101 protein-coding genes, 1 tRNA gene and 1 pseudogene (2 of these 103 cut by a window edge) are annotated in these 115,343 nt (G+C 42.8%); 65 read left to right on the top strand and 38 right to left on the bottom strand.

Going from position 1 to position 115,343, the window contains the following annotated elements; translation table 11 throughout:
• The 5 genes from GL182_RS16800 to GL182_RS16780 form a co-directional block, all read right to left on the bottom strand.
• Positions 1-839: the 5' portion of a mercuric reductase gene (locus GL182_RS16800; RefSeq protein WP_163380933.1), read on the bottom strand. It extends 556 nt beyond the left edge of the window; the window shows 839 of its 1,395 coding nt (coding positions 1-839); it begins with the start codon at positions 837-839; the stop codon falls past the left edge of the window.
• A 6-nt stretch (positions 840-845) separates the two neighbouring features.
• Complete coding sequence (locus tag GL182_RS16795) at positions 846-1,127, bottom strand: DUF427 domain-containing protein (RefSeq protein WP_163380932.1); 282 nt, start codon at positions 1,125-1,127, stop codon at positions 846-848.
• Positions 1,128-1,186: 59 nt separating this feature from the next.
• The gene (locus GL182_RS16790; RefSeq protein WP_163380931.1) at positions 1,187-2,236 is read right to left on the bottom strand and encodes a pseudouridine synthase; all 1,050 of its coding nucleotides are present in this window, start codon (positions 2,234-2,236) and stop codon (positions 1,187-1,189) included.
• 129 nt (positions 2,237-2,365) lie between these two features.
• Positions 2,366-2,926 (bottom strand): SMC-Scp complex subunit ScpB, encoded by a 561-nt coding sequence (gene scpB / locus GL182_RS16785; protein ID WP_163380930.1) that lies wholly within the window; start codon positions 2,924-2,926, stop codon positions 2,366-2,368.
• A 2-nt stretch (positions 2,927-2,928) separates the two neighbouring features.
• Positions 2,929-3,312 carry a TraR/DksA family transcriptional regulator gene (locus tag GL182_RS16780; protein ID WP_163380929.1) on the bottom strand — a complete coding sequence of 128 codons (384 nt, stop codon included), beginning with the start codon at positions 3,310-3,312 and terminating at the stop codon, positions 2,929-2,931.
• A 298-nt stretch (positions 3,313-3,610) separates the two neighbouring features.
• On the opposite strand from GL182_RS16780, the gene GL182_RS16775 reads away from it, so the two are divergent.
• The 4 genes from GL182_RS16775 to GL182_RS16765 all read left to right on the top strand — a co-directional run bounded on the left by GL182_RS16775 (position 3,611) and on the right by GL182_RS16765 (position 6,618).
• Entirely contained in the window at positions 3,611-4,243 is a 633-nt protein-coding gene (locus tag GL182_RS16775) for a DUF1080 domain-containing protein (protein WP_163380928.1), read from the top strand.
• A gap of 68 nt (positions 4,244-4,311) precedes the next feature.
• Positions 4,312-5,202, top strand: coding sequence for an Ldh family oxidoreductase (locus tag GL182_RS16770; protein ID WP_262889347.1), 891 nt, complete (start codon positions 4,312-4,314; stop codon positions 5,200-5,202).
• Positions 5,160-5,423: an Ldh family oxidoreductase gene (locus GL182_RS24410; protein WP_262889346.1), complete on the top strand. Its 264-nt coding sequence runs from the start codon at positions 5,160-5,162 to the stop codon at positions 5,421-5,423. The genes GL182_RS16770 and GL182_RS24410 overlap by 43 nt, the downstream gene beginning before the upstream one ends.
• Positions 5,424-5,457: 34 nt before the next feature.
• Positions 5,458-6,618, top strand: a complete 1,161-nt coding sequence (locus GL182_RS16765) for a hypothetical protein (protein WP_205603672.1) — start codon at positions 5,458-5,460, stop codon at positions 6,616-6,618.
• 117 nt (positions 6,619-6,735) lie between these two features.
• On the opposite strand, the gene GL182_RS16760 is transcribed toward GL182_RS16765, so the two are convergent.
• From GL182_RS16760 to GL182_RS16725, 8 genes are all read right to left on the bottom strand, one after another.
• Entirely contained in the window at positions 6,736-8,313 is a 1,578-nt protein-coding gene (locus GL182_RS16760; protein WP_163380926.1) for a calcineurin-like phosphoesterase C-terminal domain-containing protein, read from the bottom strand.
• Positions 8,314-8,468: 155 nt separating this feature from the next.
• On the bottom strand, positions 8,469-9,599 hold the full coding sequence (locus GL182_RS16755) for an FG-GAP repeat domain-containing protein (protein WP_163380925.1): 1,131 nt from the start codon (positions 9,597-9,599) through the stop codon (positions 8,469-8,471).
• Between the two features lie 107 nt (positions 9,600-9,706).
• The gene (locus GL182_RS16750; RefSeq protein ID WP_163380924.1) at positions 9,707-10,510 is read right to left on the bottom strand and encodes an alpha/beta fold hydrolase; all 804 of its coding nucleotides are present in this window, start codon (positions 10,508-10,510) and stop codon (positions 9,707-9,709) included.
• Positions 10,511-10,513: 3 nt separating this feature from the next.
• Positions 10,514-11,338, bottom strand: coding sequence for a sugar phosphate isomerase/epimerase family protein (locus GL182_RS16745; protein WP_240469866.1), 825 nt, complete (start codon positions 11,336-11,338; stop codon positions 10,514-10,516).
• A 49-nt stretch (positions 11,339-11,387) separates the two neighbouring features.
• Positions 11,388-12,239 carry a sugar phosphate isomerase/epimerase family protein gene (locus tag GL182_RS16740; RefSeq protein ID WP_163380923.1) on the bottom strand — a complete coding sequence of 284 codons (852 nt, stop codon included), beginning with the start codon at positions 12,237-12,239 and terminating at the stop codon, positions 11,388-11,390.
• A gap of 45 nt (positions 12,240-12,284) precedes the next feature.
• Positions 12,285-13,325: a ThuA domain-containing protein gene (locus GL182_RS16735; protein ID WP_163380922.1), complete on the bottom strand. Its 1,041-nt coding sequence runs from the start codon at positions 13,323-13,325 to the stop codon at positions 12,285-12,287.
• A gap of 157 nt (positions 13,326-13,482) precedes the next feature.
• Entirely contained in the window at positions 13,483-14,988 is a 1,506-nt protein-coding gene (locus GL182_RS16730; protein WP_163380921.1) for a RagB/SusD family nutrient uptake outer membrane protein, read from the bottom strand.
• Between the two features lie 28 nt (positions 14,989-15,016).
• Complete coding sequence (locus GL182_RS16725; protein WP_163380920.1) at positions 15,017-18,118, bottom strand: SusC/RagA family TonB-linked outer membrane protein; 3,102 nt, start codon at positions 18,116-18,118, stop codon at positions 15,017-15,019.
• Positions 18,119-18,443: 325 nt separating this feature from the next.
• Here GL182_RS16725 and GL182_RS16720 point away from each other — a divergent pair, with 325 nt between their 5' ends.
• Both GL182_RS16720 and GL182_RS16715 read left to right on the top strand, forming a co-directional pair.
• Positions 18,444-19,406 (top strand): glycoside hydrolase family 43 protein, encoded by a 963-nt coding sequence (locus GL182_RS16720; protein WP_410267195.1) that lies wholly within the window; start codon positions 18,444-18,446, stop codon positions 19,404-19,406.
• Positions 19,407-19,695: 289 nt separating this feature from the next.
• Positions 19,696-19,777: transfer RNA gene (locus GL182_RS16715), tRNA-Leu, on the top strand.
• Between the two features lie 4 nt (positions 19,778-19,781).
• Here the strand turns inward: GL182_RS16715 and GL182_RS16710 are convergent.
• Entirely contained in the window at positions 19,782-20,876 is a 1,095-nt protein-coding gene (locus tag GL182_RS16710) for an AI-2E family transporter (RefSeq protein WP_163380919.1), read from the bottom strand.
• Positions 20,877-21,151: 275 nt separating this feature from the next.
• Between GL182_RS16710 and rho the strand changes: the two genes are divergently transcribed.
• From rho to GL182_RS24315, 5 genes are all read left to right on the top strand, one after another.
• The gene (gene rho / locus GL182_RS16705) at positions 21,152-22,948 is read left to right on the top strand and encodes a transcription termination factor Rho (protein WP_163380918.1); all 1,797 of its coding nucleotides are present in this window, start codon (positions 21,152-21,154) and stop codon (positions 22,946-22,948) included.
• A 219-nt stretch (positions 22,949-23,167) separates the two neighbouring features.
• Entirely contained in the window at positions 23,168-24,883 is a 1,716-nt protein-coding gene (locus GL182_RS16700) for a hypothetical protein (RefSeq protein WP_163380917.1), read from the top strand.
• Positions 24,884-25,128: 245 nt separating this feature from the next.
• Positions 25,129-26,592, top strand: a complete 1,464-nt coding sequence (locus tag GL182_RS16695) for a T9SS type A sorting domain-containing protein (protein WP_163380916.1) — start codon at positions 25,129-25,131, stop codon at positions 26,590-26,592.
• Positions 26,593-26,684: 92 nt separating this feature from the next.
• Complete coding sequence (recQ, locus tag GL182_RS16690) at positions 26,685-28,568, top strand: DNA helicase RecQ (RefSeq protein ID WP_240469865.1); 1,884 nt, start codon at positions 26,685-26,687, stop codon at positions 28,566-28,568.
• Positions 28,569-28,814, top strand: a complete 246-nt coding sequence (locus tag GL182_RS24315; RefSeq protein WP_317167813.1) for a helix-turn-helix domain-containing protein — start codon at positions 28,569-28,571, stop codon at positions 28,812-28,814.
• A gap of 201 nt (positions 28,815-29,015) precedes the next feature.
• Here GL182_RS24315 and GL182_RS16685 read toward each other — a convergent pair whose 3' ends face one another.
• Both GL182_RS16685 and GL182_RS16680 read right to left on the bottom strand, forming a co-directional pair.
• Positions 29,016-30,017, bottom strand: a complete 1,002-nt coding sequence (locus tag GL182_RS16685; RefSeq protein ID WP_163380915.1) for an acyl-ACP desaturase — start codon at positions 30,015-30,017, stop codon at positions 29,016-29,018.
• A 194-nt stretch (positions 30,018-30,211) separates the two neighbouring features.
• On the bottom strand, positions 30,212-31,111 hold the full coding sequence (locus tag GL182_RS16680; protein WP_163380914.1) for an ATP-binding protein: 900 nt from the start codon (positions 31,109-31,111) through the stop codon (positions 30,212-30,214).
• Between the two features lie 165 nt (positions 31,112-31,276).
• Here GL182_RS16680 and GL182_RS16675 point away from each other — a divergent pair, with 165 nt between their 5' ends.
• The gene (locus GL182_RS16675) at positions 31,277-32,533 is read left to right on the top strand and encodes a dipeptidase (RefSeq protein WP_163380913.1); all 1,257 of its coding nucleotides are present in this window, start codon (positions 31,277-31,279) and stop codon (positions 32,531-32,533) included.
• Between the two features lie 136 nt (positions 32,534-32,669).
• Here the strand turns inward: GL182_RS16675 and GL182_RS16670 are convergent, their stop codons facing one another.
• The 5 genes and pseudogenes from GL182_RS16670 to GL182_RS16650 form a co-directional block, all read right to left on the bottom strand.
• A complete protein-coding gene (locus tag GL182_RS16670) occupies positions 32,670-33,548 on the bottom strand; it encodes a sugar phosphate isomerase/epimerase family protein (RefSeq protein WP_163380912.1) in 879 nt (292 codons plus the stop codon).
• A 28-nt stretch (positions 33,549-33,576) separates the two neighbouring features.
• Positions 33,577-34,620, bottom strand: coding sequence for a PmoA family protein (locus tag GL182_RS16665; RefSeq protein WP_163380911.1), 1,044 nt, complete (start codon positions 34,618-34,620; stop codon positions 33,577-33,579).
• A 125-nt stretch (positions 34,621-34,745) separates the two neighbouring features.
• On the bottom strand, positions 34,746-36,089 hold the full coding sequence (locus GL182_RS16660) for a Gfo/Idh/MocA family protein (protein WP_163380910.1): 1,344 nt from the start codon (positions 36,087-36,089) through the stop codon (positions 34,746-34,748).
• A gap of 98 nt (positions 36,090-36,187) precedes the next feature.
• A pseudogene (locus GL182_RS16655) lies at positions 36,188-36,910 on the bottom strand (RagB/SusD family nutrient uptake outer membrane protein); the annotation flags it as partial.
• 606 nt (positions 36,911-37,516) lie between these two features.
• Complete coding sequence (locus GL182_RS16650; RefSeq protein WP_163380909.1) at positions 37,517-38,026, bottom strand: GNAT family N-acetyltransferase; 510 nt, start codon at positions 38,024-38,026, stop codon at positions 37,517-37,519.
• Between the two features lie 225 nt (positions 38,027-38,251).
• On the opposite strand from GL182_RS16650, the gene GL182_RS16645 reads away from it, so the two are divergent.
• Positions 38,252-39,703, top strand: coding sequence for an aldehyde dehydrogenase (NADP(+)) (locus GL182_RS16645; protein WP_163380908.1), 1,452 nt, complete (start codon positions 38,252-38,254; stop codon positions 39,701-39,703).
• 207 nt (positions 39,704-39,910) lie between these two features.
• On the opposite strand, the gene GL182_RS16640 is transcribed toward GL182_RS16645, so the two are convergent.
• Together GL182_RS16640 and hemW are read right to left on the bottom strand one after the other, a co-directional pair.
• A complete protein-coding gene (locus GL182_RS16640) occupies positions 39,911-40,225 on the bottom strand; it encodes a DUF721 domain-containing protein (RefSeq protein ID WP_163380907.1) in 315 nt (104 codons plus the stop codon).
• A gap of 22 nt (positions 40,226-40,247) precedes the next feature.
• A complete protein-coding gene (hemW, locus tag GL182_RS16635; RefSeq protein WP_163380906.1) occupies positions 40,248-41,372 on the bottom strand; it encodes a radical SAM family heme chaperone HemW in 1,125 nt (374 codons plus the stop codon).
• Positions 41,373-41,575: 203 nt separating this feature from the next.
• On the opposite strand from hemW, the gene GL182_RS16630 reads away from it, so the two are divergent.
• From GL182_RS16630 to gldN, 9 genes are all read left to right on the top strand, one after another.
• Positions 41,576-42,484 carry an SMP-30/gluconolactonase/LRE family protein gene (locus GL182_RS16630; protein WP_410265359.1) on the top strand — a complete coding sequence of 303 codons (909 nt, stop codon included), beginning with the start codon at positions 41,576-41,578 and terminating at the stop codon, positions 42,482-42,484.
• A gap of 53 nt (positions 42,485-42,537) precedes the next feature.
• A complete protein-coding gene (locus tag GL182_RS16625; RefSeq protein WP_163380905.1) occupies positions 42,538-44,220 on the top strand; it encodes a BamA/TamA family outer membrane protein in 1,683 nt (560 codons plus the stop codon).
• Entirely contained in the window at positions 44,220-45,335 is a 1,116-nt protein-coding gene (locus GL182_RS16620) for a DUF4271 domain-containing protein (protein ID WP_163380904.1), read from the top strand. Before GL182_RS16625 ends, GL182_RS16620 begins: the two co-directional genes overlap by 1 nt.
• Positions 45,336-45,351: 16 nt before the next feature.
• Positions 45,352-46,125 (top strand): uroporphyrinogen-III synthase, encoded by a 774-nt coding sequence (locus tag GL182_RS16615; RefSeq protein ID WP_163380903.1) that lies wholly within the window; start codon positions 45,352-45,354, stop codon positions 46,123-46,125.
• 77 nt (positions 46,126-46,202) lie between these two features.
• The gene (locus tag GL182_RS16610; protein WP_163380902.1) at positions 46,203-47,177 is read left to right on the top strand and encodes a type IX secretion system membrane protein PorP/SprF; all 975 of its coding nucleotides are present in this window, start codon (positions 46,203-46,205) and stop codon (positions 47,175-47,177) included.
• Between the two features lie 114 nt (positions 47,178-47,291).
• Complete coding sequence (gene gldK, locus GL182_RS16605; RefSeq protein WP_163380901.1) at positions 47,292-48,386, top strand: gliding motility lipoprotein GldK; 1,095 nt, start codon at positions 47,292-47,294, stop codon at positions 48,384-48,386.
• Positions 48,387-48,457: 71 nt separating this feature from the next.
• Positions 48,458-49,261, top strand: a complete 804-nt coding sequence (gldL, locus tag GL182_RS16600) for a gliding motility protein GldL (RefSeq protein WP_163380900.1) — start codon at positions 48,458-48,460, stop codon at positions 49,259-49,261.
• A gap of 53 nt (positions 49,262-49,314) precedes the next feature.
• The gene (gene gldM, locus GL182_RS16595; protein ID WP_163380899.1) at positions 49,315-50,916 is read left to right on the top strand and encodes a gliding motility protein GldM; all 1,602 of its coding nucleotides are present in this window, start codon (positions 49,315-49,317) and stop codon (positions 50,914-50,916) included.
• 49 nt (positions 50,917-50,965) lie between these two features.
• On the top strand, positions 50,966-51,787 hold the full coding sequence (gene gldN / locus GL182_RS16590; RefSeq protein WP_410265363.1) for a gliding motility protein GldN: 822 nt from the start codon (positions 50,966-50,968) through the stop codon (positions 51,785-51,787).
• Positions 51,788-51,844: 57 nt separating this feature from the next.
• Here gldN and uvrC read toward each other — a convergent pair whose 3' ends face one another.
• From uvrC to GL182_RS16575, 3 genes are all read right to left on the bottom strand, one after another.
• On the bottom strand, positions 51,845-53,638 hold the full coding sequence (gene uvrC, locus GL182_RS16585) for an excinuclease ABC subunit UvrC (RefSeq protein ID WP_163381038.1): 1,794 nt from the start codon (positions 53,636-53,638) through the stop codon (positions 51,845-51,847).
• A 64-nt stretch (positions 53,639-53,702) separates the two neighbouring features.
• Complete coding sequence (locus tag GL182_RS16580; RefSeq protein WP_205603671.1) at positions 53,703-56,015, bottom strand: penicillin-binding protein 1A; 2,313 nt, start codon at positions 56,013-56,015, stop codon at positions 53,703-53,705.
• 8 nt (positions 56,016-56,023) lie between these two features.
• Positions 56,024-58,663 carry a tetratricopeptide repeat protein gene (locus GL182_RS16575; RefSeq protein ID WP_163380897.1) on the bottom strand — a complete coding sequence of 880 codons (2,640 nt, stop codon included), beginning with the start codon at positions 58,661-58,663 and terminating at the stop codon, positions 56,024-56,026.
• 110 nt (positions 58,664-58,773) lie between these two features.
• On the opposite strand from GL182_RS16575, the gene GL182_RS16570 reads away from it, so the two are divergent.
• From GL182_RS16570 to selD, 12 genes are all read left to right on the top strand, one after another.
• Positions 58,774-59,652 (top strand): M23 family metallopeptidase, encoded by an 879-nt coding sequence (locus GL182_RS16570; protein WP_163380896.1) that lies wholly within the window; start codon positions 58,774-58,776, stop codon positions 59,650-59,652.
• Between the two features lie 2 nt (positions 59,653-59,654).
• Entirely contained in the window at positions 59,655-60,074 is a 420-nt protein-coding gene (locus GL182_RS16565; RefSeq protein ID WP_163380895.1) for a polymer-forming cytoskeletal protein, read from the top strand.
• Positions 60,040-60,273 (top strand): AtpZ/AtpI family protein, encoded by a 234-nt coding sequence (locus GL182_RS16560; RefSeq protein WP_163380894.1) that lies wholly within the window; start codon positions 60,040-60,042, stop codon positions 60,271-60,273. The genes GL182_RS16565 and GL182_RS16560 overlap by 35 nt, the downstream gene beginning before the upstream one ends.
• 39 nt (positions 60,274-60,312) lie before the next feature.
• Positions 60,313-60,702, top strand: a complete 390-nt coding sequence (locus GL182_RS16555; protein ID WP_163380893.1) for a hypothetical protein — start codon at positions 60,313-60,315, stop codon at positions 60,700-60,702.
• An 18-nt stretch (positions 60,703-60,720) separates the two neighbouring features.
• Positions 60,721-61,743: a F0F1 ATP synthase subunit A gene (gene atpB / locus GL182_RS16550; protein WP_163380892.1), complete on the top strand. Its 1,023-nt coding sequence runs from the start codon at positions 60,721-60,723 to the stop codon at positions 61,741-61,743.
• Positions 61,744-61,785: 42 nt separating this feature from the next.
• The gene (gene atpE, locus GL182_RS16545; protein WP_010854327.1) at positions 61,786-62,043 is read left to right on the top strand and encodes an ATP synthase F0 subunit C; all 258 of its coding nucleotides are present in this window, start codon (positions 61,786-61,788) and stop codon (positions 62,041-62,043) included.
• 82 nt (positions 62,044-62,125) lie between these two features.
• Complete coding sequence (locus GL182_RS16540) at positions 62,126-62,620, top strand: F0F1 ATP synthase subunit B (RefSeq protein WP_163380891.1); 495 nt, start codon at positions 62,126-62,128, stop codon at positions 62,618-62,620.
• Positions 62,621-62,630: 10 nt separating this feature from the next.
• On the top strand, positions 62,631-63,191 hold the full coding sequence (gene atpH, locus GL182_RS16535; protein ID WP_163380890.1) for an ATP synthase F1 subunit delta: 561 nt from the start codon (positions 62,631-62,633) through the stop codon (positions 63,189-63,191).
• A 34-nt stretch (positions 63,192-63,225) separates the two neighbouring features.
• The gene (gene atpA / locus GL182_RS16530) at positions 63,226-64,806 is read left to right on the top strand and encodes a F0F1 ATP synthase subunit alpha (RefSeq protein WP_163380889.1); all 1,581 of its coding nucleotides are present in this window, start codon (positions 63,226-63,228) and stop codon (positions 64,804-64,806) included.
• Positions 64,807-64,852: 46 nt separating this feature from the next.
• Complete coding sequence (atpG, locus tag GL182_RS16525; RefSeq protein ID WP_163380888.1) at positions 64,853-65,728, top strand: ATP synthase F1 subunit gamma; 876 nt, start codon at positions 64,853-64,855, stop codon at positions 65,726-65,728.
• A 176-nt stretch (positions 65,729-65,904) separates the two neighbouring features.
• Entirely contained in the window at positions 65,905-66,915 is a 1,011-nt protein-coding gene (mnmH, locus tag GL182_RS16520) for a tRNA 2-selenouridine(34) synthase MnmH (RefSeq protein WP_163380887.1), read from the top strand.
• A 16-nt stretch (positions 66,916-66,931) separates the two neighbouring features.
• Positions 66,932-67,966, top strand: coding sequence for a selenide, water dikinase SelD (gene selD, locus GL182_RS16515; RefSeq protein WP_163380886.1), 1,035 nt, complete (start codon positions 66,932-66,934; stop codon positions 67,964-67,966).
• 43 nt (positions 67,967-68,009) lie between these two features.
• Here the strand turns inward: selD and GL182_RS16510 are convergent, their stop codons facing one another.
• Positions 68,010-68,936 carry an SGNH/GDSL hydrolase family protein gene (locus GL182_RS16510; RefSeq protein ID WP_240469863.1) on the bottom strand — a complete coding sequence of 309 codons (927 nt, stop codon included), beginning with the start codon at positions 68,934-68,936 and terminating at the stop codon, positions 68,010-68,012.
• 75 nt (positions 68,937-69,011) lie between these two features.
• Positions 69,012-70,121 (bottom strand): hypothetical protein, encoded by a 1,110-nt coding sequence (locus GL182_RS16505; RefSeq protein ID WP_163380884.1) that lies wholly within the window; start codon positions 70,119-70,121, stop codon positions 69,012-69,014.
• A 430-nt stretch (positions 70,122-70,551) separates the two neighbouring features.
• Between GL182_RS16505 and GL182_RS16500 the strand changes: the two genes are divergently transcribed.
• Positions 70,552-71,394 carry an endonuclease/exonuclease/phosphatase family protein gene (locus tag GL182_RS16500; protein ID WP_163380883.1) on the top strand — a complete coding sequence of 281 codons (843 nt, stop codon included), beginning with the start codon at positions 70,552-70,554 and terminating at the stop codon, positions 71,392-71,394.
• Positions 71,395-71,720: 326 nt separating this feature from the next.
• Here the strand turns inward: GL182_RS16500 and GL182_RS16495 are convergent, their stop codons facing one another.
• Both GL182_RS16495 and GL182_RS16490 read right to left on the bottom strand, forming a co-directional pair.
• Positions 71,721-71,987, bottom strand: coding sequence for a hypothetical protein (locus GL182_RS16495; protein ID WP_073092592.1), 267 nt, complete (start codon positions 71,985-71,987; stop codon positions 71,721-71,723).
• Between the two features lie 71 nt (positions 71,988-72,058).
• Entirely contained in the window at positions 72,059-72,343 is a 285-nt protein-coding gene (locus tag GL182_RS16490) for a hypothetical protein (protein WP_163380882.1), read from the bottom strand.
• A 754-nt stretch (positions 72,344-73,097) separates the two neighbouring features.
• Here GL182_RS16490 and GL182_RS16485 point away from each other — a divergent pair.
• The 6 genes from GL182_RS16485 to GL182_RS16460 all read left to right on the top strand — a co-directional run bounded on the left by GL182_RS16485 (position 73,098) and on the right by GL182_RS16460 (position 79,557).
• Entirely contained in the window at positions 73,098-74,507 is a 1,410-nt protein-coding gene (locus GL182_RS16485; RefSeq protein WP_163380881.1) for an alkaline phosphatase PhoX, read from the top strand.
• A gap of 218 nt (positions 74,508-74,725) precedes the next feature.
• The gene (locus GL182_RS16480) at positions 74,726-75,445 is read left to right on the top strand and encodes a tetratricopeptide repeat protein (RefSeq protein WP_163381036.1); all 720 of its coding nucleotides are present in this window, start codon (positions 74,726-74,728) and stop codon (positions 75,443-75,445) included.
• A 75-nt stretch (positions 75,446-75,520) separates the two neighbouring features.
• Positions 75,521-75,997, top strand: a complete 477-nt coding sequence (ribH, locus tag GL182_RS16475) for a 6,7-dimethyl-8-ribityllumazine synthase (protein WP_163380880.1) — start codon at positions 75,521-75,523, stop codon at positions 75,995-75,997.
• Positions 75,998-76,042: 45 nt separating this feature from the next.
• Complete coding sequence (locus tag GL182_RS16470) at positions 76,043-77,368, top strand: aspartate kinase (protein WP_163380879.1); 1,326 nt, start codon at positions 76,043-76,045, stop codon at positions 77,366-77,368.
• A 4-nt stretch (positions 77,369-77,372) separates the two neighbouring features.
• Entirely contained in the window at positions 77,373-77,708 is a 336-nt protein-coding gene (locus GL182_RS16465; protein WP_163380878.1) for a DUF6787 family protein, read from the top strand.
• A gap of 37 nt (positions 77,709-77,745) precedes the next feature.
• The gene (locus GL182_RS16460) at positions 77,746-79,557 is read left to right on the top strand and encodes an ABC transporter ATP-binding protein (RefSeq protein ID WP_163380877.1); all 1,812 of its coding nucleotides are present in this window, start codon (positions 77,746-77,748) and stop codon (positions 79,555-79,557) included.
• Here the strand turns inward: GL182_RS16460 and nadC are convergent.
• A complete protein-coding gene (gene nadC, locus GL182_RS16455; protein WP_163380876.1) occupies positions 79,514-80,392 on the bottom strand; it encodes a carboxylating nicotinate-nucleotide diphosphorylase in 879 nt (292 codons plus the stop codon). The genes GL182_RS16460 and nadC overlap by 44 nt on opposite strands.
• A gap of 43 nt (positions 80,393-80,435) precedes the next feature.
• Complete coding sequence (locus tag GL182_RS16450; RefSeq protein ID WP_163380875.1) at positions 80,436-80,837, bottom strand: DUF4783 domain-containing protein; 402 nt, start codon at positions 80,835-80,837, stop codon at positions 80,436-80,438.
• Positions 80,838-81,185: 348 nt separating this feature from the next.
• Between GL182_RS16450 and gpmI the strand changes: the two genes are divergently transcribed.
• Together gpmI and GL182_RS16440 are read left to right on the top strand one after the other, a co-directional pair.
• Positions 81,186-82,712, top strand: a complete 1,527-nt coding sequence (gpmI, locus tag GL182_RS16445; RefSeq protein WP_163380874.1) for a 2,3-bisphosphoglycerate-independent phosphoglycerate mutase — start codon at positions 81,186-81,188, stop codon at positions 82,710-82,712.
• A gap of 5 nt (positions 82,713-82,717) precedes the next feature.
• Positions 82,718-83,290, top strand: a complete 573-nt coding sequence (locus GL182_RS16440; protein WP_163380873.1) for a hypothetical protein — start codon at positions 82,718-82,720, stop codon at positions 83,288-83,290.
• A gap of 258 nt (positions 83,291-83,548) precedes the next feature.
• On the opposite strand, the gene GL182_RS16435 is transcribed toward GL182_RS16440, so the two are convergent.
• The 3 genes from GL182_RS16435 to GL182_RS16425 form a co-directional block, all read right to left on the bottom strand.
• Positions 83,549-85,075 (bottom strand): sodium:proton antiporter, encoded by a 1,527-nt coding sequence (locus tag GL182_RS16435; RefSeq protein WP_163380872.1) that lies wholly within the window; start codon positions 85,073-85,075, stop codon positions 83,549-83,551.
• A gap of 177 nt (positions 85,076-85,252) precedes the next feature.
• Positions 85,253-86,479 carry a Glu/Leu/Phe/Val dehydrogenase dimerization domain-containing protein gene (locus GL182_RS16430; protein ID WP_163380871.1) on the bottom strand — a complete coding sequence of 409 codons (1,227 nt, stop codon included), beginning with the start codon at positions 86,477-86,479 and terminating at the stop codon, positions 85,253-85,255.
• A gap of 18 nt (positions 86,480-86,497) precedes the next feature.
• Positions 86,498-87,592, bottom strand: coding sequence for an anhydro-N-acetylmuramic acid kinase (locus tag GL182_RS16425; protein WP_163380870.1), 1,095 nt, complete (start codon positions 87,590-87,592; stop codon positions 86,498-86,500).
• Between the two features lie 103 nt (positions 87,593-87,695).
• Here GL182_RS16425 and GL182_RS16420 point away from each other — a divergent pair, with 103 nt between their 5' ends.
• The 13 genes from GL182_RS16420 to GL182_RS16360 all read left to right on the top strand — a co-directional run bounded on the left by GL182_RS16420 (position 87,696) and on the right by GL182_RS16360 (position 101,815).
• Positions 87,696-88,427 carry a type III pantothenate kinase gene (locus GL182_RS16420; RefSeq protein ID WP_163380869.1) on the top strand — a complete coding sequence of 244 codons (732 nt, stop codon included), beginning with the start codon at positions 87,696-87,698 and terminating at the stop codon, positions 88,425-88,427.
• Positions 88,414-89,703: a hypothetical protein gene (locus GL182_RS16415; protein WP_163380868.1), complete on the top strand. Its 1,290-nt coding sequence runs from the start codon at positions 88,414-88,416 to the stop codon at positions 89,701-89,703. The genes GL182_RS16420 and GL182_RS16415 overlap by 14 nt, the downstream gene beginning before the upstream one ends.
• An 11-nt stretch (positions 89,704-89,714) precedes the next feature.
• Entirely contained in the window at positions 89,715-91,019 is a 1,305-nt protein-coding gene (locus GL182_RS16410; RefSeq protein WP_163380867.1) for a hypothetical protein, read from the top strand.
• Between the two features lie 512 nt (positions 91,020-91,531).
• Positions 91,532-92,041, top strand: coding sequence for an LPS export ABC transporter periplasmic protein LptC (gene lptC / locus GL182_RS16405; protein ID WP_163381035.1), 510 nt, complete (start codon positions 91,532-91,534; stop codon positions 92,039-92,041).
• Between the two features lie 9 nt (positions 92,042-92,050).
• On the top strand, positions 92,051-92,263 hold the full coding sequence (locus tag GL182_RS16400; RefSeq protein WP_163380866.1) for a hypothetical protein: 213 nt from the start codon (positions 92,051-92,053) through the stop codon (positions 92,261-92,263).
• Positions 92,263-93,522 carry a hemolysin family protein gene (locus GL182_RS16395; RefSeq protein ID WP_163380865.1) on the top strand — a complete coding sequence of 420 codons (1,260 nt, stop codon included), beginning with the start codon at positions 92,263-92,265 and terminating at the stop codon, positions 93,520-93,522. Before GL182_RS16400 ends, GL182_RS16395 begins: the two co-directional genes overlap by 1 nt.
• Positions 93,523-93,616: 94 nt before the next feature.
• Positions 93,617-95,731, top strand: a complete 2,115-nt coding sequence (locus GL182_RS16390; protein ID WP_163380864.1) for a peptidylprolyl isomerase — start codon at positions 93,617-93,619, stop codon at positions 95,729-95,731.
• A gap of 101 nt (positions 95,732-95,832) precedes the next feature.
• Positions 95,833-96,099, top strand: coding sequence for a DUF493 family protein (locus GL182_RS16385; RefSeq protein WP_163380863.1), 267 nt, complete (start codon positions 95,833-95,835; stop codon positions 96,097-96,099).
• An 11-nt stretch (positions 96,100-96,110) separates the two neighbouring features.
• Positions 96,111-96,341: a 4a-hydroxytetrahydrobiopterin dehydratase gene (locus GL182_RS16380; RefSeq protein WP_163380862.1), complete on the top strand. Its 231-nt coding sequence runs from the start codon at positions 96,111-96,113 to the stop codon at positions 96,339-96,341.
• The gene (gene rsmI, locus GL182_RS16375) at positions 96,341-97,024 is read left to right on the top strand and encodes a 16S rRNA (cytidine(1402)-2'-O)-methyltransferase (RefSeq protein ID WP_163380861.1); all 684 of its coding nucleotides are present in this window, start codon (positions 96,341-96,343) and stop codon (positions 97,022-97,024) included. Before GL182_RS16380 ends, rsmI begins: the two co-directional genes overlap by 1 nt.
• A gap of 5 nt (positions 97,025-97,029) precedes the next feature.
• A complete protein-coding gene (locus tag GL182_RS16370) occupies positions 97,030-97,824 on the top strand; it encodes an inositol monophosphatase family protein (protein ID WP_163380860.1) in 795 nt (264 codons plus the stop codon).
• 224 nt (positions 97,825-98,048) lie between these two features.
• Complete coding sequence (locus GL182_RS16365) at positions 98,049-98,657, top strand: NADPH-dependent F420 reductase (RefSeq protein WP_163380859.1); 609 nt, start codon at positions 98,049-98,051, stop codon at positions 98,655-98,657.
• A 155-nt stretch (positions 98,658-98,812) separates the two neighbouring features.
• Entirely contained in the window at positions 98,813-101,815 is a 3,003-nt protein-coding gene (locus tag GL182_RS16360; protein ID WP_163380858.1) for an AsmA-like C-terminal region-containing protein, read from the top strand.
• Between the two features lie 2 nt (positions 101,816-101,817).
• On the opposite strand, the gene GL182_RS16355 is transcribed toward GL182_RS16360, so the two are convergent.
• Both GL182_RS16355 and GL182_RS16350 read right to left on the bottom strand, forming a co-directional pair.
• On the bottom strand, positions 101,818-102,741 hold the full coding sequence (locus GL182_RS16355) for an AEC family transporter (protein ID WP_163380857.1): 924 nt from the start codon (positions 102,739-102,741) through the stop codon (positions 101,818-101,820).
• 72 nt (positions 102,742-102,813) lie between these two features.
• On the bottom strand, positions 102,814-103,185 hold the full coding sequence (locus tag GL182_RS16350; RefSeq protein WP_163380856.1) for a UDP-glucuronosyltransferase: 372 nt from the start codon (positions 103,183-103,185) through the stop codon (positions 102,814-102,816).
• Between the two features lie 159 nt (positions 103,186-103,344).
• Here GL182_RS16350 and GL182_RS16345 point away from each other — a divergent pair, with 159 nt between their 5' ends.
• The 5 genes from GL182_RS16345 (at position 103,345) to rpiB (ending at position 108,880) form a co-directional block, all read left to right on the top strand.
• Positions 103,345-103,722, top strand: a complete 378-nt coding sequence (locus GL182_RS16345; protein WP_163380855.1) for a hypothetical protein — start codon at positions 103,345-103,347, stop codon at positions 103,720-103,722.
• 89 nt (positions 103,723-103,811) lie between these two features.
• Positions 103,812-106,082, top strand: coding sequence for a TonB-dependent receptor (locus GL182_RS16340; protein ID WP_163380854.1), 2,271 nt, complete (start codon positions 103,812-103,814; stop codon positions 106,080-106,082).
• A 227-nt stretch (positions 106,083-106,309) separates the two neighbouring features.
• Entirely contained in the window at positions 106,310-107,578 is a 1,269-nt protein-coding gene (gene glyA, locus GL182_RS16335) for a serine hydroxymethyltransferase (protein ID WP_163380853.1), read from the top strand.
• A gap of 11 nt (positions 107,579-107,589) precedes the next feature.
• A complete protein-coding gene (tatC, locus tag GL182_RS16330; protein WP_163380852.1) occupies positions 107,590-108,435 on the top strand; it encodes a twin-arginine translocase subunit TatC in 846 nt (281 codons plus the stop codon).
• Positions 108,436-108,445: 10 nt separating this feature from the next.
• Positions 108,446-108,880 carry a ribose 5-phosphate isomerase B gene (gene rpiB, locus GL182_RS16325; protein WP_163380851.1) on the top strand — a complete coding sequence of 145 codons (435 nt, stop codon included), beginning with the start codon at positions 108,446-108,448 and terminating at the stop codon, positions 108,878-108,880.
• Between the two features lie 31 nt (positions 108,881-108,911).
• Here the strand turns inward: rpiB and GL182_RS16320 are convergent, their stop codons facing one another.
• Positions 108,912-110,276, bottom strand: coding sequence for a hypothetical protein (locus tag GL182_RS16320; protein WP_163380850.1), 1,365 nt, complete (start codon positions 110,274-110,276; stop codon positions 108,912-108,914).
• A gap of 121 nt (positions 110,277-110,397) precedes the next feature.
• On the opposite strand from GL182_RS16320, the gene rbfA reads away from it, so the two are divergent.
• The 4 genes from rbfA to purU form a co-directional block, all read left to right on the top strand.
• Positions 110,398-110,790, top strand: coding sequence for a 30S ribosome-binding factor RbfA (gene rbfA, locus GL182_RS16315; protein WP_163380849.1), 393 nt, complete (start codon positions 110,398-110,400; stop codon positions 110,788-110,790).
• Positions 110,791-110,803: 13 nt separating this feature from the next.
• Positions 110,804-112,027: an FtsX-like permease family protein gene (locus tag GL182_RS16310; protein WP_163380848.1), complete on the top strand. Its 1,224-nt coding sequence runs from the start codon at positions 110,804-110,806 to the stop codon at positions 112,025-112,027.
• A 110-nt stretch (positions 112,028-112,137) separates the two neighbouring features.
• Positions 112,138-115,074 carry a DEAD/DEAH box helicase gene (locus GL182_RS16305; protein WP_163380847.1) on the top strand — a complete coding sequence of 979 codons (2,937 nt, stop codon included), beginning with the start codon at positions 112,138-112,140 and terminating at the stop codon, positions 115,072-115,074.
• 50 nt (positions 115,075-115,124) lie between these two features.
• On the top strand, positions 115,125-115,343 hold the start of the coding sequence (gene purU, locus GL182_RS16300) for a formyltetrahydrofolate deformylase (protein WP_163381034.1). It continues 636 nt past the right edge of the window; only the first 219 of its 855 coding nucleotides appear in the window; its start codon is at positions 115,125-115,127; the stop codon falls past the right edge of the window.

The following is a 115,343-nucleotide window of genomic DNA, read 5'->3' as shown; positions in this document are numbered from 1 at the left end:
AGACCGATGTGCTCACTACTGGGTTTTCTGCCAGTAGCTACCAGAAGGTGAGAACCGCTAACCCTGCCAGGGCCTTTTGCACCCTTGTAATGTAGGGTGAATTGCTTGTTTTGATAGCTTACTTTTTCTGCTTTAATATTGACCAGGCTGTCAATTTTTTCTTCTGCGAAGATGGTGGAAATTTCCTTGCAAACATCCTCATCTTCTTTGGGCACCAGCCGGGAGGCCATGTCCAGGATGGTGACCTTGCTACCGAATCTTTTAAACATCTGCCCAAACTCCAGGCCGATGTAACCTCCTCCCAGCACAATCAGGTGTTCCGGGGTTTCCTCCAATTCCATGATACTGGTACTGTCCAGGAAAGGGGAATCCTCTAAGCCCTCAATTGGTGGAATAAATGGGGCAGATCCGGTATTGATGAAAAATTTTTCAGCTTCCAGGACCAGGTCGTCCTGCTCTGGTCTTTTGACCAAAACTGTTTTTTCAGTACGAAATACTGCCTCACCCATGATGATGTCCAGGTTTTCGGCTTTTTTTAAACCCTTGGTTGCCCCACCACGAAACAACTCTACGATATAATCTTTCCTTTTCCGGATCGCTTTTTGGTCTACACTGAAATCCCGGACATTTATTCCAAAGTCTCCTGCCCTGCCTACCAGATGGGCCACTCTGGCAGAGGCCGCCATGGTTTTGGTGGGAGAGCAACCATCATTGATGCAAGTACCTCCCAGGGCTCTTTTTTCAATCAATGCCACAGAAAGACCTTTGGCACTTATTTTTTTTGCCAGGGGCATCCCCGATTGGCCGGCTCCGATTACTATGGCATGGTATTTTTTCATGGGTATCTATTCCTCTACTTTAATGCCCTTCCAGAAAGCTACATGGTCCTTGATATCTTTTGCAGCTTCCTTAGGGTTGGGATAAAACCAGGCAGCATCTCGGTTGGTATCTTCACCGATCCTGACATGGTAATAACTGGCCCTGCCCTTCCACGGACAATCAGAGGTGGTATTGGATATTTCAAAAAACTCCCTGTTCAAGGAATCATGAGGAAAATAGTGGTTGTTTTCTATAAATTTAGTCTCGTCGGACTGTGCCAGAATCTTATCTTTCCAAAGGGCTTTCATGTGTTCGGGATTAATTTGATAATAAGATAACCAAATCCCTGCTAAAAACAAAAAGCAGCTTATTTAAGCCGCTTTTTGTTTCTGGATTTATTCATAAACTTAAGGTTTATGACTTCCTTTTCATTCAGGAATCTGTATTTGCCCCGAGCGATATCTTTCTTACTCAATCCGGCAAACATCACCCGGTCCAGTGCGGTCACTTCATAGCCAAAATGAGCAAAAATCCGACGCACAATCCGGTTTTTTCCGGAATGAATTTCCAGTCCTAAAATGGTTTTGTCCAGGGAAAGTACCTGCAGGTCATCCACCATTGTCAAGCCATCCTCTAAGGTCACCCCCGCTACTATAGCCTCCAGATCGTTTTTAGCCAAGGGTTTATCCAGGGTCACCTGGTAAATTTTTTTCACCTCATAGGAAGGGTGGGTAAGTTTGGCCGATAACTCCCCGTCATTGGTAAACAACAATAAACCGGTGGTGTTCCGGTCCAGCCTGCCTACCGGAAACAAACGTTCCTCACAGGCACCATCTACCAGGTGCATAACGGTCTTTCGTTCCAAAGGGTCATCAGTTGTGGTGATAAAGTCCTTGGGCTTGTTTAAAAGCAAATAAACCGGTTTTTCTGGTCGGATGGCCTTTCCTTTATACAATACGCGGTCTTTGCGGAGCACTTTAAAGCCCAATTCGGTAACCACCTTACCATTCACGGTAATTTCTCCCTTTTCAATCAGGCTGTCCGCTTCTCTTCTGGAACAGATCCCTGAATTGGCAATGTATTTATTGAGACGGATTTCATCGGCATCCCGCCGAGCTTGCTTTTGGATGGTTTTTAGATCGTACTCCGGCTGGGTTTCGGATTTGCTTTTGTTTTTTCTTGCTTTGGAAATAGGCGAGAAGGGCTTCTTAAAAGGCTTCTTTTTAGGGTCTCTTTCTTGAAAGCTACCATAGGTAGGCTTCTCATTTTTTCCCCTGCCTTTGTATTCGCTTTTTTCAGCGGGGGTATGCCTTTCTACTTCTTTGGTTTTGTCTTTCAATAAACGGCCTTTGCTACCGGTGGAGGTACGGGATGATTTTCTGGAGAAATCACCCTCTTTTTTGTTGAATTTTCTCATAAGTTTGCAGCATCTCTGCTGTATTTTCAAATTGTAGGTAAAAACCTTGAAATGAAGGAATTGCCTTCGTTCAATGCGGCTGCAAAATTAGTCTATTTATCCGGGATAATTGCAAAAATCGGTTTAAATTCAATCATTTTGATTGCCGATCTCATTTTCTTCTGTTTTAAAATCTTTGGGTTGAGGTAATTCACTCAAATCATTGATGCCAAAGTATTCCATGAATTTGGGACTCGTCCCATACAGCATGGGCCTGCCGATCCCCTCAGATTTACCTTTGATGGCAACCAGGGATTTTTCCAACAGTTTCTGCACCGAATAGTCGCAATTCACCCCCCTGATTTGTTCAATTTCAGATTTTGTTACCGGTTGTTTGTAGGCAATGATAGACAAGGTTTCAAGCTGTGCTGTAGATAATCTTTTCTGTGATTGGTGCTTTTGGAGGATGGAAATGCTGCTTTGGTAGGCGGGTTTGGTTAAAAACTGGTAACCTCCGGCTATTTCTTCCAGGCTGAAGGCATGTTCATCTGCCTGGAATTTCTGTTGCAACTCAGCGACTGCCTTTTCCAGATGCTCCAGCGGCACCTCAGATTCAAACATTTCATTCAGGCATTTTTGTATCTCCGCCAGACCCAGGGGCTCAGTGGAGCAAAATACCAAAGCTTCAATATGTCGGTGTAAAAAATCCAAGTTTATTTTTTGGCCATTTTGGCTTCGATGCTGTGCATGGTATGAGGCACCGCACGTAGTCTTTCTTTACTGATCAGCTTGCCTGTATCCACACAGACGCCATAGGTGCCGTTCTTGATTCTTCTCAACGCATTTTCAAGGTTGATGATAAACTTTTGTTGCCGTGCAGCCAGTTGGCTTAGGTTTTCCCGCTCCAGGGTATCGGCTCCATCTTCCAGAATTTTGGAAGTAGATGCGGTGTTGTCTGTCCCACTGTCATTTTGTTTGCTAAGTGACCTTTTAAGTTGCAAAAGCTCCTCTTTGGCTACGGCAAGTTTTTCATTGATTAGCACTTCAAATTCCTGAAGTTCCTCCTTGGAATAACTGGTTTTTTCTTCCTGGCTCATAACAATTCTGTTAAAAATTTCCCTAAAATACAGTGACAATTCTTAAATCAAAAATCTATTATTTTTTATTTGTGCGATTTGAATCCAGAGATATGGGCAGGAAGAAGATTTAAATTTTAAACTGCCTTAAAATTACCGGGCAAAGCAGAAATAATTTTTATATTTACAATTAAATAGCCATAATATTTGGGTTTTTTTGAGTAAAATAAAATCCGAAAATGGATTCTATTTTCTTTTTTGAATTATCCCTTTAATTGTATTAATTTCAGCCAAGCAATAATTAACCAAAAATAATTTGATGAAAAAAATCATAATAGTAGCTTTATGTGCCTTTGTATCTTTCTCGGTTTCTGCTCAGAAAGCAGATAAAGACGGTTGGATCAAGTTATTCAATGGTAAATCCTTCAAAGGCTGGACCATTAGTGAGAATCCGGACTCTTTTACCATTGCCGATGGTGTCATTAAAATTGATGGCCCCAGAGCCCATATGTTTTATACAGGTAAGGTGCAGAATCATGATTTCAAGAACTTTGAACTGAAAATGCAAATCAAAACCATGCCCAGTGCCAATTCGGGTGTCTTTATCCATACTGAATTCCAGGAAGACGGCTGGCCGGAAAAAGGATATGAAATCCAGGTGAACCAAAGTCATGGGGACTGGAGAAAAACCGGTAGTGTATACAGTTTTAAAGACGTGAGGGATACCTTCGTTTCAGACGAAGAGTGGTACACCAAACACATCATTGTTAATGGAGAAAATGTAACCATTAAGGTGAATGGTGAAGTGGTCAATGAGTTTACCGAGTCTCAGGATAGGGAAGCGATTGGAGATAGCCCCAAAAAGTTGAGTAGCGGGACCATCGCCATACAGGCACATGACCCGAAAAGCGTCATTTATTACAAGGATATCATGATCAAGCCACTACCCTGATAAGCCGGGTTGCAGTAGTTTGTAATTTATTTTCACCGCATCCAGCTTACTTTTAAAGGGTTTGCTGGATGTTTTGTTTTATGGGATCGTCAATGGGGGACAAAAGCGTATTATTTGAAGCACAAGCCTTAAGAGAGTTTATGGTCGGGGTATTCATGTATTTTGATATTCCTGAGGAAGATGCCCTGCTGGCTACTGATGTGTTGGCCTATAGTGATGAACATGGGATCGATTCGCATGGAGTCGCCAGGCTAAAAACATACGTGGGATTGCTGCAGGCAGGGAAAATCAATCCCAGGCCCAAACTGAAGCGGATACGGGAAAAACATGCGGTGGTAACGGTAGATGGAGACAATGGCTTAGGCCTGGTTATCGGGCCAAAATGCATGCAGATAGCCATTGAAAAAGCCCGGGATTATGGTTCCGGATCCGTAGCTGTTTGTCATACCAATCATTTTGGAGCCGCAGGGTATTATCCCCTGATGGCGGTAAAACACGATTTTATAGGCATGTCGATGACCAATACCAGTAAGGGGGTGGCTGCCTTTAATGGAAAGGAGAAAATGCTCGGTACCAATCCGGTGGCCATGGCATTTCCAACCGGTAGCGAACCGGTGGTACTGATGGACTTTGCCAGCAGTACGGTGGCCTATGGAAAGGTGGAAATTGCCAAACGAGCTGGTAAAAAAGTACCCTTAGGCTGGTGTCTGGATGAAAATGGCCAAGGCACCGAAGACCCTGAAAGGATGATGAATGGGGGAGCTTTATTGCCTTTGGGAAGCAACAAGGATGGTTCAGGGCATAAGGGCTATTGCCTGGCCGGTATGGTTGATATTTTAAGCGCCGTTTTAAGTGGGGCCAATTGGGGTCCCTTTGCCATTCCTTTTGCCATCGACACTGCAGGTCGGATAAACAAGTGGGAAAAGGTATTGGACATTTTTTTTCTGCCTGGGATGTAGATGGATTCAGGGAGCTGCAGGAGTTTAAAGAACAGATGGATGCGTGGATCCGCACCCTTAGGGCGGCCGTTCCACTTCCGGGAGAGTCAGAAGTACTCATCCCCGGAGATCCGGAGTGGCGGGCCTACCAGGAGAGAATGAGGTATGGAATCCCGCTTCAAATGGAGGTAGTCAGGGACCTGAAAGTTGTAGCACAGGCTACTGGCATAAAAATGCCCTGACCTTGTTCAGAACCAGTTGATCAAAAATGCCGTTATGGCAAATGAGGATCAGTTTACTATGGAAACCAGGGATTTAATAGTGCAACAATTTCACAGGAAAAGGAATCCTTTTTTCATGCTTGTCGCTTGCTTCCTTTTGGTTTTGAATCCGGTCTTTGCTTCCCCTTTGCCGCAAAGTATTGACCCGATTTCCCTCCGGGTATTTTCCCAGCTATTTGTACCAAAGGAATTCCATATCAAGGGGGTAATTGACGATAGAACAGACCGATCTCCGGTGGCATTTTTAGTGCGAAACATCAGTAGCGGAAGCCAATTGGAAACAGTGGACCTGGAAGGAGGCGCAATTTCGGCAGTTGAGAAGTATGTCTTCGGAGCTTTGCCCAGAGACCAGAGCCTCAGGCCCGTCGTGATCCGAATCAGGGACATGAAAATAATTGAGGTATTGACGGATTCCAAAAGTGGTTTGGTGGAGGGTGAAGTATACCTGGACTTTTCATTTGAACTGGAAAGGGAAGATGAATTGGTTCATTTACTGGATTTTCAGGGTGGGGTCAGCTACAAAAGAGGGGTGAGGCAGTTTTCTGTAATTGAGCCTGTTTTGCGAAAATCAATCAACAATTCGTTGAATTATTTCAATGATTGGATGGAAAGGGAGGCGACTGAGGACATCAAGCTGGCCAGTGATGTAACCATTAAGATCAGGGATTACCGGGAGGATAACCAGGATGACACTGTTTTCTATAACCCCAAAAGACCGCTTACCTGGGAGGACTTTACCGGCAGGCCAAGGTTCAACAATTATGCGGCTTCTATTTTTGCAAGTATTTCGTATGAAGGCAACAGTTGGATTGAAGAAGGGGAGGTAATTGTTGACCTGGTTTTCAAGACCTATATGTTGAAAAGTTCCTCCTGGGTAAAGGGCACCAACAACAGTTACGGTCTCAACCACGAACAAAGACATTTTGATATCGCCAGGATTATCATGGAACGGTTAAAGGAAAAGGTGTCGAACATGGATCTTCAGCCTCATAATTATGATAGAAAAGTATCCTTTCATTACCTGGAGGCCTACCGGGAAATGAACAAAATGCAGGAACAGTACGATCGGGAGACCGCCCATGGATTGAATGCAAGGGCTCAGGAACGATGGAACCAACTGATTGACGAAGAGTTGGCCGGGTATGGCATCAAATGACATGGCATCCAGAGGCCGACTTACCGGGATCCAAGGTAGGTTTCAGGCAATTATTCAATCCGAAAAAAAAGCGGCTACCCCAACAAGGGGAGTAGCCGCTTTTCCAGGTGGGTGGTTTCAATAGGGGACGGGTTCAGCAATGGTATATTCGCTGGTCTCGGTAAAAGTACGGCCAAACATATCTTTGGCACGGACGGTTATCCTATGCTTACCTATTGGCAGATTGGTGGGGATACTTCCTCTCCAGAGGTGCGTTGAATTTACGGGGTTTGAGGGTCTTCTTCCCGGAGACAATTTCTCCATGAAATCCCACTCCATGACATCTGCCAGGAAAGAGGGGTCAGGTGCAGCGGTCCAGTTCATGGGTTTCCATTCGCCGTTATCGATTTTATATTCCACAAGATCTTCTTTGTCTCCCATGTAAAAATTGGCAAATATTCCGGAAGAACTCCCCCTGTTATTGGCTACGACTTTGGGATTAAAGATTTTGATTTGGTGATCCAGGGGTTTACCAATAACCTGGTAATCTATCTTGTATTGATTGCCTTCAACCCGCAAGAGGGCATATCCTTTGGGGGTACCGTCTCTCATGGTGGATATGGGTATGCCTTCTTCATTTAGCTGTCCCGAGTACCAGTCTCCTGAGGTGGTTCCGGCATTGTATTCATGGAAGCGGGATGCTCCCTCCCATCCATCTTCGGCCGTATAGAAATTGTGTCTTTGCAAATGGGTGTGGGCCGAAATGGCCAGTCTGTTTGGGTAGTCCTTTAGCAGGTCAAACAGTCGCTTTCTGTCACTGTCCCGGAAGGAATTTTCATTTTCATGCCAAAGGGGAATATGGAAAGACAATACGACCAGTCTGTCCTTATCCACGTACTTTAAATTATTTTCTACGAAATCCAGTTGGTCCTCTCTGAAACCTCCCCAGTAGCCCTGACCATCCCTGGGATCAGGGTAGAGGATATCTTCCAGGACGATGAAATGTGCTTCCCCATAATTAAAAGCATAAGCGGAAGGACCAAAAGTCCTTTCAAATGATTCATCCGAATGGGCATCTGTTTTGGCATCGTAATTCATGTCATGGTTGCCCAGTACATTGTACCAGGGCCAGGAAGTTTGCTGCATGACAGTTACATACTTGGGATGTAGATCAAGGTCATCACCTGCCAGGTCACCCAGGGAGATACCAAAGCTGATGTTTTCTTCATTTTTTGCTTTTTCTACCACTCCTTTGGCAAATAATTCCAACTCTTTTTCCGTATAGGGTTGAGGGTCACCAAAGATCATGGCTGTGAATGCTTCCGCTTCTTCTTTGGGATATAAGGCAAAATCTACCGATTTGGGTAGGGGACCGGTTGGGTCGACCCCTTTGTATTGGAGTTGGGGGGAGCCCTTCGGTTTGTGATTGTAGTAATAATGAGGCAAATTATCATCTCCAACTGGCACTGCATACCCTCCCGGCTTGATGACAAAAATGATATTATCCTCACCAATGGGTAGGGAATATGCTCCTTTTTCATCTGTTAAAACGACATCCACACCATTGCTGACAGCAACTTCAGGCAGTCCTTTTTCCCTTCGTTCTTTTTTTCCGTTTTCATTGAGGTCTTCAAAAACATACCCTTTCACTTCGTTTTGGGCATGTAGACTGATGCTGGCACATAGGGCCCAGCAAATAATGATTATTTTTTTCATGTTTGCGCTATTTTTTGATGGCTCAAGTTAAGCCTTGCGGTTATTTACCAGGTAAGCTTAAAGTTAAATTTTGGTTACCTTTGCTGCTGACAAAAGCTAGATCAAAGTATGTAAAAGCCTGTAGGAAAAACCTAGCCATGATTACCTGAAGGTTTTCATTTGCTTCCTTTATTGTGAAAGACCACCAGGCCGTCTTTTCCAGCCACCACGATATCCAGCATCCCGTCTGCGTTTAGATCTTCAACGGAAAAAAACAAGCCCGCCCCTTTGCCTTCTCCAAAAGGACCGTAGCTGATGATGTTCTTGGTAAATGATTCCCCATTCCATTTGAAATAATACAATCCAAGGTGGTCATTTGCTCCGGGATCATTCCCATTATGGGCCCTATACCTTTTGCCGGTAATCAATTCCATTTCTCCATCATTGTCTATATCTGCCCATTCCATGGTATGGTACTGGGACTGATAGGGGTCAATGGGGTGTTGGGTAAAAGAAATGTTATCCCCTTGTCGTTTTTGCTCGTACCAATGCAGGCCATAGTCATGCCCCTGGCCTACAATCAAGTCATTCAATCCATCTTTGTTTACATCTACTACCAGGATGGGTACACTGGCCCCTTCCAGTTGAAAAGCTTCATGAAGCTTCCAGCTGCCATTTTCCAGGTCTTCAGGGGCTTCCAACCAGCCTTCAGGAATGATGAAATCTCCCCTGCCATCACCATTGATGTCGCCGAAACCCAGCCCATGTCCATGTTTTTCAGTCACAGGGAATTTTTCAAATGCCCCGGTCCCTTTACCATTATCATCCCTTTTTAAACTATAGTAGGCCAGGGCTTGGTTAGGGGTGTTGGGAACAATATCCAGGTGTCCATCTCCATTCACATCCCAGGCCCTGGTAGTTTCTACATTACCGGTATTGGCTATTTCGTGGGGCTGCCATTCTCCATTATTTCCCGGGTTTTCTACCCAAAAAAGGGTTTTACCAAACCATCCTCCCGTCACATAATCCATGTTACCATCTCCATTCACATCCAGTGGAATGGTAGAAAAGTCATCAAAATATTCACTCACTCTTTTGACTTGCCCGATAAGGTATCTTTTGGTAAATTCAGGTCCCTGGTACCAGTAGCTGCCGGATACAAGATCTGGGGTACCATCTCCATTTACATCCAAAACCCCCACCGACTCGGCACTTTCCATAGCAATCAACTGCTTTTCGAATACAACAGGTTGGGGCTCCCTGCTGAGCGGGCTCAATAACACTAATACTATAAAAGATACATTCATACCTTAAAGTTAGGGCATTGAGAAAGAAAAGTGTCCTGCACTGTCCTGTTTTTAGGATAGGGGGAAATGATCAATTCGGAGCTGGTTTTATTTTAAAGCTCCTGATATTAGTTTTCCATCAACCACTGATGGACCCTTTGGTTAAAATCCTCCAGGTTTTCCCAATGAAAAGCATGACCACTGTTGGGGTAGGTATGCAGCTGGGCATTGGGAATGGCTGCAGCCACCTCTTTGGTCATCCAAAGGGGAGTAAATGCATCTTTTTCTCCACCAGTTACTAGTACAGGATGCTGTATAGTGGGAAGTTGATTTAAAACATCATGGTGAATGCAAGCCTCAGCCTGACCTTCAAGGCCAATCAAGGGTTGAGGGTTGGGATCATCAGCTGCATTTTTCCTGTCTTCCAACATACCGCTATAGGTTTCCTGATCGTCAAAGGAGCTCTTGGAAAAGATCAGTAGTTGAATATAAACGGAAAATTCTTCAGGTCTCAATCTGGCTTTACAATCCACCATATGTCTGAAAATATCCTTTGCGGTATGGTCACACCTGGCCCATGGACACATAAGCACCATGGACCTCACCATTTCAGGATGACGAATGGCCAGTTGTTGTGCAATGATACTACCCATGGAGACACCTGCCACCCTGGCCTGTTTGATGCCTAAATGCTTGAGTAAACCGGCACAATCATCTGCCATTTGGGCAGAACTATAAGGACCTGGGGGTTTGTCTGATAAGCCCACTCCCCTGTTATCTACCAGTATACACCGGAAGGATTTTTGCCAGTGGGCTACATGTTTTTCCCACACTGATCCTGGAGCGGTAATGCCCATGATGAGTAATAAGGGTTCTCCCTCACCTTTTTCTTCAAAATAAATATTTATTCCATTGTTTTGTATGGTTGGCATGGCTTATTTAAGTTTTGGGATGAGTGATTCGTATACCCATTTGCCATCATGGAGGGTGACAAAATCCGGATCCTCCAGGGCTTCCTGGCCTTCATCTTCGCAAATGATCCAGCCATTAAACTTCTCGTCTTTCAGCCATTGCGTGATGCTGTTGAAATCTACTTTACCGTTACCCATAAGCGTAAATTCCGGATTTCCGTCCCAATCCTTGTAATGAACGTGATTGATTAAAGAGCGGTAGGCTTTCATTTTTTCCAGCGGGTCCATTCCTCCATTGATGATATGTCCTACATCCGGACACCATCCGGTTACTTTAGGATCCAGTCCTTCCAGGATTACCTGGTAATCTTCAGCCGTCCTGGTGATAGAACTATGTGGTGAATTGGGGTGAAAGCTACTTATCACACCCTCATCGCTTGCCCTGGAAGATACGGTATTGACAATGTCAATGAGGTTTTTTCTCCTTTGTACTATGTCATGCCTGCCGGTAGGGATCTGTACCGTGCACAATACTGAACCTGGAAATCTTTTCAATAATTTAATGGCTTCATCGGCAATCTTTTTTTCCTCCTCTGTTTCCCTGCTGCCGTTCCAGTCCAGGGCCAGGGCAACAGCTGCCAGTTCAATGTTTTCATCTTTAAGTTTTTTCTCCAGGAGGTCGGCATCTGCGAGTGGACCCATCCAGGTAAAGATGGGTTGTATGCCTTTGAATCCTGCTTTTGAGATCACCTCTATCATGTGGCCCAGTTGGCCTTTATAGGTTTCTCCATTGTTGCTCATGAACCAGGTGTAAACTTCTGCACCAAAGCGAAAGGGTAAATTAGTCATGGAATATTGTTTGTTTTTTGTAATGATTGTGAAGTTGAAAAAGAATGGGTTATAATCCGTGCTCTGCTCCCATTTCTTTTATGAATTTGTAGCCATTTTCAGCCATTTCCCAGGGTTGGGAAAATTCCCTCCAAACCCCAATGGAATTGGCAAAATCGGGATCATTTCGGGTGAACCCCTCTATGGTCAGCCATCCCTCAAATCCAATTTCAGCCAGAGCGGAAAAACTGTCATCCCAGGGGACGTGGCCGGAGCCAGGTGTACCCCTGTCATTTTCGCTGATATGCACATGGCCCAGGTAAGGGGCTACTTTTCTCAGGGCATCTCCCAGCTTTTTTTCTTCAATATTGGCATGGTGGGTATCAAACATCGCCCGGACATTTGGGTGAGATACTTTTTTGACCAGGTGTATAAGTTGATCCATGGTATTGCAGAGGTAGCACTCGAATCGGTTCAGTGCTTCGGGCGTGAGGGTAATACCGGCTTGCCGGGCATGATCCCCTGCCTGGTGTAAAACTTCTGCACTCCAGTTGTACTCATCCTCCGTCGGGGATCTTTGGGCAAAAGTGGAAAAGGCCGAGTGGAAAGGTCCACAGATTACTTTGGCCCCCAAATCATGGGAGCGGTCAATGGTCCACTTGATTTTATCCAAAGCCTTTGCCCTGATTTTGGGATCTGGGTCAATCGGGTTTTCATCAGGCCCCAAAACAAAAACAGTAGTAGTTTCCAGTCCGGTTTTGGCGGTAAATTCTCCAATCTGCTTGTAAGCTTTCTCCTCAGGAGAACCTACAAAAAACTCTACCCCGTCATATCCTATGGTTTTCAAACGTTCAATTATGGGTTTCAAATCGTCCGAAACTACGGCAGACCATGCCAGGACATTAAATCCGATTTTATTCATTTTTTTATTTATTGTGGGTTTTAACTGATTGTCAAATCCGGGTAATTATTCGAAGTCTGTCACTTTCATGCCTTCTCGGAAATTATCAAAGCCAAACATGGTAGGCTCATAGTTACCGACTATGTCAACAACTGCCTTTTCCGGTATCATGGGCTCCATGTCCAGTCCCCAATAGCTGGCATTGATGATCAACCGGCGCAAGTCCTCGCTCATCAAATCTACAGAAGCCCCCATTGTGCTCGCAAAGACCCTTCCTTTTTTTCCTCCTTCCAGGGTATAGGATTTTGTCCAGGCTACCGGCATCAGGGATTTCTCCCAATTGATCGGCGCTTCCGGATTCATCCCTGAGGTGGAGGCACCATGAATCAATACGGTGGCATCTTCTCCGAGCTGGGTAACGGTGTATACATCAGAAGCAGCCCAAATGTCAGTGACACCATTCAAAATAGGGTTTTTGTTGGCTACCTGTAGTCCGTCCATCATGCCCCGGGTGCCTTCTTTGGCATGGTGTCCATGGTGTGCCACCCAGGTCTCTCCCAGTATTTTCCCTCCAAATCCTTTTTCCCAGCCAGGTACCTTACTTTGCCAATGGTATTTGGCATAAGCGCTTATGCTTTCCTTGCTGTAATTGAATGCATGAGTAGAGGTACGCAGGGCTATCAATGGCTTTCCCGCCCTGAGGAAAGCGTCAAAATACTTCATTTGCGCATCCGGTAGTTCCCTGAATCGAAGTAGAATGATGGCCAGATCGGCATCTTCAAGTGCTTCCATACCTGGAATATTGCTATTGTGGTTGGGAATTACCTGGTTGTTTTCCGGATTAATGGGAAAAAGTACGGTGGTAGAAAATCCATGATGGGTGGATAAAATTTTGGCTAGCATGGGTAGGCCCTCCTCGGACCTGTACTCATCATCTCCACTGATCAGCACTATTTTTTTTCCTTTGCCAGGGCCATTTTCCCCTTCAAAATGCAGCATTAATTTTTCCTCCTGGGCCATACATAATGTATGGGACAAGGAAAAAATGAAAATAAACAGCAGGGTGGGTAAATGTCTGCATTTGGAACTTAGATAAGGTGTTTTCATAAGGTGCGTGCGTTAATACGGATTTAATTTAAGCAAATTGTTTTGAACTATCCTTAAGGAATGGGTACCGATGATACAAAAAAAGGATAAAAGGGGCAAACCGGGATCATTTATCCCGGTCAGCCCCTTATTGCCTGGTTTTGGAATTGGCTTCCTATCAGTAACCAGAATTCTGAGTTAATTTATCATTGTTTCTGATTTCTGCAGTAGGAATGGGGAAAAGCAGCTCCCGCTCTTTTAGTGTCGGACCATAAGAAAATTCATGGCCAACATAATCTTCAAACTCCAGGGTATTGACATTGAATGCCTTTCTTAACCGCACCATGTCATACCATGTTTTGTTTTCAAAGCACAGTTCAACCCATTTTTCTCTCCATACGGCTTCTCTGAATTCCTGCTGATCTAGGTTTTCCAGGTCGGGTAGGTTGGCCCTTCTCCGGATCAGATTTACTGCCTCATAGGCTTCCTCTGTCGGGCCGTTGACTTCATTCATCGCCTCTGCATAAATGAGAAGTATTTCTGCATACCGATAAATGGGCCAGTTCATCCCACTGCTGGTAGTTCTGAGTTGGGCCTCTTCGTCAAAGTGTTTCCAAATGTAATAGTCTCCCAATTCCATGATGGTGTTTCTATCAGATTCCAAACTGTATTCTGTGTAGAAAAACTCCTTTTCTTCTGCCCTTTTGTCTCCTGTTTCAAAAGACTCCACAAACTCCTCGTTAGCGAATATTCCGCCGGTCTCTGCACTATAGGCAGAGATTCCCCTGTTGTAGGGAATGATGGAGACCTGCCAGGAGGAAGGAACGGTAAAGGCGGCATACTGGGCCATGAAAATGTGTTCTCCCAGGTTCTTGTCTTCCACAGAATGGAGTTTGTCGTAGGAATCAAATAAATCAAAAACGCCTGACTGGATGACATCATTTGCCTTTTCGGCTGCAAGCTGGTAATACTGGCTGCCTCCCTGCAGGGGATAGCCTGCCATGGTCAGGTAGACAGAAGACATGAGTGATTTAACGGCACCCATGGAAACCCTGCCGCTGGCATCTCTCCATGGAAGCCCGGAATTTTCCGCAACTTCCAGGTCTGCTACAATCTGATTGTAAACCGCTTCTAAACTAGCAGGCTCCGGATACAATTCCGGGCTTGTCAAATCTATAGAAGCGGTGATCAACGGAATATTTCCAAATATTCTTATCAGATTGAAGTAATAATAGGCCCTGAAAAAGCGGGCTTCCCCCAAAAGGCGGCTTTGCTCATCGTTGTCCATCTCTATTTCAGGTATTTTTTCAATGGCCAGGTTGGCATTGGCAATACCCCGATAGGAACTGGTCCAGTAGGTCTGTCCATATCCATTATCTGAATTATTGATCAGGCTTCTGACAAAAAGACTGTTCTGTGCCTGTCCCAATTCGGTATTGGCCAGGCCGGTGGCAAACTCCAACATCATCCAGGGGCCTCCACCAAAGCCACTAGACATGACTGGTTGCAGACTTTGGTAAATTGAATTCACCACACTGCTGGCGTGTTCAGGTTTGGTGAAATAGTTTTCCAGGGTAAAGTTGGATTTATCAGTTTCTTCCAGGAACTCGTTACATCCCCAGGCAGAGGTCATCAGTAATCCGATGACCAACACACGGCTAAATTTTATGATATGTTTCTTCATGTTGTTCATTTTTTTCAAGATTTACTGATTATAGGGCAATGTTTACTCCTAGCATAAATACCCTGGGTTTGGGGTAAGCATATAAATCTACTCCCTGATCAAATGGAGAACCGGAAGTGGAAACTTCAGGATCGTATCCCTGGAATTTGGTGTTCAGGAAGAAGTTCTGTACTGAAACAAATGCCCTCAGTCGGTTAAGCTTGATCCTTTGGATCAGGTCCGGCTCAAAGGTATAAGCAAATAACAGGTTTCGGCCTCTCAAAAAGGAACCTTCCTGGGCCCTGTCTGAATCATTAAATGTATTGTAGCCAGCGGTCAGTGGCCGCAGTTCTGCAATATTGGTATTTTGGTTGTCCGGCGTCCAGGCATTTAGCACGGTGCGGAAGCTATTGGCAATACCCTGTCGGTCTTCTGCAGAATGCTTGCTTCTCCACAATACATTGTTGCCATACATGAATTGCAGGTCCACCATCAGCTCAAAGTTTTTGTATTGAAAAGTATTCATCAAAGTTCCAAATCCTTTGGGAATTCCCTGACCAATGATGACCCGGTCGTTGTCATTGATAGCGCCATCACCGTTTACGTCCTCATATTTGATGTCTCCGGGTAGTTTGAGGTATTGGGCGGCCTGGTCGGCCTCATCCGTATCCCAGGTACCCTGGTGGACAAACCCAAAGAAAGAACTTACCGGCTCCCCTTCCCTGATAATGGTGGATCCGGAAAAAATATCTGCTCCGCCAGTCAGTTCCAGTACCTTGTTTCGGTTGATGGATATGTTGAAGTGGGTATCCCATTTGAAGTCCTTATTGACCATGTTTACTGAATTCAAAGCAAACTCAACCCCCTTGTTTTCCATGCTTCCTATGTTTCGGGTCACCTGAGTGTAGCCGCTACTGGAAGGTACGGGAGCATTGAGCAACATGTCTTCTGTCAGTTTTCTGTATAGATCCAATTCAAATGTCAACCGGTTATTGAAAAGACCCAATTCTAACCCTACATCCGTTTGATAGGTTTTTTCCCATCTCAGGTCAGGATTGGCCAGCCTGTTGATACCCAATCCTATGGATCTTGAGTTGTTGAATATCACGGTATAATTTCCCATGCCGGCCAATGCCTGATAAGCAGCTATTTCAGAATTTCCTGTAACACCATAACTGGCCCTCAATTTCAAATTGGATAGGGTACGGCTGTCCTTTAGAAAGTCCTCCTCGGAAACCCTCCATGCCAAGGCAGCTGAAGGGAAGACAGCATATCTGTTGGCTTCCCCAAATTTGGAGGAACCGTCAATTCTACCGGTAAATGTCAACAGGTATTTTTCCTTCAGGTTATAATTGAATCTTCCGAAATAAGAATTCAAACCATAAGCAGATGTGCCTGAAAGTGTCTGAAATACATTGGAACCTGCACCCAGGTTGTTGAATTTGAAATAATCATCCTGAAAATTCTGGGACCTTGCAGTACTATTAAACCTGTCCACATGCTGCCAGGACAATCCCAGAAGGGCATTGATGGATTGGTTTTCGTCTATGTTTTTATTGTAGGTCAAATAATTTTCAAACTGCCAGGAGTTTAGCCGGTCGTTCATGACGGAGGCATCTCCACCCTGATTTCGGGCAATATAATTTAACATCCGACCGCCATAATAATCCACTCGCTGGTTGATGACATTGGTGGCCAGGACGGAGCGCAACTCAAGGCCTTCAGCCAGGCTGAAGTTGGCGTATAAATTCCCTAGCATGGTTTGGGTATTGACCATGTAGACCCGGTCTTCGACCACATGAAGGGGGTTGTTGCCACCTTCCATACCTGGATAATCTTCGTTGCCTGCCCAGCTGCCGTCATCGTATTTCACCGGAATGATAGGAAGGGCTTCCAGTACCTGCCTCATGGCAATGATACCTCCTGCACCCAGCGGGTCCACCTGGCTTTCCTTTTGGTCTGTGTAACTTAAGGTGCCTCCTACTTTGAGCCAATCCTTGATCTGGCTGTCGAAAACAAATCTTCCCGCATATCTTTTCAGGTAGGAGCCCCTCATCAAACCTTCTTCATTTCTGTGGTTTACATAAATGCCATAGGTATCCTTTTCATTTCCCCCGGTTAAACCCAATTGATAATTTTGGGTGACTGCCTGACGGAATGACTCGTCCTGCCAATCCGTATCATGCAGGGGATTCCCATTGGCATCAAATAACAGCGGGTTGGTTCTTTTTAATTGAGGGTCACGGTAAATACCGTTTTCCCATCCATTTGGATCGTATTTTTGAGCATTTTGGTAGGCAATATCTTCTACCATCAAAAACTCTTCTGAATTCAAGAGTGGGATCTTTTTGGGCAGGACACCTACACTGACATCGGTATCAAAGGTAATCATTCCTCCCGAGCTGTTACCTCTTTTTGTGGTAACCAAAATTACTCCATTTGCTCCCCTGGCACCATAAATAGCTGTGGCGGAGGCATCTTTTAATACCTCCACTGAGGCAATGTCGTTGGGGTTGATGTAGTCTATGGGAGTGCTTCCATTGGCCAGACCTGCTGCATGGATGATCACTCCATCGATGACATATAGCGGATCATTGGCGATACTTACCGAAGTGTTTCCCCTGATTCTGATATTGGCCCTTCCTCCGGGTCGACCTGAGTTGACGGACACATTTACTCCCTGAATCCTTCCCGAAAGGGCCTGATTCAATGAAGCAGAAGGCCTTTCCTGCAGGGCTTCACTACTGACAGATCCTACAGATCCGGTAAGGTCTGACTTTTTCTGGGTACCATATCCTACCACCACTACCTCGGTTAGATCAGAGAAGGAGGAGTTGAGCAAGATGTCCACATTGTTCATGCCTTCCTGGATGGTAACTTCCTTTGATTCATAGCCTATAAAACTGGCAACCAAAACTTCTCCAGTAGATACTTCAATGTTAAACTCACCGTCAATATCGGTAACTGTGCCCCTGGTGGTGCCTTTGACCAATACAGATACCCCGGGTATCAATTCCTGATCTTCTTGTGATTTGACTACTCCAGAGACCGTTCTGTCTCCCTGGGCCATCGTTTGTCCGCTGATTAAGAGCAGGGACAGGACAAATACAGCCATACTGTATTTGATTTTTTTGAGGAAAACTTTTTCCATAGTGCTGAGGTTTATTGATTAATTAATTAATTAAATAAATTTTACTATAAATTGGCTATTTATAATAAAATTAAACATCAAATACATATTTTTTTTAGAATATTCTATCCTGTACTATGCTGGTTATCCGTATTTAAGGTTGTTTTAGGCTACTTTTGGAGGTGGAAATTTTATAAAAGGAAAAATTACCTGATTGACAAAAAGTTTTAACCTGTGAGTGGAGATTGCAGGTATGGGGTATGAATTTGGTTGTATTTGCCCAATGGGGGTTGATTATTTGTTATATTTGATCCTTGCTTTCCCACAATTAATTCAACAATATATAATGGTAGATGAACGAAGCGTCTTAAAATGGCTGTTGATGCTGGGGCCTTTGGTGGCTTTTTTGGGCTGCTCTTCCACTGCGTACCAGGCAAAGGAGGAGGTATATCTTTTTTCCTATTTCACTGGAAATGGGGAGGATGGGCTTCACCTGGCTTACTCCTTAGACGGCTACCAATTCAAGCAATTAGAGCAGGGGGTGTCGGTGCTAACACCTACTGCTGGAAGTGATAAACTCATGCGCGACCCCTGTATCATTCGGGACAAAAATGGTCGTTTTCATATGGTTTGGACGGTAAGTTGGAATGAGAAGGGTTTGGGATATGCCTACTCTGATGACCTGGTGAATTGGTCCGAGCAGGAATACCTGCCTGTGATGGAACATGAGCCTGCTGCCCGAAATACCTGGGCACCTGAAGTGTTTTATGATAAGGAGGAAGATAGGTTCATCATTTATTGGTCTTCGACCATCAGGGGGCTTTATCCGGAAACCCAGTCTCAGGAAGAAGATGGATATAACCACCGCCAATATTATGTCACCACCAAAGATTTTAAGGAGTTTTCGGATACCAAATTATTCTACGAGCCGGGTTTTAATGTAATTGATGGGACCATTCAAAAAATTGGAGATGAATACCTGCTTTTTGTAAAAGATGAGACCAGGGAACCACCACGTAAAAATATAAGAATTGCCAGGGCTCAAAAACCGGAGGGTCCGTATGCTGCTGCAGGGTCACCCATCACAGGCAATTATTGGGCAGAGGGACCTACCGTTTCTAAAGTAGGAGACTACTGGGTGGTATATTTTGATAAATACATAGAAAAAAAAATGGGTGCGGTTATGTCTTCCGATCTCCAAAACTGGACCGACATTTCTGACCGGATCAGTTTTCCCAGAGATAGCCGGCATGGTACCGTTTTTAAGGTTGAAAAATTATTTTTTGACAACTTGCCATTCGAGAGGTAAGGGTCGTGCCGTAGGAAATACCAGGTAAATCCGGTAATATCCCCTGGTAAAACGGCTGAATGGATCAGGGAAGGGGTATTTCTGAAAGCATGTATACAGATGTTTACTTTTTTTAAAGGAATACCCATCAGCAAAATAATTGGATGCTTACCATTTTCTTCAATGACTTGTGAATGAAAGTGTTGCTTGACAAAGATTACTCGCATAAAAATAATAACCGTTGCAAAAAGCTAATAAATGTGATTTTCTTTGCTGGGAAAGATTTTATTTTTCATTTTTGCATTCAAATGCGCACGTGGCGAAATTGGTAGACGCACTGTCTTCAGGTGGCAGCGCCTTCGGGTGTGAAGGTTCGAATCCTTTCGTGCGCACATTTTATTTTCCTGACCATTTTTTATATAGCAGGCGGATAAAGTTCTCGTTTTTTTCTATTACAGGGAATTTATCACCAAGCAAGTATCCGTAAGGTTGCAAGGCTGGTATGCGGTCAAAAGTAATTTTCAGTATGCCTACCAAAGGAATAAAAAGAATCATCCCTGAAATACCCCATATGCCTCCTCCTATTAGAATAGCCAATACGACTGCCAATACATTTACCTTGACTTTTGAACCGACAATCAAGGGAGTTATCAGGTTATTTTCCAGCAATTGTATGCCCCAAAGAATCACTAAGGTGACAATAGGTAGCAGGAGTGAATCAGAGGTAAGGAAAACATAGAAGATTACCAATATGGAACTGACGATTACACCTATGTAGGGTATAAGGTTCATGATGGCAATAAATAAAGCAAAAAGCAGGTAATATTTAATTCCAATGATCTGGAAATAAATACCTGCCAGGAAGGCGACCAGCAGGGTGACTTTTACCATGCCGATCAGGTAGGCATGGATGACTTTTCCGGAATCGGATACCCATGCAAGGATAGCTTCATTTCGCCTGGAGGAGGCTTTCAGTAGAAATTCAACAAAAAAATCCTTGTAGTACAACAGGAGGAATACATAAAGAGGTATGATACCGATCAGGGTCAGGGATTTTCCGGTGCTGAAAAGGGTATCATTTAGATTTTCAAAAGGAAGCCAATTCAGGGAGGGCAGGTTTTTTCCGTCATAAACAGCAGCCGTACCCAGGTTGTTTTCGATTTGTTGCTGTAAATCCATCCACTTTTCATTCAACTTCGTGCCGATCTCCGGAATATCTGCAATCAAAAGAATCATTTGGTTGATCAGGACATAAAAAATCGCAGACCCTATGATACTAACCAGAATAAGGCTGATGGCAATGGCCAGGTATCTGGGAAATCTTTTGTTTTCCAGCCAATTGCTGAGAGGGTAAAGGGCAAAAGCGAAGAAAACTCCCCAGACCAGGGGCACCAGAATGAAGGCCCCGACATGCATCAGCCACAGGAAAAGGGTAATGGAAAGAAAGGTATAAGCAGTTAACTGTATGGGGTGAAGCCTGTTAGATGTCATACAATTTTAGATAGAAACAATGGTAAATTAAGGAGAATCAATTTTGCATTCCAAATAAAACAGTAGCTAAGTTAAGATGGCTGAATTTCTTTATTTAAATAACAATTTCATAAAAATTTGCGTATTATTAGCGTTTGATGTAATATTGTAATATCAAAGAAGCAGAAGATCGCCATCCTGGGGATTTTAGTATTGTCTGTATACCTTTTTATACCAATCAAGATACATACCATTTCATCATTTACACAGTCTAGAATTACATTCACACGTTTTTTATGTATAACATAGAAGAATTAAGAATCAGGCTATTGTCTGAACTAAAAGAAATAGCCGAGGAGTTGGGGGTTAAAAATTTTAAATCTTTAAAGAAAGAGGATTTGGTTTATGCCATTTTGGACCAACAGGCCATCACTCCGGAAAAATCCCTTCCCAAGAAGAAGCCTTCCAAAGTAGAAACGGAAGTAGTGGAAGAGGAGCCCCTCGGAGAAAAAACAGAAAATGCTGCTTCTATGGAGGAAAAGCCGAAGTTCAGACGGCAGAATGTGACGGAACTTCCTAAAGAAGATTCCAGAAAGAATCCGGACAAGGAAGAAAAAACCAGTGAAAAGCCTTCCAAACCCCAGCCCAGGAAGAACGAAAACCAAGAAAAGAAGTCCAAAAATAAGCCGGTCAATAAAAAACCGGAAGAGAATAAGAAGCCAGAGGATAACAGAAAGGCAGAGGAAAATGGAAACAAGTCATCTGCCAAGACGGAGGATGAAAAAGGAAGAAGTTTCAGGCCAAGGCGAAGGGCAGTAGTTGATTTGGATGAAATCAAATCAGGAAATGAAGAGCAAACTTCCCCTTCCAATGAGTCTGATTTTTCTAAGAAAAGGAATACAAGGGAGTCAGATGAGCAGCCCAATCAGGAGCCGCATTATAGCCCAAAAAGAAAACCCTCTGTTACCATTAAGGATTTTGACGGCATTATTGAAAATTCGGGAGTGCTGGAAATCATGTCGGATGGCTATGGATTTTTGAGGTCGCTGGACTACAATTACCTGGCTTCTCCAGATGATATTTATGTTTCCCCCTCTCAAATCAAACTTTTTGGTCTTAAAACCGGAGATAATATTCAAGGGCAGATCCGGCCACCCAAAGAGGGAGAAAAGTATTTTGCCCTGCTGAAAGTAGGGACCGTCAATGGCAAGACAACAGATGAAATCAGGGACAGGATTCCTTTTGAGTACCTTACCCCCCTATTTCCTGAAGAAAGACTAAGCCTTACCACCAAACCAGACAATTATTCCACCAGAATAGTTGATCTTTTTGCACCCATAGGAAAAGGTCAAAGGGGTATGATCGTAGCTCAGCCCAAAACGGGTAAAACCGTGTTATTACAGAAAATAGCCAATGCCATCGCTGAAAATCACCCGGAGGTACACCTGATGATCCTTTTAATTGATGAGCGGCCAGAAGAGGTAACTGATATGGCCCGGTCTGTTAAGGCAGAGGTGATATCTTCTACTTTTGATGAGCAAGCCGAAAGGCATGTCAAAGTAGCCGCTTTGGTTTTGGAAAAAGCCAAAAGGATGGTGGAATGTGGTCATGATGTGGTCATTTTGCTCGATTCCATAACGCGATTGGCAAGAGCTCACAATACGGTGGTACCCTCATCAGGAAAAATATTGTCCGGAGGAGTAGATGCCAATGCCCTCCACAAACCCAAGCGTTTCTTCGGCGCAGCCCGTAATGTGGAAAATGGAGGTTCACTTACCATCATTGCTACTGCTCTCGTGGAAACCGGTTCTAAAATGGATGAAGTTATATTTGAAGAATTCAAGGGAACTGGGAACATGGAGCTTTCGCTGGATAGAAAACTATCTAACAGAAGAATTTACCCCGCCATTGATGTTCCGGGCTCAGGTACCCGAAGAGAGGATCTGCTCATGGACAAGGAGGAGATGCAAAGGATTTGGATTTTAAGAAAAATCATGTCAGACATGACCTCTCAAGAGGCCATGGAGTTTTTGCTGCAAAGAATGAAAGGAACCAGAGATAATGCAGAATTTTTGATCAGCATGAATGGCTGATAATTTGATTCCTGGTTAAGTTGCGATAAGAAGCCCGATTTTTCGGGCTTTTTTTATAAAAAACAAAAAATTAAATTCGAAATACAAAATTATCGGTTTAAGAATTTTTTCATCTTCTATTTCACGCTACCTGCCTTATCTTTTAATGAGTTGAACGATTATTTTCCTCAGGCTACAGATAACTGAATAATTTTATGCTGTTAACTTAAAAAAACAGCTATGTCAGCCAAATTTAATTCTTTGCTCTCATCTTCACTTAAGCGGTTTTCAACGCTATTTTTATTGATTTTTATACTCAATATTCATTTTATCGCCGGTCAAAATTTTAACAGTGTTGCTCATGGAAACTGGAATGATATCCAAACCTGGACCAGTACCAATGACTGTCGGCCCAATCAAGATATAAGTCTGGGTCAACCTCCGATTTCCAAGAACTCGGGATGTCCTGTGGAAGTCTTTATCAATCATGATGTGGTTTATGATGGAAATGTTTCCGGATTTGGTAGCGGGGTATTCTCAGGGATAGGAATCGGGTCAGGGGGAAGCCTGTTGTTTTTGGGGGACCTGACCATCGATGGTGGTGGATCTACTCCGAGGATTGAATTGGCAGATGGAGCAGAGTTGATCGTTAGAGGAAAAATAAATATCAACCGGGGAGTTGAAATCATCGTTCCCAATAATGCCAGACTGATCGTAGATGAGTTGATCGTAGGTGATAACCAACCTACCATCACCGTAGCTGAAGGAGGAGCATTAGTGGTGAAAGAGACAACTATCATTAAGGATAAAGCCAAATTGAATCTCAATGGAGATTTCGAAACCCAAGACCTTACATTTTCCTCAGGAGGTACTATCAATGCTTCATCCAATGCGGGGAAGTTTGATGTTAATGGAGATTTATTGATCAATAATGGAACGTTAAATATGCTCGGGCAGAGCCGAATACAGGTGACAGGTACCACCTCTACAGGTCAAAGTGGGCAGATCAACTTTAAAAACACCTCCTCAGGATTGTTTTCCGGAGATGTGACCCTGTCAAATGGCGGTGGCATTTCTGCTGTGAACAATTCCGGTTTTGCTTTTGAGGAAAACTTATCCATGAGTGGAGGGGCTAAGCTTGAGCTCAGAAATTTTGCCAATGGCATTGTTCAAAAAGATGTAACCATGACCAATGGCACCATTGATCTTTCCAATAATACTGAAATAGCTGTAGGAGGAAAAATCATGGCATCTAATGGGGCAAGTATCAATGGCAAAAACAACGCATCGCTTAATATCTGTGATTACCCCAATTCTACCAAGGAAAATACCTATCATGTTAACTTAAAAAATAACGCTTTTTATGGGCAGGGCTGCTTTGCTTTACCGGTAGTCTGGAAAACTTTTGAGGTTTCCTTGGTAGGTGATGAAATTATCAGATTGGATTGGAAAATATCTAAAGAAGAGGCAAATAGCCATTATGAAATTGAAAGATCCTATGGGGGAATTGATGCCTTTGAGAAAATAGGAGAAGTTACGGCAGCAGGCTGGAGCAATGTGGAGACCCGTTATTCATTTCAGGATAATCAGCAAATTGGATTTTCCGGGATGGTTTACTACCGGATCAAGCAGGTAGATTTTAACGGAAATTCCTCAGTAAGTGAGGTGGTGGGAGCCAGAATAGCAGAAGTGATTACCAAAAAAATGGAGTGGATGGCTTACCCCAACCCCTCTGATGGATCTACCCTGAAAGTAAAACCGGTGAGCGGATCAGCTTCCGGACCGGTACGCGCCCGATTTTTGCAAGCCTCAAGTGAAGCTGTATTCCAGGGAGAGCTGGGTATGGAGCTGGACCAATGGTTACAAACCAGGATACAGGAAGCAGTAAAGGGAGTCTGTGTGGTAGAATTGGTCTTTGAAGAAGAGGTTTATCGCATTAAAGTTGTAAGATTATAGGTTTCCCCGTTTTTTGCAAAAGCATTGATTTACAGGCAATTTCAGGATTTTTTTTTTACGTTTAATGATATGTATCCGGTCAAAATATACCTTGATGATATTTTGTAGTTATAAAAACGTAATTTAATTTAGTAAAAATGCATTTAATATCTTGAATAGGTTGCAAAAGCTGGGAATATCCCTTACTTTCGTGGTGTACGTAATGCAAAAAATTGTATTTAAAACTACCCGCTTCATTTCTGTTCATGCCAGCTTCTATTTCAGCTTTGTTGGTGTTTTTATGCCTTGTTTTACCCCTGAACAACGCTATTGCTCAGGTATATGAATATACCCCTGCTTTAGACTGTTCCGGAAACTGGGAGGATGGGGATTGTTGGAGTAAAACGACCCTGGACGAACCAAGCGGTTGTACTGATAATGGGGATTTCCCGCCCTTTGCTGCTACAGGGTGCCAGGTGCAGGTAATTATCAATCATGACCTGGAAGTCACGGGTGACGTAGAATTCGGTGGCACCTTTGCCTCTCTTAGCCTTGGGGGAGGTGCTGAAGTTACCTTTACTGGCAATGTGAGCATTGAAGGTCAAAGAAACATCTTGTTCCAATTGGAGGAGAATTCCGAGATAAATATTGATAAAGCATTAACCATTTCCCAGGGAGGGACAAACAATCAAACAGTACTTAATTTGGGAGGGGATCAATCGGGAATGATTGCCGTGGGATCCATTGTAATTGAAAACAGGGCTGTACTGGAGGTATTGGATGGAGGAGCGATCACCAGTGAAGGGCCAACTGAATATTCGGGAAATTCCTCTGTCATCAATGCAGCTGGTTTTTTTCGCACCGAAAGCTTATTGGTTACAGGGGGAAGGTTGCATCAATTCAATACTTTTGGAAATTCGCAGGTATACATCGACACTGACATAGATATTCGGGGAGATACCAAAATATCTTTTGGGGGTACAAGTGAAGTGTACGTCGAAAGGGATATACTTGTAGAAGGTAATGCGAAGATAATTGCCGAAGAAAATTCCAAAATTTTTGTGTGTGGGGAGTTTCCTCTTCCTACCGAAGGAGGGAAAACTCAGGAAATTGATGAGGGAAAATTTTTTGACTGTAGTATACTTCCTGTAGAATTACTGGGGCAGCAAGTTGAGTTTTATGCAAGCAGCAGAAAGGTGAAGTTAAGCTGGAGTACAGGAAGTGAAGAAGATTTCCGACATTTTATTATTGAAAGAGCTGTAGGTAATCCTGACTTTTTTAAGCCTGTCGATAAGGTAACGGGTGTAGGCAGTACCACTGAAATCAGTGACTATGAATTTTGGGATGCCAATTTGCCCCTTTTTGAATCCAGGATTTATTACCGGCTGCTGCAGGTAGGCCAAAGCGGAGAACCGGAGTATATTGGGGAATTGTTGGCACTGGATATCCCGGGTACCGGATCGGAAAGTTCGACATGGAGAATCTATCCCAATCCCAGCAGGGGTGGAGATGCAAAACTGTCTTTATTAAATCAGGAAAAGTACAAGGGAGAACAGATTGACCTGACCATTTTTGGTCCCGTCGGGGAGATGATTTCGCTTAAAAACAGGAATTTGGAAAGCCTGAACCGGGAGTTGTCAGACAATATCAGTTCCCTGTCTACAGGTTTGTATTTTTTTCATATAGGATGGGGCAAAGAAAGGGAAATCATTAAAGTCCTTAAAAAGTAATTTAAATTTGCGGTAACAGCGGAGCTTGATTTTTTTTTGAATTTGTGGTAAATTGATTGACATTTCTATTTTTCAAATTCAAGTAGGCATTCATGAAACCACTGGAAGTATTAAAAAATTTTTATGGTTATCATTCCTTCAGAGGCAATCAGGAGGCCATTATTTCTAGTGTGCTGGATAAAAAAGATTGTATCGCCCTGATGCCAACGGGGGCAGGAAAGTCCGTTTGTTATCAGGTTCCGGCCATGATTTTACCCGGGCTTACCCTGGTTCTTTCTCCGTTGATTGCATTGATGAAGGATCAGGTTGATGCAATGAATCAGTTGGGAATCCCTGCGGCTTTTTTGAATTCTACACAAGATATCAGTGAGCAAAGATTTATTTCTGAACAAGTTTTTAATGGGCAGGTAAAACTCTTATATGTGGCTCCGGAGAAGCTTTACGGGGGATCCTATCCTTTAGTAGATATGCTGAAAAAAATCGAATTGTCTCTGGTAGCCGTAGATGAAGCTCATTGTGTGTCACAATGGGGGCATGACTTCAGGCCGGAATACCTTCGGCTCGGGCAGCTCAGGAAATCATTTCCGGCAGCCACTTTTTTAGCTTTAACAGCCACTGCAGATAAGGATACCAGGAAAGACATGGCAGAGAGGTTGTGTCTGAAGCAGCCCCAGTGGTTCATTTCATCCTTTGACAGGCCAAACATTACCTACAGGGTTTCCCTGAGGTCAGACGCATTCTCCAAACTCCTGGATTTTCTCCGCATACATCCCAACGACTCTGGCATTGTTTATTGTTTATCCCGGAAATCGGTGGAGGAAACAGCGGACAAGCTCAATGCCAATGGTTTCTCAGCACTTCCTTATCATGCAGGTTTGGAAAAGGAAACCAGGCAGGTCAATCAGGAGAAATTTATCCGGGATGAAGTGAAGATTATTGTCGCCACCATTGCCTTTGGTATGGGGATAGACAAGTCCAATGTCCGCTTTGTGGTGCATACCAATATGCCACAAAATATAGAAAGTTACTATCAGGAAACAGGGCGTGCTGGAAGGGATGGACTGCCTGGTGAAGCTTTGCTTTTCTATAGCTATGGGGACAGCATTACCCTAGGAAGAATGATAGCTAACTCTGATAATCCGGACTATGTGAGAAATATGAAATCCAAATTGGATACCATGGTCCGTTTCTGTCAGACCAAAAGGTGTCGCAGAAAATTTTTGCTTCAATATTTTGGGGAAGAATACCCTGAAGACTGCGGCAATTGTGACATTTGCTTTCAGCAAGGGAATAAAATGGATGTGACCACCTATGCGCAAATGCTGCTTTCTGCAGTAGTTCGGTTAGAACAGAAGTTTGGTTTGGGCCAGGTAATCATGGTGTTGAGGGGTTCGCAGGCCGCCAAAGTAACAGAGAAGCAAAAGCGGCTTTCTGTTTATGGCATTGGCAAAGACAAATCTCCCGATTTTTGGAAGTTGCTTGGACATCAATTGATAAAGGAGGGCTATCTGACTCAGGAGGATCCCCTGAGACCTGTATTAAGTCTTTCGCCCCAAGCCTGGGATAAGCTAAAAAAGAAAGAAAAATTTTTTCTAGCCATGGACGAGGATGATTTCTTTCAGGGCGTTCAGGAGACTAAAAAGGATGAAGCCTTACTGGTGCAATTGAAGTCACTCAGATCGAACCTTGCCAGCGAGCAAAATGTTCCTCCTTATATTATTTTTTCAGATGCTACGCTGGTGGAAATGGCCAGGTATTATCCCGATTCTGAAAATGAATTGATCAGAATAAGTGGGGTGGGGCAACAAAAGCTGGAAAAATATGGCGATGCGTTTATGGGGCTTATTCGCAAGCACCTTAGAGAAAACGAGATTGTTAAGGAAAGTAAGTCTCCGGGGAGCAGGTTAAAGAAAATAAACAAAGGTATTTCTTCATCTGTCAACGAAACCCTGGGCTTATTTAAAGAGGGGCTGTAAATCCCACAAATAGCTCAGCAAAGGAACCTGGCTATCAGTACGGTAGAAGGGCATATTACTGATTTGGTAGCTGCCGGTAAAATTAAAACAACTGCCCTGCTAACTGAAAAAGTTATTCAGGAAATTAAAACAGCCGGAGAAATGCTGCAAGTAGAAAAGCTTAAACCCTTAAAAGAACATTTTGGAGAAAAGTACAGCTATTTTCAACTCAGATTGGCCATGAATTACCGTGTAGGATCAGATTAGCTTTGATGATAGGGGAAGGCCTTTCTTTTAAAGCGCTAACAATCAATTTCTTAGTAAAAAATGTAAAAAAAATACCCCGAACGGGGTATTTTTTTTAGTTCGTGCATCACCTACCTTTGTTATGGGTGATTAAGCAACTTTTTAAGCTTTTATTTTGCTAAGTTCTTAAAGGGCAATTTTATTACTATTTTTTAGCCCTTTTTATTTTAACCAGGCCAAACTGATTTCATCAGGTGTTTTCATCCGATCTGCAAGACGGGAATATCGGGCAGATAAGCCAGCCAGGTATTCCTGGGCCTTAGCTGCCATATCATTCAGACCGGTGGCTGTTTCTACTTCCCAGAGCTTTACCAAATGATCAATGATACGGGCATAATCCCAACCGGTATAGATACCGACTTTTTGAGTAATGGCCGAAAACTGATCAAATAGGGTAGGGTTTTTACTTCCTTCTCCCATTAAAACTGCAGGCATGACAATTTGTTTCCGCATCATTTTCTCAAATGCCAGCATGGCCCCGCTTGGATCTATCTTAAAAATTTCAGACATGAAGCTTTTATATGCTTTTTCATGTCGGGCTTCATCACCAGCGATTTGCTTGCATATTTTGCCTAAGACAGTGTCTCCTGCCTTATCTGCCAGCTTTCCAGTGTTTACATGTGAAATCTTTGTTGCCCTTTCCTGAAAAGAAGTGTAGATAATGGCCTGATACGGGTCCTTTTCGGACCGGGGATCAAACCCATTATAAATCAGCCGATGTATGGTTTGCTCTACCTTTCTCATGTCTGCCCTTCCGGATAGGTAAAGGTATTTGTTTAACAAGTCTCCATGGCGGTTTTCTTCTGCTGTCCAGGCCTTGGTCCACTTTACCCAACCCTTTTCACTGGTCAATGACCCTTCTTCATTTACCCCAGCCAACATATTGAAATAAGTTTGATAACTGGGCAATGCCTCTTCCGTAATCATGTTACCAACCAGTGAAGTGATGATGGTGTCAGGAATACCTGCTGCCCGTTCCCTTAACAGTCGGACCTGATCCAAAGCATCTGGTTCAGTCATGTCTGGTAGGAAATCTGTCGGCTGCCAGCAATCATCAGGGTCCATCAGGGTCGTTCCTACGGTTTCCGTCACAAAGTCATCTATTTGACCGATGACTTCAGCATTCTTTTCCAATTCGTAATTGATATTTTCTGACTTGTTCATAAACTATGCTTTCGCTTTGTGATGCCAATCTGTTTGTTTTGTAAGGCCAAACATTTGCATCTGTCTGCAAATTAACTACAATGCTGTTAAATTTTAAAATAATTAATTTTTAACAAGGCACCTAACATTCTGTCCTTCTATAACGAATGCATTGGAATATTCATTCAATATTATAATTAAATTCTACTATCTTCTCAATAGGTTAATTTATATGCGGCAACTTTGTCCTTAAAGAAGGTTGGTACCAATACGATGTTTTCTCCGGGAATATATCCGATGTCGGCAGTGTTTGACTCTTCTTCCGTGGTGTCAAGTATTTTGGTGGCGGTTCCATCCTGAATGAGGAAAATCTCCCCGGCCCACCTGCTGGCGATAAACGTATTTTCATCCAAAACGATTAGTCCGTCACCACCCGTTACTTCTGAATTGATGATTTGAAAACCACCTTCAGCGTCGTATTGTTTTAATCCTTCAGCATCCAGGCCATATAGGGTTTTACCATTTCCTACCTGCAGGCCATTGATATTATTTTGATCTTCAGCCAATGTATGAATGGTTCCATCTTCCAGGTAGTGAATCTTGTGGGTTCTCATGTCAGAAAAATAAACCTTTTCACCATCAGTAGCAGCATCGTTCAGAAAAACGGCCCCTTCTATTTCGTAGGTTTGGTTAATTTCTCCGGTAGCCAATTCTATTTCAAGCAAACGATCGATATCAGTGACATACAGGTAATCACCTTTGACTGCCATGCCTTTTGGTGCATTTAAACCGCTTACCCAGTCTCTCTCCAGAATTTCACCATCCGTATTGAGTTTGGAGATAGAGCCCACGCCGTCCTTCTCGTCAGGACCACCTTCAATATTGGCCACGTATAGCATACCATTGCTTTCTTCATAGTGGACAGATTCATTTGTGGTCAGGTCAGCAGCACTTTCCCAAAGCAGTTCCAGGGAGGGATCACTGCTGATAATTTCTTCTTCTTCTTCTTCCTCTACTTCATTGTTGGTATTGGCTGGCCCACAGCCCCAAAAAACAAATAGCATGAGGGATAGGGACCATATTGTTACTAATGAGGGTTTTCTTGAAAACTTCATGGTTGTCGTTTTTGGTTGAGTATCAAATTTCGCTAATTTTTTTGTGGAATACTTAATTTTCGTCATAAAATGAAGTTTTTACAGGGTAGTTATGAGCCGAAAGATCAGTATATTTGGCTCTCGATTTGTGAAACAGACAACTACTAACAACAAAAATTACAGAAAATGAAGCACTTTAAGTTTATTTTAGCACTATGTTTTGCTATTTTGACTATTTCCTGTGGAACTGATACTGAAGAATCAACGGATTATTCCCAGCTTTCCGAAGAAGAAATAATGAAAATTGCAAATGACCTGGCACAAAATACCATAATGGTAGATGGCCATGTGGATTTGCCTTATCGAATGAAAGTGGGGGGATTTACCTTGCAGCGAGAGATATTAAACGTAGCGGAAAGGACAGAAGGAGGGAATTTTGATTTCCCCAGATCCAAAGAAGGGGGGCTGGACGCACCATTCATGTCTATCTATATCCCTTCCCGTTATCAGGAAATGGGAGGCGCCAAAGCCCTGGCAGACTCCCTGATTTTAATGACTGAGCGGCTGACAACTACCTGGCCGGATAAGTTTGCCCTGGCCTATGGGCCGGATGAAATCCGGAAAAATTTTGAAGCTGGTAAAATTTCTCTGCCCATGGGCATGGAAAATGGTGCTCCCATTGAAGATAACCTGGACAACATCCGGTATTTTCACGAAAGGGGCATCCGTTACATTACCTTAACCCATGGAAAGGATAACCTGATTGGCGACTCCTCCTATGATACCACCTATACCCATGGGGGCTTGAGTGAGTTTGGGGTGGAAGTAGTGAAGGAAATGAACCGGATAGGAATCATGGTGGATATTTCTCATGTATCTGATGACACTTTTTACGATGTGATGGAAGTTAGTCAGGTGCCGGTGATTGCCTCTCATTCTTCAGCAAGGCACTTTACACCAGGGTTTGAAAGAAATATGGGAGATGAGATGATTCAAAAACTTGCGGAAAATGAGGGGGTCATCATGATCAATTTTGGGGGTAGTTTTGTGGATCAGGATTTTCGGGAAGGAAATGATGCGGTAAGGGAACATATCATTAACTGGTTGGCAGAAAACGAACTCAGTAGAAATGATCCCGAGGCCACCGAATATATTTCCGCCTATGTGGCAGAAAATAATCCATTCCCCTCAGTTCAAAAAGTGGCCGATCATTTTGACCATATTGTTGGGTTGGTTGGCATCGATCACCTGGGTTTTGGTTCTGATTTTGACGGAGTAGGAGATACCCTCCCCACAGGACTGAAGGACGTTTCCATGTATCCCAATTTGATTGCAGAGCTTTTGAAAAGAGGTTACAGTAAGGAGGATATTGAAAAGGTTTGCTACAAAAATGTTTTCAGGGTCTGGAAGGAAGTGGAGGAATTTGCGAATGCTTCTTCCTGAATAGTATGCTGCCGAATTTCTGATGGTTTTTCCGGTTTTGTATAATAAACCGAAACCTGATTTAAATCAAAAAAACCACCGGAGGGTAATTTCCGGTGGTTTTTATTTGCTTTGTTGCGGCAATTGGTACCTCAAATTATTCTTTGGTCATGGCGTTGAATAAACGTAATTGTTCCTTCATGGCGGCTATCCGGTCTTCAGGAGTAGTCCTGGCTTCCAGTAAAATCCAGCCTTTATAATTCATTTGCGTAAATAAATTCATCAACTTCTGGTAAGGATAATCGCCCTCATTGAGCTCGCGAATATGAACCGTGTCTCCAAACCATTTTTTGACGGAGTTGAAGTTTGCTTCCAGTCCCGGAGGTAGTAAATCCTGGTCATTGCAGTTCCAGCAAATCTTTACGCTTTCCTCTGTGACCTGATCAAAGATGGCTTTCATATTTGGCAATTGCTGGGTAAGCTTGCCATGTACTTCTACCCTGACCAGCTGCCCCAGATCACTGGCATACCGACCGACTTCATTGAAAGAAGCGGCGATTTGCGCAATGGTTTTTTCTTTTGAAACTTCTTCGGGAAGGCCATTGGGTTTGACTTTAATGCCGGTGGCACCAATGTCTTTACATAGTTGCAGGTATTGTTTGGTCCCTTCAATATTTTCCCGGACTTCTGCCTGATCGGTATAGTGATAGGCAAAATTGGATCCATATCCAAGGCAGGTAACCGGGCTATCGGCAAATCGCTTTTTAACCTCCCTGCGCTGCCTTGCAGAAAGGTTGGTTTCGACACCATGGGCATGCTCGGTACGCAACTCTACCCCCAATAAGCCGCTTTCTTCACAATTGGCGATTAGTTCTGGCAATTCCCAGTCTTTCCCCCACTGATAGGTGACCAGACCAAGCTGCATGTCGGAATTTTGAGAAAAAGCCGGGGAAAAGGACGGGTTCCATAAGGCTAGTCCTACTCCTGCAGCCATGCTTTTTTGAAGAAAACCTCTTCTTGATTGGTGGTTATCCATGATCTTAATGAGTTATAAAGGTGTTGTTTTATTGTTTGGCATACTCATCCGCCAGCTCATTGATGGCGGCATCGGAAAGATCTTCCGAAGCTACTACAAACCGGTATTTGAAGGTGGCCGTTTCGCCATTTTCCAGGCTGTAATTCAGCTCATTTTCACCATCTGACAAGGCCTTCTGTCCCAGGGTGTTGGCAGCAAAAAGCCCGTAATCCCTTGCATGCCAATACGTGGGATAGCCGGGATTGTCAGGGTGATCAATGATAACCAGGGAAACCTGTTCCCCTTTGATCTCACTTGAAAGTTTCATCCATCGGCCTCTGGTTCCCCATACATCTCCTCCTTCTATGCCTTCAGAGCTCCTGTAATCCCCTTTCACGTAGGTGTTGTCCATTTTTTCAACCCTGGTTTTTATACCTTGTGAATCCATCAGTTCGGTGGGCTTGTCGGTGGGTAACTCCATTTCCCGACTCACCCTGATGGCAAACATTCCTTCCTTATTGTCTGTAAATTTCACTTCATCCACTACCGCTGTCAATTCCGTTGTCCGGTCGATGATGCGCATGCCTGTCATGGCCTTGAAATCAAAGCTTGTTTCCTCCTCCAGCAGGGTCACATTGTCGGGAGACTTCCAACTGGAGGTGGTTTCCAATAAGCCTTTGCCCTTGCCACTTTTTACTTTTTCTATGGATTGGTGATAGATGGTGCCGTAGCGATCTTTTCTTTCCGCAGGAATGGCCTCGGAATTGTTCCAAAAGTCCAGCCCGTTTACGTCTCCGTAATTGAGCCAGATACCTACATGATGGGGGTGATCGGTACGGTCTCCTTCTTTATTAATTAACGGGTAGCTACGGGTAACCATGTTTCCTGCCGGAGACATGACCGGCCACAATACGGGTTTCATGATATTGTCGGGGTAGATATAGGAGGTAAAAACTTTTCCGCCTACCATGACATCCACTTTATTTTGGGCTTCATTTACCTGTATTTCGATCTTTTCTTTGCTCTTTTTCTGAGCAAAAAGCAAGCTGCTGCTACTTATGATCATGATCAATATGATTGCGCTATACTTCATCTGTGATGTGTTTTAAACCTCTGATTAAACGTTGAATTCGGAACTGATGATTAAACCTGCCAGGGTTGAGACCTGGCAGGTGGATTTATTGGTGTCATTTACTCACCATTAATTACCCTTGTTTATCAAACCCTTTCAGGCACTTCAAAACCTTTTCTGTAATTGCGGGTAAGCATTTCATCAGCCTCAGCATCATTAACAAAGGTTTCAGACTGCGGATTGAAAGTAAGGACCCGCTCCAGTTTGTAGGCTATATTTCCCAAATGGGCCAGGCCAGAAGAGAGATGTGCTGTTTCTACAGGGCCATTGAGTATGGTTTTATCGTGTTTTCTGACAGCCTCGATGAAATTGGCAAAATGGCCATCGGTACCTCCGGCACCTCTGTCCATGCCCGTTCCGGATTCTCCTCCATCATCTCCTGATTTTCCGGGTTTCCGGTCTTGTCCTAAGAATGACTTGTACTTATCATATCCATCCACGACAATGTATCCTTTATCCCCATAGAAGATATTACCCACGGTGGCTCCACCTTCTTCATTGGTACACCAGGGGCGTACTTCAAACTGGATGATTTTATTTTCTTCCGGGTAGTTGTAGACAGAAGTCAATACTTCTGGTACCTCTTTGGCATCGTTCCAGAGGAATTTGCCACCCATGGAGGTGATTTTGGTAGGGAGTCCTACATCTAATCCCCACATGCAAAGGTCTGTTTCGTGGATACCCTGGTTACCTACGTCGCCGTTGCCATAGTCCCAGTGCCAATGCCAGTTGTAGTGTACCAGGTTTCGGGAAAATGGTCGCTTAGGTGCAGGCCCGGTCCATAAGTCATAATCTATCCCCTCCGGCACAGGTGCAAATCCCTGATCGCCTATACTCGGTCTCCATCTGAAAACAATGCCGCGGGCCATGTATACATTTCCGATGTATCCATCCCGCATCAACTGTATGGCTTCCTGTATGGCAGGGGAACTGCGTAATTGAACGCCATGTTGCACAATGCGATCGTATTTGTGGGCAGCCTCCACCATTTTACGGCCTTCCCAGATGTTATGGGAGCCTGGCTTTTCTACATACACATCTTTGCCCGCCTGGCAGGCCCAGATAGTGGTCAGGGCATGCCAGTGGTTTGGCGATGCAATACTGACCACGTCAATATCCGGATCGTCCATGACCCTGCGGAGATCTTGTTCCAGTTTTACCTCCTTATTATAGGTTTCCTTAAAACTTTTTTGCCTCTCTCTCAGCAGGTTCATATCCGGATCACACAAGGTGGTCACCTGAACATTTTCCTGGTTCATCAGGCTTTGAATATGGTTTTTACCCCGCCCATTAACGCCCAGTACTGCCGCATTGATGCGGTCATTGGCACCAAAAACGCTGGAGGAAACGATGGTAGGAGCTACAATGGCTGCTGAACCTGCAATGGCTGACTTTTTAATGAATGATCTTCTGGATGAATCATTATTCATAATATGCTGTATTTGAGTTTATAATTAAATATTCCGTGTAAATTAAAAAATTCACCCGACTGCACCTGCCTTCGGGTGAACTTTTTATATAATCGGCATTACTCTCCGATGGCCCGCATGGGGTCCTCATTGGGTGCACCTGCAGCTTGCACTACATGATTCAACGGCTCAATGTTGTCCTCAGCACCATTGTAACCGGTCGTCTGGTTAAGGACAGCTTCCACATTTCCCACCAGGTAAGGCTGGTAAACAGGCCAGAAAATGTGGTGTGGGTCCATGGTGTACCGGGTGGTGTTGTAGGTCGCCCAGGGCACTTCATCCCGGAAGGAATTGTTTTTTTCCATCATTCGGTCGTAATAAAAGCTATTAGCAGAAAGTGAGGCTTCGATATCATTTCCGGTAATGGAATAGGTTTTTCCATTATAGGCCATTTTTCCGGTTTTGGCCAGAATTACTGAAATCCTAACCAGTTCATCGTGCCGGTATTCCTCACCAAATAATTCCCTGTTTCGTTCATCCAGCACTGCTCCGATACCTTCTGTTTGCATGTCCGCAATGGTATACTTGTGGATGGCATTGGCTCTTTGGCGGATGGTATTGATGTCTTCCGCTGCACCGGCAAGATTATCCTGCCAGAACCGGGCTTCAGCCCTTACCAGGTAGGCTTCAGCGATGCGCATGATGTACATGTCCATTTTTCCACCATCCTGGCGATCAGGACGGGCTTCCTGATTGACGGAGTAGAACTTGTACCGGGGATACCCATACCAGCAACGGATGGTGTCCTGACAGGTCAGGTTGCCATTGTCGTCATATTGGTAAGCAAAAAGGTAACTTTCTTTTCATAATAAATTTGGGTTTAATTAATTGGATAGGTAACTATCAAAGTTAGATACGGACTTTTGCAAGATGTTTCATAGGTTTTTTTGGGTTTTAGGTTTTTGTTAAATCATGAATGAATGGTTGTTGTTTTTCAGAGAAATAACCTGGTTTTTGTTTTATTTTGAACCATTTGCGGAATCGATTGCACAAGTCCAAATAATTAAACTGAAAATACCGTTTGAAATCGCCATTTACCTTTTAAAATCGTTCGTTTACTTTTAACATTTTTTAACGATAGCTAATTATAAATAAAAATGGCAAGCCAAAAAAATAATTTGGTAAAAATTTATAAAAAGCTAATCTTATTTCACATGTCTGGTATAAAATTCCTTAGAAAAGTTAATTAAAGAATAATAGTTTGTTAAAAAAACAGCTTAACAACTAATATTTTATCAGTAATATATGATTTTTCGGATGCCTTGGCTAAGGTTCACCCTTTCACTTGTAAGGTGGTCCTTAGCCGTCAAAGACAATTCTTTTTGGCTTCGGGAAAAATGCCGATAGGCAATTTCGTCCTGTGTTTTTCTGGAATGTATCCTATTTTGTCAGTATTTTTTCCACACATATTTTTGCTCCAATAAAGTAATGCCAAAAGTGTCCGACTCCCTTTGTTCGGCAAGGCGAAACCCTACATTTAAATAAATGTTGGCGGCAGCCTTTAGGTTTTCGGTGGTCCAAAGGTAGATGGTTTGGTATTCATGTTCTTCGATGTGTTGCATGAAAAGATCGAAAAGCAATTTACCCAAGCCTCTGCCCCTGTAGTCCGGAGTAGTGATAAAATACCGCAGTTGGGCCCTTTTCTCACCCCTGTCTATCAGGGCAATGCAACCTTTGATCTGGCCACCCGCCTTGGCTATCCAGATTTGGTCCTTTCCTTCCTGAAAATGGCATACAAAATCAGCAAAGGTACGGGCCACATATTTTTCAAACCCTAATCCAAATCGGTAATCTTCGTGGTACAACCTACCGTGGAGTTCGATGATCCCACCAATATCTCCTGGCTCAAAATGGTTCAGGATACGGATCTCTGGCCAAGATGATTTCAGGGAATGCATGGAAAAGGTAATTTTAAAAACATACGCAGTTGCAATAAACGATTTAAATATAAAAAAGAAGCCTTGAATTTTTAAGGTATATGGCTGATGGCCGGCAAGAAATCAGGTAATCTGGTATAATTTTTTGCGACTACGGCGAATATCATTTAACTTGACCAATCAATTAAAGGATGATTTTTGACCAAATGACAAATCCTTTTTTTTAAAAATAAACCCCCACAAAACATGAGTCAGATAGCAATCAATTTTCAGGATGCCCAAAAGGCATTCTTGATTTTAAAAACATTAGATAAGGACAAAATAGCCGGTTTCCTTGAGGAAATGGCTAAACAAATAGATGCGATCAGGGATGATTTGATACCCACAGCCGCCCGGGAGTCCCACCTTCCTGAAGGGAGGATTACCGGCGAACTGGGCAGGACACTGGGGCAGATCAGGCTTTTTTCAGCCTTGGTGGCCGAAGGAAGTTGGGTGGAAGCCACCATTGATCACCCTGATCCTGATAGAAAACCGGCACCCAAGCCCGACATCAGGAGAATGCTAAAAGCCCTGGGACCCGTGGTGGTATTTGGGGCAAGCAATTTTCCGTTGGCTTTTTCTACTGCAGGAGGAGATACGGTCTCTGCCCTGGCAGCAGGATGCCCTGTTCTATACAAGGCTCATCCTGCTCATCCGGAAACTTCCCGTATGGTGGCCGAGTCGATAAAAAATGCTGTCCGGATCAGCGGATTGCCAAAAGGAACCTTTCACCATATAGAGGGCGGCATTGATACAGGGCAGGAACTGGTTGCCCATCCTTTAGCGAAGGCGGTGGCTTTTACCGGGTCCTACAGAGGGGGGAAGGCACTTTTTGATGCCTGCAATGCCAGAGAAAATCCAATCCCTGTTTTTGCTGAGATGGGAAGTGTCAATCCCATATTTGTAATGGAAGGTTACCTGGCTGATCGGATGGATGCTGCAGCGGCGGCTTACGCCTCCTCCCTGAGTTTGGGCGTTGGGCAATTTTGCACCAATCCCGGACTTATTTTTGTTCCCCGGTCACAGGAAGAAACTTTTGCTGCTGCAGTTGTTGACCAATTGAAGGAAGTGGCCGGAGCTCCCATGCTCCATGAGGGAATCTGTCATACCTATTACCAGGCACTGGAGACTTTGACCCAATCAAAAAAATTGAAATGGTTATTGCATTCGGAAGAAACAGATGTACTCACCGGAAACGTAGCCCTGGCCAAAATCAAGGCCTCAGATTGGCTGGCTGATGAGGCTTTCCAGGAAGAAGTCTTTGGTCCATTTGGCATCATGGTAGTTTACGAGGACCGGGATCAACTGCATGCTTTGGCAGAAAAATTGAAAGGGCAGCTCACCTGTACCATCTGGGCTGAGGAGGAGGAGCTGCAAAGCAGCGGTGACCTGCTACACCTGATAGAAGAAAAGTGTGGCAGACTTTTGTTTAAAGGTGTACCCACCGGAGTAGAGGTTGGGCATGCCATGCAGCATGGAGGGCCGTTTCCTGCCACCACCGATAGCAGGAGCACTTCTGTGGGATCCTACGCCATCAAACGTTTTGCCAGGCCAGTAGCCTATCAGGACATGCCGGATAGCCTGTTACCAGAAGCTTTAAAAGAAGGAAACCCAATGGCCATACTCCGAAAGGTGGATGGGGTTTGGGTAAATTACTAATCTCAACCCCGGCGCAGCCTTGAGTTTTTCATCCTGGAAGGAAGCGAACACTTTCCTAAATCAGCTATGAATATTTGATGTCTTGGCCACTGATTAAGTGATATTTTGCTTGCCTGGAGGAGTGTTTCAGCGGAGAGAGGTTGTTAACAACGGAAAGAAAAAAGTGAATCGGGGCGGGATAAGAAAAAATTATTCCGCTCCTTTTCTTTATAGCAAGACCAAATCCTCCACGACAGCTTTTCCGTATTTCTCCTCAATAAGTAGGAGGATTTTGGATTTGTTCATGGCCATTTCCTTTTTAAGGGGTCCTGAACTTATTTTGACATAGAGGATTTTCTTTCTGATGGAAAGACTTTGGGTCCGGGAGGCCACTGTTTTCCCCATGAGCAATCCCCACTCTTGTATGACGGTTTTTTCTGAATATTTATCCTTCAGCTTGTAGGCTTCCAAAAGCTCCTCAAAAACCTCTTTTAGTGGGGAGGTATTACTGGTTCTCTGGTTGCCTTTTGGATAATTCTTCATGCCATAAAGATAAGTTGATTCTTTAGATAAATAACTTTGCAGCCAGGTAATCTGCCAAGAGTTTTCCTTTATTGCTAAGGCTGATGGACTGGTACTCCATTTGGATCAAACCCTGCTGCTGCATGTCAGAAAGGGCTTTTTTCTTTTCCTTTAGCAGGTCCCAACCAAATTTTTCCAACAGGAAAGCTGGATCAATTCCCCAGATTGTCCGCAATGAGGTGAGCAGGTACTCATTGATTTGCTCAGTAGCGGATAGTGTTTCCTGCCGAAAGGCCGGTTTGTTTTCTTCCAGCAAGCGGATATAGCGGGTATTATGAGCTATATTAGATCCTCTGTGCGCTCCGTCAAATGAATGAGCTCCCGGGCCTATGCCCAAATAGGGCACACCCTTCCAATAATTGCTGTTGTGCAGGGAAAAGGCCTTGTCTCTCGCAAAATTAGAGATTTCATATTGTAGGTAGCCTGCTTTTTCCAGGCTTTGTTGTAGGATTTCAAATTGCTCGGCCTGAAAATCTTCCGAGGCCGCTTGAAATTTCCCCTTTTTCTCCCAAACCCCAAGTGCTGTCTTTGGCTCTATGGTGAGGCAATAAGAGCTGATATGGTCCGGAGTCAATGCCAGGGTTTGTGCGAGGTCTGCTTGCCAAATGCTGTGATCCTTATAGGGGAATCCATAGATTAAATCCATCGACAGGGATTTGAACCCGGCCTTTCTGGCTTTATCAATAGCCAGCAGCGATTCCCTGGCGTTATGCGACCGGTTGTAGAATTTTAAAACATCATCATCAAAACTCTGTATACCAATACTTAGCCGGTCGATCCCAAGGGCGAGCCATGCATCTAATTTTTTAGCTTCCAGGTCATCCGGATTGGCCTCTAAAGTGGTTTCCAGCAGCTGGCAATCAAAATGGGTATGGATGGCATCATGTATTTCCCGGATTTGGTCTGCTGTCAGAAGAGAGGGGGTACCTCCTCCGAAATAGAGGGTGTGAATGGCCTCTCCTTCCGGCAAATAATCCTTTCTGAGTTTCAGTTCCCGGCAGATCATGCTGACCATTTCTGGTGCATGCTTTCTGTTGGTACTGAAATGAAAATCACAATAATGACAGGCCTGCAAACAAAAAGGAATATGGATGTATATACCTGCCATGGTGATTAATTGATAGATGGAATCCCGGGAAATAGCCGTCGGGATGGAAAGCGGAGAAAGCTGTTGGTTTTACATGCTTGATTTTCTTTCATCTTCCCATGCAAAGCTAAAGATAATTGGAGAGAGGTTTTAGGATTTGGCGATAATTGAGTTAATTTTGAATCAAATTGATCTACCATTTCCAAAATTCAATGAAAATGATAATGCCCAAAACAGTACCGCTACTTATAATGGTCTTTTTGTTGATGTCTCAGGTTTCTTTGGCACAAATGGATATTAAAAAAAGTTTGGTGCCCAAAAATGCCAGCTTGAAAAAGGTAGGAGAAGGATATAGCTTTACAGAAGGCCCGGCAGTTGACAGGGAGGGGAACGTCTTTTTTACCGATCAACCCAATAATAAAATCTATAAGTGGAAATTTTCTAACGGGGAGATTTCTGTTTTTTCTGAGCAATCCGGAAGATCAAATGGCCTTTATTTTAACCTGGAGGGTGATTTGATCGCCTGTGCAGACATGGAAAACGAATTGTGGTCTTTTGACAAAGAAGGTAATCCAGAGGTACTGATTGAGAATTTCAAAGGAGAAAAGCTTAACGGACCTAATGATTTGTGGATCAATCCCAAGGGAGGGATTTACCTGACTGACCCTTTGTATAAACGAGATTATTGGGAAAGAGAGCCTGAAATGCAGCAAGATGGAGAGCATTTGTATTATCTGAGTAAAGACGGCCTACAATTTTTCAGGGTAGATGAAAACCTGGTTAAACCCAATGGATTGGTCGGGACTCCGGATGGAAAAAAACTGTATGTAGCTGATATAGGAGCTGATAAAACCTATGTGTACGATATAGAAGAGGATGGATACCTGACCAACAGGCGTTTATTCGTAGAAATGGGTTCAGATGGTATGACCCTGGATAACAGGGGAAATGTATACCTGACAGGTGATGGGGTGACCATATTCAATAGTAAAGGAGACAAAATCGGGCATATTCCTGTAGATGAAAATTGGACGGCAAATGTATGTTTTGGTGCAGGAGACAGAAAAACTTTGTTCATTACGGCCATGGGGTCTGTGTATACTTTTCCAATGAAGGTAAGGGGTGTTTGGTAAGTGGGCTACAAGCACTTTTTTGTTTGCAGTTTTTTTTTATTTCCTGGTACTGTATGGGGCAGGATCAGGATTACGTGTTGACTGTGGATTTGTACAGCGAACAGGAGGATGTCAAAAGAACCAGGGAAATTAATTTTGCCGATAGCCTGGGAATACACCATTTTTCTACCCATCTGGTTGACTCACTTCATGCGGAAGGATACCTAAACCTGAAGCGCACACTCCGGTTTAGCGCTAACAAAAAAGCACTCTTGTCCCTTGATGCCGGCAGACAGTATAAATGGGTGCGATTAAGCCAAGGAAACCTGGAGGCTTGGATAGCCAATGCCATACAGGATAAGCACTTCATTCCTGATGGCAGTCCATTTCAGTTCCGTGAAGTTCGGCGATTGATGGATGAGATCCTGGAAACCGGCCAAAACAATGGTTTCCCCTTTATGTCCGTTAAATTAGATAGCATAGACATTGAAAATGAACAGGTGACAGCAGGGATATTTATGGATAAAGGCCCACTGATTACCTTTGATACCTTGCAAGTAACAGGGAATTCCAAATCTCAACCCCTGTATTTGGCCAGAAAAACCAGTATTATTCCGGGTGAGCCTTTTTCTCAAAAAAAAGTAAACCGGGTTGTGGACGCACTAGACAATAATGTGCCCTATGTGAGCCTTGCAGGTAGTCCTGAGTTGTCTTTTCAAAATGAAGCGGCTACCGTTTATTTGCCGGTCAATGACCGACGAATGAATGCCATTGATGGGGTCATCGGGTTGCTTCCCAATGAAATTGAAGCCAACAAGTGGTTGGTCACAGGGCAGTTTGATTTGCAGCTTTACAATGTTTCGGGTAAGGGAAGGGATTACCTGCTCAATTGGCAGAGGCTAACGCAATATTCTCAAAATCTTCGCCTGGAAGCCAGTGAACCTTACATACTTGGATCCCGACTAGATATTAGCGGTGCCTTTTCATTGTTGAAAGAGGACACTACATTTTTGAATAGAGACTTTAGTTTCAGGGTAGGTTACCAAATGGCGACCCATACCCATATTCGTTTTTTCAGTAAATGGCAGGCCGGTGACCTGCTCAGCGTAAGCAGGTATAAGGATGCCACCAACCTACCTGAAGTGGCGGATTTCAGATTCAATAGTTATGGAGCGATTTTGCAATACACCCATGTGGATGATTTGATTGTTCCGAAATCGGGGTGGAGAAGCAACCTGACATTTGGGATAGGTAATAAAATTATAAAAGAAAACACGGGCATCGCAACAGCGCTTTATGCGGATATAGAAAAAAATTCCCTTCAGTATTATTTTCAGGGAAAGCTAGATTATTATTTCAAATGGGAGAAGAATTTTAGTTCGAGATTATCCCTTCATGCGGGAGAATTAAATAATTCCAATCTCCTGCTGAATGATTTGTTCCGTTTAGGGGGCTTACAATCCATTCGGGGCTTCAATGAAAACTTTTTTTATTCCAATCGCTATGTATACATGAACCTGGAGCCCAGGTATTATTTCGGAAATTATTCTTATTTCCTTTTGTTTACAGACTTTGGTATGGTGGAGGATGAGGTAAGGCAGCAGGACAGGGATTGGCCATTTTCTTTTGGCGGGGGATTAAGTTTGGAAACAGCCGGGGGGATTTTTAATTTTGTCTATGCCTTGGGTAAGGCCGCCGACCAGCCACTTGGTTTTAATTATTCGAGGATTCATTTTGGTTTTACGGGACGTTTTTAATGAAAAGAAAGCATCAGTTTTTATTGTTGATTATTGGCATCTCAAGTATGCTGGCTTTTCCGGAAAAAGCATTCTCCCAGGTTTTGTTTAATTATGATCCTGATATTAAACTTTCAAAGGAAAGGACTGTGTTTACCCCAAACGATGCGGTATTTGTTTGGGTGGATACCCGGAAATTTACAACTGCGGAGTGGAGGATCAGGATTCCCGGAGGTGCTGCCTTGTTTATGGGAGAAGCGTTATGGATGCTGGCGGAAGAGGATACCCTGCTTTTTATTTCTAATCAGGAGTTGGAATCAAGGATTGGAAAATCCGGGGAATTAAAGATATCGGCCTTTAAGAGGGGGATTGCAACAAGGGATTTTTCGGTAAGGAAGGGTTTTTTTGATTCAGATGCCGGTCCACCAGGACTTCAAAATGATGCGATTGATACTAAAAGAAGTAGAGATAAATTTAAGGATTTCTTCTTTATCATCGTGCTGGCCATTCTATTTTTTCTGGCTCTTTTCAGGGTATTGTTTCCATCGATTTTCGGCCTTTTTTGGAATCCAATAGCCATATTTTCTTTTGAGGACCTGTGGGAATCTGTAAGTTTTTCCAAGATTTACTCCGCAGAACTGTTGTTTTATCTGATATTGATCAATATGGGTATGGCATTGATGATTATTTTTGGTATTCACTTATTCGAAATCGATCTTTTTGGACTATCCTTTGGGAATGAAGTTCAAATGATGGTTTTCATTTGGTTGGCATGTACCCTTTGCCTGACCCTGATTACATTTTTAAAATTTATTTGGTTAGGGATCAATACCTACCTGTTTGAGTTGGATAAAATTGCCCTTCCTCACTTTTTTTACTTGCTGAAAGTAAGCGGTTTTGGGTTATTGGTTCTGATTGGAGGTACAGTAATTTTGTATACCAACAATTTGTTTTCAGGGGGAACATATGTTTGGGGGCTATTCATTTCTTTTCTGGTAGTATATACGCTGGGTATAATTGGCTTATCTATCTGGTTGTACAAAAAAAATGGTTTTAATAATTATCATTTATTTTCATACCTTTGCACCTCTGAATTGATCCCCTTTTTGGTGATTTGTAAACTTCTCCTAGGGTAAAGGAAAAAAAAATAAAATGACGCAATCAACAAAAGACAGATTAAACCGGGTTAGAAGCATTTTGGTGTCTCAGCCAAAACCATCTGATGAGCGGTCACCCTATTTTCAATTGGCTGAGAAGTACAAGATTAAAATTGACTTCAGGCCATTCATTCAGGTGGAGCCGGTATCCATCAAAGATTTCAGAAAGCAGAAAATAGAAATATTAAAACACACGGCTGTTATTTTTACCAGCAGAAATGCAATAGATCACTTTTTTGGCATCTGTCAGGAATTGAAGATTGAAATGCCGGCAGATATGAAATACTTTTGTATTTCTGAGCAAACAGCACATTATCTTCAAAAGTATATTGTCATCCGGAAAAGGAAGTTGTTTGTTGGGAATCGCACGGCAGCAGATCTTTTTGATTTCTTTAAAAAACATAAATCTGAAAAATATTTATTTCCCTGTTCGGATATCAGAAAGGATGACATTCCAACTTATCTGAGTGAAAATAACATTTCTTTTACAGAGGCCATCATCTATCATACAGTAGCGGCAGACCTTTCCGATTTGAAGGACATCAAATATGATATTTTGGCGTTTTACAGTCCTTCAGGCATAAAATCACTTTTCAGTAATTTTCCGGACTTTGAGCAGGGCAAGACCAGAATTGCTGCCTTTGGTCCGACTACCTCACAGGCAGTAAAGGAAGAGGGATTGATTTTAGACATAGAGGCTCCCCTTCCAAATGCGCCAAGTATGACAGGGGCATTGGAACTTTACATAAAAAAAGCGAATAAAATCTGATTTCTTTTAATCTTTTTTCAGGAAAATTCAGTTTAAATGTGTAGAATAGATTTTCAATTGCAAAATGTCTTTTACACATGACCATTAAAACCTACCTGTTAACCTGTGTGTTTTTTTGCCTTGCATTTCTGTTGGTCATTCCTGCAGCAATCAGCCAGCAAGATGCACAGCTTACCCAATACATGTATAATGGTCTATTTTATAACCCTGCCTTTGCCGGCAAAGATGCCGGATATTCCATATCTGCTTTGCACCGAAGCCAATGGCTGGATTATACCACAAGTACCGGAGCAGGCGGGGCCCCCACTACGCAATTGCTGTCAGCTTCTGGTAGAATGAAAAACATCCCGATAGGTTTTGGACTGGTAGCGGTCAATGATGAAATCGGGCCATTTAATAATCAGGAAGTGAATTTATCTCTGGCCTACCACTTATCCTTGGGCAGAGGTGTATTGAGTATGGGTGCTGCCGGCGGTTTTTTTTCCAGCACCATTAGGTATGATGAATTTCTTCCGGTTAATCCCGACCCCAATATTCCTTCCGGAGGAAACGAAAACCAGGTCAATCCCAACGTTACGGTAGGTTTGTTATATGATCGGGGCAGTTTTTATTTGGGTTTGAGCAGTAGGAATCTGAATGAACCTGGTTTTGATTTTGGAGACGGGAATTTGGCCAACAGACTGGAAAATCACAATTACCTTTTAGCAGGTTACAGAATAAACACTTTTGCGCAATTTACGGTTGAACCAAGTATATTGGTAAAATCAGTATCCTTAAATAATTTTTCCTATGACTTTAGCGTTATAGGCTCGTACAATAATAAAATCAGTTTGGGATTGGCTTACAGAGGAGAGGAATCGGCATCGGTGTTGCTGGGCTATAGTCTGTTAAGAGATAATTCCCTAAGGTTGGGTTATGCATTTGATTTGGTAGTGGGTGGACTGGAAGCAAAATCTCCATCATCTCATGAGTTCATGTTAACCTATAATTTACCCCAGGTAACCAGACAAATTGAGAGGGTGATTCAGAGAACGCCGAGATTTAGGTTTTAAGGAATTAAACTTTATTGAAAAATTCCTTGTGTTTTTCTGATAAAATCTGTTAAATTTCGAATTGGTTATTCGTTTAAATGGTTGAAAATGAATGTAGTTAATTTAATGTCATTTATGTTTAAAAAAATGAATCGGCGCTTTTTTTCCCTCATTTTGGGGTTGGTAATAATGACACTACTTCAGGGTTGTGGCCTTTTTGGAAATAAAGGCACTTCTAGTGAAAAGCTGAACAGAAGAGGTGAAGTAACGGGCGTGCCAAAACGCTCCGGTTGGCAACAAGCCCTGCCATTTGAAATGGCCCCGGTAAAAGCTGGAACATTCTGGCTCGGACAGTCTGATGAAGACATCGCCTTGAGCATGTCATCCATGAATAAGCAGGTCACCATATCTGAGTTTTTCATGGATAAATACGAGGTGTCTAATAATAAGTACCGGCAATTTCTGGATGCCGTTCGCATGGGCGATCTGGCCTTGGGGACACCTACCACCCAGGCAGAAGCACCTGAGTTTGTATTGGAAGAGTTGCTTCCGGACACTACGGTATGGTCTACCAGTTTTACCCACCATTATGGAGATCCTTTAATGGAATATTATTTTGACCACCCGGCCTTCGACGATTATCCTGTTGTTGGAATTAGCTGGGACCAGGCCAAGCAATTCTGCGAATGGAAATCCTACCACATGAATGCCAATGACGAATCAGAATTTGATATGCCCAAATTCAGGCTTCCTTTCGAGGCCGAATGGGAATATGCAGCCAAAGGAGGAAAGGAAATCGCAAAATATCCCTGGGGAGGTCCTTACCTTAAGAATAGGAGGGGATGCCTGATGGCTAACTTTAAGCCAGGACGTGGTAATTACATTGATGACGGATTCGCCTATACCGCTCCGGTTGATGCCTTTGCCCCCAACGGCTTTGGGCTGTACAACATGGCAGGAAACGTTTCCGAATGGGTGGAAGATGCCTATAATCCAGCAGCCAATGCGTTGATCTGGGACATGAACCCCACATTTAAGGATACCACTGAGACCAAAAAAGTTGTCAGGGGAGGATCCTGGAAGGATGTGGCTCACTTTTTAGAAACCAGTGCCAGGAATTACGAGTACCAATATGTCCAAACTGCTCACATTGGCTTCCGTACAGCCATGACCTATATTGGACGATCTGGCAGCATGGAAGTGAAATCAAACAAAAGAAGCAGAAGATAAAATCACCTAATCAATATCACTCGATCGATTGTAAATAGTATTCCATTCAAATTTAAAGTTTTTTTAAAATTATGTCAACAGAGAAAAACACCTTCGCTTATAAGTTTTATGGTTCAATCATGCCTAAGATTTATGGCATCGGAGCAGCAGTAGTTATCCTGGGAGCCATGTTTAAGATTTTGGATTGGCCCTTTGCTTCCTTAATGATTGGGGTAGGTTTGACTACCGAGGCACTCATCTTCTTTTTATCGGCCTTTGAACCTAAAAATGAGGAATTGGATTGGACAAAAGTATATCCCGAACTGGGTGGAGCCAATACAGGAGCAGCCCCTGCAAAAACTGCAAGAGTAAGTACTGACCAGACTTCCCAAAAAATGGATCAGCTTCTGGAAAAGGCTAAAATAGGTCCTGAGCTGCTTGAAAGCCTGGGTAAAGGCATGCAGAACCTGGCAAGTACTACCGAAAAATTAGGTACTTTGACAGATGCGACTGTTGCTACCAACGAGTATGCTGAAAATGTAAAGAAGGCTTCAAAATCCCTCGTGGATATCAATGATTCTTACAGTAAAACAGCGACTGCGCTGGCTGAAATGTCATCTGCAACCGACGATGCCAAGGCTTATAGAGAACAAATTGTAAACGTGACCAGAAATTTGTCGGCTTTAAATAATGTGTATGAAGAGGAATTGAAAGATTCCAACATGCATGCAAAAACAATCAGTAAATTTTATTCCAACGTCACGGCTGCGATGGAAGGTATTTCAGAAGCCGGAAAAGAAACAGAAACTTTTAAAACCGAACTGGCGAAACTTAACCAGAATGTCAATTCCCTGAACAAGGTTTATGGAGGCATGCTTTCAGCTATGAAAGGTTAAATCGTTACTTATCAGTTCTTATTATTTCGTACTATTTAAATATAATTTAGCTTATGGCGGGTGGCAAAGAAACACCAAGACAGCGGATGATCGGGATGATGTACCTGGTACTGACGGCTCTGTTGGCACTTCAGGTAAGTAACCAGATCCTTCAGAAATTTGTACTGATCAACGATGGTCTGGAAAGAACTTCAAAGAATTACATTCAGAAAAATCAGTTTTCGGTGAATATCATCTCTTCTACAGTAGAACAGCAAGGGAATAATCCGGTAGATTTGCCCAAAGTAGCTGCGGCTGAAGAGATACGGGCTAAAAGTACCGAGCTCTACAATTACCTGGAAGAAGCAAAAACAACCTTGATAGAGCAATCCAATGCCATCAATGATGAAGGAAACTTCAAAACTTCAGCTTTGAAAAACGTTGATATTCCGGGAAATATTTTTAATAATAACCGGCTGGGGTATGAGATGCAGGAACAATTAAATCAGTATCCTGAAGAGCTGAGTCAAATACTTGCAGATCTTGACATTCAGCGATCTTTTGAAAAAATTGCCAAAGATGCTGAAGAAATTGATCTATTTAAAAATGATGTGGATGTAAATTACAAAGATTATGTCAATTTAAATTATGTTAAATCTCCTATAGGTGCGGTTTTAGCCATCATTAGTCAGCACCAGAATGAAGTTTTAAATATCGAAAGTGAGGCATTGAGCGCCATTACCAGTTCTTTGGGTGAGTTTATTTTTGAGGCGGATAACCTTAAAGCCAGAATTGCTGCCAATTCAAACGTAGTAGCTGCGGGTACCACTTTTGAGGCAGAAATGTTTCTAGCCTCTTCCTCCTCTTCTACCGAGCTAAAAATGACCGCAGATGGCAGGGAAATACCTGTATCTGATGGTTTTGGTCAAATTGAGTTTCCTGTGGCTCCGGCATCTAATTATGATGATCGTGGCCTTGCACCAAGAACCCTGAGGGGAGAAATCGTGGTGCCCATAGGAGGTGAGGATAGTGTGTTTAATATTGATTATGAGTATTTTGTGGCTCAGCCGGTCATTAAAGTAAGTTCTGAAGTAGTCAATCAATTGTATGCAGAATGTGCCAATGACCTGGTCATTGAAGTACCCGCTTTAGGTAATGCCTATTCCCCAGAGTTTTCCGTTTCCGGTGGTCAGGCGATTAAAGGTTCCAGACCTTCGGACGTTACCATTATACCTGGGGCCTCAGGAAAAGTAAATATTGGCGTTTCCAGTGGGGGAAACAGAATTGGATCAGTTGATTATGACATCAAACCTGTACCGGCGCCCACCATCAGGCCTTTTAGTGGCGATACCCAGATTGATTTGCAAAATCCCGTTACGGCAAGTAGTCTGACCAATCTCCAGATCAGGGCCATTCCGGAACCTACTTTTGGTAGGACCATGCCAAGAGATGCCAAATTTGAAGTTACAGGTGGGGAGGTTCGACTGGTAAGAAATGATGTGCCGCGGGAAAGTGTAAACATCACAGGGCAGAACGTTGCTGTCAGAAATTTGCTGGCACAAGCCCAAAGTGGAGATAAACTTGTGGTAATAGCACGTGAAGTTACCAGAACCAATTTTAGGGGAAATCAAATTAAAAGCACTGTAAATGAAGTCTATCCCATCTCTATCAGATAATATACTTTATCCGGGGACGTTATAGACATACTAAATTGAAGGAATCATGATGAAAACAAGAAAATTAAGTCGGGAGCTTTTGCTACTTTTTGTAGCAGGTGTTTTTTTGGCAGTACCCGGGTTTTCACAAAACACGAATACTCAAAACCCCAGTGAGCAAGTTGGGGACTCAGATTTTGATGTTGATACCGTTTATTCCGTACTTCCCATTCGGGAAGTGGATAAGATGTATCAGGTGGGGGTCTGGAGAAGAATAGATTTGCGGGAAAAATTTAACCTCCCCTTATATGGGACAGGTGGACTTAAATCTGATGGTATCATGATGAATATCTATGATGCCATTGTCAATGAAAATGCTTTTGAAATATATGCAGATGAAGAATTTACCCAACCCCTATCCATCAGCGAATTCCAAACCAATTTTCTAACGGCAGAGAATGGAGACAGTGTATTTGTAAAAGACATTTACTATCTGGATTTCAAGGAAGATTTTGTTTTTGACAAGCACAGGTCAGAAATTAAATTTGATGTAAAATACCTGGAATTGGTAATGCCTTCCGAGACCAATGCCAATGTGGGACAAAAATCCATTGCCTTTATCCGGTTCAAGGATTTCTATAATTATTTTAATGATGTGGAAAAAGGACAGTGGCTGAACTTCCAAAATACTTCCAAACACTTGCCATACAGTCAGGCCTTTGACCTGCGTTTGTTCAGGTCTGTGGTAAGGAAATATACCAATCCGGACAATGCACTCATCGTGGATATGATCGATCCGGATAATCCCAATGCCCAGCTTCAGGCTTATTTGAATTCTCTTGATTTCGAATATGAATTGCTTGAATGGGAAAACAACCTTTGGGAATGGTAATAGAAAAAATAATTCTTCAGGAATAGTAGAAAGCAGTTCTGTTTAGAACTGCTTTTTTTATGGGTGAAGCTCCTTGTAAATTTTACTGGCTTTATCTTTTCCAATTTCGCCAGATAGTTCTTCTAGTGTGGCTTTCTGTATATTCTTAAAGGACTTGAAGCGACTCAGGAGTTTATGGGCTGTGTGCTCTCCTATGCCTTCTATGGTGGTCAATTGTGTTCCCAACGCCCCTTTACTCCTCAGGTTTCGATGAAATGTAATGGCAAAGCGATGCGCCTCGTCTCTGATGCGCTGGATCAATCTCAGGGATTCTGATTTTTTATCTACAAAGACGGGATATTGATCTCCGGGAAAATAGATTTCTTCCAGGCGTTTGGCAATCCCTATAATGGGTACTTTTTTATAGATGTCCAGGGTTTTCAGGGCTGCCACAGCTGAAGATAATTGCCCTTTTCCACCATCTATGACGATGAGGTTTGGAAGTGATTGACCTTCCTGAAGTATTCTTTTATATCTTCTGAGTACTACTTCTTCCATGCTGGCAAAATCATTGGGGCCTGATACCGTTTTGATGTGATAGTGTCTGTATTCTTTTTTACTAGGTTTTCCATCTTTAAAACATACCATACTGGCCACGGGATTGCTTCCCTGAATATTGGAATTGTCGAAGCATTCTATGTGGTAGGGGAGCTCTCCCAATGAAAGGTCTTTCTGGAGTTGAAGCAATACCCGGTTCTTTTTATTTTTTGTTTCTCCTGCCAACAAGGCTTTTTCCTTCTTGTAGTAAAGGGCATTTTTCAGGCTTAATTCGATTAATTTTCTCTTATCTCCGATTTTTGGTTGGACCAATTGTAAACCTTCCGGGCTGTCCTCAAAGTCAAGATTTACCAGTACTTCTTTGGCATCACTTTGGAATTGGTCCCTCAGCCGGACGATAGCGGTTAACAGGAGCTCCTGATCAGGTTCATCCAGTTTCTTTTTCAGTTCCACGGTTTTGCTGAGGGTGATGGCCCCATTTTTTATGCGCAGGTAATTGACAAAAGCATATTTTTCCTCACTGACGATGGAAAAAACATCCAAACTATCTACATTCGGGTTGATCACCAGGGATCTGGCCTGGTATTTTTCAAGCAAGTCGAATTTTTCTTTGTATAAATGTGCGTTTTCAAAATCCAGTGCGGTTGCAGCAGCTTGCATGGATTCTTTAAAATAGTTTTTAGCAAAGCTCAGGTTACCTTTCAGGATGTTTCTGGCTTGTTCTATGTCCTTCAAATAACTGGATTCATCCTGCAGACCCTCACAGGGTCCCTTGCAATTTCCCAGGTGATATTCGAGACATACTTTGTAATTAGATGCTTTGATTTTTTCCAGCGAAAGGTCCAGTTTGCAAGTCCTGATGGTAAATAGGGATAGGATTAAATCCAGCACATTGTTCATGGCTTTTACACTGGCAAAGGGTCCGAAATAGGTTCCTTTGGAGGGGATTACCCTTCTTGTAGGATATATTCTGGGAAAAGACTCATTGGTAAGCAGTAAATAGGGATAGGTTTTATCATCTTTTAACAAAACATTGTACCTGGGCTGGGATTTTTTGATGAGGTTGTTTTCCAGCAATAAGGCATCAAATTCAGAATTGACGATGGTAATTTCTATTTTCTCGATTTCTCTTACCATCCTGCGGGTTTTCTGGTTGATTCCCGCGTTTTTATTGAAATAACTTCCAACCCTTTTTTTAAGATTTTTTGCCTTTCCTACATAGATCAATATACCTTCTTTGTTGTAATACCTGTAGACCCCGGGAAGATCAGGGAGTTGATGGTATTCCCTGGGAAGGTAGGATGGGGAATGCATGTCGTCCATAAAGGAAAGAAATTATTGGTCGACTTTCAGGAAATCCTTTTTCCATGAAATAAAGTTAAAAATCCGTACTGGTAGCATCATAGTCAAAGTCCTGGTAACTATCCTGCTCCAAATCATATTTGGAGCAGTCAATTTCTACACTTAGGGGCCTTTCAGGCTTTGGAAAAGGCCCTTTTGTTATGCCCAGGGATGGGTCTTCGTAAACCTTGGTCATGAATTTGGCCCATATGGGTCTGGCAGTTCTTGAGCCTTGTCCATTGATCCAGCTTCTAAAATGTATGGCGCGGTCATCCCCACCGACCCAAACACCACTTACCAGGTCTTTGGTAACACCCATGTACCAGCCATCAGAGGCGTTCTGGGTAGTACCTGTCTTTCCGCCAATTTCATTTCCTTCATCCCTGATATTTCTGGGTAATCCCTGACTTGTTCCTCCTTCTTCTTCAGTACCGCCCCGTAGCATGTATAACATGATATAGGCATGCTCCTCACTCATGGCAGGGCGCTTTCTTGGGATAAACTGATGCAATACATTGCCATTCTTGTCCTCGATTCTATCGATATAGATAGGGGTTATATGCTCTCCTCTGTTGACAAATGTACTGAAGGAACCTACCATTTCCATGATAGACACATCCACTGTACCCAGCGCCAAAGCAGGAACGGCTTCCAGTTCACTGTTAATACCTATCCGATGAGCTGTTTCTACCACCACTGCCGGACTTAGTTTCTTCATCATGTAGGCGGTAACTGAATTGACAGATTGAGACATCGCTGACCTGATGGTCATCCGCTCGTAGGTAAATTTACCATCGGCATTATTTGGTCTCCAGGTAGGCTGATCGGGGATATTAATTTCTACCGGTTGGTCGACGACAGTATAGCAAGGACTGTAACCATTTTCTATGGCTGCAGCATAGACAAAGGGTTTGAAGGTTGATCCAGGTTGCCTTTTTCCCTGCTTGACGTGGTCATATTTGAAATGTTTGTGGTTGGTTCCTCCCACCCAGGCTTTGATGTGACCCGAGTGTGGATCCATGGAGACAAAACCTGTCTGAAGAAATTTCTTGTAATAACGCAGGGAATCCATGGTGCTCATCATGGTGTCGATTTCTCCATTTTCATAGGAGAATATTTTCATTTTTTTCTTCTGGTTCAGCTTGTAATCAATGCTGTCCTGGTCATCACCGTATCTTGATTTAAGGTTTTTATAGGCATCCGTTCTTTTGACTGCATTTTCAATAAAACCTGCTATGGGTCTGCCCTGGCTATCGATCCATGGTTCCCTGTTACCCATTTCCTCCCTGAATTTCTGCTGCAGCTCGGGCATGTGTTCCCCCACTGCTTCTTCCGCATATTTCTGAAGGCGGCTGTCGATGGTAGTGTAAACCCGTAGGCCATCCCCAAACAGGTCGTAATTGCTTCCATCCGGCTGTAGGTTTTCTTTTGTCCACTGAATCAAATCTGCCTTCACTACTTCCCGGAAATAGGTGGCAAGCCCTTGATTGTGGCTTTCAACATTGTATTCCAATTCCATGGGAAGTTGGGAGATGCTATCGTATTGCGTTTGTGAGATGTAACCGTATTTATTCATCTGAGAAAGAACGGTGTTTCTACGACGGGTTGAATTTTCAGGATTGTAGACAGGGCTGTAGTAGGAAGGAGCTTTGAATAAACCTACCAGGGTAGCAGACTCCTGCAAGTTCAGGTTTCTTGGTTCTTTATTAAAAAATGTACTCGCTGCAGTTTTAATTCCGAAAGCATTGCTGCCAAAGTCAGAGGTGTTCAGGTACATGGTAAGCAATTCCTCCTTGGTATAGGATCTTTCCAGTTTTGCAGCTACGATCCATTCTTTGGTTTTGATAATCACCATTCTCAGTATAGGTACATTACTCAAAAGCCCCTGCGAAGCCTGGGTTCTGGTTTTGAATAAATTTTTGGCTGTTTGCTGGCTGAGTGTACTGCCTCCTCCGGCCCCACTCTGGCCCAGTAGAAGGGTTTTTACCAATACCCGCGATAGACCCCTTGGGTCTATGCCGGAATGGTCTTCAAATCGGACATCCTCTGTTGCAATCAAGGCATTGATCAGGTTGGGAGACAGTTCATTGTAGGTGACCGGGGACCTGTTTTCACGAAAATATTTGCCCAGTAAGATTCCATCAGCTGAATACAGCTCGGAAGCCAATTCACTTTGGGGATTTTCCAGTGATTCAAATTCAGGCATTTCTCCAAACAGCCCCAGAAAATTGGCATTAACTGCCAATATAAAAATCACAAAGCTAATTAGTCCCACCCCAAAGACAATCCACATGTATTTGATGATTTTCTGATACAAGGGATTGGAACTATTTTTTATGTTTTTACTCATGTTGATTATCAATAATTATTTTCATAAAATGAACGGTATTCATCTATGTTTTTTCTTTTATTGAGTTGTTGAAAGTTTTCAATAGAAATCACAAAACTACTATTTTTTATTTCTTCAGGTAATGAATCCTTGTTAAAACTATTTAAAAAGGATTCTTTATATTTTATGGATCTATCCGCATTTGGAAAGGGGCTAATGATAAGTATACTTGTCTCTTTGCTGATGGCAATGGTCCCTGTTCGCAACCTTTCGTTCGGAAAATTTTCATCATGAAAATTTTCCAGTGCTGCAGTTAGGTCTCCTGCATTATCAGCCAATTCTTTGTCCATGGGCAAAATGAATATATGAGTTTGGCCTTTATTATCTTTGTATGGCGATTCAGATGGGGTACCTGCCGGATCCTCTTCTTCTGTTTCCGCAGCCATGGCCTCGTCCTGGCTTTCATCAGGATCGGTTTCCATGACATTTTCTTCTTCTCCGCTCACGGCTTTCAATAGGTCTTCGGCAAAGGCAAGCAGTTTTTCGTCTTTGGCCTGTTGAAGGTATCCCTGGAGCCGCTCTTTGTAGGTATCCAGCGTTTCCAATTTTCCGGAAATCATGATATCCAATAGCAATAACCGGTCCGTGTTTTTGGTTAAAGGATATTTGTTCAGGGTTTCCCGGACGATCTCTCTTGCAGAGGTATATTCCCGGTTTTGAAAGTAAACATAAGCCACCTTGTAATTTTCCCCGGATTCAAAATTGGCCTGTGAACCGGATACCTGATCCGGGTTGTTGATGGATTTGGTAAATTGAGAATTTGGAAATTCTACATTAAGTAATTGAAAATATTTATCCGGATTGGCATTAATTTCTGCTGATGCCAGGTAAAGGGTATAGTAAGCCTCAGGTTTTTTTGGTGTATCCGGAAATTTTTGAATCAGACTTTCCAGGTATCCTATGGATTTATCGGGTTGCTTGAGGTCAAAATACAATATTTTCCCTAGGTTGAAATAGGCATCTTCCATTTCATCCTCCATCATTTCTCTGGTTTCCGGCTCATTGGGAATCTGACTCAATAAACTGGCTTTGTCAGGAAGTGTGCTGATTGATGAAGAATCCAGGGAGACATCCTGTATTTCTTCCGTTGCTGATATGGGTGAGCTGAAAGATTCTACAGATTCATCATCCTGGAAACTTCTGCTACTTCTCCTCCAATTATCGGATAAGGGACGGCTTCCCCATACCCTGGAAAATTCCAGAGCTCCCCGTTGGATAGCTGTAGGATTATCCCAATAAAAGGTAGAGGCTGCGCTGCCACCCGTTCCACCAAAAGCCAGCAAGTTTTCAAACAGACTTGTATTTTCCTTTTCACTGGCCAATTCTGCTTCCAGAATCAACCTTTCTTCCTCCTTTGCCAGGTAACCTGATACATATTTTTCCTGTTCCTCCGGGCTCAGCTGACTCAGCCTGATCAGGCTGTCATTTGTTGTCAGCAATTCATAATTTTTTGCATACTGATCAAATACTTCTTTTTTGGAAGCCAGATTGGAATAATTGCGGTCGGTTTCCTTAAATTTTGATAAGGCACTGTCCAGGTAGTATTTGGTTTTGAGGAAATCTTCTTTTTCGTTCAGGTATATCTCTGATAATTCCTGATAGATATAGCCTTTTTGCCTTTCATTTTCTCCCGGCTCCTTTGCCGCCAGGGTATACAGCCGGATGGCATCTTCCAGATTCCCCTGTTTTTTCTCAAACCGCCCTTTTTCAAATAGAATAACATCCCTGAAATCGATGTTTTTATTGTCTTTGTAAAGTTCATCATAGTAATCCCTGACCCTTTTCAGGTCTTTGCTCTTTTCCAGCTCAGCTACCTGCTGAGAATACAATTGCGCAAAGAATGTCCTTTCATAATTAGGACTACCGGTCAGGGCTTTTTGATAGTATTCATAGGCAAAAGCATCCAATCCCGCATTTTGATACATTTGACCAAGCATAAAATGCATTCGTGAAATTTCCGCTTTGTCATTGGTAAACTCCAATGCCTTAAATAAGGAGGGGACAATCATGTCTGTCTCTCCCCGCTTTTCGTAGTAGTAGGCCAGGGTTTTGTAAAGAAAATTTTTGTTTTCCTTAGAAATGCTGGTTTCCTTGGAAAGGTAATCTATGACGAAATTTGCATCTTCAAACTGGTCAAGGTCTATAAAGCTCTTCAGCAATTGAATCAGGGCCTGGTGTCGGACTTCATCCTGCCCACTGTTTACGTTCAGGTATTTAAAGGTATTTTGAGCCTCTTCAAACTGACCCTTGTAGTAATCTGCCTTACCGATAAGGAAATAGGACGGATCCACCCATTTGCTTATTTTGTGCCAGTCTATTGCTTTGGATGCCATTTCCCTGGCTTCCTTCAGGAGCGCTTCATTGGCTTCTATGGTGCTGCTATCTACAGGGTAAAATACAGGTAAAACTTGCGAGTAATCCTCCTGATGGTCTTCCCTTATTTTATCCTCCAGTTCCAATATTTTTTCATTGGCATAATAATAGGCGTTGAACCTGGCCGTTGTATTGTGATACAGGCGATTGGTAAAAGAGTCTTTTTGTGAGGAGCAGGCAGTGAGACTCAGCAGTAAAAGAGTTGAAAACAGAAAAAACAGGATACTTTTTTGCAATGTTTTGGAATTTGAAATCTTGTCCAAATTAGTTCTTTTGTAACAAAAACTTAAACGAAAGGAATTAAATTCTATTTTTGTAAAACAAATAAATTTAAAATGGGAGTACTTTGAGCTTAAAACAGAAAATAAATGATTGGATTGAGACCAAATTTCTGATTGTAATCAGAAAGGAGGAAGACTTTTCAGTAATCACTTCGTTCAATATCACCAAGATCAGGGTAGGTTTGTTAATCGTGCTGGTTTTTATGGCCTGTTTTGTTGCTGCCCTGTTTCTGTCAAAATCCCTATTGGCCAGGTGGTTTGACCCGGTATACATTGAAACAGAAAATATGGTCAAGATTCATACTTTATCCGAGACTATAGACTCCCTGATTCTGGAAGTAGAAGCCAAGGACCAATATGTAAAAAACATACAAATGGTGATCTCCGGAGAAGATGAGATGGATCAGGTGGAAACGTCATCTGCTGAAGAAAATCCGGAACGAGAACAAGTAAAAAGAAGTGAAATTGACCTTTTCAAAAGTAGTGAGGCTACGCAGAAGATTGTCAGTGAATTTGAGTCCCTACCCCTTGAAGAAGTAAATTTTGGAAGGATTACCAGTGGCTCCTTCACGGACAATTATTTTTTCCCCCCGGTAAAGGGGGTGGTCACCAGCAGTTACTCATCTTCCGAAAACCATTTTGGTGTGGATGTGGTCGCAGCCGAGGACGAGCCGGTAAAGGCCATTGCAGACGGTACGGTCATTCTTGCAAATTGGACACTTGAGACCGGCTATGTAGTTGGTGTGCAGCATTCGAACGAATTGATTTCGATTTACAAACATAATTCTGTAATATTGAAATCCGTTGGGGATCCCATCCGGGGAGGGGAGATATTATCCATTATCGGAAACACCGGAGAGCAGACCACGGGGCAGCACCTGCACCTGGAATTGTGGTACAGGGGTAATCCGCTTGACCCGCAAGAGTTTATAACATTTGACTAGATATGGCAAAAAATTCTGATGACAGAAGAAATACCAATGAATTGGTGACCTCCAGCAATCTGGTGGCAGTAGGAACAGTTATCGTTGGAAATATAGGTTCTCAGGGGAATATCCGGGTAGAAGGCACCGTAGAAGGTTCACTTGATTCCCAGCAAAAGATAATCATAGGAGAATCTGCAAAGGTAAACGGAGATGTAAAAGCTGCGGATGTAGAAATATCAGGACAAGTGAATGGAAACATTCACTGCGAAGAGTCCCTCTTTCTTAAAAAGTCTGCGCTTATTTTTGGAGACATTTTTACCAAAAAGCTGATCATTGAAAATGGGGCAGAATTTAACGGTAAGTGTAACATGGGAAATAATAACCAGTTAAAATTGGACCGGGATCATGCGAACCCCAAAAAACAAATCTCCTCAAACTGAGCCACCTGTTTATGTCAAATATTTTGGTTTGGCATTTCAAATGTGTGCCATCATTGGACTAGGCACCTATTTGGGATACCGACTTCATTTGAAAAGCGGGATGAGTTTCCCGCTTTATTTGTTGATAGGGTGTTTTTTATCAATAGCGATTGCATTTTACCAACTTTTCAAATCTTTGCAGTCCGATGAGGAAAAATGAATTGATTTTACCAGCATGTTTATTAAATAAAACCCGATAGTGAAGCTTCCTGTTCCTGAGTTGATGGTTAAATTGTTTTGGTTTTCCCTCGCATTATTCCTTTTAACGGGTGCATTGGAAGCCGTTTTTCCGGGTCCCTGGTGGCATGAACAAATTTGGGCCATGCTGTTTTTTTTTACGATCCTGACGGGGATATTAGGGTTGTTGGCCGTAAAGCTGATGACATTAGAAATGTTTAATGCGGTATCTGTCATTTTGGGAGTCACCGTCATCAGATTGGTTTGTAGTATTGGCTTTGTTTTTTTGATTTTATGGGGAGGTGATGAAAATTTACTTTGGTTTGTTGTTGATTTCTTTATCATTTATTTGTTGTACTTATTGTTTGATATCTACGGCTTAATAACTAATTTGCGCCTTCATTCGAAATAGGTGATAAAAAGTATTTTGATGTTCAGCAAAATAATCAGGTTAAGTTTCTTATTGTCAGTAGTTTTACTGACATTTTCAGGTGTGGCATTGGCAGCATCAGGTGACGATGAAGACAAGACAAGTTTCATCATGCACCACATTAAGGATTCACATGAATGGCATTTTGCTACTGTAGGGCATTCTCACATCACCCTGGCATTGCCCGTCATTATCTATTCTTCTGACAGGGGGGTTGAATTTTACTCCTCCTCCTCATTTGTAGATCCGGATACTCATCATTTTGGCGTGGAATACAATGGGTATTACATAGATGAGCATGATAAATTGCAGGCTGTAGATGAAAGCAGGTCTTTCCTGGATTTAAGTATCACCAAGAATGTAGCCATGTTGTTTCTGGTGTTGATCGTGACCCTCTACCTGATGCTTTCGGCTTCCAGCTTCTACAAGAAACATCCCAACAGGGCTCCCAGGGGTATCGCATCCTTTGTAGAGCCAATTGTGGTATTTGTGAGGGATGAAATAGCCCTGCCCAATATAGGTCCCCGTTACAAGAAATTTACACCATACCTTTTATCACTTTTCTTTTTTATCTGGATAGGTAACCTTCTGGGGCTTCTACCAGGAGCCGCTAACCTTACCGGAAATATTGCCGTAACTGTCACCCTGGCAATGATTACCTTTTTTGTGACCAATTTTAATGGCAATAAAGCTTATTGGAAACACGTGGTAGCCACTCCGGGTGTACCACTACCTTTGTTGCTCATCATAGTTCCCGTAGAAATTATTGGTTTGTTTACCAAACCCTTTGCCCTTACTGTCCGGCTTTTCGTAGCCATTACAGCGGGTCATATTGTGATATTGAGCTTTATAGGCTTGATCTTTGTATTTGAATCATATGCAGTAGGTGTTGCTTCTACCTTGATGGTGGTATTTATCAATGTAATTGAACTGCTGGTAGCGACCATACAGGCGTATGTATTCACCTTGTTTTCCGCCATGTATATTGGAGCAGCAGTAGCTGACCATGGACATGAGCATTGATTAGAAATTTCTTTGTTCAATTTAATTAAATAAAAAACGAGTATGTTAACTTCACTATTATTGACTGCCGGTTTTGCACTTATGGGTGCTGGTATCGGTGCCGGAATTGTAGCGATAGGCGCAGGTCTGGGTATTGGTAGAATCGGTGGACAAGCCATGGAAGGCATTGCACGTCAGCCTGAGGCTGCTGGAAAGATCCAGACCGCAATGTTGATCATCGCTGCCCTTATTGAAGTGGTTTCCTTGTTTGCAGTAGTAGTATGTCTGCTCATTGCACTTAATGGCAACCTTACTTTCTAAAGTAAAGGAAAATGGGCCGGCATTAGGCCGGCCCATTCTTTATAATTGAACAACCTGATATTAAGCATAAACAACATATACCATGGATCTGATTAGTCCTGATTTAGGTTTGATTATCTGGCAAACTTTAGGTTTTGCCATTTTGTTTTTTCTTCTGGCAAAGTTTGCCTGGAAGCCCATCCTTGCTGCGCTCGAAGAAAGGGATGGGGCCATAGAAGCTTCCCTGAGTGAAGCCGAAAAGGCCAAGTTGGAAATGGCGAATCTGGTAGCAGAAAACGAAAAACTGCTGCAGGAAGCTCGAATTGAACGGGATGAAATTCTCAAATCAGCCAATGAATACGCAGCCAAACTGATGGAAGACGCCAAGGGAGAAGCTTCCAAAGCCGGAGCAAAAATGATAGAAGAAGCCAAAGCGGTCATTGAAACAGAGAAGCAGGCAGCCCTTACAGATGTAAAGATTCAGGTGGCAGAGTTATCTCTTCTGATTGCGGAGAAATTATTGAGACAAAATCTGTCCAGTGAAGCCTCCCAGAAAAAATTGGTGGAGGATTTTGTGAAAGATATTAAATTAAATTAATCCCTAGCGAATGTCTGCATATAGAGTTGCCTCCCGTTACGCAAAAGCATTACTGGAACTGGCGGTAGAGAATGATGAGCTTGAACATGTGCATGGAGACATGTTGAGTATGTTGCAATATACTGAGCAAAACCCCGACTTTTTGAATGCCATTCAAAGTCCAGTGATCTCTTCAGAGCAAAAGCTTAAAGTGATCAAAGCATTGGCAGGAAAGCAGGCATCTCCACTTAGCTTAAAGTTTTTTGATCTTATCAGTAAAAAGGGCAGGGAATCCATATTACCCGAAATGGCCAATGGTTTTCACCGCTTATATAACGATCACCACGGGATCCAAAAAGCGGATATTGTGGCCACCATTCAATTGGACGATGCTTTGCGGCAATCATTCAAAGATATTGTAATGGAAGTCTCCGGGAAAGATAAAGTAGAATTGATAGAGAAAATAGATCCTAAATTGATCGGTGGATTTATCCTGAGGATAGAGGACCGGCAATTGGATGAATCCATCAAAAGCAAGCTGCAACAGCTGCGCCTTGGATTTACGCAGAACCTCTACGAAAAGAAATATTAGAATTTTAGCTGTAAAAAAATAATCCTATACAATAATGGCAGATGTAAGACCTGATGAAGTTTCGGCAATTATAAAAGAACAACTTTCTGGTGCCAGAACCCAAGCGGAATTAGAAGAAGTAGGTACTGTACTCCAGGTTGGTGATGGTGTAGCCCGTATCTACGGACTTTCCAAAGCACAGGCTGGAGAGTTGATTGAGTTTGATAACGGATTGAAGGCCATGGTGCTGAATCTGGAAGAAGACAACGTAGGGGCAGTGTTATTTGGAGATGCCAAATCTGTCCGGGAGGGAGATATTGTCAAAAGAACCAAACGGATTGCCTCGATCAAAGCAGGCGAAGGCATGCTGGGTCGGGTGGTAGATACCCTGGGTACCCCTATTGATGGTAAAGGCCCCCTGGAGGGAGAGCTTTACGAAATGCCTCTGGAAAGAAAAGCCCCGGGGGTAATTTACAGGCAGCCGGTGAATGAACCACTCCAGACAGGCATCAAATCCATTGATGCCATGATTCCCATTGGCAGAGGGCAGAGGGAATTGATCATTGGGGACAGACAGACAGGTAAAACCGCCGTTGCCATTGATACCATTCTGAATCAAAAAGAGTTTTACGATAAAGGTGAACCCGTATTTTGTATTTATGTAGCCATCGGACAGAAGGCGTCAACAGTAGCCAATGTGGTGGCATCCCTGGAAAAGGGAGGAGCCCTTCCGTATACGGTTATTGTAAGTGCTTCTGCTGCTGATCCGGCTCCCATGCAGTTTTTTGCTCCGTTTACAGGTGCTGCCATTGGAGAATTTTTTCGGGATACAGGTAAGCCGGCGCTGGTCGTTTATGATGACCTTTCCAAGCAGGCAGTAGCTTACCGGGAGGTTTCCCTATTGCTGAGAAGGCCTCCGGGACGGGAAGCTTACCCTGGGGATGTTTTCTACCTTCACTCCAGACTGCTGGAAAGAGCCGCCAAAATCAATGCTTCGGATGAAATAGCAAAGCAAATGAACGATTTGCCGCCATCTTTGATCCCCTTGGTAAAAGGTGGGGGGTCTTTGACTGCTCTTCCAATAATTGAAACTCAGGCAGGTGACGTTTCCGCCTATATTCCTACCAATGTAATTTCGATTACCGATGGACAAATATTTTTGGAAACCAACCTGTTTAACTCCGGAATTCGTCCTGCCATTAACGTGGGGATTTCCGTATCCAGGGTAGGTGGAAACGCCCAAATTAAATCCATGAAGAAAGTGGCCGGTACCCTTAAGCTGGATCAGGCTCAATTCAGGGAACTGGAAGCCTTTTCTAAATTTGGATCTGATTTGGATCCCACCACCAAAAGGACCATTGAGCGGGGAAGAAGGAATCAGGAAATATTGAAGCAAGGTCAGTATTCACCTGTACGGGTAGACCTGCAGGTAGCGATTATCTATGCCTCTACCAAAGGGTTGCTAGATACCATCCCGGTGGATAAGGTAAGGGCTTTTGAAAAAGATTTTTATAACCTGATCACGGCCCAATACCCTGAGGCCCTTACAGCAATCAATAAAGGAGATTTGGATACTACAGGAGAACTATTGAAAAAGGCAGTAGCTGAACTGGCACCAAAATATGCGGCTAAATAAAGCAGCGTATCGGTTTTAAGGTATTTACAGAGGAGCAAATTAAAACATGGCAAACCTAAAGGAAGTAAAAGAAAGGATCAACTCGGTAAGTTCGACCCAGCAGATTACCAAGGCAATGAAGATGGTGGCTGCCGCTAAATTGAGAAGAGCTCAGGACAAGATTACCCAAATGCGTCCCTATTCTCAAAAGCTTTCTGCGATTCTGAATAACATTTCGTCGGGATCTGAGGGAAGTACCGATATCGTTTATGCCAAAGAGAGGCCTGTGTCAAAAGTATTGATTGTTGCCATCACTTCAGACAAAGGACTTTGCGGTGCATTCAACTCCAATATCTTAAAGGCATCCATGCTTTCTATTCAGGAAAAATATGAAGGAAAGCAGGTAACCATCATGCCCATTGGTAAAAAGGCATTTGATTTCTTTAAAAAGAAAGATTTTCCAGTGATTAGTGACCATTATCAATTATTTGACGATGTTTCCTTTGAACCGATAAAAAAAGCGGCAGAAGCTGTGATGGAGGCCTTCGTTAATGGCACCTTTGACCAGGTAGTGCTCGTCTACAATGAATTTAAAAATGTGGCCACTCAGCTGGTGGTCAGGGAGCAGTTTCTACCCATTACCAGGTTGGAATCAGAAGAGGGAGCCAGTCCAAGCAGTCAGGAATACATAGTGGAGCCTTCCAGAGAATATATCATTGAAGAATTGGTACCCAATTCGCTGAAAATTCAATTCTATAAAGCCATTCTGGATAGCAATGCTTCTGAGCATGGCGCCAGGATGACAGCCATGAGTAAGGCCACGGACAATGCCGCCGAGTTGCTTAAGGAACTTAAATTGGTCTACAACAGGACCAGACAGGCCGCCATTACCAACGAAATCCTCGAGATCGTAGCAGGTGCCAATGCACTTGAAGGGAATTGATTTTTCCTGAAACCAAACTTTTAAAGGACCGGTTGATGTTATTCACCGGTTTTTTTGTTTGTGGCCATGCCTGCCATGGTTGGGCTTGGCTAAATTATGCCTACATTTATTCTGAAATAACGTTTTCCAGATCGCTGGGTTAAAAACTAACATAAGCAGGTAGCAGTTGATTTCACATGAAGGTAATCGGGGTTCAGGAATTTTTGACATTGAAAAGTGAAGGCATTCCTGTATTGGATACGCGATCCCCTGCTGAATTTCAATCAGGTCATATTCCGGGAGCCATCAGCTTCCCGCTTTTCGAAAATGAGGAAAGGGCAACTATTGGCACCATTTATAAGCAGGAAAATAAGCAAAAAGCGATCAAGGCCGGGCTGGATCTGATAGGACCAAAAATGAGCGGTTTCATAGAAAGGGCGGAAGCCCTTGGGAGCAGCCAATTGCTGGTGCATTGCTGGCGCGGTGGCATGCGTTCCCAAAGCATGGCCTGGCTTTTGGAGCTTTATGGTTTTCAGATTCAGGTGCTCCATGGAGGCTATAAGGCCTTTAGAAATGCCATGTTAAGCTATTTTGAGGCTCCTCCGGCACTAAAAGTACTGTCTGGTGCTACAGGGTCAATGAAAACTAGGCTCTTGCATGAAATGCAATCCCTCGGAGCTCAGGTAGTGGATCTGGAAATGCTGGCCAATCACCAGGGTTCTAGTTTTGGTAATCAACTGAGTACCGGACAGCCTTCAACAGAGCAATTTCAGAATGAGGTGTATGAAGCTTTTGTGCAGCTGGACCAAAGTCAGCCCATATGGCTGGAAGATGAGTCTTTTTCTATTGGTAAAGTAAAGTTGATTGAAACCTTGTACAGAAACATGCAAACTGCCCCTCATTATCTTCTGGTCATGCCCAGGGAAAAGCGAATCGCTGTGTTGGTTGAATCCTATGGGAAAATCCCCCCTGAGAATCTGGTGCAGGCCACCCAACATATCGAAAAGAAACTGGGAAAGGAACTGTGCCGGGAGGCTGTTGAAAAAATACGTTCCGGTCAATTGAAAGCGGCTGTAGGGATTATTTTGACGTATTATGACAAAGCCTATACCAAAGGCATTGAAAAGAAATCATCCTTTATCAAGGCGGAGTTTCACTTTAATGACGCTGATCTTCGGGAAATGGCCAAAAAACTAATCAATCACTAAATAAATGAATGGGTAAATGGATGCTGTAAGATTAACTCAATACAGTCATGGAGCAGGTTGTGGCTGTAAAATTGCACCTGCCGTTTTGGAACAGATTCTGGGACATGGGCAGGCGGCAAAAATGGAATTTCCCGGATTGCTGGTCGGCAATGAGGAAAGTGATGACGCAGCTGTTTTTGACTTGGATGGGCGTACCGGCATTGTGAGCACCACTGATTTCTTTATGCCCATAGTAGATGACCCTTTTGATTTTGGTGCCATTGCTGCTACCAATGCCCTGAGCGACATTTATGCAATGGGTGGGCAGCCATTAATGGCCATTGCCATATTGGGTTGGCCGATTGCCAAACTTTCGGCGGAGGTGGCGGCTAAAGTTTTGGAAGGAGGAAGGTCGGTTTGCCATAAGGCCGGAATTCCTTTGGCCGGCGGGCACAGCATTGATGCCCCCGAACCCATATTTGGCCTGGCAGTAACCGGAAAAGTAGCTGTCGATCAGGTTAAAAGAAACAATACCGCCAAAATCGGTGACCGGCTTTATTTAACCAAGCCTCTTGGAGTTGGCTTGGTTACTACTGCGGAAAAAAAAGGCCTTGCCCTGGGAGAAGATGTGTTGCTGGCAAAAGATACCATGCTGATGTTGAATGAGATAGGCATTAAAGTGGCTGCCTGGCCAGAGGTACATGCCATGACCGATGTGACAGGCTTTGGTTTGGGGGGACATTTGACGGAAATGTGTAGGGGAAGTCAGCTTTCTGCCAAAATCGAGCTGTCAAAAGTTCCTGTTTTTGATTTTGTACCGAAATACCTGGAACTGGATTGTATTCCGGGTGGGACTCACCGCAATTGGGAAAGTTACGGCAATGGGATCAGGATACAAAGACCGGAGGATCGCCTGGTATTGGCTGATCCACAAACCAGCGGAGGACTGCTGATGGCAGTAGATCCGTCCTTTACCGGTGAATTTGAAAATAGAATGGCAGGCGAAGGGTACCAGCTGAAGTCCTTTGGTGACCTGGTGGGAAAGCAGGAATGGCTTGTAAGTAGCGAATAGACAATCGTAAAAGCTGGTTTCGGGATTGCGCTTGGTTGTAGCATTATTTCAGCATCTTTTCCACCGCTACAATGAGCGCTGCTGATCTGGTCAGGGCTTCGGGTAAAGGTATACCCTCATTCATTCCCGGCCGGTTATGCCCAATGTGGCTGAGCCAGGCATCTTTTGATAGCTGTTGTTTTTCTTCCACCAGGGCCAGCACCTGCATGCCTTTCGGGAATTTTTGAAAGGCCGTTTCTGGCAAGTCGGTATCCAGGTTTTTGTATTCACCCAATCCCTTTAATAAGCTTCTGGCCATGATCCAATGTCCCTGATCTCCGGGATGAATTCCATCTGCAGCAAGCATAAAATCCCGATCAACATTCCGCTGATCTTCCAGGAATTTCCGCATCGGCCAGTGCAGGTCGATTACCATCCAGTTTTCCGTATACTGCTTACTTAGCAACCAGGAGGAGTAGATGGACAGCACATTCGCATAGGCCGCTCCTTTTCTTTTATCATAAACCGGAGGTGTCAAATGAATAATGGGGACCCCTGAACTTACGGTTTTTTGGTGAAGTTTTTCCTGTCCTTTTCTGTATGCTTCAAATCGATCTTCATCAAAAGGCAGGTAGATGCCATCATTCATTCCATAGCATGAAAAAATCAGGTCCGGTTTTACAGTTGCCAGAATTCTGTCTAGTCTTTCATGCAAATCTGGCCGGGGGAATTGTCCGCCGGCATGCCCTTCTTCCGAGAGACCGGATACTGTTTCACTGGGCAAACCAACGTTGATAAATTCCCAATTTCTTTCCGGATAAGTCAATCTCAGGTAGCTCTCTACATAATTGACGTAGCCCCCTCCATAGGTAATGCTGTTGCCCAAAAACAAGATCTTATTGGCAGAAGACGGGATGGAATAGGTTTCCTGTGCTTTGAGGGGAGATAGCAACAGGCAAAACAACAAGCAAAGAAAAGCTTTGGAATACATGACAGCCATTTAAAATTTCCAGGTGCAAATTCTGGTGAATATATTAATAAAGGAGGGTTTTTAGGTCATCCGAGCTCAATTACTGCCAGTTTTTTTTTGACGCATCCACAAGGAAAATTTCAGCAGATCCTCTTCGATGATTTCCCTTTCGGTTCGGTTTTGATCCAGCTTTTTCTTTAACTTTTTGAGCTGAAAATCCGGTTTCATGGCCAGTATTCGGTAAAAAAAGCTGGCAAAGATCAGGCCCTGTCGGGCTTTCATGAGTAGTGCCCGTAGCTTATATCCCCTGGCCAGATGAGATAGCCTGGCCACTTTGGCTATCCTGAGGGTGCGGACAAAGGATATGAACGGCAATAATATGATAAGAAGGTCTATCCAGTTTTTCTTGACATAGGTAAATTTGTCATCTGAAATAGAAATAAGCAAGATAAATTCAAAAGCGAAAGCCAGCCAAATAAAACCCTGCACCATGTCCAGCACAAAGGATAGATCGGTATTTAACCAACTTTCTACCTGATCATAAAACTGCCATTCGATCAACAATACAGGGATAATCAATAAGGCAATGACAATCATAGGAATAGAAAATTGTTGCTTGAGCCGGTTGAATAAACCTTCATTGCATTTGGACCACAGGTGGTAGGGGAGCCAGGTCATTTCAGGTGCCTCCATGTGTCTCCAGCCTATGCCTAAAGGAGGGAAAAGCAAGCTGAAGACCTTTGGAATGAATGCACTTTGAGCAATTTTTGTATTTGTCTTGTAGGAAAGAAATAGTATGATAATAAAATCCAGTAGGTATACCAACCATAAGAGGCCGTAAACCACAGCCAGTTTGGCTATAAATGGATTGATACGGAATCCCTGTTCATCATAAGAAAAATTATTGATGATGGCCGCAGTCATCAGCAACATCAGCAGGCTAAGGAAAAAACCCGGAGCGGCAGTTAATTCCTGATACCGGGTCAATGTATTGTTTTTTTTGCTCTTAAGTCTGGTTTTTAGGGTAAGGTCTCTGGTTGAATGCAGCTGAAGTAAGAAGGGATATTTTTTACTGAGATCCCCTATAGGTTGAAGTTTGTCTGCCTTTACCAGCAATGCTTCAATCTGGGCCAAGGTATAGGGGTTATCGCAGCGTTTTAAGGCTGCTAGCAAGGTAGATTTCTTGTCCTTTTGTACCTGGTTCATGACTGTTGTTTGAGCGACAAAGATAAGGTCTCCCGCCTATCCGCCAAAATAGATCCTATTCAACAAAATAGGAGGGAAAAGGGGGGGGGTTCCCTCTTATTGTTCTTTTTTGAGGTACTGGAGCTTTCTTTCAGGTGATAATTTTCTTCCTTATCTGTTTAGGTTTTGTCAGAAATTCTGACTATATTTTGTTCAAAATAGAAAAGCCATGAGCAAAGATAAAGGAGAAAAAAAGGTTGATAAAAAGAAGCCTGCCAAAAGCATGATGGAAAAGAGAGCCGAAAAAAAGGCCAAGGTAGAAGAGAAAAAACGTAACGGATAAAAGGTGCCTGTAATTCAAACACCTTTTCAAATGGGCTCCGGAAAAAATCCGGAGCTTTTTTGTTTTCAAAAAAAATTGCTTATTTCATTAAAACCCGTAATCTTGAAAATGATGAAAATATTTTTGAACCTGCTTTTGATCGCATGTACTACAGTAGGGGCCATGGCCCAGACAGCGCCGATAACCCTGGCCACTTTCAATATCCGTTATGACAATCCGGATGATGACCCCCATACCTGGGATAATAGGAAAGATGTTGTGGCGAATTTAATTCTTTTTCATGGCTTTGATATTTTTGGTATTCAAGAGGGATTAATGCATCAGGTAAAGGACCTCGACGAAAGGCTCCCCCATCATGATTTTGTGGGTGTGGGACGTGATGATGGAGGCGAAAAAGGTGAATATACGGCCATTTTTTATAACAAAGATAAATTTAAAGTTTTGGCATCAGACACCTTTTGGCTCGCTCCTGAAACAGATCATCCCAACAAAGGCTGGGATGCGGCCCTTCCCCGTATCTGCACCTGGGCCAAAATGACTTCAGTCGATTCCGATCAAACCTTTTATGTCTTCAATACGCATTTTGACCACAGGGGAGTAGAAGCCAGGAATCAGTCTGCCGGGTTAATTCTGGAGAAAATTCAGGAAATTAATACTGAGTCTTTACCGGTAATGTTGACCGGGGACTTTAATGTGGGTCAGGAAACCGAAGCTTATCAGCGCTTAAGCAGTGCTCCTGGAATGAAGGATACCTTCGATGCCGCAGAGATCGTGTATGCCAATAATGGGACGACCAATAGCTTTGACATCACCAAAAGTACCGATCGGATCATTGACCATATTTTTGTCAGTGAAGAAATTGAGGTCAGGAAATATGGCATTCTGACGGACACCTACCACAGCCGCTTTCCTTCGGATCATTTTCCGGTAATGGCGGTTATTTATTGGTAATTCCTATCTCCTGTTAAAGCAAAACAGGCAGTAGCCAAAGGGTTACCGCCTGTTTTTCTTTTTCCAGATTAAAAAGGTACTTGTCAGGAAAACCAAATCTATTTTTTTGCCCCTGATCGGATAAGGGTAATCCCTGTTCCGATTTCGGAAACCTTTTTATAGTATGTATTCTCCCTGAAAAAAAATCACCAACCTCAAATCAACCGCTATCAAAAAATCAATCTAAAAAAGGTTCCTCCCTGTGTTATGCTCCCCTCCGGCTCATTTCAACTTCTCCTGCCAAACACTGCTTCACCCACAGGAAGGAACGTCAAATCTTTTACTAATTAATTTTCTGATACAGATGAACTCCAGATGTTGTTTTTATCATCTCCGGAGATCATCTCCATGAATTTACTCCATGAGCTGAGACGTTTGCGGTCCACTTCACGGTACATAACTTGTTTTTGACGGATCACGGCTATCAATTCCATTCCTGTTTCGTGGGGAATGTTTACCGTTTCATCACCGATCTGAATGTTCAGATTGCCATTGTTGGGGTCCACCCAGGTTTTTAACTCATGGGTATTGGTTTCAAATGTGTACTTTAACATCTTGCTGTTTTTTTAGATAAAAATGAATGGATTAAGGAAATGGTGACCATGTCGGTCAAGGCAGAGGCTGTTTAGGCTGCCTTATACTTCCGGTCTTTTAATGTGGTATGGTAGCTGTTATTGTCATTTTTCTGACCTGCCAGCGATTCCATAAACTTGCTCCAGGAACTGTTTTTCTTTCTTTCGATTTCCTGAAAGATGGTTTGCTTCTGACGGATAACACCAACCATTTCCGCTCCAATCTGGTGGGGGATGTTTACGGTCTCGTTTCCGATTTGGATATTCAGGGATCCATTTTCCGGGTCTACCCAGGTTTTTAATTCCCTCTCTGCTGTTTCGTAAGTGTACTTTAACATGATGCTGTTTATTTATATGAAAGAATTTTTTACATTTTAAGACTTCCCGCTGTTACCCGGAATTTTAAGAAGTTGGAAGAATCTTTTTAGCTGTTAGTCTTCTTCGCTTCTTTGTCTTTATCGCTGTTTGATGATGCTAAGGTAAATAAATTTTTTAAAACAAAAAACATTTTAACGAATTTAAAATACATTTTTAAGGGTCTAAAAAATGAAAACCGCATTTTTTTAAGAATTTGGCCGATTTTGGCTGATTTTTAAATTGAAAAAAAATTGAAAAATTTTTGACATAGAATGACTTGGGTCGGGATTATCTATTCCATTAAGGATCAGTACCTGCCGCATTTTGCCTTTTTTCAAAGCAAAGGAATGGACCAATCCCCGGGATATTCTTCAATACAAAATTCATCTTGAGTGGGAATCATTGGTTTTGCCAGCTAAAGTTTGTCATTTCCATATTTTTTCAGCACTTCCGGTTGGCAAGTTTATGCCGGTTTGATTATTTCCGATAACGTGTAGCCTGACATGATATTTTCACGCTGTTAGGCGGGGGATATAAATGCTTTAGGGAAGGGTTAAGTAATCATGAAGCAAACAGTGGGAAATTGATGATTTCATAATTACCGCTTAAGTAGAATCGCTAGGATTTGTCTCTGAATTTGGATAAACTGCCATTCAAATGTTGGATTTTCCCTTTTTTCATGGGTATGATTTGGCAACCGTAAGTATTACATGCAGCAATAACAATCTTATCAATATGAAGCATTCAGCAAAAAATTCCAGAAGAAATTTCATCAAGGCCTCAGGAATGGCCACCCTGGGTTTTATGGGCCTGTATCAATTCATGAATCCCGGTTTTTCAGTTGCCGGGACTACAAGCAGGGCTACTTTGGGCTATGGACCGTTAAAGCAAGATCCGGAAGGGATTCTCAACCTACCGGAGGGGTTTTCCTACAAAATTATCAGCCAGGCAGGAGATGCCATGGATGATGGGCTGAGCTTGCCGGGAGTAGCAGATGGAATGGGTGCTTTCCAGGGTAAAGATGGACGCGTGATTGTGGTCCGGAATCATGAGGTAAGTCCCGATGCCATGCAGCATTCTGGTTTTGGGACCAACTATGAGCTTTTGGACAAAGTAAAGAAGGAGGATTTTTATGATTTCGGGAAAGGAATTTTACCTTCTCTAGGTGGGACCACCACCTTTATATATAATGAGAATACCGGGAAAATGGAAAAACAATACCTGAGCCTTGCCGGTACGGTGAGGAATTGTGCCGGAGGGATTACCCCTTGGGGTTCCTGGTTGACCTGTGAAGAAAGTACCCTTAAAAAAGGAGATTATGAAGACCGCCTGGAAAAAGACCATGGCTATGTATTTGAAGTTCCGGCTTCCGAAGAAATTTCCCGGGCTGTACCTCATCCCATAAAAGCTATGGGGAGATTTAACCATGAAGCAGTAGCCATAGATCCGGCTTCCGGAGTGGTATATTTGACTGAAGACAGGGGTGACGGCATATTTTACAGGTATGTACCCCATAGTCCCGGTCAATTAAATAAAGGAGGTAAACTTCAGGCATTGGCGATCCTGGGAGAGGATAGCAGGGATACCAGGAATTGGGAAGACAGTGAGGGGCCAACATTTCCCTTAATGGAAGCCAGGAAGGTGACCTGGATAGACATTGAAAATGTAGAGTCACCGGAGGACGACCTGCGCTTTCAGGGGTTTGACAAGGGAGCAGCGGTTTTTGCCAGGGGTGAAGGAATCTGGTGGGGAGACAAAGAAGTTTATTTTGCCTGTACCAATGGAGGAAAAATCGGTGCGGGCCAGGTCTTTCGGTATGAGCCAAGTAAGTGGGAGGGAACGAAGGAAGAAGAAAAAGCTCCCGGAGAACTTACCCTTTTTGCAGAGCCCAACGACAGGGAGATCCTGAAGAATTGTGATAACCTGGCTGTGGCTCCCTGGGGAGATGTCATCTTGTGTGAAGACCATAAACATCCGTTTTTAGTGGGCATTACCCCTAAAGGAGAATTGTACCACCTGGCAGAAAATGTAGGCTATGCCTCTGAGCTGGCAGGCGGTGTGTTTTCTCCATCTGGCAAAACCTACTTTGTCAATATTCAGGGACCTGGGATTACCTTGGCCATTACAGGGCCCTGGAAAAGCTGAGCCGAATACTGAAATGAATAGAAATGACTGGAGCAGTATTGTTCCGGTCATTTATAAAGTAAAGATATATTTCCCGCCTAATTCGAATGGGAATCTATTTCCTGCCTACCATTCCTGAGTTTCTGCTTGTTAAAGTCGTGGTTTTCCAATTTTGAATATCCAATACTTTTGTTATTGATTAAAACATCATCTATATTTGCCACTCAAATTTTAAAATGATGGCGAAGCAAAAGACCAAAAAGGGAAAAGCAGCACCTGATACCTCAAATGAACTTCTGGAAAACCCGGAAGCAATTGCGACCCGTTTGGGAAGGGGAGAAGCGTTTTTAAAGGAAAATACCAAATTGGTAGGAGGCATCATTGGCCTGATGATATTGATCATTGCCGGGATCGTGGGTTACCAGATTCACAAGGCCAACCAAAACGAAAAGGCGCAGGCTGAAATGTTTCAGGCAGTATATTATTATGAGCAGGATAGTCTTGATTTTGCCCTGAATGGGGACGGGGTGCAACCCGGTTTTCTGAATATTATTGATCAGTATGGAGGGACAGATGCGGCAAACCTATCTCATTTTTATGTAGGGTCCATTTATCTTTCTCAGGGAGAGTTCCAAAATGCTGTGGATCACCTCGAAAGTTTTTCCTCTTCAGATTTCTTTGTGCAGGCGCAGGCCTTCTCACTTACAGGTGATGCATACATGGAATTGGAAGATCCGGAAGAGGCCATCAGGTTTTACAAAAAAGCTGCAGCATATAAGACCAATAAATACTTTACCCCAAAGTATTTGTTTAAACTGGCCATAGCCTACGAAGAAGCTGGAGACCTACAACAAGCCATAGATACCTATGGTGAAATTGAATCTAAATATACCGACGCTTACGAATATACTGAAGCCCGCAAACATAAGGCAAGGCTGGAAGGCCTCGCTTCTAATTGATATGAATTTGATCATTGAAAAAGAAGAGTAAGGCCGCTTTTGGTTTTACTCTTTTTTTATGAAAATTTTATAGAAATGGCTACATCCTTAAAAAACCTGAGTCAACATTCCGAAAATAATATTCCGGACATCAGTGATAAAAAATTTGCCATAGTGGTTTCTGAGTGGAATGATGAAATTACGGAATCACTGTATGGAGCTGCTTTGGAGACATTGTTACGGTATGGGGCGAAAGAGAAAAACATTTATAGAAAAAATGTCCCTGGATCGTTTGAACTGCCTTTGGGAGCCCAGTGGCTGGCAAAAATAGAGGAGATAGATGCGGTGATCTGCCTGGGTTGTGTGATACAGGGAGAAACCCGTCACTTTGATTTTATTTGTGATGCGGTAGCTCATGGCATTACAGAAGTAGGTTTAAAATTTGACAAACCTGTGATTTTTGGGGTATTGACTCCGGAAAACCAGCAGCAGGCCTTGGACAGAGCGGGGGGAAAACATGGAAACAAGGGAGATGAAGCGGCCATATCGGCCATCAAAATGCTTGGTTTCTAATAGCTGTTTCCTATCAATCAAAAAAAAAATTAAACTGTTTTTCGAATGAAAATCATGAAATTCGGAGGTACTTCCGTTGGAAGGCCTGAAAGAATGCACCAGGTCAAGGAATTGATCATTGCTGATGAAGAGAAGAAAATTGTGGTATTGTCAGCCTTATCCGGAACCACCAATGCATTGGTAGGTATAGGGGAGGCTTTGGCAGAGGGCAAAAAAGAACAGGCCAAACAAAAGATTGATGCGCTAAATGAGCATTACAATAATTTTTACCTGGAATTATTGACATCAAAGGCAGGAAGATCCAAAGCTGCTCAGATCATCAAAGAGCATTTTGAGTTTTTGACCATTATCTTAAAGATATCATTTAATGAGGCCATCAATAAGGATATCCTGGCTCAGGGTGAATTATTGTCTACCAAGCTGTTTTATACCTTGTTACAAGAGCTTGAAATACCTGCGGTGTTCCTTCCTGCACTGGAATTTATGAGCATTGATGAAAATGATGAACCCGAACTTTCCCGGATCAGGCAAAGGTTGGAGGCCATTTTGACCAGATACCCCGAAGACAGCATTTTTATCACCCAGGGTTATATCTGCAAAAATCACCGGAATGAAGTGGATAACCTGAAGCGAGGAGGAAGTGATTATACCGCCTCTTTGATAGGAGCCGCCACATCAGCCAGCGTAGTGGAAATCTGGACGGACATTGACGGTATGCATAACAACGATCCCAGAATCGTGGATCAGACCCGGGCGATCGCCCACCTGTCATTTGATGAGGCAGCGGAGTTGGCTTATTTTGGAGCCAAAATTCTTCATCCGGCTTCTATCTGGCCTGCTCAATTGAACAATGTTCCGGTAAAACTGCTGAATACCATGCAACCCGAGGCACCGGGTACCACCATTACCGGGGGAGGGGATGGTACGGTAGGGGTCAAAGCCATTGCTGGTAAGGATGGCATAACAGCCTTAAAGATCAAATCCAGCAGGATGCTCCTTGCCTATGGGTTTTTGAGGAAGGTTTTTGAAATCTTCGAAAGGTACCGCACCTCTATCGATATGATTACTACTTCGGAGGTAGCCATTTCACTGACCATGGATGATGTGTCGCATTTAAAGGAAATTACTGCGGAATTGCAAAAATTGGGCAAAGTGGAAGTGGACCATCACCTGTCCATTATTTGTATTGTGGGCAATAACATCATGGAAGAAAAAGGGGTATTGAATAAAATCATGGACAGTCTGGAACAGATTCCCTTGCGCATGGTTTCCTATGGAGGGAGCCGGCACAATGTGTCCCTCCTCATTGATGGTAAACAGAAAGAACAGGTTCTTCAAAGCCTGAATCAAAGACTCTTTGAATTTGAATAAGCCAATGCCAAACGAAAGTAAGCCCGGTTTTCTGGAGCGGCTTAAAGTCAAGTGGGAACTTAACAGTATGTGGCAGGTGATGTTGGTGCTGATCGTTTTTGCTTGCACTGGATTTACTATTCTGTTCGTTAAAAAACCCATATTTGATTTCCTGGGTGTAGATACCCAAGGGGGAGGTTTTATAAAAACTATTATTTATTTGTTGCTGGTTTTACCTTTGTATCAAATATTCCTTTTGGTATATGGCTTTATTTTCGGGCAGTTTACCTTCTTTTGGGAAAAAGAAAAACAGTTTATTCGCCGTATAGGGAGATTGTTTTCCGGGAAAGCAAAAAAATAAAACATACTTTGTTCACCTTTTGAATGCATAGCAAGCCATGGCCAAACAAAGAGGCTTACCCTTGGATGAGTCGGAGAAAAGAAAATTGAACAAGAAAAACCTGGCCAAACTTTCAGGTATTTTCAGTTTTGCCCTTCCTTATAAAGGTTCCTTTATTTCCGGAATGGTGTTTTTGTTTTTCTCCAGTCTGATGCTGCTTACTTTTCCTTTTGTAGCGGGGAAATTGATAGATGCGGCATCTGGAAAGGAATGGATCATCAATGATATCAATGGTATAGCCTTTATCCTTTTAGGAATATTGTTGGTACAAAGTATATTTTCCTTTTTCAGGGTCTGGTTATTTGCTCAGGTGAGTGAAAAGTCCATGCGGGATATCCGGGTAGCCCTTTACGAGCGTCTGGTGCGATTGCCCATGACCTTTTTTGATCAAAGGAGAACCGGAGAGCTGATCAGCAGGATTACATCTGATGTTTCCATGCTGCAGGATACTTTTTCCATTACCCTGGCTGAATTGCTACGGCAGGTAATCACCTTGCTGGTGGGGATTGCTTTCCTATTCTACACCACGCCAAGACTTACCCTTTTCATGTTAATTACCATTCCTGTTTTGGTAATCATTGCCATGATATTTGGCAGGTTTATCCGTAAGCTATCCAAAACCACACAGGACGAATTGGCTGCTGCCAATGTAGTGGTAGAAGAAACCCTTCAATCTATTGTCACCGTCAAATCCTTTACAGGAGAAGCCTACGAATCCAGGCGGTACCGTTCCCGTCTGGATAAGGTGGTGGATGTGGCTTTGAAAGCCGCAAGTTTCAGAGGGGCATTTATATCTTTTATCATATTTGCCCTATTTGGTGGCATTGTAGCAGTTATTTGGTATGGAGCCACTTTGGTAAGTGCCGGGGAAATGAGTATAGGTGATTTGGTCTCTTTTGTGCTATATACCACCTTTATAGGTGGATCCATTGCCGGTTTGGGAGATATCTATGGGCAGGTACAAAAAGCGATAGGTTCTTCGGAGCGGGTTTTGGAAATCCTGGATGAAGAAACGGAAGAATATGAATCTACCCTGGAGAGCCGGAAGGTGGCAGGTGCCATAGCTTTTAAACAGGTTGTTTTTCACTATCCTACCCGTCCGGAATACCGGGTTCTTGATGGAATTGAATTTTCCATTGCTCCTGGTGAGAAAGTGGCCCTGGCAGGTCACAGTGGGGCCGGAAAATCCACCATTATTCAACTATTGCTCAAGTTTTATAAATTGGGGAAAGGGGATATTCTGTTGGACGGGCAATCTATTCGCCACTGGGACCCTCAAAAGCTTAGAAAAAACATCGGGATTGTGCCACAGGAAGTACTGCTGTTCGGAGGAAGTATCAGGGAAAATATTTTGTATGCCAGGCCTGAGGCAAGCGAAGATGAGATCATTACAGCTGCCACTCAGGCCAATGCCTGGGAATTTATCCAGAGCTTTCCGGATGGATTGGATACGCTGGTTGGAGAGCGGGGCATCAAGCTTTCAGGTGGTCAGCGGCAAAGAATAGCCATTGCCAGGGCCATTTTAAAAGATCCAGCCATATTGGTGTTAGATGAAGCTACTTCATCCCTCGATGCTGCATCAGAAGCGCTGGTACAGGAAGCGCTGGATCAATTGATGGAGGGTCGCACTACCATAATCATAGCCCATAGATTGGCTACCATCAGGAAGGTGGACCGGATCTACGTGCTCAAAGGGGGTAAAATAATTGAAGAAGGAAACCATGAAGAACTTTCTTCCCTGAGAGATGGGCATTATGCCAACCTGGTCAACTTACAGTTTGCTGAGGATGCTTCAAAGCCTTCAGACTGATATCCATGCTTTTTACCTGATGAGTGAGCGCTCCCACAGAAATGAAATCCACCCCGGACTCAGCTACTGCCACTATGGTGGTTTCATCAATTCCCCCTGATGCTTCTGTTTCATACTGCCCGTCAATCATTTTTACCGCTTTCATCATGGTGGCAGGGTCCATATTGTCCAGCATGATGATATCTACTCCACCCTGATCCAACACCAATTGTACTTCTTCCAAACTTCTGGTTTCAATCTCAATTTTCAAATTCAGTTGTTGCTTTTTCAAATAGGCATGGGTGGATTTGATGGCCTGAGGAATGCCACCTGCAAAATCAATGTGATTGTCCTTGAGCATGATCATGTCATACAAGGCAAAACGGTGGTTTTTTCCTCCTCCGATGGATACGGCCCATTTTTCCAATATCCGAAAATTAGGGGTGGTTTTTCGTGTATCCAGCAGCTTTGCACCCGTGTGTGCGATGAGATCGTTTAGTTGCTTTGTTTTGGTGGCAATACCACTCATTCGCTGCATGCAATTCAAAACCAAGCGTTCTGTGGTCAAAATAGCGGCTGCTTTACCGGAAACAATCAGACCGGTTTCTCCTGCTTTTACGGACTGCCCATCCTTTAACAGCAACTGTACCTGTAAGTCCGGATCGTAATAATGAAATATGGTTTTGGCCAATTCAAGCCCGGCAATTACCCCTGCTTCCTTGATCAAAAGGTTGGCTGAACCCTGCTGCCCGGAGGGGACGGCTGCCAGGGTCGAATGATCACCTTCTCCTACATCTTCGAGAAAAGCTGCCTGGATAAATTTTTGTAAACTTTCTTGGTTTAGGTAGTCCTGCATGATAGCCCAAAAATAAGAAATATTCCCAACAGGAGCATATTTATTATTGCCGGATTAGACCCATGCTGTAAATTATGAATTGGGCATTGTCCAATATTTTTCCCCGGATAAGTACCCTGTACTTCCTTTCTAAAGAATGGTAGGTGCCAATCAGATAGGATAAATTATCACTGGTTTTTCCTTCCTGCTGCAAGTCAAAATCTTTGGCAGGGTTATTTCTAAAAAAATCCCGCAGGACAATTTCGGCTTGATTTCGGGAATAGTCTCTTTTGTCATTGTCAAGGCTAATTTCAACCATATCATCAAGAAACCTGGAAACATCCCTGAAAGAGCCTTCCTGGAAGGCCACTTTAAGGGCTGAGCTTTCTTTCTGGGCCATGCTTACTGGAGCCAGTAAAGAGAAAAACACCAGAAGAAGTATAAAAATGGGGATTAAACGCAACATATGGAGCAAATCTCAAATTTCAGGCCAAAAAGAATCTTTCGCAGATTAAATGCTACATTCTCTCTGGGATGAAACAGGGTGATTACTTAGCATAGATTATTGCCTAATTTACCAAGCCCTATGTATTATTATCTTATATTTGCGAGGCAATAAAATCCCGGGAATGATTGTCCCAAATGGGTGTCCGGAACCAATGTTTTAGGAAACGTCCGGAATTTTTGTTTGATTGTAACCAATAGAAAAAGACATGAAATCGACACGATTAAAATCATCATTAAACACACAGGGTAATGATTATTTTAATCGTCAAAGATTCCATCTGACCATTAAAAATCAAATTATAAACAAATGAATAAGAAAGTTTTATTAATGATTCTCGATGGATGGGGCATTGCTCCCATTCCTGAAGTCTCTGCGATTGATAAAGCCAAAACACCATTTATTGACAGCCTGTATGAAAATTATCCTCATTCAAGATTGGATGCTTCAGGTTTGGCTGTCGGGCTTCCGGAAGGTCAGATGGGGAATTCTGAAGTTGGCCATATGAATATTGGGGCGGGCAGGGTTGTCTATCAGGACCTGGTAAAAATAAACAAGGCGGTAAAAGAAGGAGACCTGAATGAGCATCCTGTGCTGAAGAAAGCTTTTGCCGAAGCACTTCGGGATGGTAAGAAAGTCCATTTAATTGGTCTGGTTTCTGACGGAGGAGTTCACGCACACCTTTACCATTTAAAAGGATTATGCGATGCTGCCAAAGCCAATGGATTAGAGGATGTTTTTATCCATGCCTTTACGGATGGAAGAGACACTGATCCTAAAAGTGGCGTAAGATTTTTGGAAGAGCTGAAAAACCACTGTGAAGGATCTGCCGGAAAATTAGCTTCTATTATTGGTAGGTATTATGCCATGGATAGGGACAGGCGTTGGGAAAGGGTAAAACTGGCCTATGATGCCATGGTAAATGGAGAAGGAGAGAAATCCAAAGACATGCTCTCCGCCATCAGGAAATCTTATGCAAATGGCGTAACAGACGAGTTTATCCGGCCTATCATTCAAGTGGATGAGGAAGGAAAGCCTCTGGCTACCATAGCCGAAGGCGATACGGTGATTTGTTTTAATTTCAGGACAGATCGGGGTAGGGAAATTACCGAAGTCCTGACCCAAAAAGATTTTCCGGATTATAACATGAAAAAGTTAAAACTAAACTATGTTACTTTTTCACTTTATGATGAAAATTTCAAAGGGATATCTGTAGTTTTTGAAAAGGATAACCTGCGTAATACCCTGGGAGAGGTATTGGAAAAACACGGTAAAAAGCAAATCAGGATCGCAGAAACCGAAAAATATCCCCATGTCACTTTCTTTTTTTCCGGCGGTAGGGAAAAACCCTTTGAAGGGGAAACCCGGATACTCTGTAATTCTCCCAAAGTCGCTACCTACGATTTGCAACCGGAAATGTCTGCGCATGAAATCGCCAAAAAAATCAATCAGGAACTCCCCAAAAAAGAGGCGGATTTTATTTGCCTGAACTTTGCCAATGCGGATATGGTAGGACATACCGGCGTTTTTGAAGCGGCAGTGAAAGCCTGTGAGGCCGTGGATGAATGTGCGGCATCTGTCATCGAAAAGGCCCTGGAAAATGATTATACCATCATTGTAATAGCAGATCATGGCAATAGCGACTGCATGATCAACCCGGATGGCACACCCAATACTGCCCATACCACGAACCTGGTCCCATGCATCATGGTAGACAAGAACGACCGGTTGGAGGTAAATGATGGCAAATTGGGAGATTTGGCACCTACCATCCTTCAGTTGATTGGAATCCAAAAGCCTGAAGAGATGACCGGGAATGTGCTGCTGAAGCATTGAGCATCATGAAAAGCAGCCTGAAAGGTTTTTTATGGCTCATGGTTTTGGCCTATTTGGGTGTAGCCTGTACGGAGGAGGAGTCAGTACCCTTTTCCAACCCTACTCAGATTGATGCCTATTTTCCAATGGCTGATTTTCTTGAGCAGAAAATTGCCCAGAGTGCAGGAGCTGATGTATCCAAGACCATTCGCTTTAATGATGAAGAGGAACGGGTAAAATTTATTCCTGACAAGGAAGCGTGGAGAAAGGAATTGGATTTCTTTTTTCAATCGGATATCAATAAAGCCGCCTTGGCCTCCTCCTACGAGACCAGGGAAGAGGACAACTTGTTGATTCATGCCCTGAAGCCTGACGAAAAAAACAATATCCGCGAGATCAAGGTGAGCAAAAAGGAAGGAAAGGTAAGGGAGATTGGTATTGTAGCGATCAAGAACAATCTCTTTTACCATTCCGAAGTTTATGGAGAATTGACATTTGATGAAAACGAGCAGCTTTCTACCTATAGCCTTGAAGGAAACCAGAAAGTATGGTTTCTGACAGGCACCAGCCTGGAAGTACAGGCTGAAATAGAAGAATAAACCATTTTGAGGGTGCAGAAATGCTTCATTTTCGTAGCCATCATTGTTCCGGTGAACAAAAAATGTAGGCTTGATACCCTGGTGCTTTTTTAATCAACTGCTTTAAATCCAAAAATTAGCTTGGGAGAGCTATTTCATGCCCATATAGCCCTTGCCATGAGGTATCCTCTTTCACTGTATCTTTGCAATTTCTGGTCGTTTCCGGTACGCTGGGCATGCTGAAACGAAACCACGTACAAAATTTCAGGTTAAATCAAGTTAGCCCGCAAAGGCAAAAAAGACCAGCCAGGTAATCAATAGAATGGGCAGTAAAATGGGTATGGAAAACCTCAGGATATAGCCAAAGAAGGAGGGCATCTTGATCCCGCTCTGTTCGGCAATGGACTTCACCATAAAGTTAGGACCGTTTCCTATATAGGTCATGGCGCCAAAAAACACTGAAGCAATGGAAATGGCCATCAGTTCAAAGGAAGATTCCAGATAGTTGTCCATGGCAAAATCCTTTACATCTTGAATCATATTGATATCCGCTCCCTGAGAGGCCATGGCTGCTGCAAGGAAGTTCAGGTAGGTTGGCGCATTGTCAAGGAATCCTGACAGTAGTCCTGTCCCCCAGTACAGGCTATTATAAGTGATCATGGCTGCACCTTCTTCAGATTGGGCGAAGGTCCCTACCAGTTCAAGTGCAGGCATCATGGTACCAAATATGCCGATAAAGATAAAGGCAACCTCCCGGATGGGTTCAAAATTAAATTCGTTGCCCTGAAGGGCTTTTCTATCGGCAAACCTGTAGGAGAAATAAGCAACCGAAAACATGATGGTTTCTCTGATAAAACTGAATTTCTGACCATCATAGTGAATGGCAGGAACCCAATCCAGAACATTGGGGTCTAAAAAAACAGAAATAATAATGAGCAGCAACCAAAAGAAATTTTTGGTACCTGTAAGTGAAATTTTATTAGAAAAGTGATTTTCCTCTTCCAGCTCTCCATTGCTGCCATTTTTTCCAAATTTTCTATCTACCAAATAAAATATGATTGACAGGATCGTTAAAGCCAGTATCCAGGCTGGCCAGTTGTGTTCCAGGGTCCAGAAAAATGGTACACCTTTAAGGAAACCCAAGAAAAGCGGAGGGTCTCCGATAGGGGTCAAGGATCCCCCTATATTGCTCACCATAAAAATAAAGAAAATAATATGGTAGGGTTGGATATTGTGTTTATTCAGCCGGATAAAGGGTCTGATCAGTAACATGGATGCGCCGGTGGTTCCTATGAGATTAGAAATCAATGCACCGATCAGTAGCAAAATGACATTAGCAATAGGAGTAGATTGCTTGTCTACCTGAATTAATATCCCGCCAGAGGCAATAAATAGGGATGCGAGTAGGGCAATGAACTGAACGTATTCTGCCAGCGCATGTACTGGATTGTGTACATTTTGCAGGACAAACAGGTAATAAAGTACAACAATAACGGCCAGACTGACAGCGATCTTCGGGTAATGGTGGTGCCAGAAATGCTCATAAAATAAGGGGCCGGTAGCAATCATCAGGAGCAATAGGGCAAATGGTATGACCAGCCATCCCGGTGCGTGGCCATGGCTGTCTTCATGGGCAGGTTCAAGTGCAGATTGCGGAGAGTTTTCTGATTCCTGTGAAGGTGTTACCTGTTCCTGCACCTGGGTAATAAAGGAAGGAGAAGGTAATGAATGGGCAACAATGACGTTTGGTGCCCCAATCATTAACAAACCAAATAGGAGGAGCCATGAAGCTAAATATTTCTTCATTCACTTGATATTATTGTTCGAAGTATGATTAAGTCGGGTCTTTTCAAGCGGATTGAAAAAACAATAGGTTAAAATAAATTTCCCTAAACTAGTTATTTTGTCTATTAGGTACCAAATTATTTCAGAAGAGCGGTCAAAAAACATGGTGTTTTTTGACCGCAGATTTTGAAATGGTGATTATTGTAATTGTTGAAGGGCAATTTCCAATGCCGTTCTGGATATTTGTGTCTTTTTAGGATTGGTTTCATGACATTTTTTAAGTGCCTTGAAGATCGTTTTACTGACATCCTGAAAAATGGCCTCATCCGTGAGCAGCGCCTTATCCGACATGAGGTAGGCAGCCATTCTTGCAATACCCACATTGGAAATAAAATCAGGGATCAGGGAAATCTGATCATCAGCCAATGTACTCACAGGACCCATAAAAATATCATTTTCATCAAAGGGAAAATTGGCTCCACTGGCAATCAACTCCAATCCACCGGATATCATTGTTTCCAATTGGGATTTGGATAGCAGTCTGGACTTGGCTGCAGGGATAAATATGTCCGTGGGTATTTGCCAAATGGCTTCCTGTCCCTCCTCAAAAGGGATCAGCTTACTGCTTTTCAATTTATTTTTCTCTTTGTTGACAAATAGTTCAATGATATCATCTGTGTGAAGTCCATTTTTGTCTATGATGGCCCCTTCCAAAGAGATGATCCCTACAATCTTGACCCCGGCCCTGGAAAGAAAATAAGCCGTGGCTGATCCTACATCGCCCCAGCCCTGAATGATGGCCTTTTTTCCCTTTACGGAACCTCCCCAGAGTTTGTAGTAATGTAATACCGACTCGGCAAGTCCATATCCGGTGATCATGCGGCTGGCCTGAATTTTAGATGGAGCCGATGGGGAGAAATCCTGGTTTTCAATGATCTTGGAAAGCCCATACCTCAACTGGCCGATTTTCCTGATTTTATTGGGTTCTTCTGCTTTGTAATGCGCATTGACCACTCCTTCCTGTGGATGCCATAACCCATAATTTTCTGTCAAGGGAATCAATTCTTTATTTTCATCGATGTGGATGCCTGCTCCTGTGCCAAAGTAGCTTTTCAGAATGGGAGAAACCACCCTAAACCATCTTTTAAGTACAGCTTCCTTCCTCGGATCTTTTGGGTCGAAATTAATGCCTGCTTTTGCACCCCCGATTGGTGGACCGGAAACCGTATATTTGATTTCTGTATTTTTAGCGAGTTGGATGACTTCGTTCTTTTCCAATCCTTTTTTCATTCTTGTGTCTCCACCGGCAGCATCTCCCCTGAGGGAATTGATCACCAGCCATCCTTCTGCCTCGGATTCGCTGTCACTCCATTCAAAAACAATTTCAGGTTGCTGATTTTCAAATTTTTTAAGCAATTCTCTCATGAATTTTTTGGTTTAGATTCAGTATTCAGGTAAAAATCCATACATCGTACCACCGCAACTGTCCCTGGAAGCAGCGGTTACTGAAGCAAGGCAATTGTTTTCTCCTCTCCATCTCAAGACTCCCAGGAAGGCAAAGACCAAAGCTTCCTTGAAATCAATGATTTGGTTTTCAGGGAGGCTTAGGGCGATCTGGGGGGTGATTTTAGCGGAAAGTTTTTCTATAAAAAAAGCATTATAGGCCCCGCCTCCGGTCACCAATAATTGCTGGGATGGTGCAGGAGTTTTATGCTGAAGCATGATCTCCGACAGGCATCTGGCAAAATGTTCTGATAAGGTCGCAAGCAGGTCTGGAATAGAGGCATCAGCCGCTTCCAGGACAGGGATGAAATCCTTTTCTATGTCTTCTCTTCCCAGGGATTTAGCTCCTGATATTTGGTAGTAAGGCAGCTTTTCCAAAGCAGAAAGCAGCTGAAGATTTACCTTTCCTGTTCTGGCAAGGTCTCCATTGGCATCATAGGGCTTACCGGCCTTTTGTGCAAAATGGTTGAACAGCAGATTGAATGGACAGGTGTCAAAAGCCAGCCTTTGGTCATTTACCTGCATGGAAATATTGGCTATGCCGCCCAGATTGAGGGCAAAATCATAATCTGCGAAAAGGAGGGCATCCCCTACAGGTACCAACGGGGCCCCCTGTCCACCCAGGATCACGTCTAACTTTCTAAAGTCATTGATCACAGGTAGGCCAGAAGCTTGCCAAAGAGCATACCCATTTCCAATTTGTTTGGTCATGCCCCTGTCAGGCTGGTGGAAGACCGTATGGCCATGTGATGCGATCGCTGAGGGTCGAAGGCCATTGGATACGCAAAAATCTTTCACTTCATGGCCCATCCAGGTTCCGAACTCCAGGTCTAATATCTCAAGTGCTTGGGCATCCATCAGGTGCGCTGACCGGAGAGATTGCCTCAGCTCGTGCGGAAAAGGAATGGTAGTAGCTTTTCGGATATCAAAAGTCCAGGATTCCTTTTTGGTAAATTGACAAAAAGCCAGATCCAGTCCGTCTCCTGAGGTTCCGGACATGAGTCCGACCAATTCATACCGATAAGGTTCATTCATGGGTTAAAGTTTGTTAAAAAGAACTTTCCAAATCTAAAAATAACATTTCATCAATCAGCCTCCAAAGTAAATTGACTAATTTTGAAGTGGTTTTCGAAACGAAATGAAAAAAGAACTCAGGCATTGGACAGTAGATATGGGAAACACCAGGATTAAATGTGGTGTTTTCTTAGAGGGTGAATTATTGGAATCCAATTCCTTTACAGATCTTTTATCCTTTAAAAATTATTTTAGACCGGAAGTGGATGAGCAGGTGATCATATCTTCCGTTAAATGGAGTGAAAATGAGTTGAAAGAAACCGTCAAATTTCCATTCCTTTTTTTTGACCGGAATACCCCGCTGCCTGTAAATAATGATTATGCCAGTCCTGAAACACTGGGGCTTGACCGGATAGCGGCAGTGATTGGCGGCAGGCACTTAAAAAAAAGCGGACCCGTTTTATGCATAGATCTGGGAACCTGTATTACCTATGATTTTCTGGATGAAAATGACCGGTTTAAAGGAGGGGCAATTTCTCCCGGGATTTCCCTGAGATCCAGGTCCATGCATGAATTTACAGCCAGACTGCCTTTAGTGCATTTGACAGGTGAAAATTTTCCTGTGACAGGGACGGATACAGTAAGCTGTATGCAGTCAGGAATCTTTCATGGGGTAATGGGTGAAATGAAGGAATATATCCGGTATTACCAGAAAGCTTTCGGAGAAGTTCATGTCTTTATTAGTGGAGGGGATGCCGAAATCTTTGAAAGCTTAATAAAAGACCACATATTTGTAATCCCCAATTTGGTTCTATACGGATTGGATAGAATTTTAACATACAATGTCGAAAAATAAATTATTATTGGCTACCCTCGGTTTTTTCCTTGGATGTGTTGCCATCCCTAATCATAGTCTGGCTCAATTTACCTCATCAACCTATAGTTCTTTGGGAGTGGGGGTTTTCAATAACTCCGGTCTCACCCAAAACCAGGGCATGGGAGGAATGGGAATTAGTTTTGGCAATAGTTTTAGCGTCAACCATGTAAACCCGGCCATTTCCGTTAAAAATGGAGCCTATAGTTTTCAGGCAGCTTTCAATTACAACCAATTGTCGGCAGCCACATCCTCCAATACTGAAATTCTGGATGGGGGTGGACTAAGTTATGTAGCCATGTCTTTCCCTGTAGTACCCCGAAAATTCACCATTGGATTGGGCTTGAATCAACTTACAGGTGTAGACTATAACATTACTGTCAATACTCCGGTCACCAATACCGATTTGGTATCTCAAAACATCATAGATGGTAGGGGGGGACTAAGTCAGGTGTATTTGCAGAGTGGATTTCAGGTCTACAAAAACCTAAGCCTGGGAGTGGAAGGAGCCTATACTTTTGGCTCAACCATCAGAACCAATCAGTTGGATTTGCTGGATGAAAACCTGAATGGCATAGGAATCTCCTCCGAATATTACGAAAGGCTGACTTTCAGTGATGTCACATTTAAGGGGAGTGTGTACTATGCCCAGCAAATTGGTGAGCAGAAATACCTGAATTTAGGTGCCATTTATCATATTTTTGGGGACATTAGTGGAAAAGAATTTGCAAAAATGGCAGAATCAGGCCAAGCTAGCATTCCAAATTCTCCCGGAGATGTGATTTCAGATGATGTTTCTGGAAGTATTTTCTTGCCTAATAAGATAGGTTATGGTGTAACTTATGAAAAAATTAATAAATTTGCTATAAGTGTAGAAGCGCAGTTTCAGGACTTTACTGATTACAGGGGTTTTAATGCTGCTCAAAGTAACCTGGGAAATGCCTTTAAACTATCACTGGGAGGCCAATACATACCCAATGCGTTCTCCATTGAGAGCATGTTGAGTAGGTCTACTTTCAGGGCGGGTATAGAGTATGAGCAATTGCCTTACCTGCTGAACCAAAACCAGATTGATGATATTGGCATTAATTTTGGTACTTCACTACCGATATACAGTTTATCGTTACTGAATTTGGCAGTGAAGGTTGGGACAAGGGGAACAGTAAACGATGGATTAGTTAGAGAAAATTATTTTAAAGTTTCTTTAGGAATATCAATAAATGACAACAGTTGGTTTTACAAAAAAGTATTTGAATGATGTTGACAAACATGAAAATTAAATCGGCAATTATCGGATGTTTGTCCTTCCTCCTGGTAGGACTAGTACAGGCTCAGGAAAATTGGAACTGGCCATCGGATCCACAGATGGAAGCCAAGGCCAGGGAATACAATGCGGCTTACAATGATTATTTGAAATCGGAAGAGTATTTGAAAGCCAAGAAGCCATTAAACTGGCTGCTGGCGAATTCTCCGGATTTGAATGAGGCTTTGTATATCAATGGAGTCAAAGTATACGCAGGAGCTTCAGAAGCAGCTACCGATGAAGCAGATATTGCTGCTTTCCAGGATTCGGTTCTGACCATCTATGATTTGAGAAAGGAACTGTATGACAATGAGCCCAATTGGATTGCTAACAAGGCTTATTATGCCTATAAGTTTTATAAGGCAAATAAAGAAAAAGTGGCCATTGCCGTCGAGCTTTTTGAGAAAACCATAGAAATACATGGTAAACTGGAGCCATCTTCGCTGAATGCGGCCTATTTTGATGCGGTATATAGAAATTTCGCCTATAACAAGGCCTATACTCCTGAAGAAATCATCACCAAATATGAATTTATCACCAGCAAGTTGGATGAAGATGAAGCTGCCGGTGTAAATGTAGCGACCTCCAAGTCCACACTTGAGCAATTGCTTGGTGCCATGGATATCATCAACTGTGATTTTATTGAAAACAACATGGGTCCCAAACTGATGGAGGATCCCACTAACCTGAAACTGGCCAAGCAAGTATTTCAATACGCCATCAAGGAAAAATGTACCAGCAGTGATGTCTTCCTTGCTGCGTTGGAGACCATAGACAATGACAGCCCCACTTTCAGTACTTCTCAGGTAAGGGGAATGCGCTACATGCAAAATTCAGAGTACGCCAAAGCAGGTGAGCTATTTGAGAAGGCGCTTACCTTGGCAGAAACCGATGAGCAGAAAGCTGAGATCCACTGGGACATGGCTAAAGTCCACGCAAATCTGGGCAGAAAAAGCCAGGCCAGGTCTTCAGCCCTCAAAGCTGCTGAGATGAATGAAGAGAGAGAGGCGGATGCCCATTCCTTTATTGCCGGCATGATCATGTCTTCTTCCAATGAATGTAAAGGAGGAGAGAGTCGTGTAAAAGATTACTCCATTTACATTGCCGCATACAATGAGTATGCCAGGGCAGGTAACAATGAGGGAATGGCCAATGCAAAATCCAGGTTCCCTTCAAAAGAAGAATTATTTACGGAAGGTTACCAGGTAGGTGATTCCATCAATACCGGCTGCTGGGTAGGTCAGACCGTGAAATTAGCTACGAGAGATTGATACATACCAAAGCCTGAATGATCAGGATTTATAATCAAAAAAGGCGGTAATCTTACCGCCTTTTTTGATTTAGAATAAAGGCAGCCGGGCCTCCATTTCATGAAATCGACACGATTAAAATCATCATTAAACACACAGGGCAATGATTATTTTAATCGTCAAAGATTCTCCCGATTTAGTATCGGGACAGGCATCTGACCGCATAAAACAAATTATAAACGGATGAAATCGAGCATGACGAAGGCGACGCACGGAGGGATGATTATTATTGCGAGATTCCATGTGGCCATTAAAAATCAATTATAATCACATGAAATACTTAAGAGAAAAGAAACATAATTGAGCCTCATTCGTCAAATGATTCAGTAATGCTTGTTTAAAGTAGGTATTCCTTTAAAAAATGTACTTACCTTTGTGTCAATATTATGGCGTTAACCAGTTTGAATCATATAACCGGAATCGGGAAAAACAATTTTCCTGATTGGTTTTCCTTTGGAAGTCTGAATGGGGTCATGCTTCTGTTGGTTGTGGCGGCCCTTATTTCCTGCAGAGAAGACGTAGATAAAAGTCAGCTGGAACTTTATGAGGGGCCAATAAGAACCAGTTTTCAGATGGAATTGCTGCACAGTGATTCTGCTTTGGTAAGGACCAAATTGATGGCGGATAAGCAGCTTGAATTTAGAAATGGGGACAATGAGTTTCCGGAAGGGATCCTGATTCACTTCTTTGAAAAAGACGGCACCTTGAGCACTACCATTCGTGCCGACCGGGGGTTTTATGACCGGAAAAATAACCTGTATAGGGGAGAGGGAGATGTGCAGGTGAATAATTTATTGAAAGAGCAAAAGTTGTCTTCCGAAGAACTTTTCTGGGATCGAAGTAAAAAGAAAATCTATACCGAAAAATTTGTAACCGTAGAAGAGCCTGACAGGATCATCAAAGGTACAGGGATGGAAGCAGATGAAGGTTTCAATGATTATAAATTTAAAAAAGTGACAGGAATAATTGAGAATGTCCTTTAAACCAGGTAAATGAAAATAACAGGTACCATTTTATTGGCATTGGCAGCCGCCCTGGTGGTAATCGGGGCTCACCTTACCATGAAAGCAGGTATCATGGCCTCCTATCCGTTGTTCATGTTTGCTGTAGTTTTGTTGTTTTGGCACATGTACCGCAAAAATAAAGTGGAAGAGTCAGAGAACAGTCAGGAAAAACCTGGCAGGAAGAAAAGAAATAAAAACTGATGGCAGATCAATACTTATGGATGGTGCTGATCAGTTTGTTCTTTTCAGCATTGTTTTCCGGAATGGAGATTGCCTTTGTGTCAGCCAACCGGCTTCACATCGAACTTCAAAGCAAGCAGGGAAAAATATCCGGAAGAATATTAGCGAATTTTGTTCAGAACCCAGGGCAGTTTATCGGAACTACCCTGATGGGGAATACCATCAGCCTGGTCCTTTACGGGATTTTCATGGCCTACCTATTGGGTCCCCCTATTGGGTATTTGCTACCGGATTCCCTGAATACACAGGCAGGCGTAATGATCGTACAAACGGTTGTGTCTACCATCATTGTATTGATTACGGCAGAATTTATACCCAAAAGTATTTTTATTCTGAACCCCAATAACCTGCTTTCGTTTTTTTCTTTGCCTTTTGCGATTATTTATTATGTTTTGTACCCCATCGTTTGGGTAGTGGTCGGACTTTCCAAGTTTGTTATTGTCAGGGTGCTTAAGTTGGAATACAATGAGGAGAAACCAGCTTTTACCATCACTGATCTAAACCGTTTTATTCAAAATTACCTGGATCCCAAAGGGGTGGACCTGGAAATTGACGCAAAGATTTTTGATAATGCCGTAGACTTCAAGAAAGTTAAAGTAAGGGAGTGCATGGTACCCCGAACCGATATTGTTGCTGTAGAGGTAGAGGACCCCATTGCAGAGTTGAAGGAGGTTTTTGTAGAGAGTGGTCACTCAAAGATTATCATTTATAAGGAGACGATTGATGATGTGATCGGTTACTGTCACCACCTGGAGCTTTTTAAAAAGCCCAAATCACTTGAAGACATCCTGACCCCTATTATCATTGTTCCTGAATCTGCTCTTGCCAATGAGCTGCTGGTTCAATTTATCAAAGAAAGAAAAAGTCTGGCATTGGTTGTGGATGAGTTTGGGGGGACCAGCGGAATAGTGAGCATGGAGGATATTATCGAAGAGATTTTCGGAGAAATAGAGGACGAATATGACAATGATGACCTGATCGAACAGCAAGTATCGGAAAATGAATACCTGCTAAGTGCCAGGCATGAAATTGATTTTATCAATGAGAAATATAATTGGAACTTGCCTGAGGGAGAATTTGAGACCCTGGCAGGATTTATCCTTTCGCTGACCGAAAGGATACCGCAGAAAGGGGAGTCTGTCAGCTATGGTCCTTTTACTTTTACCGTGGTCTCCAAACAGGATCACAGAATAGATACCATCAAAATTAATATAGAATAACCGGTGTTGTGGAAATACTTGATTTATAGATGCTGTAATATTTTGAATTTACCGCTATATGTAATTATTTTGCGACACTTCAAAAAACAGGAGAATGGCATTAATAAAACAAATTAGACAAAGAACAGGTCTCGCAATCGGTGTTATTGCAGTGGGACTTATTTTCTTTTTAGTAGGAGGAGATATACTGGGCCCGAATTCCATGATTTTGGGATCCGGCAGAACCACTGTGGGAGAAATAGCCGGTGAAGATATTTCTTATGATGAATATGTTCAGAAGATTGAACAAACCAAAATGAGGTTTCAACAAAGTACGGGTAGAAACCCAACTGAAAGTGACCTGTCAAGCATCAGGGATCAGGCCTGGCAAGCGCTGGTGGTCGAAAAGATTTTTTCCGTTCAGTATGAAGAATTGGGATTACAGATTTCTGATGAGGAATTGGTAGATATGGTTCAGGGCAAAAATATCATTGGTGAACTGAGACAACAATTGACCAATCCTGAAACAGGAGAATTTGACAGGCAGCAATTGATTACTTTTTTGCAGTCCCTGGAAAGTGCCGATCCTCAGCAGCAGGCTTTTTGGGCACAGCAGGAGAAGATGTTTGCTGATTCACGGTTGAGAATAAAGTATGACAATATGCTGGCTGTATCTGAATACGCTAATAGTGCAGAAGCCAGGTTGCAACACAAGGGTGCCAACACCATTGCTGATGTCAGGCACATCCATATTCCCTATTATACGGTATCTGATTCCCTGGTTCAGGTCAGTGATTCGGAGATCAGATCCTATATCAGCAAAAACCAGGAGAAATTTAAGGTGACCGAAAGTAGGGGATTGAGGTATGTTCGTTTTCCCCTACACCCCAGCGCAGAGGATTCGGCAGCTGCTTTGGACCAGATCAATGGTTTGATAGCAGAGTTGAAGGAAACAAATAGCGACTCGGCGTTCGTCGTAAGAAATTCGGAAGCACAAAATCCATTTGTTACGCTAAATCCGGGGGACCCTCTTCCGGAGAACCTTACCAATAATGTGGAGGAACCGGAAGAAGGAGTGGTTTATGGACCCTTTTTAAGTAATTCATCCAGTTATGTAGCCTATAAGATTACCGAACGATTTGATGGCGATCCCCGGATGCGGGCAAGTCATATTTTACTGAGTACTGAAGGTATGTCAGATGAGGAAAAGGAGCAGGTAAGACTACAGGCCATGGATATATTGGCTGAAGTCAATGAAACCGGCAACTTTGAAGTTGCAGCTGCTCAATATGGTCAGGATGCTACTTCTCAGCGTGGAGGGGACTTGGGCTGGTTTTATCAGGAAGATTTTGTTACGGAATTTGCAGATGCTGTTTTCTCCGTCAATACAGCCGGAGTCATCAATAGGCTGGTAGAAACAGAATATGGGTACCATATCATTAAAGTTACGGAACTGCAGCAGACCCTGACCCAGAAAGTTGCTGTGCTTGAAATGGAATTGATTGCCAGTGATATCACCAGGAATGACGTGTTCAGGAATGCCGATTATTTTGCAGCCAACTCTTCCAACCCATCTACATTTGAGTCTAATGCTGAAAGAGAAGGGTATGAGATTTTGTCCGCAAACAATGTAGGACCTACTTCTCGCTCCCTGAATAACATGACTGGAGCAAGGGAAATTGTCCGATGGGCCTTCAATGATGCATCCATTGGCAAAGTATCTGATGTTTTTGAATTGGAAGATGCTTATGTGGTGGCCTTGTTATCGAACAAAACTGAGGAAGGCGATGGCAGCATCAATGATCCTGAGATCAAGGCTCAGGCCAGTCAGGAACTGAAAAATGATAAAAAGGCGGCTTATATTAAAGAGAAAATTGGGGGACTGGAAACCCTTGAAGCCATGAAGGAAGCATTTCCTGATGCTTCTATCGGTTCAACACCTGATTTGAGGTTAAATGCCAGCACCTTGCCTGGGGTAGGATTTGCACCAAAAGCCGTAGGAGCCATATTTGGCCTGCAGGAATCAGGAGACCGCACAGAACCTGTTCAGGAGGACATTGGTGTGATTGTAGCGGAGTTGAATAGTATCATTCCAGCATCTGAAATTGCCGATTATACCCGCTACCAAAATGAGATAACAGATAATGCTTCTCAAAGGACTTCCTACATGATCATGATGGCGATGGAAGAGCTGGCAGGAGTTAAAGACTACAGGTATAAATTCTTTTGATTATTACCAAAAATACCTTTAATGGGATCCCATTCTTTCTAAGAATGGGATTTTTTTTGTTTTTGGGGATTTAATTTTCCTGAAATTTGGTTGAAATTGATATGGAAAGGAATTTTGACACCTTGGCATTTAAGGAAAAGCTGGAAAACCAACATAGTTTTCCTGCTTTGTACATGTTTAAGTTTATTGTTCCCAGTGGGAAAGAGAATAAAATTGCTGAATTGCTGCCTAATAATGAGATGAAGTTAAAGTCTTCGTCTAAAGGGAATTACGTTAGTGCAACCATTAAGGCCATGATGCCTGATAGTCAATCTATCATAGATGTGTATGAAAATGCTGCCAAGATTGAAGGAGTCATATCACTTTAAAAAACTGATTTATGTGGAAAGAAGAAAATAATAAGTTGACGCAAACTTTTGAATTTAAAGACTTTACGGAAGCCTTTGCCTTTATGACAAGGGTAGCCTTTCTGGCGGAAGCCCACGGTCATCACCCCAACTGGAGTAATGTCTACAATAAAGTTCAAATAGAGCTGACCACGCACGATCAGGGGAATACCATTACCGAAAAAGACAGGAAGTTGGCAAAGGCCATAGAGGGTTTGGATTAATGGATGATAGTTCTTCTGTTCGCTTGTATTTGGTTCCAACCCCTATAGGTAACCTGAAGGACATTACTTTAAGGGCATTGGAAATTCTTAAGGAAGTGGATGTGATTTTGGCGGAAGATACCAGGACATCTGGGAAATTGCTAAAGCATTATGACATCAAAAGGCCATTAGAAAGTTATCATATCCACAATGAACATAAAAATGTCACCCGCATTTTGGAAAGGATGTCGGGAGGTATGGTTTTTGCTTTGATTACTGATGCAGGCACTCCCGGCATATCAGATCCCGGGTTTTTGCTGGTTAGGGAAAGCATAGCCTCTGGCTTTAGTATTTGTAGTCTACCCGGAGCCACAGCCATTATTCCTGCGCTTGTCAATTCCGGACTTCCAAATGATCGCTTTGTGTTCGAAGGTTTTTTGCCTCATAAAAAAGGCCGAAAAACAAGGATTGAGGCTTTGGTTTCTGAAAGCCGGACAATGGTATTTTATGAATCTCCTTATCGCCTTATAAAAACCCTGCAACAGCTTGCAGAGGCATTTGGTCCGGATAGGCAGGCCTGTGTATCCAGAGAGATCACAAAATTGCACGAAGAAAATATCAGAGGTAGCCTGGATGAGTTATTGAATTATTATCAGGAACACACCTTAAAAGGAGAAATAGTACTTACAGTGGCTGGAAAATAAGTAATATGGAATTAGACAATATCACCCAACAGGTAGCAGATCTTGCCCGAAAAGCAGGTGCATTTATTCGGGAAGAGGGAAAGAACTTCAATAGGGAGAGGGTGAAACAAAAAGGATTTAATGATTTGGTTTCCTATGTGGATAAAGGAGCCGAGGAGTTAATTGTAAAGGGTTTAAGCGAAATATTGCCTGAGGCCGGCTTTATCACAGAAGAAGGCACCAAAGCCAATGCCGGCAGGGAATTAACCTGGATAGTTGACCCCCTGGATGGTACGACCAATTTTGTACATGGCATTCCCATGTATGCAGTTTCCATTGCCCTGGCCACAGCTACTGAGATATTGGTTGGAGTGGTTTATGAGATTAACCTTGATGAGTGTTTTGAAGCACATAAGGGTGCTGCCTCCACCCGTAATGGCGAGCTCATTCATGTCAGTCAATCTAGCCTGCTGGCCGACAGTTTGCTGGCTACCGGATTTCCGTATGACGGTGCTGGGAAAACTGATAAATATTTAGATTTACTAAAGTTTTTCCTTCAAAACAGTCATGGATTAAGGCGACTTGGCTCCGCTGCGGTGGATCTTTGTTATGTAGCCTGTGGTAGGGTAGAAGGTTACCTGGAATACAATTTACAATCCTATGATGTTGCTGCCGGGACTTTGATCGTCCAACAGGCTGGAGGCAAAGTGACAGACTTTAAAGGGGGCAACGATTTCATATTTGGCGGTCAGATTCTGGCCAGTAACGGAAAGGTTCATTCAGAAATACAGGATGCCATATGGAAGAATTTTGCATTTTAAAAAGAAATATTTGACTGTTTAATACTGTGATTAAATGCAGAAAAGTTAATTTAAAAAAAAATATTTCGCATGTGAAAAAATAATTTGTATTTTCGCTATAATTGATTAGCTTTCATTTACTTATAAGAGCAGACAATTTAACAAGCTGATCACCCAGGTCTATCCCAGCCAAGACTGTAGAAAAAATTGTTGATTGCTGCTTATCAGTTTAACAATATATCAAGATGAACATAGGAATTTTAGGTGGTACTAACCTGGCGACCAATTTGGGAAATAAATTTATCGGCAGAGGAATGGATGTGGTATTTGGTGTAAGGGAAGGTTTTAGCACCAGAAAAGTAGAGTGGAAAATTCTTAAAATGCAAAACCATTATGTTTTAAATTATGCAGATGCCATTACTGCTTCTGATGTGGTTATCATTTGTTGTGAGAATGAGTTTTTACCGGTGGTTTGTGATTACCTGAAGCAATATGGCTCACCAGATAAATTATACATTGATAGTACCAACGGTGTTCATAACGAAAGTGTAGATTGTAATACAACTTACATCAGAAATGAAACCGGATACCAGAGAATATTCAAAGCCTTTAATAACCTGGGCCTGGATTACCCCAAGTCAGATCCTTTGGAACTGATCAAAGAAACTTATTTCTGTGGAGATAATCCAAAAGATAAGCAATTGCTAAAAAAGCTGATCGAACTGATAGGCTTTAAAGCTATAGATGCTGGTATGATCAAAAATGCCTGTCTTCTGGAAGCAGTTTATCACCTCAGCAAGGAGATTTCCATGGCCAAATCCGGGGATTGCCACTTTCGTCTGATGTCGGTTTGATTCTATTAAAATTCACCCTCCTTTTTTCGCCTTCCCCTGTCTCCGTTTGGTGATCGGTATCGTTTTTGTGATATAATAATATATACCTTATTGGTAGCAATCCGTATACATTAAAATAATTACGTCTTGTTTATTTTTAGATAAAATCTCAATTTATGAAAAAGCTTCTGTTCATCATTTTAGCCCTATTTGCCATCATTCTGGTGTCATTGGCTGCCGTACCTTTTTTCTTTAAAGATAAAATTTTTGATAAACTGGATCAGGAGTTGGCAAAAACAGTGAATGCACAGGTCTATTATGACCGGGACCTGCTCAGTCTGAGTGTGTTTAGAAATTTCCCTCACCTTACAGCTGGTATGGGTGAATTTGGAATCAAAGGAAATCCACCTTTTCAAAATGATACTTTGGTCCACCTTGGAAGCATGCAGGTGGACCTGGATATCTGGTCTGTGATCTTTAGCGAAGAACCCAGCCTCAAAGGCCTGCATTTGGTAGATGGAGAGATTTATGTAAAGGTTTTGGAAGATGGATTGGCCAATTATGACATCATGTTTTCCAATGAGGATGAGGTAGAAGAGGAGCCGACACCCTCTGCTTTTCAGTTGGGTATTGACATGATAGAAGTCAGGAACCTGAACTTTATTTATGACGACCGTAGCCTTGATTATTTAATGGTGCTTTCCGATATGAACCTGGAGGGTAGTGGTGATCTCACTACGGATGTGTATGACCTGGATCTTGCAGGGGGAGGGACTATCATGAATGTCACCTATGAAGGCATTGAATACTTGAGCAGGAAAGCCATGAGCATTGATTCAAAAATCAATGTAGACTTGAATAACATGCGTTTCGAGGCAAAAGATGCCCATCTTACACTCAATGAATTTGGTTTCGCACTGGATGGGTATTTGGCCATGCCTGCTGAGGAAATAGAAATAGACGCTCGTTTTACCGGTGAGAACAACGATTTCAGGAGTGTGCTGTCTCTGGTACCGGGAATCTACTCAGAATCTTTTCAGGATTTGAATACCTCCGGAGAGATGGATTTTTCAGGTTTTGTCAAAGGAGTGTACAGTGACAGTTCCTTTCCCGGTTTTCAATTTAATCTTACCATTGACGATGGCATGTTTCAATATCCGGAACTTCCAAGGCCTGTGCAACACGTCAACCTGGATTTGGCTGTCCTCAATGAGTCTGGCAATCTGGATTACACCTCAGTAAATCTATCCAAATTTTCTTTGGAGTTTGGAAATCAACCTTTCATTGGTAGCTTTTTTTTGAAAGATCTAGTCAACTATGAAATGGATGCAAAACTTAAAGGAACCCTGGATCTTTTAGAGATAACCTCCATTTTCCCAATAGAAGACATGGAATTAAAAGGCCAGCTGGCCATTGATGTGAATGCGGCGGGCAGGTACGATTCCCTTTCAGGCGAAATCCCCAAGTTAGATGCTGAAGTAAATCTTAGCAATGGTTTTGTCAAGAGTACTGCCTACCCGGCACCAATTGATAATATAAATGTGAAGGCGTCTGCCATAAATACCACGGGCCAGATGAATGATTTGACGGTGAATGTGTCCTCTTTTGGATTCGAATTGGAAGAAGAGACCATATCAGGTAAGCTTTTGGTGAGCGACCTGGAAGCACTCAATTATGATTTTTCGGTACATGGAGCCATAGATTTGGGGAAGATGGCCTCCATATTACCTATGGAAGACCTGGTGCTGGAAGGGCGCGTGCAGGCAGACATAGACGCAGCAGGAAGTTATGAAGCCATTGAAAACAACCGTTTTAATCAATTGACTGCAAATGGAGAAATGCAAGTCAATGATTTTTACTATGCAGATTTAGATTATCCTCAGGGAATTCGCATCCATGAGGCCAGGTCGGAGTTTAGCCCCCAGTCCATCCGGCTCTCCTCCATGGATGCCAGGTTTGGCAAAAGTCCTGTTAGGGCAGATGGAATTTTGTCTAATTATATGGCTTACCTACTGGGTGAATCCGGACAGGAGTTGAGAGGGGACCTTAACCTCTATTCCAGTAATTTCAATGTCAATGAATGGATGACGGATACCGAAGACACAAGTGCCGATACCTCAAGCCTGGAGTTGGTAACCCTTCCTGAAAATATTGATTTTATGATGAGAGTGGAAGCGGATCGAATCACCTATGATAACCTTATTCTTGAAGATGCCAGCGGAAGCATGCACTTAAAAGATGCTGTATTGCGGATGGAAGGTTTTAAAACAAAAACGTTGGGCGGTTCCCTGGCTTTTGACGGCACATACAATACCCGGGATATACTTCATCCTTCCTTTGACATGACCCTGGACATCAGTAGCCTGGGTGTTCAGGAAGCATTCCAATCATTTGTGACTGTCAAGGCGTTTGCGCCCATAGCCCAGCATGTCACAGGCAATTTCTCTACAAAATTTTCATTTTCGGGATTATTGGGTCAGGATATGATGCCGGTATTGTCTAGCCTGGATGGAAAAGGGCTCATTCGTCTGGCAGAAACGGCCATCAAGGATAGTCCGCTGATCCAGGGGATAACCAGTATTACTAAGTTGAACGATGCGTCAACTATCAGATTAAAACCCCTCAATATCAGTGCTGAAATCGTGGATGGAATGCTGAATATTGCACCCTTTGAATTGCAGCTTTGGGACTACCCCGCCAGGATTCAGGGAAGTACTGGCTTTGATGGCAGAATCAGCTATCTGGTAGCGGTAGATGTGCCTGCCAGTAAATTTGGTTCTCAAATCAATAACCTTGTCTCTGGTGCCATAGGTACCGACATTTCAAATACAACCATACCCCTTGCTTTCAATATCGGAGGGAGCTATAACAAACCAGAGGTAAGTCTGGCCTCCGCTGATAACCTGGAAAATTACCTGTCCAATACCCTGAAAAGCAGGATATCCAGCGAAAAAGAAAGTGTTCAGGAACGAATCACCGCTGAATTTAAAGCCAGGGAGGACAGCCTGAAGCAGGAAATCAGAGAAAAAGCCCAGGTAACCAAAGATAGTGTGGAAAAGGAAGCCGTTAAACTGGTGGAACAATCCAAGGAAAAAGCGGTGGATGAAGTTAAAAACCTGCTGAAAGGTTTTACTAACCGGAAAAAGACCCCGGAATCCGAAAAACCAAATCCGGAATAATTTTATCGCAAATAGGCTAAAAGGAAATACCAACCCGCCAATGTAATAAAGGAGAGGGGTATGCCTATTCCTACCAGTAGGGAAGCAAGTTTTGGCCTCAGGTTAAAGTTACCGGCAATAATAGAAGAGGTAATCATGGAAGCCATACCGGCCTCCATGACGCTTACTTTAAAAATTAGATTTTCTGTAGGTGTGTCCCCAAGGATCCAAAAATAAAGCATGAAAATCGCCAAAGGGATAAAGAGGAGTTTATGGATCAACCCCAGCCAAAGAAAATTGTCCTTGATATCCTGCGGCTTGATTTTGATCTGCAGTCCTACGGCTATCAATGCAATGGGGGTCAGGGTAGCCGAAAAGCTTTCCAGGACATGTTGCAGGACACCTTTGATTTCCAACTGAAACAGGTTAAGTAAAAGGGCCAAAATGAAAAAAAGGAAGGGTGGGAAAAACAGCATCCTTTTAGAAATGTCCCTTTTGCGCATTTTTTCTTCTCCATAGATAGAAGCTACAATAATGGCCAGGCTGCTTACCACCAGAAATGATCCAGGCTGGTCCACCAAAACGGCAATTTTCAAGCCTTCAACACCATAGATGGCTTCGATGATCGGATAACCCACAAAACCAGTGTTGGAAAGCCCCCCGCAGATGATCAGGCAACCGATAGTATTTCTTTTCCAATCCAATTTTTTTCCCAGATAACCAAAAATTAACCAGGTTAACGTAAAAACAATCCAAGCCACAGAAATTGGCAAAAGTAGGGATAGACTAAGTTCAAGTTTGGAAATATGCAGCAGGGAGACTGCAGGGAGCACCACATAAATCAGGTAGGCATTGAGCGCCTTTGGCGCATCGGACGGAAACTCCCTGATTCTTTGCAGGAAAATACCTACTAAAATAGAAATGATAACAAGAAAGATATTGGACATGGGTGGGTTTAAGTTCCAAAATTAAATTAATACCAAGGAAATACCCACAATTCTGTAAAAAAGGCAGGAATATCAGATGTAGCCAAAATGAGCACGTTTTTGATTGAAATATTCTTTGAGTTCCGGATACAGTGTGCTTTCGGCAATGGGGATTCCCAGCAAAGTCTGATTGATGTTGCCCATTTCTGATTCGGGGTCCACTTCTAGTGATTCCACCAGCAATATCAGGTCTTGCAGCGGTAGCGGCTCACTGCTGTATGCTGGTTTGGTCTTGTATTCATTACCGTAAAAATCTATGATTTCAAAGAAAATATCACCATCCAAAACCGTAGCAAAAATACAGATCTCTTCTCCCCACTGACTTTCCGGATAGGTAAGTTTGACCAACAGCGAACTTGCGCCTGTTCCGTTAAAGTATGTTTCCGGTTTGTAATCGAAATTCATCCTGAATGCAAATATAGGGGATTTAGCTCCTAAATCTAAATGAAAAGGGCATAATCACTCAATTGTTAGCCAAGACTAAATTAAAAATAAGACATAACTTTCAAACTTGTTGTCAAGTCTGTTTTTATTGTTTAAATTTGTTTTATACTCCTGAATACCTTGAAATTTTTCAGAAAAATATTGCCCGCTGTAAGCTTTGGCATGTTGGTTTTGGTCAGCATGATGCTCCTCAACAGTGTGGTATTTTATCATGAACATGATCTGGAAACCGGGGAAACCATCAGGCATGCCCATCCTTTTTTGTCGGAAGAAGAGGAACAAAACAGAGAGCATTCAGAAAATGAGCTGATCCTGCTGGATATGCTTACCCATGCCCAATTTTTCCTTCCTGAGATCTGGGGCTTTATTGCCAATGTAAATGTGGTCTACGAGGTTCCCAGTCCATTTATTCTCAGTGAAAGCCCTGGCCTGCAAATCAGGGAGAAGCTTTCTCTTAGAGGGCCTCCATCATTTTTTTATGCCTTGATAGAGGCATAGGCCTGTTAGCATACACCTTTTCGGTGCATCCCATCGGGAAGCATCCAATTAGGGCTGGCTCATTCTCTCATTCAAAAAAAACAATAAATATGAAATTTATTCTTTCCCTACTGGCAAGTCTATTGATGGGACTTTCAGCCTTACAGGGGCAAAATCTTTCTGTTTCAGGTGCTATCAAGGATGCTGAAACCAATTTACCTTTACCTGGAGTCACGGTTTTCATTCCCGAATTAAGTAGGGGGACTGTGACAGACGCGACAGGTAGGTTCACGGTAGAGAATCTCCCCTCCCGGAACATGACATTTCAGTTTTCGTTCCTGGGATATGCCACGGCATTGTTCAAAATAAATCCTTCCACCCAAAAAGTTCCCCTGGATATATCTTTGGAATCTGCAACGACTACCGTAGATGAAGTGGTAGTGTCGGGAGTATATGTGATGGGGAAAGAAAGTTCGCCCATTTCAATTGAGAAAATTAATAAAGGGTCCATTTTAAAGAACCCTTCCCCTAGTCTGATGACGGCATTGGCCAAAACACCGGGGGTAAGCGAGGTCTCTTTGGGTCCCGGAATCAGCAAACCAGTCATCCGTGGATTGTCCTTTAGCCGGGTTTTGTCGGTATACCAGGGAGCCAGATTTGAAAACCAACAATGGGGAGCGGACCATGGGCTAGGCCTTACCGAGACCGGGCTTTCAGGCGTAGAGATCATCAAGGGGCCGGCTTCCATCATTTATGGATCAGGGGCCATGGCAGGTGTAGTTAACCTGATTGAAGATCCTGATGCAGCTTCCGGTGAGATAGAGGGCGATGTGAACCTGCGTATGTATGGCAATTCCCTTGGCAGGCGAGTGGAAGCCGGTGTGAAAGGAGCGGGGGAAAATGGTTTATTCTGGTCCCTTCGAGGAGCTACCGAGTCCCATGCCGACTATATGGATGGATCTGGGAAAACTGTGGGCAACACCCGTTTCAATACCCAGAATATCAAAACGGGAATAGGGCTGAGAAAGAATTGGGGCGATACCCGAGTGAGGTATACTTTTCTGCAGCAGGAACTGGGGATTCTCGATGAAAACAATCAGGAGCTACTGGTGACCAGCCGAAATGACAGAAGCCCCCAATTGCCATTTCAACAGGTAGCGGATCACTTTCTCAATTCGGAAACCAATTTGTTTCTGGGAGAGGATAAACTCAAAGCCACTTTTGGATACCATTGGAATTTCAGAGAGGAAACAGAAGAAGATTTTGATCAGGTAGACCTTGGACTCAGACAGGCCAACTTCATGTATGATATCAAGTATTACAAATCCCTTAGTCAGGAAACGGAAACCATATTCGGCATACAGGGATTTTATCTGAAAACCATTAATGATGAAAATGCCGCTGAAATACTGATTCCTGATGCTACCAAGGACGACCGATCTGTTTATGCCCTGATCAATCATGCCACTTCGCAATGGGTTTTACAGGGAGGTATCCGATACGATTACCGGAAAGTAACTGCCGATGCCAGTGGGCCCCATTTTTTGGATTATGGATTTGAACTTCCCGGTTCGCCTGAGGATCGGACGCTTAGCAGGTCTTTTGACGGGTGGACGGCAAGTGGAGGGGCTACCTTCAGGCCATCGAACCAATGGAGGTTCAGATTGAATGTCGCTTCCGGTTTTCGCGCACCTGATTTGGCGGAGCTGTATTCCAATGGCCCCCACCCCGGAACGGCGAGATTTGAGCGGGGAAGTGCAGGCTTTGACCGGGAGCAAAACATTCAGTCTGACCTGGGGATCAGGTACAGGACTGCCGATTTTTCTTTATCAGCAGAGGGTTTTTACAATGTAGTAAACAATTACATTTATTTTGCTCCCACCAATGAACGGGTGGGCGAGCTGATAGTATGGCAATTTCAACAAGACAATGCCAGACTTTATGGGGGGGAGGCTTATTTGGAATGGCATCCGGTAGCAGTGCCATGGATTTCAGGAAATACTTCCTATAGTATAGCCATAGGCAGGCGGCGATCCGATCAATCTTTCCTACCCTATATCCCGGCTTTTCGCTGGAATCAGGAGCTGAGTTTCAATTTTAAAGGCATGGGGAAGTTGTTACGTCCGTATGTAAATTTAACAGGTAGTTTGTTGTTGGACCAAAACCGTCCTGCATCGCTGGAGGAGGCCACTCCCGGCTATTACCTGATGGGCATTCACCTTGGCAGCAGTTTCAAGATATGGGAACAGGAGATGGATGCTTTTGTCTCAGCCAATAACCTGCTGAATACTAATTACCTGGACCATATGTCTTTATACAGGCCATTTGGGATAAGTCAAATAGGTAGAAATATTTCTTTAAACCTGCAGTTTCAATTTTGATTCAGGAAAATGGAAATCGAAAAGTCAAAAAAGTTTGGATAGGTCAGGAGTTTGGTGCAGCCTTATATTTATTTCTTTTAATACCAATCAAAATGAAAAGACAATTGGATTATAGATAGTTTAGAAGTAATTTTGGCATTCGAAATTGAAATAAATCTGATTGCATCTGCCAGGCCTTACCTCAGTTGGATTGGGTGCGCAGAGCTAAAATGACAAGCTATCACTACATGAAAAGAGATCAACTTATATTTGACCTGATCGCAAAGGAAGAAGACCGCCAAAGGAGAGGAATAGAGCTGATTGCCTCAGAAAATTTTACCAGTAAACAAGTGATGGAGGCAGCTGGAAGTGTGCTGACGAATAAGTATGCGGAAGGACTGCCTGGGAAAAGGTATTATGGAGGTTGTGAGGTGGTAGATGATATTGAGCAAATAGCCATTGACCGGGCAAAGGAACTTTTCGGCGCATCCTGGGCCAATGTGCAGCCACATTCCGGTGCACAGGCCAATGCAGCCGTATTTCTGGCCTGCCTGAACGCAGGTGATGCCATTTTGGGCTTTGACCTGTCTCACGGTGGGCACCTCACCCATGGATCACCGGTAAATTTTTCCGGTAAATTATATGATCCCCACTTTTACGGCGTAGAAGAATCCACCGGACTCATCGACTATGATAAGGTAGAGAAAAAAGCCGTGGAGGTGAAACCAAAATTAATCATCTGCGGTGCCTCTGCCTATAGTCGTGATTGGGATTATGAAAGGCTTCGTGCTGTTGCTGATCAGGTTGGAGCAATTTTATTGGCAGATATTTCTCACCCATCTGGTTTGATTGCCAGGGGTTTACTGAATGATCCCCTTGAATATTGCCATGTGGTGACCACCACCACCCATAAGACTTTAAGAGGCCCCCGGGGAGGTTTGATATTGATGCGTGAGGATTTCCCAAATCCATTTGGAATTAAAACCCCTAAAGGGGAGTTAAGGAAGATGTCTTCGTTATTGGATTCCGGAGTTTTCCCAGGTACTCAGGGTGGGCCTTTGGAGCACATCATTGCTGCCAAGGCTATTGCATTTCAGGAGGCACTATCGGAAGAATATATGGAGTACGTATTGCAGGTAAAGAAAAATGCAGCAGTAATGGCTGAGGCCTTTGTACAAAGAGGATATCAATTGATATCCGGAGGTACAGACAACCACCTGATGCTGATAGACCTAAGAAATAAGGATCTGACGGGTAAAATAGCCGAAGAGACGCTCGGAAAAGTAGATATTACCATCAACAAAAATATGGTACCTTTCGATACCAAATCACCTTTTGTGACTTCAGGGATGAGAATTGGTACTGCTGCTGTAACTACACGAGGGCTGAAAGAAGCTGATATGAAACGAATAGTGGAATTGATTGATCAATCCCTGATGCACCATGAAGATGAGGATGCTTTGAATAGTATCAAGACTTCAGTTAATGATTGGATGGTTCGATTTCCTTTATACTAAATAAGAATTAGGTGGCACTTGATCAATACAAAGAAGAAGAGGAAGAAGAAAACGGCATGTCCTTTCTGGACCATTTGGAGCAGCTTAGGTGGCACCTGCTGCGTTCTATATCTGCCATTTTGGTTTTTATGGTTTTGGCATTTCTATCCAAAAGTTTCGTTTTTGGACAGGTAATCCTTGGTCCTTCAAAAATTGACTTTATCACCTATCGGGTGCTTTGTCAGGTTTCCGACTTTTTCTCTTTGCCGGCACTTTGTATTGAGAAATTACCCTTCATTATCCAGAGCCGTCAGATGACGGGCCAGTTTTCCATGCACATTACTTCCAGTCTTGTGGTAGGATTGATAGCAGCCTTTCCCTATGTCTTTTGGGAGGTATGGCGCTTTATTAGCCCAGGACTTTATGACAAGGAAAAAAATGCAGCTCGTGGAGCCGTCTTTTTTGTCAGTCTTTTATTTTTCCTGGGCGCAGCTTTCGGTTATTACATACTTTCACCACTTTCTATCAATTTCTTGTCGAATTATCAGCTGGATCCGTCCATTGCCAATGAATTTGACATTACTTCCTACGTGTCTACTTTAGCCATGCTGGTTTTGGCATCAGCAGTAATGTTTCAGTTGCCCATCGTGATTTATTTTCTAACCCAGGCTGGCCTGGTTTCTTCAATGATGTTAAAGACCTATAGAAGACATGCCATTGTGGTGATTCTGGTATTGTCGGCACTGATAACCCCTCCTGATGTAATCAGCCAAATACTGATAGCCATGCCTATTTTGGTGCTATATGAAGCAGGAATTATCATAGCCAAGAGGTTAGAAAAGAAGCGCAGAAAAGAAGAATTAGAGAACGGATTTTAAAAAACAGGTGATGTCCAAAAAAATTGCTATCGGCGGAGACCATGCAGGGTTTGCCTATAAACAGGATTTGATTAAGATATTGGAAGGTAAAGGGTATGAAGTCAAGGATTTCGGTCCCTTCACCGATGAATCGGTGGATTATCCGGATTTTGTCCATCCCCTATGCCAGGCGGTAGTTTCAGGGGAATTTCTTCAGGGCGTGATCATTTGTGGTAGTGGCAACGGCGTGGCCATTACTGCCAACAAGCACCAGGAAATCCGCGCCGCCATTTGTTGGAATGAAGACCTGGCAGCACTGGCCAGGCAACACAATGATGCCAACCTTATTGCTATTCCTGCCAGATTTGTTTCTTTTGAGTTGACTGAAAAAATGGTGGACGTATTTCTCAATACGCCTTTTGAAGGCGGGCGACATGCCAGAAGGGTCAATAAAATCCCTTGTTAATCCGGTAGTTCTTGCATATAACCAAGGCCAATCACCTTACTTTCCTGAAATATCCCTGACTGTCCTTTTCATATAGTGATTGGTAAGTAGGAATGTCTTTGATCCACTGTTCGAAAACCTGCTCTTCATCGATGATCAGGTCCGGGGACTCCTTTTGCAGGTCTTTGTAGATCCCTACCGTCCTTTCCATTTCATCCATCCCTTCAAAATACAAACGGGTTAATCTGAAATTCAGGTAGGGACTTGCTGCCTCGGTTTGGTAATAAATATTTTGATTTTCTCCCAGGACCATTACAGCTGTTTCCACGGGAATGGAAGTATCGGTCGTAATATCGATTTTATACTTATCAAAAGAGGGCTCATTTTTCTGATAAAACACCCAACTGTAACCGATTAAAGGGACTATCAGGAAAAAGCCATAGGCAATGGTCTGCCGAACCAATCGCTTTTCACTTATGGTAAACAAATGAGCTGTAAAATAGGTAAGGGGAGGTAGCATGGCTACAAACTGGTAAGGGCTGACCCTTTCCATTAGAAAGAAGGAAGCGATATTGAATAGCAATAAGAATAAAAACAATTGATTTTGCTTTTGCTGGTTCACATTCATTCGGTGCATCATGTTATTCAAAAAATACCCCATCAATGCCAGGACCAAGGGGAGAGAAAAAATGTAAAGCAGATCTTTGATGCCTACATGAAATAGTCTTTCTATTTTTGGAACTAAAATAAGGTAAAGGTGGATAAACGCTGATAGACCGTCTCTCCAGAAGTAGTATACGGCACAAAAAGCCACCGGTAAGAGGTAAGAGGTTAGCAATAAATTTAATTGTTGAAAAGAAAATCTGTTTACCAATAGGCCTGTCAGAATGAGGAAGGGGAGCAGTGCCAGATAAGGGTAATGAAAGCAGAAAGCAACTCCACCCCAAAACCCCATCAACAAGATGGATGGGACAGGGTTGGCATTAATCGCAGTCAATCGCAGCAGTTGTCCAATAGCCAATAAGATAAAGGTATTTCCCATCAAGGCCGGAGATAAGGTCATGAAGTCAAAGGAAAGTTGGTAGAGAACGACCATGATAAATGCGGGCAGGTAGTTGGCTTCCTCAAAGGCATTGATTCTGATCAACAATTCATTGGTATAATAAATCTGAAAGGATATAAGTAAAAAGGAAAGGATGGAAAAAGAAGTGAGGGAATTGTTGAAAATGACATGGTTTATACCATAAACCAAAGCAGAAAAGGGGCCGGTACTGTCGATGGTATCTGCGAAATGCAGGTTTCCGGCAGCCAGTCTCTCACCCAATAATTGCCAAAGCAGCTCTGGTTGGGTGATGGGTATATCCATCAGGTAATAGGGTATACGGAGTATAATGAAAAGGAAAAAAATTCCAATCATCCGAAAAGGATCATTTATTTTGAAAAATTCCAGCAAGATTCGTAGTTGTTTAAAACTCAATGTACGAAATTAAAGGTTACCCGTATATTTCACTAAATTTGTGAGGAATAAATAATTTAAAATGGAAAGTAAGCGACAACAGAAATATTCCAAATTGATCCAGAAGGAATTGGGAGAAATATTTCAACGTGAAGGTAAACCCCTGGTAGGTAGGGCAATGGTAACCGTTACAAGGGTTTTGATGAGTCCGGACCTGGGTGTGGCCAAAATCAATTTAAGTTTTTTGTTGGCTGATAATGAGGCTCTTTTTACCAAAATAAATGAAAACAAAGGGCAGATAAGGAAGTTTTTAGGGAATAGGATTGGTAAATCCGTAAGGATTATTCCGGAGCTGGTTTTTTATCTGGATGAATCCGCCGCCTACGCCCAGCACATGGATGAGGTGATTTCCAATTTGGACATTCCTGATCCTTCAGATGAAGATGAGGAAGATGATGCACCTAATAATGATTAACTGAAGTAAATCTTTGAACCTTTCATATTTTATAGCGGCCCGGTACTTCAGAAGTAAGGAGAAGAAGAACTTCATTACCGTCCTATCCAGGATTTCTATGATCGGTGTGGCGGTGGGTACCATGGCCTTGGTGGTAGTTTTGTCTGTGTTTAACGGACTTGAAGGGCTCATTAAAGGCTTATATGCTTCATTTGATGCCGACCTAAAAGTCATGCCGCTTATGGGGAAATCATTTGAAGTAGAAGATGATTTTTTATCGGCAATAAGCAGTGTGGAAGGTGTAGAGATTTTGACAGAAGTCATTGAAGATAATGCCCTTGTGAGGTACGGGGAGCATCAGGTTGTAGCCACCCTGAAGGGGGTTTCTGAAAATTTTCTATTGCAAAATCGTTTCGAAAAAGGGTATTTTTCAGGAACGATGAGTTTGGGCGAGGACGGAAGACCGCAGGCCATTCTGGGCCGGGGGCTCTCTTATTTTTTGTTATTGGATTTGGATGATGATTTTGAACTCATGCAGGTTTTTTATCCAAGGGAGCCGAGAGCCGGAAGCATTGACCCCAGTAGCATGTATAATAGGAGTGTCATTCGACCAGCAGGTATTTTTAGTATAGAAAAGCAGTATGACGATGAATACCTGATCGTTCCTCTGGATTTTGCTGCAGACCTTTTAGAATATGGAAACAGGAGGTCAGCCCTGGAGATAAAAGTGGCAGATGGGTATTCCATTGAAAAGGTTAAGACCAGCCTTCGGGAACATCTGGGGAAGGATTTTATAGTCAATGATAGCAATGAGCAGCATGCCAGCCTGTTGATGACCATAAGGCTGGAGAAATTATTTGTTTTTTTGACGCTTACGTTCATTTTGGCAGTTGCCTCCTTTAATATCTTTTTTTCATTGAGTATGCTGGCCATTGAAAAGAAGAAAGATATTGCGGTGTTAATGGCCATGGGGGGAACTAGGAATTTTATCAGATCCATTTATTTGAAAGAGGGGGCAATCATTGCTTTTTCCGGGGCTTTGATGGGACTATTACTTGGTTTTGTGATCTGTTGGGTACAGGATAATTATGGTCTGGTTTCATTGGGCGTTACTTCCTCCATTGTAGACGCTTATCCTGTGAAGATGAGATGGACCGATTTTTTTTATACCAGTCTCAGTGTGGTAGTTATCACCCTGATGGCCTCTTACAGACCAGCTTTGATTGCTTCAAGGGTTAAAACTACCATGCATTTGTAGCGGAATAAGTGTAGGATTTATTTATTTTTTTTAAATATTTCCGTAATTTGCAAACTGCCAATTTCAAAAACAGCAACCAATAAGTTCGACTTTGTTCAAAAAATGTGTAAATGAAAGTAGCTGCTGATAAGCCATTTGAAATCGTATATTCCTTGTTTAGCCATGAGTTTTTGGGGATTCTTTTTGAATCATTTGCAGTTCAATTGGATGAAAAGGGCAGGTTATCATTTGCCTATCAAAATATTTCCTACCAAAATGCCAGCGAATTTGGGGATAAGATAGATGAAACAGATCTTGAATTGATACGGCTGATGGATAGCATGCAACAGGAAGCCGTTGTCAAAAAGTTTAACGCCAAAAATCACAAGCCTAAGGAATTCTTGAGAAAGGTATTTGATGATGGAAATCCCACACAGGCAAACAAGGAAATCCAGAAACTTATAGAAGGAAGGCTGGAGTTGACCCGATCTAACATTCTGGAAAAAATCAAAGGCAAAAGGCTTTTTGAAATGGGTAATGATGGAAATCCGGTCTGGAAAGAGATCTCGGTTATGCCGGAAAAGGCCTCAGTTTTGTTTCATTTTCGTAGAAATGAGGAAAATACCCATTATTTCCCCACCCTGAAGTACCAAAATGAAAAACTGGAATGGCAATACAAAGGAAGCTATTTAATTTGCCATCAACCTGCCTGGCTGGTTGTGGAATCTCGTCTTTTTAGTTTTGAAAAAGATGTAGATGGTAAAAAATTAATGCCTTTTCTGAATAAAAAATTTATCGTAATTCCCAAAAAAGTAGAAGAGTCCTATTATAAGAAATTCGTAACCCAATTGGTCGCCTCCTTTGATGTTTTTGCCAAGGGCTTTGAAATAAAGGTAGAAAGGTCCAATCCACAGCCTGTACTTTTTTTAGGAGACTTGCCAGGTAATCCCACCGTGGACATGTTTGGAAAGAAAATCGCAGATGAGGAGGAGGAAAAAATGGTTTTTGACCTTCGGTTTAACTATGGGGACTTTACCTTCCGTGCAGATCAGGCCAAACCCAGCAATGTGGAGCTGGAAAAAAATGGGGATGATTATACCTTCTACAAGGTAGTCAGGGACTTACCCAAAGAAGGGTTTTATGGGGATTTTCTCAAAAATAATGGGCTACCTGTAAAACATGGACGGCACTCCATGAAGAAGAGAGAGGCTTATGACTGGATCATCAACCATCGGCCGGACTTAGACGACCTGGGAGTTAAAATACAGCAAACCAGTAATGAAAAAGGAAAAAAATATTTTATCGGTTCTGCTAAAATCAGTGTCAATATTAAGGAAAAAATCGACTGGTTCGATGTGGAGGCTACCGTAACCTTCGGAGATCATGAAATTTCTTTTTTGAAATTCAGAAAGCTACTGATGAAAGGTAAAACGGAGATTGAGCTTCCAAACAATGAAATTGCCATTATCCCCAAATCCTGGTTTGTGAATTATGGAGAGATTTTTTCCTTTATGGAAGAAAGTGAGGCAGATAATGGAAGTTTTAAATTAAAAAAGCACCACATTGCGCTGGCGCAGGAGCTTGAAAAGGGTAATTTAATTCATTTGTCCCTTAGTGAAAGACTGCAGAAGCTAAAAGATTTTTCCACTATTGATGATTACCAATTATCCGATTATTTCAAGGGAAAGCTCCGGCCTTACCAAAAGGCCGGATACAATTGGATGCGGTTTTTGAATGAATACAATTTTGGGGGCTGCCTGGCAGATGATATGGGATTGGGTAAGACCGTACAGACACTGGCATTGCTAGCCATGGAGAAAGAAAGGTCTGAAGGAACCACTTCCCTGCTGGTAATGCCCACTTCATTGATATATAACTGGGAGCTAGAGGCCAGGAAGTTTACCCCAAAGCTTAAAATTTTGATCTATACAGGTACCCAAAGGATCAAAGATTGTTCACAATTTGGACAATTTGACCTGGTGTTGACCTCCTATGGCATTACTCGTTTGGATATCGATGTATTGAAGGAGTTTTATTTCAATTACATTATTCTCGATGAGTCACAGGCCATTAAAAACCCTGACAGTATCATTTCAAAAGCAGTTATTCAACTGAAGAGCAAGCATAAATTGATCCTGACAGGTACTCCGGTTGAGAATGGGACAATGGACCTTTGGTCACAGATGAATTTTATCAACAGGGGGCTTTTGGGTGGTCAGACGGCTTTTAAGAAGCAATTTTTATTGCCCATTGAAAAGAAAAATGACAAGGATAAAATTCAGAAATTAAATGTGCTGATTAAACCCTTTATCTTAAGGAGATTAAAGTCCCAGGTGGCTACCGATCTTCCGGAGAAGGTAATCAATGTTCAATATTCTACGATGACAGATGCGCAGGAGCAAGCCTATGAGGAAGTCAAAACCTACTATCGGGAGAAAATCATCAATGAAATGTCCATGCCCGGATTGTCGCAAAAATCCCTGACCTTACTTAAAGGCTTGATGCAGCTCCGGCAGATGGCCAATCATCCCAAAATGGCTGATGAACATTATTCTGGTGACTCCGGAAAACTGGAGGACATCACCCATATGATAAAATCTACCGTCAGTGAGGGGCATAAGGTGTTGATTTTTAGTCAGTTTGTCCGGCATTTATCCATAGTGAAGTCCTATCTACAGGAAGAACAAATCCCGTTTGCCTACCTGGATGGCGCAACAAAAGACCGGCAGGCTCAAGTTACTGCTTTTCAGGAAGATCCCTCCATACAGGTTTTTCTTATTTCTTTGAAGGCAGGTGGGGTAGGCCTTAACCTGACTAAGGCGGAATACGTTTTTCTTTTGGATCCCTGGTGGAATCCTGCAGTAGAATCTCAGGCCATAGACAGGGCCCATCGGATTGGGCAGCAAAATAAAGTTATCATTTACAAATTTATTACCAGAAATACGGTAGAGGAAAAAATCATGGCACTTCAGGAGAGGAAAATGGCACTGGCAGGTGAGCTGATCAGCACAGAAGAAAGCTTTATAAAAAGCCTCAGCCAGGAAGATATTTCTGCTTTGCTTGCCTGATCCCCGAATTACCGATATTTTATTTCATGATTGAAGCAAAAAAATTAACCATGCATACCGCCATACTTATCATTCAATGCAAGGACAGCAAAGGGATTGTTGCCGCAGTTTCCCAATTTCTTTATGAGAATAATGGGAATATTTTAGCGATTGACCAATACATTGATGAGGAACTGGGAGATTTTTTTATGCGGGCTGAATGGGAGCTCGATTCCTTTGATATCCGGAAAGATGATATTCTTGGAGCATTTGGCCGACAGGTGGGAGAT

The sequence above is a fragment of the Cyclobacterium sp. SYSU L10401 genome (assembly GCF_010993705.1).
Classification (GTDB): domain Bacteria; phylum Bacteroidota; class Bacteroidia; order Cytophagales; family Cyclobacteriaceae; genus Cyclobacterium.
Note: the sequence above shows the minus strand (reverse complement) of the source record. Positions and strands in the feature narration are given on the sequence as shown.

What these genes read in the sequence shown, in the direction of transcription:
- GL182_RS16795 (WP_163380932.1), bottom strand. Translation starts at nt 1,127, where the DNA reads ATGAAAGCCCTTTGGAAAGATAAGATTCTGGCACAGTCCGACGAGACT.
- GL182_RS16790 (WP_163380931.1), bottom strand. Translation starts at nt 2,236, where the DNA reads ATGAGAAAATTCAACAAAAAAGAGGGTGATTTCTCCAGAAAATCATCC.
- GL182_RS16780 (WP_163380929.1), bottom strand. Translation starts at nt 3,312, where the DNA reads ATGAGCCAGGAAGAAAAAACCAGTTATTCCAAGGAGGAACTTCAGGAA.
- GL182_RS16775 (WP_163380928.1), top strand. Translation starts at nt 3,611, where the DNA reads ATGAAAAAAATCATAATAGTAGCTTTATGTGCCTTTGTATCTTTCTCG.
- GL182_RS16770 (WP_262889347.1), top strand. Translation starts at nt 4,312, where the DNA reads ATGTTTTGTTTTATGGGATCGTCAATGGGGGACAAAAGCGTATTATTT.
- GL182_RS16765 (WP_205603672.1), top strand. Translation starts at nt 5,458, where the DNA reads ATGGCAAATGAGGATCAGTTTACTATGGAAACCAGGGATTTAATAGTG.
- GL182_RS16760 (WP_163380926.1), bottom strand. Translation starts at nt 8,313, where the DNA reads ATGAAAAAAATAATCATTATTTGCTGGGCCCTATGTGCCAGCATCAGT.
- GL182_RS16755 (WP_163380925.1), bottom strand. Translation starts at nt 9,599, where the DNA reads ATGAATGTATCTTTTATAGTATTAGTGTTATTGAGCCCGCTCAGCAGG.
- GL182_RS16750 (WP_163380924.1), bottom strand. Translation starts at nt 10,510, where the DNA reads ATGCCAACCATACAAAACAATGGAATAAATATTTATTTTGAAGAAAAA.
- GL182_RS16745 (WP_240469866.1), bottom strand. Translation starts at nt 11,338, where the DNA reads ATGACTAATTTACCCTTTCGCTTTGGTGCAGAAGTTTACACCTGGTTC.
- GL182_RS16740 (WP_163380923.1), bottom strand. Translation starts at nt 12,239, where the DNA reads ATGAATAAAATCGGATTTAATGTCCTGGCATGGTCTGCCGTAGTTTCG.
- GL182_RS16735 (WP_163380922.1), bottom strand. Translation starts at nt 13,325, where the DNA reads ATGAAAACACCTTATCTAAGTTCCAAATGCAGACATTTACCCACCCTG.
- GL182_RS16730 (WP_163380921.1), bottom strand. Translation starts at nt 14,988, where the DNA reads ATGAAGAAACATATCATAAAATTTAGCCGTGTGTTGGTCATCGGATTA.
- GL182_RS16725 (WP_163380920.1), bottom strand. Translation starts at nt 18,118, where the DNA reads ATGGAAAAAGTTTTCCTCAAAAAAATCAAATACAGTATGGCTGTATTT.
- GL182_RS16720 (WP_410267195.1), top strand. Translation starts at nt 18,444, where the DNA reads ATGGTAGATGAACGAAGCGTCTTAAAATGGCTGTTGATGCTGGGGCCT.
- GL182_RS16710 (WP_163380919.1), bottom strand. Translation starts at nt 20,876, where the DNA reads ATGACATCTAACAGGCTTCACCCCATACAGTTAACTGCTTATACCTTT.
- rho (WP_163380918.1), top strand. Translation starts at nt 21,152, where the DNA reads ATGTATAACATAGAAGAATTAAGAATCAGGCTATTGTCTGAACTAAAA.
- GL182_RS16700 (WP_163380917.1), top strand. Translation starts at nt 23,168, where the DNA reads ATGTCAGCCAAATTTAATTCTTTGCTCTCATCTTCACTTAAGCGGTTT.
- GL182_RS16695 (WP_163380916.1), top strand. Translation starts at nt 25,129, where the DNA reads ATGCCAGCTTCTATTTCAGCTTTGTTGGTGTTTTTATGCCTTGTTTTA.
- recQ (WP_240469865.1), top strand. Translation starts at nt 26,685, where the DNA reads ATGAAACCACTGGAAGTATTAAAAAATTTTTATGGTTATCATTCCTTC.
- GL182_RS16685 (WP_163380915.1), bottom strand. Translation starts at nt 30,017, where the DNA reads ATGAACAAGTCAGAAAATATCAATTACGAATTGGAAAAGAATGCTGAA.
- GL182_RS16680 (WP_163380914.1), bottom strand. Translation starts at nt 31,111, where the DNA reads ATGAAGTTTTCAAGAAAACCCTCATTAGTAACAATATGGTCCCTATCC.
- GL182_RS16675 (WP_163380913.1), top strand. Translation starts at nt 31,277, where the DNA reads ATGAAGCACTTTAAGTTTATTTTAGCACTATGTTTTGCTATTTTGACT.
- GL182_RS16670 (WP_163380912.1), bottom strand. Translation starts at nt 33,548, where the DNA reads ATGGATAACCACCAATCAAGAAGAGGTTTTCTTCAAAAAAGCATGGCT.
- GL182_RS16665 (WP_163380911.1), bottom strand. Translation starts at nt 34,620, where the DNA reads ATGAAGTATAGCGCAATCATATTGATCATGATCATAAGTAGCAGCAGC.
- GL182_RS16660 (WP_163380910.1), bottom strand. Translation starts at nt 36,089, where the DNA reads ATGAATAATGATTCATCCAGAAGATCATTCATTAAAAAGTCAGCCATT.
- GL182_RS16650 (WP_163380909.1), bottom strand. Translation starts at nt 38,026, where the DNA reads ATGCATTCCCTGAAATCATCTTGGCCAGAGATCCGTATCCTGAACCAT.
- GL182_RS16645 (WP_163380908.1), top strand. Translation starts at nt 38,252, where the DNA reads ATGAGTCAGATAGCAATCAATTTTCAGGATGCCCAAAAGGCATTCTTG.
- GL182_RS16640 (WP_163380907.1), bottom strand. Translation starts at nt 40,225, where the DNA reads ATGAAGAATTATCCAAAAGGCAACCAGAGAACCAGTAATACCTCCCCA.
- hemW (WP_163380906.1), bottom strand. Translation starts at nt 41,372, where the DNA reads ATGGCAGGTATATACATCCATATTCCTTTTTGTTTGCAGGCCTGTCAT.
- GL182_RS16630 (WP_410265359.1), top strand. Translation starts at nt 41,576, where the DNA reads ATGCCCAAAACAGTACCGCTACTTATAATGGTCTTTTTGTTGATGTCT.
- GL182_RS16625 (WP_163380905.1), top strand. Translation starts at nt 42,538, where the DNA reads ATGGGGCAGGATCAGGATTACGTGTTGACTGTGGATTTGTACAGCGAA.
- GL182_RS16620 (WP_163380904.1), top strand. Translation starts at nt 44,220, where the DNA reads ATGAAAAGAAAGCATCAGTTTTTATTGTTGATTATTGGCATCTCAAGT.
- GL182_RS16615 (WP_163380903.1), top strand. Translation starts at nt 45,352, where the DNA reads ATGACGCAATCAACAAAAGACAGATTAAACCGGGTTAGAAGCATTTTG.
- GL182_RS16610 (WP_163380902.1), top strand. Translation starts at nt 46,203, where the DNA reads ATGACCATTAAAACCTACCTGTTAACCTGTGTGTTTTTTTGCCTTGCA.
- gldK (WP_163380901.1), top strand. Translation starts at nt 47,292, where the DNA reads ATGTTTAAAAAAATGAATCGGCGCTTTTTTTCCCTCATTTTGGGGTTG.
- gldL (WP_163380900.1), top strand. Translation starts at nt 48,458, where the DNA reads ATGTCAACAGAGAAAAACACCTTCGCTTATAAGTTTTATGGTTCAATC.
- gldM (WP_163380899.1), top strand. Translation starts at nt 49,315, where the DNA reads ATGGCGGGTGGCAAAGAAACACCAAGACAGCGGATGATCGGGATGATG.
- gldN (WP_410265363.1), top strand. Translation starts at nt 50,966, where the DNA reads ATGAAAACAAGAAAATTAAGTCGGGAGCTTTTGCTACTTTTTGTAGCA.
- uvrC (WP_163381038.1), bottom strand. Translation starts at nt 53,638, where the DNA reads ATGCATTCCCCATCCTACCTTCCCAGGGAATACCATCAACTCCCTGAT.
- GL182_RS16580 (WP_205603671.1), bottom strand. Translation starts at nt 56,015, where the DNA reads ATGAGTAAAAACATAAAAAATAGTTCCAATCCCTTGTATCAGAAAATC.
- GL182_RS16565 (WP_163380895.1), top strand. Translation starts at nt 59,655, where the DNA reads ATGGCAAAAAATTCTGATGACAGAAGAAATACCAATGAATTGGTGACC.
- GL182_RS16560 (WP_163380894.1), top strand. Translation starts at nt 60,040, where the DNA reads ATGCGAACCCCAAAAAACAAATCTCCTCAAACTGAGCCACCTGTTTAT.
- atpB (WP_163380892.1), top strand. Translation starts at nt 60,721, where the DNA reads ATGTTCAGCAAAATAATCAGGTTAAGTTTCTTATTGTCAGTAGTTTTA.
- atpE (WP_010854327.1), top strand. Translation starts at nt 61,786, where the DNA reads ATGTTAACTTCACTATTATTGACTGCCGGTTTTGCACTTATGGGTGCT.
- GL182_RS16540 (WP_163380891.1), top strand. Translation starts at nt 62,126, where the DNA reads ATGGATCTGATTAGTCCTGATTTAGGTTTGATTATCTGGCAAACTTTA.
- atpH (WP_163380890.1), top strand. Translation starts at nt 62,631, where the DNA reads ATGTCTGCATATAGAGTTGCCTCCCGTTACGCAAAAGCATTACTGGAA.
- atpA (WP_163380889.1), top strand. Translation starts at nt 63,226, where the DNA reads ATGGCAGATGTAAGACCTGATGAAGTTTCGGCAATTATAAAAGAACAA.
- atpG (WP_163380888.1), top strand. Translation starts at nt 64,853, where the DNA reads ATGGCAAACCTAAAGGAAGTAAAAGAAAGGATCAACTCGGTAAGTTCG.
- mnmH (WP_163380887.1), top strand. Translation starts at nt 65,905, where the DNA reads ATGAAGGTAATCGGGGTTCAGGAATTTTTGACATTGAAAAGTGAAGGC.
- selD (WP_163380886.1), top strand. Translation starts at nt 66,932, where the DNA reads ATGGATGCTGTAAGATTAACTCAATACAGTCATGGAGCAGGTTGTGGC.
- GL182_RS16510 (WP_240469863.1), bottom strand. Translation starts at nt 68,936, where the DNA reads ATGTATTCCAAAGCTTTTCTTTGCTTGTTGTTTTGCCTGTTGCTATCT.
- GL182_RS16505 (WP_163380884.1), bottom strand. Translation starts at nt 70,121, where the DNA reads ATGAACCAGGTACAAAAGGACAAGAAATCTACCTTGCTAGCAGCCTTA.
- GL182_RS16500 (WP_163380883.1), top strand. Translation starts at nt 70,552, where the DNA reads ATGATGAAAATATTTTTGAACCTGCTTTTGATCGCATGTACTACAGTA.
- GL182_RS16495 (WP_073092592.1), bottom strand. Translation starts at nt 71,987, where the DNA reads ATGTTAAAGTACACATTTGAAACCAATACCCATGAGTTAAAAACCTGG.
- GL182_RS16490 (WP_163380882.1), bottom strand. Translation starts at nt 72,343, where the DNA reads ATGTTAAAGTACACTTACGAAACAGCAGAGAGGGAATTAAAAACCTGG.
- GL182_RS16485 (WP_163380881.1), top strand. Translation starts at nt 73,098, where the DNA reads ATGAAGCATTCAGCAAAAAATTCCAGAAGAAATTTCATCAAGGCCTCA.
- GL182_RS16480 (WP_163381036.1), top strand. Translation starts at nt 74,726, where the DNA reads ATGGCGAAGCAAAAGACCAAAAAGGGAAAAGCAGCACCTGATACCTCA.
- ribH (WP_163380880.1), top strand. Translation starts at nt 75,521, where the DNA reads ATGGCTACATCCTTAAAAAACCTGAGTCAACATTCCGAAAATAATATT.
- GL182_RS16470 (WP_163380879.1), top strand. Translation starts at nt 76,043, where the DNA reads ATGAAAATCATGAAATTCGGAGGTACTTCCGTTGGAAGGCCTGAAAGA.
- GL182_RS16465 (WP_163380878.1), top strand. Translation starts at nt 77,373, where the DNA reads ATGCCAAACGAAAGTAAGCCCGGTTTTCTGGAGCGGCTTAAAGTCAAG.
- GL182_RS16460 (WP_163380877.1), top strand. Translation starts at nt 77,746, where the DNA reads ATGGCCAAACAAAGAGGCTTACCCTTGGATGAGTCGGAGAAAAGAAAA.
- nadC (WP_163380876.1), bottom strand. Translation starts at nt 80,392, where the DNA reads ATGCAGGACTACCTAAACCAAGAAAGTTTACAAAAATTTATCCAGGCA.
- GL182_RS16450 (WP_163380875.1), bottom strand. Translation starts at nt 80,837, where the DNA reads ATGTTGCGTTTAATCCCCATTTTTATACTTCTTCTGGTGTTTTTCTCT.
- gpmI (WP_163380874.1), top strand. Translation starts at nt 81,186, where the DNA reads ATGAATAAGAAAGTTTTATTAATGATTCTCGATGGATGGGGCATTGCT.
- GL182_RS16440 (WP_163380873.1), top strand. Translation starts at nt 82,718, where the DNA reads ATGAAAAGCAGCCTGAAAGGTTTTTTATGGCTCATGGTTTTGGCCTAT.
- GL182_RS16435 (WP_163380872.1), bottom strand. Translation starts at nt 85,075, where the DNA reads ATGAAGAAATATTTAGCTTCATGGCTCCTCCTATTTGGTTTGTTAATG.
- GL182_RS16430 (WP_163380871.1), bottom strand. Translation starts at nt 86,479, where the DNA reads ATGAGAGAATTGCTTAAAAAATTTGAAAATCAGCAACCTGAAATTGTT.
- GL182_RS16425 (WP_163380870.1), bottom strand. Translation starts at nt 87,592, where the DNA reads ATGAATGAACCTTATCGGTATGAATTGGTCGGACTCATGTCCGGAACC.
- GL182_RS16420 (WP_163380869.1), top strand. Translation starts at nt 87,696, where the DNA reads ATGAAAAAAGAACTCAGGCATTGGACAGTAGATATGGGAAACACCAGG.
- GL182_RS16415 (WP_163380868.1), top strand. Translation starts at nt 88,414, where the DNA reads ATGTCGAAAAATAAATTATTATTGGCTACCCTCGGTTTTTTCCTTGGA.
- GL182_RS16410 (WP_163380867.1), top strand. Translation starts at nt 89,715, where the DNA reads ATGAAAATTAAATCGGCAATTATCGGATGTTTGTCCTTCCTCCTGGTA.
- lptC (WP_163381035.1), top strand. Translation starts at nt 91,532, where the DNA reads ATGCTTCTGTTGGTTGTGGCGGCCCTTATTTCCTGCAGAGAAGACGTA.
- GL182_RS16400 (WP_163380866.1), top strand. Translation starts at nt 92,051, where the DNA reads ATGAAAATAACAGGTACCATTTTATTGGCATTGGCAGCCGCCCTGGTG.
- GL182_RS16395 (WP_163380865.1), top strand. Translation starts at nt 92,263, where the DNA reads ATGGCAGATCAATACTTATGGATGGTGCTGATCAGTTTGTTCTTTTCA.
- GL182_RS16390 (WP_163380864.1), top strand. Translation starts at nt 93,617, where the DNA reads ATGGCATTAATAAAACAAATTAGACAAAGAACAGGTCTCGCAATCGGT.
- GL182_RS16385 (WP_163380863.1), top strand. Translation starts at nt 95,833, where the DNA reads ATGGAAAGGAATTTTGACACCTTGGCATTTAAGGAAAAGCTGGAAAAC.
- GL182_RS16380 (WP_163380862.1), top strand. Translation starts at nt 96,111, where the DNA reads ATGTGGAAAGAAGAAAATAATAAGTTGACGCAAACTTTTGAATTTAAA.
- rsmI (WP_163380861.1), top strand. Translation starts at nt 96,341, where the DNA reads ATGGATGATAGTTCTTCTGTTCGCTTGTATTTGGTTCCAACCCCTATA.
- GL182_RS16370 (WP_163380860.1), top strand. Translation starts at nt 97,030, where the DNA reads ATGGAATTAGACAATATCACCCAACAGGTAGCAGATCTTGCCCGAAAA.
- GL182_RS16365 (WP_163380859.1), top strand. Translation starts at nt 98,049, where the DNA reads ATGAACATAGGAATTTTAGGTGGTACTAACCTGGCGACCAATTTGGGA.
- GL182_RS16360 (WP_163380858.1), top strand. Translation starts at nt 98,813, where the DNA reads ATGAAAAAGCTTCTGTTCATCATTTTAGCCCTATTTGCCATCATTCTG.
- GL182_RS16355 (WP_163380857.1), bottom strand. Translation starts at nt 102,741, where the DNA reads ATGTCCAATATCTTTCTTGTTATCATTTCTATTTTAGTAGGTATTTTC.
- GL182_RS16350 (WP_163380856.1), bottom strand. Translation starts at nt 103,185, where the DNA reads ATGAATTTCGATTACAAACCGGAAACATACTTTAACGGAACAGGCGCA.
- GL182_RS16340 (WP_163380854.1), top strand. Translation starts at nt 103,812, where the DNA reads ATGAAATTTATTCTTTCCCTACTGGCAAGTCTATTGATGGGACTTTCA.
- glyA (WP_163380853.1), top strand. Translation starts at nt 106,310, where the DNA reads ATGAAAAGAGATCAACTTATATTTGACCTGATCGCAAAGGAAGAAGAC.
- rpiB (WP_163380851.1), top strand. Translation starts at nt 108,446, where the DNA reads ATGTCCAAAAAAATTGCTATCGGCGGAGACCATGCAGGGTTTGCCTAT.
- GL182_RS16320 (WP_163380850.1), bottom strand. Translation starts at nt 110,276, where the DNA reads ATGATTGGAATTTTTTTCCTTTTCATTATACTCCGTATACCCTATTAC.
- rbfA (WP_163380849.1), top strand. Translation starts at nt 110,398, where the DNA reads ATGGAAAGTAAGCGACAACAGAAATATTCCAAATTGATCCAGAAGGAA.
- GL182_RS16305 (WP_163380847.1), top strand. Translation starts at nt 112,138, where the DNA reads ATGAAAGTAGCTGCTGATAAGCCATTTGAAATCGTATATTCCTTGTTT.